The 110,549-nt window shown below is 66.4% G+C and carries 116 protein-coding genes, 1 tRNA gene and 1 other RNA gene (1 of these 118 running past the window's edge); 65 read left to right on the top strand and 53 right to left on the bottom strand.

The window, feature by feature from the left end; genetic code table 11:
• Nucleotides 1-95 precede the first annotated feature (95 nt).
• The 3 genes from KIT25_20380 to KIT25_20370 all read right to left on the bottom strand — a co-directional run bounded on the left by KIT25_20380 (nt 96) and on the right by KIT25_20370 (nt 1,121).
• Nucleotides 96-428 (bottom strand): hypothetical protein, encoded by a 333-nt coding sequence (locus KIT25_20380; GenBank protein ID UYN94367.1) that lies wholly within the window; start codon nt 426-428, stop codon nt 96-98.
• A 114-nt stretch (nt 429-542) separates the two neighbouring features.
• Entirely contained in the window at nt 543-758 is a 216-nt protein-coding gene (locus KIT25_20375; GenBank protein ID UYN94366.1) for a hypothetical protein, read from the bottom strand.
• Between the two features lie 114 nt (nt 759-872).
• Entirely contained in the window at nt 873-1,121 is a 249-nt protein-coding gene (locus tag KIT25_20370) for a hypothetical protein (protein UYN94365.1), read from the bottom strand.
• A gap of 167 nt (nt 1,122-1,288) precedes the next feature.
• Here KIT25_20370 and KIT25_20365 point away from each other — a divergent pair, with 167 nt between their 5' ends.
• Both KIT25_20365 and KIT25_20360 read left to right on the top strand, forming a co-directional pair.
• Nucleotides 1,289-2,158 carry a transglutaminase family protein gene (locus tag KIT25_20365; GenBank protein ID UYN94364.1) on the top strand — a complete coding sequence of 290 codons (870 nt, stop codon included), beginning with the start codon at nt 1,289-1,291 and terminating at the stop codon, nt 2,156-2,158.
• Between the two features lie 101 nt (nt 2,159-2,259).
• Nucleotides 2,260-3,081 (top strand): NYN domain-containing protein, encoded by an 822-nt coding sequence (locus tag KIT25_20360; GenBank protein UYN94363.1) that lies wholly within the window; start codon nt 2,260-2,262, stop codon nt 3,079-3,081.
• Between the two features lie 267 nt (nt 3,082-3,348).
• Here the strand turns inward: KIT25_20360 and KIT25_20355 are convergent, their stop codons facing one another.
• The 3 genes from KIT25_20355 to KIT25_20345 form a co-directional block, all read right to left on the bottom strand.
• Nucleotides 3,349-4,239 carry a fatty acid desaturase gene (locus tag KIT25_20355; GenBank protein ID UYN94362.1) on the bottom strand — a complete coding sequence of 297 codons (891 nt, stop codon included), beginning with the start codon at nt 4,237-4,239 and terminating at the stop codon, nt 3,349-3,351.
• A gap of 1,376 nt (nt 4,240-5,615) precedes the next feature.
• Complete coding sequence (locus KIT25_20350) at nt 5,616-6,380, bottom strand: hypothetical protein (GenBank protein UYN94361.1); 765 nt, start codon at nt 6,378-6,380, stop codon at nt 5,616-5,618.
• A gap of 93 nt (nt 6,381-6,473) precedes the next feature.
• Entirely contained in the window at nt 6,474-6,731 is a 258-nt protein-coding gene (locus KIT25_20345; GenBank protein UYN94360.1) for a hypothetical protein, read from the bottom strand.
• Between the two features lie 295 nt (nt 6,732-7,026).
• On the opposite strand from KIT25_20345, the gene KIT25_20340 reads away from it, so the two are divergent.
• Nucleotides 7,027-8,106: a hypothetical protein gene (locus KIT25_20340; GenBank protein ID UYN94359.1), complete on the top strand. Its 1,080-nt coding sequence runs from the start codon at nt 7,027-7,029 to the stop codon at nt 8,104-8,106.
• A 10-nt stretch (nt 8,107-8,116) separates the two neighbouring features.
• Here the strand turns inward: KIT25_20340 and KIT25_20335 are convergent, their stop codons facing one another.
• Genes KIT25_20335 through KIT25_20325 form a run of 3 tightly spaced genes read right to left on the bottom strand, consistent with a single transcriptional unit; the run spans nt 8,117 to nt 11,209 of the window.
• Nucleotides 8,117-8,986 (bottom strand): phytanoyl-CoA dioxygenase family protein, encoded by an 870-nt coding sequence (locus KIT25_20335; GenBank protein ID UYN94358.1) that lies wholly within the window; start codon nt 8,984-8,986, stop codon nt 8,117-8,119.
• Nucleotides 8,983-10,446, bottom strand: coding sequence for a class I SAM-dependent methyltransferase (locus KIT25_20330; GenBank protein UYN94357.1), 1,464 nt, complete (start codon nt 10,444-10,446; stop codon nt 8,983-8,985). The genes KIT25_20335 and KIT25_20330 overlap by 4 nt, the downstream gene beginning before the upstream one ends.
• 13 nt (nt 10,447-10,459) lie before the next feature.
• Nucleotides 10,460-11,209: a phytanoyl-CoA dioxygenase family protein gene (locus tag KIT25_20325; protein UYN94356.1), complete on the bottom strand. Its 750-nt coding sequence runs from the start codon at nt 11,207-11,209 to the stop codon at nt 10,460-10,462.
• Nucleotides 11,210-11,275: 66 nt separating this feature from the next.
• On the opposite strand from KIT25_20325, the gene KIT25_20320 reads away from it, so the two are divergent.
• The 9 genes from KIT25_20320 (at nt 11,276) to KIT25_20280 (ending at nt 19,957) form a co-directional block, all read left to right on the top strand.
• The gene (locus KIT25_20320) at nt 11,276-12,208 is read left to right on the top strand and encodes a hypothetical protein (protein ID UYN94355.1); all 933 of its coding nucleotides are present in this window, start codon (nt 11,276-11,278) and stop codon (nt 12,206-12,208) included.
• Nucleotides 12,205-12,645: a lasso peptide biosynthesis B2 protein gene (locus KIT25_20315; GenBank protein ID UYN94354.1), complete on the top strand. Its 441-nt coding sequence runs from the start codon at nt 12,205-12,207 to the stop codon at nt 12,643-12,645. The genes KIT25_20320 and KIT25_20315 overlap by 4 nt, the downstream gene beginning before the upstream one ends.
• Nucleotides 12,626-14,386 (top strand): hypothetical protein, encoded by a 1,761-nt coding sequence (locus KIT25_20310; GenBank protein ID UYN94353.1) that lies wholly within the window; start codon nt 12,626-12,628, stop codon nt 14,384-14,386. The genes KIT25_20315 and KIT25_20310 overlap by 20 nt, the downstream gene beginning before the upstream one ends.
• 33 nt (nt 14,387-14,419) lie before the next feature.
• Complete coding sequence (locus KIT25_20305; protein ID UYN94352.1) at nt 14,420-14,728, top strand: PqqD family protein; 309 nt, start codon at nt 14,420-14,422, stop codon at nt 14,726-14,728.
• A 313-nt stretch (nt 14,729-15,041) separates the two neighbouring features.
• Entirely contained in the window at nt 15,042-16,169 is a 1,128-nt protein-coding gene (locus KIT25_20300; GenBank protein UYN94351.1) for a nucleotidyltransferase family protein, read from the top strand.
• 152 nt (nt 16,170-16,321) lie between these two features.
• Nucleotides 16,322-16,933, top strand: a complete 612-nt coding sequence (locus KIT25_20295) for an outer-membrane lipoprotein carrier protein LolA (protein ID UYN94350.1) — start codon at nt 16,322-16,324, stop codon at nt 16,931-16,933.
• Nucleotides 16,934-16,951: 18 nt separating this feature from the next.
• The gene (locus KIT25_20290) at nt 16,952-17,485 is read left to right on the top strand and encodes an N-acetyltransferase (protein UYN94349.1); all 534 of its coding nucleotides are present in this window, start codon (nt 16,952-16,954) and stop codon (nt 17,483-17,485) included.
• A complete protein-coding gene (locus KIT25_20285; protein UYN94348.1) occupies nt 17,485-19,020 on the top strand; it encodes an AMP-binding protein in 1,536 nt (511 codons plus the stop codon). Before KIT25_20290 ends, KIT25_20285 begins: the two co-directional genes overlap by 1 nt.
• 1 nt (nt 19,021) lies before the next feature.
• Complete coding sequence (locus KIT25_20280; GenBank protein UYN94347.1) at nt 19,022-19,957, top strand: DMT family transporter; 936 nt, start codon at nt 19,022-19,024, stop codon at nt 19,955-19,957.
• Here KIT25_20280 and KIT25_20275 read toward each other — a convergent pair.
• Entirely contained in the window at nt 19,923-20,282 is a 360-nt protein-coding gene (locus KIT25_20275; protein ID UYN94346.1) for a DUF1232 domain-containing protein, read from the bottom strand. The two genes, KIT25_20280 and KIT25_20275, sit on opposite strands and share 35 nt — an antisense overlap.
• An 80-nt stretch (nt 20,283-20,362) precedes the next feature.
• On the opposite strand from KIT25_20275, the gene KIT25_20270 reads away from it, so the two are divergent.
• On the top strand, nt 20,363-21,124 hold the full coding sequence (locus KIT25_20270; GenBank protein ID UYN94345.1) for an SDR family NAD(P)-dependent oxidoreductase: 762 nt from the start codon (nt 20,363-20,365) through the stop codon (nt 21,122-21,124).
• A 7-nt stretch (nt 21,125-21,131) separates the two neighbouring features.
• On the opposite strand, the gene KIT25_20265 is transcribed toward KIT25_20270, so the two are convergent.
• Nucleotides 21,132-22,124: an ornithine cyclodeaminase family protein gene (locus tag KIT25_20265; GenBank protein ID UYN94344.1), complete on the bottom strand. Its 993-nt coding sequence runs from the start codon at nt 22,122-22,124 to the stop codon at nt 21,132-21,134.
• Nucleotide 22,125: 1 nt separating this feature from the next.
• Nucleotides 22,126-23,049, bottom strand: coding sequence for a hypothetical protein (locus tag KIT25_20260; protein UYN94343.1), 924 nt, complete (start codon nt 23,047-23,049; stop codon nt 22,126-22,128).
• On the opposite strand from KIT25_20260, the gene KIT25_20255 reads away from it, so the two are divergent.
• Nucleotides 23,048-23,374: a hypothetical protein gene (locus tag KIT25_20255; GenBank protein UYN94342.1), complete on the top strand. Its 327-nt coding sequence runs from the start codon at nt 23,048-23,050 to the stop codon at nt 23,372-23,374. The genes KIT25_20260 and KIT25_20255 overlap by 2 nt on opposite strands.
• Before the next feature lie 114 nt (nt 23,375-23,488).
• Here KIT25_20255 and KIT25_20250 read toward each other — a convergent pair whose 3' ends face one another.
• The 3 genes from KIT25_20250 to KIT25_20240 form a co-directional block, all read right to left on the bottom strand.
• On the bottom strand, nt 23,489-23,944 hold the full coding sequence (locus KIT25_20250; GenBank protein UYN94341.1) for a chromate resistance protein: 456 nt from the start codon (nt 23,942-23,944) through the stop codon (nt 23,489-23,491).
• Complete coding sequence (locus KIT25_20245; GenBank protein UYN94340.1) at nt 23,941-24,840, bottom strand: hypothetical protein; 900 nt, start codon at nt 24,838-24,840, stop codon at nt 23,941-23,943. Before KIT25_20245 ends, KIT25_20250 begins: the two co-directional genes overlap by 4 nt.
• Before the next feature lie 80 nt (nt 24,841-24,920).
• The gene (locus tag KIT25_20240) at nt 24,921-25,142 is read right to left on the bottom strand and encodes a DUF1127 domain-containing protein (GenBank protein ID UYN94339.1); all 222 of its coding nucleotides are present in this window, start codon (nt 25,140-25,142) and stop codon (nt 24,921-24,923) included.
• A gap of 142 nt (nt 25,143-25,284) precedes the next feature.
• Here KIT25_20240 and KIT25_20235 point away from each other — a divergent pair, with 142 nt between their 5' ends.
• The 4 genes from KIT25_20235 to KIT25_20220 all read left to right on the top strand — a co-directional run bounded on the left by KIT25_20235 (nt 25,285) and on the right by KIT25_20220 (nt 28,137).
• Nucleotides 25,285-26,232, top strand: a complete 948-nt coding sequence (locus tag KIT25_20235) for a chromate resistance protein (protein ID UYN98002.1) — start codon at nt 25,285-25,287, stop codon at nt 26,230-26,232.
• Nucleotides 26,229-27,587, top strand: a complete 1,359-nt coding sequence (chrA, locus tag KIT25_20230; protein ID UYN94338.1) for a chromate efflux transporter — start codon at nt 26,229-26,231, stop codon at nt 27,585-27,587. Before KIT25_20235 ends, chrA begins: the two co-directional genes overlap by 4 nt.
• 19 nt (nt 27,588-27,606) lie before the next feature.
• Nucleotides 27,607-27,846 (top strand): DUF3297 family protein, encoded by a 240-nt coding sequence (locus KIT25_20225; protein ID UYN94337.1) that lies wholly within the window; start codon nt 27,607-27,609, stop codon nt 27,844-27,846.
• Between the two features lie 87 nt (nt 27,847-27,933).
• Nucleotides 27,934-28,137, top strand: coding sequence for a hypothetical protein (locus tag KIT25_20220; protein ID UYN94336.1), 204 nt, complete (start codon nt 27,934-27,936; stop codon nt 28,135-28,137).
• A gap of 9 nt (nt 28,138-28,146) precedes the next feature.
• On the opposite strand, the gene KIT25_20215 is transcribed toward KIT25_20220, so the two are convergent.
• Complete coding sequence (locus KIT25_20215) at nt 28,147-28,434, bottom strand: 4a-hydroxytetrahydrobiopterin dehydratase (protein ID UYN94335.1); 288 nt, start codon at nt 28,432-28,434, stop codon at nt 28,147-28,149.
• Nucleotides 28,435-28,550: 116 nt separating this feature from the next.
• Between KIT25_20215 and KIT25_20210 the strand changes: the two genes are divergently transcribed.
• Nucleotides 28,551-29,006, top strand: coding sequence for a metallopeptidase family protein (locus tag KIT25_20210; protein UYN94334.1), 456 nt, complete (start codon nt 28,551-28,553; stop codon nt 29,004-29,006).
• A 6-nt stretch (nt 29,007-29,012) separates the two neighbouring features.
• On the opposite strand, the gene KIT25_20205 is transcribed toward KIT25_20210, so the two are convergent.
• Nucleotides 29,013-29,585 (bottom strand): mismatch-specific DNA-glycosylase, encoded by a 573-nt coding sequence (locus KIT25_20205; protein ID UYN94333.1) that lies wholly within the window; start codon nt 29,583-29,585, stop codon nt 29,013-29,015.
• A 51-nt stretch (nt 29,586-29,636) separates the two neighbouring features.
• Here KIT25_20205 and KIT25_20200 point away from each other — a divergent pair, with 51 nt between their 5' ends.
• Genes KIT25_20200 through KIT25_20190 form a run of 3 tightly spaced genes read left to right on the top strand, consistent with a single transcriptional unit; the run spans nt 29,637 to nt 33,075 of the window.
• Nucleotides 29,637-30,794 (top strand): acyl-CoA dehydrogenase family protein, encoded by a 1,158-nt coding sequence (locus tag KIT25_20200; GenBank protein UYN94332.1) that lies wholly within the window; start codon nt 29,637-29,639, stop codon nt 30,792-30,794.
• A complete protein-coding gene (locus tag KIT25_20195) occupies nt 30,791-31,933 on the top strand; it encodes a CoA transferase (GenBank protein UYN94331.1) in 1,143 nt (380 codons plus the stop codon). The genes KIT25_20200 and KIT25_20195 overlap by 4 nt, the downstream gene beginning before the upstream one ends.
• The gene (locus KIT25_20190) at nt 31,930-33,075 is read left to right on the top strand and encodes a CoA transferase (protein UYN94330.1); all 1,146 of its coding nucleotides are present in this window, start codon (nt 31,930-31,932) and stop codon (nt 33,073-33,075) included. Before KIT25_20195 ends, KIT25_20190 begins: the two co-directional genes overlap by 4 nt.
• On the opposite strand, the gene KIT25_20185 is transcribed toward KIT25_20190, so the two are convergent.
• Together KIT25_20185 and KIT25_20180 are read right to left on the bottom strand one after the other, a co-directional pair.
• A complete protein-coding gene (locus KIT25_20185) occupies nt 33,026-34,798 on the bottom strand; it encodes an acyl-CoA dehydrogenase family protein (GenBank protein ID UYN98001.1) in 1,773 nt (590 codons plus the stop codon). The genes KIT25_20190 and KIT25_20185 overlap by 50 nt on opposite strands.
• A 17-nt stretch (nt 34,799-34,815) precedes the next feature.
• Entirely contained in the window at nt 34,816-35,550 is a 735-nt protein-coding gene (locus tag KIT25_20180) for an NAD-dependent deacylase (protein UYN94329.1), read from the bottom strand.
• A 35-nt stretch (nt 35,551-35,585) separates the two neighbouring features.
• Here KIT25_20180 and KIT25_20175 point away from each other — a divergent pair, with 35 nt between their 5' ends.
• Nucleotides 35,586-36,095, top strand: coding sequence for a low molecular weight phosphotyrosine protein phosphatase (locus KIT25_20175; GenBank protein UYN94328.1), 510 nt, complete (start codon nt 35,586-35,588; stop codon nt 36,093-36,095).
• Here the strand turns inward: KIT25_20175 and KIT25_20170 are convergent.
• Nucleotides 36,043-38,205 carry a N,N-dimethylformamidase large subunit gene (locus tag KIT25_20170; protein ID UYN94327.1) on the bottom strand — a complete coding sequence of 721 codons (2,163 nt, stop codon included), beginning with the start codon at nt 38,203-38,205 and terminating at the stop codon, nt 36,043-36,045. The two genes, KIT25_20175 and KIT25_20170, sit on opposite strands and share 53 nt — an antisense overlap.
• A gap of 37 nt (nt 38,206-38,242) precedes the next feature.
• Here KIT25_20170 and KIT25_20165 point away from each other — a divergent pair, with 37 nt between their 5' ends.
• On the top strand, nt 38,243-39,292 hold the full coding sequence (locus KIT25_20165; protein UYN94326.1) for a hypothetical protein: 1,050 nt from the start codon (nt 38,243-38,245) through the stop codon (nt 39,290-39,292).
• A gap of 9 nt (nt 39,293-39,301) precedes the next feature.
• Here the strand turns inward: KIT25_20165 and thpR are convergent, their stop codons facing one another.
• Both thpR and KIT25_20155 read right to left on the bottom strand, forming a co-directional pair.
• On the bottom strand, nt 39,302-39,847 hold the full coding sequence (gene thpR / locus KIT25_20160) for an RNA 2',3'-cyclic phosphodiesterase (protein ID UYN94325.1): 546 nt from the start codon (nt 39,845-39,847) through the stop codon (nt 39,302-39,304).
• Nucleotides 39,813-40,490, bottom strand: a complete 678-nt coding sequence (locus KIT25_20155) for an arylesterase (protein ID UYN94324.1) — start codon at nt 40,488-40,490, stop codon at nt 39,813-39,815. Before KIT25_20155 ends, thpR begins: the two co-directional genes overlap by 35 nt.
• A 69-nt stretch (nt 40,491-40,559) precedes the next feature.
• Between KIT25_20155 and KIT25_20150 the strand changes: the two genes are divergently transcribed.
• The 4 genes from KIT25_20150 (at nt 40,560) to KIT25_20135 (ending at nt 45,341) form a co-directional block, all read left to right on the top strand.
• Nucleotides 40,560-41,222, top strand: coding sequence for an ABC transporter ATP-binding protein (locus KIT25_20150; GenBank protein ID UYN98000.1), 663 nt, complete (start codon nt 40,560-40,562; stop codon nt 41,220-41,222).
• Nucleotides 41,219-43,735 (top strand): ABC transporter permease, encoded by a 2,517-nt coding sequence (locus tag KIT25_20145; protein ID UYN94323.1) that lies wholly within the window; start codon nt 41,219-41,221, stop codon nt 43,733-43,735. The genes KIT25_20150 and KIT25_20145 overlap by 4 nt, the downstream gene beginning before the upstream one ends.
• 137 nt (nt 43,736-43,872) lie before the next feature.
• Entirely contained in the window at nt 43,873-44,640 is a 768-nt protein-coding gene (locus KIT25_20140; GenBank protein ID UYN97999.1) for a Bax inhibitor-1/YccA family protein, read from the top strand.
• Nucleotides 44,641-44,828: 188 nt separating this feature from the next.
• Entirely contained in the window at nt 44,829-45,341 is a 513-nt protein-coding gene (locus KIT25_20135) for a helix-turn-helix transcriptional regulator (protein UYN94322.1), read from the top strand.
• Between the two features lie 62 nt (nt 45,342-45,403).
• Here KIT25_20135 and KIT25_20130 read toward each other — a convergent pair whose 3' ends face one another.
• Nucleotides 45,404-45,595, bottom strand: a complete 192-nt coding sequence (locus KIT25_20130; protein ID UYN94321.1) for a DUF4169 family protein — start codon at nt 45,593-45,595, stop codon at nt 45,404-45,406.
• 78 nt (nt 45,596-45,673) lie between these two features.
• Here KIT25_20130 and KIT25_20125 point away from each other — a divergent pair, with 78 nt between their 5' ends.
• A complete protein-coding gene (locus tag KIT25_20125) occupies nt 45,674-48,877 on the top strand; it encodes an AsmA family protein (protein ID UYN94320.1) in 3,204 nt (1,067 codons plus the stop codon).
• A gap of 27 nt (nt 48,878-48,904) precedes the next feature.
• A complete protein-coding gene (locus KIT25_20120) occupies nt 48,905-49,720 on the top strand; it encodes a nitroreductase family protein (protein ID UYN97998.1) in 816 nt (271 codons plus the stop codon).
• On the opposite strand, the gene KIT25_20115 is transcribed toward KIT25_20120, so the two are convergent.
• Nucleotides 49,707-49,925, bottom strand: coding sequence for a ribbon-helix-helix domain-containing protein (locus tag KIT25_20115; protein UYN94319.1), 219 nt, complete (start codon nt 49,923-49,925; stop codon nt 49,707-49,709). The two genes, KIT25_20120 and KIT25_20115, sit on opposite strands and share 14 nt — an antisense overlap.
• 101 nt (nt 49,926-50,026) lie before the next feature.
• On the opposite strand from KIT25_20115, the gene typA reads away from it, so the two are divergent.
• Entirely contained in the window at nt 50,027-51,859 is a 1,833-nt protein-coding gene (gene typA, locus KIT25_20110; GenBank protein ID UYN94318.1) for a translational GTPase TypA, read from the top strand.
• Nucleotides 51,860-51,875: 16 nt separating this feature from the next.
• On the top strand, nt 51,876-52,280 hold the full coding sequence (locus KIT25_20105) for a hypothetical protein (GenBank protein UYN94317.1): 405 nt from the start codon (nt 51,876-51,878) through the stop codon (nt 52,278-52,280).
• Between the two features lie 5 nt (nt 52,281-52,285).
• Here the strand turns inward: KIT25_20105 and KIT25_20100 are convergent, their stop codons facing one another.
• Nucleotides 52,286-52,966, bottom strand: a complete 681-nt coding sequence (locus KIT25_20100) for a hypothetical protein (GenBank protein ID UYN94316.1) — start codon at nt 52,964-52,966, stop codon at nt 52,286-52,288.
• A gap of 201 nt (nt 52,967-53,167) precedes the next feature.
• On the opposite strand from KIT25_20100, the gene KIT25_20095 reads away from it, so the two are divergent.
• Nucleotides 53,168-53,719: a hypothetical protein gene (locus KIT25_20095; GenBank protein ID UYN94315.1), complete on the top strand. Its 552-nt coding sequence runs from the start codon at nt 53,168-53,170 to the stop codon at nt 53,717-53,719.
• Between the two features lie 98 nt (nt 53,720-53,817).
• Here the strand turns inward: KIT25_20095 and KIT25_20090 are convergent, their stop codons facing one another.
• The 3 genes from KIT25_20090 to ssrA all read right to left on the bottom strand — a co-directional run bounded on the left by KIT25_20090 (nt 53,818) and on the right by ssrA (nt 56,451).
• Nucleotides 53,818-55,434, bottom strand: coding sequence for a fumarate hydratase (locus tag KIT25_20090; GenBank protein UYN94314.1), 1,617 nt, complete (start codon nt 55,432-55,434; stop codon nt 53,818-53,820).
• 57 nt (nt 55,435-55,491) lie between these two features.
• On the bottom strand, nt 55,492-56,043 hold the full coding sequence (locus KIT25_20085; protein UYN94313.1) for a hypothetical protein: 552 nt from the start codon (nt 56,041-56,043) through the stop codon (nt 55,492-55,494).
• Between the two features lie 81 nt (nt 56,044-56,124).
• Nucleotides 56,125-56,451, bottom strand: a transfer-messenger RNA (tmRNA) gene (gene ssrA, locus KIT25_20080).
• 79 nt (nt 56,452-56,530) lie between these two features.
• On the opposite strand from ssrA, the gene KIT25_20075 reads away from it, so the two are divergent.
• A complete protein-coding gene (locus KIT25_20075) occupies nt 56,531-57,466 on the top strand; it encodes an FAD-dependent thymidylate synthase (GenBank protein UYN94312.1) in 936 nt (311 codons plus the stop codon).
• Here KIT25_20075 and KIT25_20070 read toward each other — a convergent pair.
• Complete coding sequence (locus KIT25_20070; GenBank protein ID UYN94311.1) at nt 57,458-57,832, bottom strand: nuclear transport factor 2 family protein; 375 nt, start codon at nt 57,830-57,832, stop codon at nt 57,458-57,460. The two genes, KIT25_20075 and KIT25_20070, sit on opposite strands and share 9 nt — an antisense overlap.
• Nucleotides 57,833-57,885: 53 nt before the next feature.
• Here KIT25_20070 and KIT25_20065 point away from each other — a divergent pair, with 53 nt between their 5' ends.
• A complete protein-coding gene (locus KIT25_20065) occupies nt 57,886-58,437 on the top strand; it encodes an N-acetyltransferase (protein UYN94310.1) in 552 nt (183 codons plus the stop codon).
• A gap of 1 nt (nt 58,438) precedes the next feature.
• On the opposite strand, the gene apbC is transcribed toward KIT25_20065, so the two are convergent.
• Entirely contained in the window at nt 58,439-59,584 is a 1,146-nt protein-coding gene (gene apbC / locus KIT25_20060; protein UYN94309.1) for an iron-sulfur cluster carrier protein ApbC, read from the bottom strand.
• A gap of 123 nt (nt 59,585-59,707) precedes the next feature.
• Between apbC and hflK the strand changes: the two genes are divergently transcribed.
• The 3 genes from hflK to KIT25_20045 all read left to right on the top strand — a co-directional run bounded on the left by hflK (nt 59,708) and on the right by KIT25_20045 (nt 63,485).
• A complete protein-coding gene (gene hflK / locus KIT25_20055) occupies nt 59,708-60,910 on the top strand; it encodes an FtsH protease activity modulator HflK (protein ID UYN94308.1) in 1,203 nt (400 codons plus the stop codon).
• Nucleotides 60,907-61,791 carry a protease modulator HflC gene (gene hflC, locus KIT25_20050; GenBank protein UYN94307.1) on the top strand — a complete coding sequence of 295 codons (885 nt, stop codon included), beginning with the start codon at nt 60,907-60,909 and terminating at the stop codon, nt 61,789-61,791. Before hflK ends, hflC begins: the two co-directional genes overlap by 4 nt.
• Before the next feature lie 239 nt (nt 61,792-62,030).
• Complete coding sequence (locus KIT25_20045; GenBank protein ID UYN94306.1) at nt 62,031-63,485, top strand: DegQ family serine endoprotease; 1,455 nt, start codon at nt 62,031-62,033, stop codon at nt 63,483-63,485.
• 378 nt (nt 63,486-63,863) lie between these two features.
• Here the strand turns inward: KIT25_20045 and KIT25_20040 are convergent, their stop codons facing one another.
• Together KIT25_20040 and serB are read right to left on the bottom strand one after the other, a co-directional pair.
• Nucleotides 63,864-64,868, bottom strand: a complete 1,005-nt coding sequence (locus KIT25_20040; protein ID UYN94305.1) for an NADP-dependent oxidoreductase — start codon at nt 64,866-64,868, stop codon at nt 63,864-63,866.
• A complete protein-coding gene (gene serB, locus KIT25_20035) occupies nt 64,865-65,620 on the bottom strand; it encodes a phosphoserine phosphatase SerB (GenBank protein ID UYN97997.1) in 756 nt (251 codons plus the stop codon). Before serB ends, KIT25_20040 begins: the two co-directional genes overlap by 4 nt.
• Nucleotides 65,621-65,759: 139 nt before the next feature.
• Between serB and miaA the strand changes: the two genes are divergently transcribed.
• Together miaA and KIT25_20025 are read left to right on the top strand one after the other, a co-directional pair.
• Nucleotides 65,760-66,695, top strand: a complete 936-nt coding sequence (gene miaA, locus KIT25_20030; GenBank protein ID UYN94304.1) for a tRNA (adenosine(37)-N6)-dimethylallyltransferase MiaA — start codon at nt 65,760-65,762, stop codon at nt 66,693-66,695.
• Between the two features lie 179 nt (nt 66,696-66,874).
• Nucleotides 66,875-67,300 (top strand): hypothetical protein, encoded by a 426-nt coding sequence (locus KIT25_20025; protein ID UYN94303.1) that lies wholly within the window; start codon nt 66,875-66,877, stop codon nt 67,298-67,300.
• 374 nt (nt 67,301-67,674) lie between these two features.
• Here KIT25_20025 and KIT25_20020 read toward each other — a convergent pair whose 3' ends face one another.
• Nucleotides 67,675-68,547, bottom strand: coding sequence for an IS1595 family transposase (locus KIT25_20020; protein UYN94302.1), 873 nt, complete (start codon nt 68,545-68,547; stop codon nt 67,675-67,677).
• Between the two features lie 206 nt (nt 68,548-68,753).
• On the opposite strand from KIT25_20020, the gene KIT25_20015 reads away from it, so the two are divergent.
• Genes KIT25_20015 through ilvC form a run of 4 tightly spaced genes read left to right on the top strand, consistent with a single transcriptional unit; the run spans nt 68,754 to nt 72,710 of the window.
• Nucleotides 68,754-70,523 carry an acetolactate synthase 3 large subunit gene (locus KIT25_20015; protein UYN94301.1) on the top strand — a complete coding sequence of 590 codons (1,770 nt, stop codon included), beginning with the start codon at nt 68,754-68,756 and terminating at the stop codon, nt 70,521-70,523.
• The gene (ilvN, locus tag KIT25_20010; GenBank protein ID UYN94300.1) at nt 70,520-71,032 is read left to right on the top strand and encodes an acetolactate synthase small subunit; all 513 of its coding nucleotides are present in this window, start codon (nt 70,520-70,522) and stop codon (nt 71,030-71,032) included. The genes KIT25_20015 and ilvN overlap by 4 nt, the downstream gene beginning before the upstream one ends.
• Nucleotide 71,033: 1 nt before the next feature.
• The gene (locus KIT25_20005; protein UYN94299.1) at nt 71,034-71,657 is read left to right on the top strand and encodes a LysE family translocator; all 624 of its coding nucleotides are present in this window, start codon (nt 71,034-71,036) and stop codon (nt 71,655-71,657) included.
• Between the two features lie 33 nt (nt 71,658-71,690).
• Nucleotides 71,691-72,710, top strand: a complete 1,020-nt coding sequence (gene ilvC, locus KIT25_20000) for a ketol-acid reductoisomerase (GenBank protein UYN94298.1) — start codon at nt 71,691-71,693, stop codon at nt 72,708-72,710.
• Nucleotides 72,711-72,826: 116 nt separating this feature from the next.
• Here the strand turns inward: ilvC and KIT25_19995 are convergent, their stop codons facing one another.
• A complete protein-coding gene (locus tag KIT25_19995; protein UYN94297.1) occupies nt 72,827-73,582 on the bottom strand; it encodes an SDR family oxidoreductase in 756 nt (251 codons plus the stop codon).
• A gap of 44 nt (nt 73,583-73,626) precedes the next feature.
• Here KIT25_19995 and KIT25_19990 point away from each other — a divergent pair, with 44 nt between their 5' ends.
• The 8 genes from KIT25_19990 (at nt 73,627) to KIT25_19955 (ending at nt 81,954) form a co-directional block, all read left to right on the top strand.
• Nucleotides 73,627-74,727 (top strand): Zn-dependent alcohol dehydrogenase, encoded by a 1,101-nt coding sequence (locus tag KIT25_19990; protein ID UYN94296.1) that lies wholly within the window; start codon nt 73,627-73,629, stop codon nt 74,725-74,727.
• Complete coding sequence (locus tag KIT25_19985) at nt 74,724-75,872, top strand: acyl-CoA/acyl-ACP dehydrogenase (protein UYN94295.1); 1,149 nt, start codon at nt 74,724-74,726, stop codon at nt 75,870-75,872. Before KIT25_19990 ends, KIT25_19985 begins: the two co-directional genes overlap by 4 nt.
• A 268-nt stretch (nt 75,873-76,140) precedes the next feature.
• On the top strand, nt 76,141-77,181 hold the full coding sequence (locus KIT25_19980) for a rod shape-determining protein (GenBank protein ID UYN94294.1): 1,041 nt from the start codon (nt 76,141-76,143) through the stop codon (nt 77,179-77,181).
• 131 nt (nt 77,182-77,312) lie between these two features.
• Entirely contained in the window at nt 77,313-78,185 is an 873-nt protein-coding gene (mreC, locus tag KIT25_19975) for a rod shape-determining protein MreC (protein UYN94293.1), read from the top strand.
• 1 nt (nt 78,186) lies between these two features.
• Nucleotides 78,187-78,759, top strand: coding sequence for a hypothetical protein (locus tag KIT25_19970; GenBank protein UYN94292.1), 573 nt, complete (start codon nt 78,187-78,189; stop codon nt 78,757-78,759).
• Nucleotides 78,756-80,663: a penicillin-binding protein 2 gene (gene mrdA / locus KIT25_19965; protein UYN94291.1), complete on the top strand. Its 1,908-nt coding sequence runs from the start codon at nt 78,756-78,758 to the stop codon at nt 80,661-80,663. Before KIT25_19970 ends, mrdA begins: the two co-directional genes overlap by 4 nt.
• A complete protein-coding gene (gene rodA, locus KIT25_19960) occupies nt 80,660-81,799 on the top strand; it encodes a rod shape-determining protein RodA (GenBank protein ID UYN94290.1) in 1,140 nt (379 codons plus the stop codon). The genes mrdA and rodA overlap by 4 nt, the downstream gene beginning before the upstream one ends.
• A 79-nt stretch (nt 81,800-81,878) precedes the next feature.
• Nucleotides 81,879-81,954: transfer RNA gene (locus tag KIT25_19955), tRNA-Lys, on the top strand.
• Nucleotides 81,955-81,964: 10 nt separating this feature from the next.
• Here the strand turns inward: KIT25_19955 and KIT25_19950 are convergent.
• The 3 genes from KIT25_19950 to KIT25_19940 form a co-directional block, all read right to left on the bottom strand.
• Complete coding sequence (locus KIT25_19950) at nt 81,965-82,474, bottom strand: damage-inducible protein DinB (GenBank protein ID UYN94289.1); 510 nt, start codon at nt 82,472-82,474, stop codon at nt 81,965-81,967.
• Nucleotides 82,475-82,529: 55 nt separating this feature from the next.
• On the bottom strand, nt 82,530-85,592 hold the full coding sequence (locus KIT25_19945; protein ID UYN94288.1) for an autotransporter domain-containing protein: 3,063 nt from the start codon (nt 85,590-85,592) through the stop codon (nt 82,530-82,532).
• Nucleotides 85,593-85,855: 263 nt separating this feature from the next.
• The gene (locus KIT25_19940; GenBank protein UYN94287.1) at nt 85,856-86,749 is read right to left on the bottom strand and encodes a TauD/TfdA family dioxygenase; all 894 of its coding nucleotides are present in this window, start codon (nt 86,747-86,749) and stop codon (nt 85,856-85,858) included.
• A 111-nt stretch (nt 86,750-86,860) separates the two neighbouring features.
• On the opposite strand from KIT25_19940, the gene KIT25_19935 reads away from it, so the two are divergent.
• Nucleotides 86,861-87,934 (top strand): ATP-dependent 6-phosphofructokinase, encoded by a 1,074-nt coding sequence (locus tag KIT25_19935; protein UYN94286.1) that lies wholly within the window; start codon nt 86,861-86,863, stop codon nt 87,932-87,934.
• Between the two features lie 14 nt (nt 87,935-87,948).
• Here the strand turns inward: KIT25_19935 and prmB are convergent, their stop codons facing one another.
• Nucleotides 87,949-88,872 (bottom strand): 50S ribosomal protein L3 N(5)-glutamine methyltransferase, encoded by a 924-nt coding sequence (prmB, locus tag KIT25_19930; protein UYN94285.1) that lies wholly within the window; start codon nt 88,870-88,872, stop codon nt 87,949-87,951.
• Nucleotides 88,873-88,890: 18 nt separating this feature from the next.
• Between prmB and KIT25_19925 the strand changes: the two genes are divergently transcribed.
• Nucleotides 88,891-89,319, top strand: coding sequence for a hypothetical protein (locus KIT25_19925; GenBank protein UYN94284.1), 429 nt, complete (start codon nt 88,891-88,893; stop codon nt 89,317-89,319).
• Between the two features lies 1 nt (nt 89,320).
• A complete protein-coding gene (locus KIT25_19920) occupies nt 89,321-90,469 on the top strand; it encodes a CoA transferase (GenBank protein UYN94283.1) in 1,149 nt (382 codons plus the stop codon).
• Here the strand turns inward: KIT25_19920 and KIT25_19915 are convergent.
• The 4 genes from KIT25_19915 to KIT25_19900 form a co-directional block, all read right to left on the bottom strand.
• Entirely contained in the window at nt 90,466-90,783 is a 318-nt protein-coding gene (locus KIT25_19915) for a hypothetical protein (protein ID UYN94282.1), read from the bottom strand. The genes KIT25_19920 and KIT25_19915 overlap by 4 nt on opposite strands.
• 102 nt (nt 90,784-90,885) lie before the next feature.
• Nucleotides 90,886-91,092, bottom strand: coding sequence for a hypothetical protein (locus KIT25_19910; GenBank protein ID UYN94281.1), 207 nt, complete (start codon nt 91,090-91,092; stop codon nt 90,886-90,888).
• A 90-nt stretch (nt 91,093-91,182) separates the two neighbouring features.
• Entirely contained in the window at nt 91,183-92,541 is a 1,359-nt protein-coding gene (locus KIT25_19905) for a tetratricopeptide repeat protein (protein UYN94280.1), read from the bottom strand.
• A 2-nt stretch (nt 92,542-92,543) separates the two neighbouring features.
• Nucleotides 92,544-94,067 (bottom strand): amidase, encoded by a 1,524-nt coding sequence (locus KIT25_19900; GenBank protein UYN94279.1) that lies wholly within the window; start codon nt 94,065-94,067, stop codon nt 92,544-92,546.
• 59 nt (nt 94,068-94,126) lie between these two features.
• Here KIT25_19900 and KIT25_19895 point away from each other — a divergent pair, with 59 nt between their 5' ends.
• From KIT25_19895 to KIT25_19885, 3 genes are read left to right on the top strand one after another with little or no spacing between them, the layout of a single operon-like run.
• Complete coding sequence (locus tag KIT25_19895; protein UYN94278.1) at nt 94,127-95,287, top strand: thiolase family protein; 1,161 nt, start codon at nt 94,127-94,129, stop codon at nt 95,285-95,287.
• A complete protein-coding gene (locus KIT25_19890; GenBank protein UYN94277.1) occupies nt 95,284-95,718 on the top strand; it encodes a Zn-ribbon domain-containing OB-fold protein in 435 nt (144 codons plus the stop codon). The genes KIT25_19895 and KIT25_19890 overlap by 4 nt, the downstream gene beginning before the upstream one ends.
• Nucleotides 95,715-96,098, top strand: coding sequence for a cytochrome c family protein (locus KIT25_19885; protein UYN94276.1), 384 nt, complete (start codon nt 95,715-95,717; stop codon nt 96,096-96,098). Before KIT25_19890 ends, KIT25_19885 begins: the two co-directional genes overlap by 4 nt.
• Here the strand turns inward: KIT25_19885 and KIT25_19880 are convergent.
• On the bottom strand, nt 96,067-97,293 hold the full coding sequence (locus KIT25_19880) for an MFS transporter (protein UYN94275.1): 1,227 nt from the start codon (nt 97,291-97,293) through the stop codon (nt 96,067-96,069). The genes KIT25_19885 and KIT25_19880 overlap by 32 nt on opposite strands.
• A 170-nt stretch (nt 97,294-97,463) precedes the next feature.
• Between KIT25_19880 and KIT25_19875 the strand changes: the two genes are divergently transcribed.
• A complete protein-coding gene (locus KIT25_19875; protein UYN94274.1) occupies nt 97,464-97,760 on the top strand; it encodes a hypothetical protein in 297 nt (98 codons plus the stop codon).
• Nucleotide 97,761: 1 nt separating this feature from the next.
• Here the strand turns inward: KIT25_19875 and KIT25_19870 are convergent, their stop codons facing one another.
• Nucleotides 97,762-98,331, bottom strand: a complete 570-nt coding sequence (locus KIT25_19870; protein UYN94273.1) for an NAD(P)H-dependent oxidoreductase — start codon at nt 98,329-98,331, stop codon at nt 97,762-97,764.
• Between the two features lie 373 nt (nt 98,332-98,704).
• Nucleotides 98,705-99,031 (bottom strand): ATP-binding protein, encoded by a 327-nt coding sequence (locus tag KIT25_19865; protein ID UYN94272.1) that lies wholly within the window; start codon nt 99,029-99,031, stop codon nt 98,705-98,707.
• Nucleotides 99,032-99,042: 11 nt separating this feature from the next.
• Between KIT25_19865 and KIT25_19860 the strand changes: the two genes are divergently transcribed.
• Nucleotides 99,043-99,447 (top strand): hypothetical protein, encoded by a 405-nt coding sequence (locus tag KIT25_19860; protein UYN94271.1) that lies wholly within the window; start codon nt 99,043-99,045, stop codon nt 99,445-99,447.
• Nucleotides 99,448-99,603: 156 nt separating this feature from the next.
• Nucleotides 99,604-99,831, top strand: a complete 228-nt coding sequence (locus KIT25_19855; GenBank protein ID UYN94270.1) for a hypothetical protein — start codon at nt 99,604-99,606, stop codon at nt 99,829-99,831.
• 110 nt (nt 99,832-99,941) lie between these two features.
• Here the strand turns inward: KIT25_19855 and KIT25_19850 are convergent, their stop codons facing one another.
• From KIT25_19850 to KIT25_19830, 5 genes are read right to left on the bottom strand one after another with little or no spacing between them, the layout of a single operon-like run.
• The gene (locus tag KIT25_19850; protein UYN94269.1) at nt 99,942-100,328 is read right to left on the bottom strand and encodes a hypothetical protein; all 387 of its coding nucleotides are present in this window, start codon (nt 100,326-100,328) and stop codon (nt 99,942-99,944) included.
• A 55-nt stretch (nt 100,329-100,383) separates the two neighbouring features.
• Nucleotides 100,384-100,824, bottom strand: a complete 441-nt coding sequence (locus KIT25_19845) for a hypothetical protein (GenBank protein ID UYN94268.1) — start codon at nt 100,822-100,824, stop codon at nt 100,384-100,386.
• 38 nt (nt 100,825-100,862) lie between these two features.
• A complete protein-coding gene (locus KIT25_19840) occupies nt 100,863-101,264 on the bottom strand; it encodes a GNAT family N-acetyltransferase (GenBank protein ID UYN94267.1) in 402 nt (133 codons plus the stop codon).
• The gene (locus KIT25_19835) at nt 101,261-101,959 is read right to left on the bottom strand and encodes an alpha/beta hydrolase (protein ID UYN94266.1); all 699 of its coding nucleotides are present in this window, start codon (nt 101,957-101,959) and stop codon (nt 101,261-101,263) included. The genes KIT25_19840 and KIT25_19835 overlap by 4 nt, the downstream gene beginning before the upstream one ends.
• Before the next feature lie 6 nt (nt 101,960-101,965).
• Nucleotides 101,966-103,900: a potassium transporter Kup gene (locus KIT25_19830; protein UYN94265.1), complete on the bottom strand. Its 1,935-nt coding sequence runs from the start codon at nt 103,898-103,900 to the stop codon at nt 101,966-101,968.
• Between the two features lie 134 nt (nt 103,901-104,034).
• Between KIT25_19830 and KIT25_19825 the strand changes: the two genes are divergently transcribed.
• Nucleotides 104,035-105,237 (top strand): cytochrome P450, encoded by a 1,203-nt coding sequence (locus KIT25_19825; GenBank protein ID UYN94264.1) that lies wholly within the window; start codon nt 104,035-104,037, stop codon nt 105,235-105,237.
• A 43-nt stretch (nt 105,238-105,280) separates the two neighbouring features.
• On the opposite strand, the gene KIT25_19820 is transcribed toward KIT25_19825, so the two are convergent.
• Nucleotides 105,281-106,057: a hypothetical protein gene (locus KIT25_19820; protein UYN94263.1), complete on the bottom strand. Its 777-nt coding sequence runs from the start codon at nt 106,055-106,057 to the stop codon at nt 105,281-105,283.
• A gap of 75 nt (nt 106,058-106,132) precedes the next feature.
• Between KIT25_19820 and KIT25_19815 the strand changes: the two genes are divergently transcribed.
• The 3 genes from KIT25_19815 (at nt 106,133) to KIT25_19805 (ending at nt 108,718) form a co-directional block, all read left to right on the top strand.
• Nucleotides 106,133-106,759, top strand: a complete 627-nt coding sequence (locus KIT25_19815; protein ID UYN94262.1) for a glutathione S-transferase family protein — start codon at nt 106,133-106,135, stop codon at nt 106,757-106,759.
• A 157-nt stretch (nt 106,760-106,916) separates the two neighbouring features.
• Nucleotides 106,917-107,753, top strand: a complete 837-nt coding sequence (locus KIT25_19810; protein ID UYN94261.1) for a hypothetical protein — start codon at nt 106,917-106,919, stop codon at nt 107,751-107,753.
• Between the two features lie 14 nt (nt 107,754-107,767).
• Nucleotides 107,768-108,718 carry a nitronate monooxygenase gene (locus tag KIT25_19805; protein ID UYN94260.1) on the top strand — a complete coding sequence of 317 codons (951 nt, stop codon included), beginning with the start codon at nt 107,768-107,770 and terminating at the stop codon, nt 108,716-108,718.
• Between the two features lie 265 nt (nt 108,719-108,983).
• Here the strand turns inward: KIT25_19805 and KIT25_19800 are convergent, their stop codons facing one another.
• Both KIT25_19800 and KIT25_19795 read right to left on the bottom strand, forming a co-directional pair.
• Nucleotides 108,984-110,165 (bottom strand): MFS transporter, encoded by a 1,182-nt coding sequence (locus KIT25_19800; GenBank protein ID UYN94259.1) that lies wholly within the window; start codon nt 110,163-110,165, stop codon nt 108,984-108,986.
• 14 nt (nt 110,166-110,179) lie between these two features.
• On the bottom strand, nt 110,180-110,549 hold the 3' portion of the coding sequence (locus tag KIT25_19795) for a glycosyl hydrolase (protein ID UYN94258.1). It continues 2,804 nt past the right edge of the window; the window shows 370 of its 3,174 coding nt (coding positions 2,805-3,174); the start codon falls outside the window, past its right edge; it ends in the stop codon at nt 110,180-110,182.

The raw sequence follows: 110,549 nt of genomic DNA, 5'->3' as shown, positions 1-110,549 counted from the left end.
GATTCGTCGGAAAGGCGCAAGGTCAGACGCCAAGAAGCGTTCAAGTACATGGTCGAGTTGCAGATTGCGCACATCTATGAAGGGATGCAGATCATTCATGTCCGTGCGGCTGCTTCATCGACCGGCGTCTCATCCATCCGGATCTCGCTGTCGCCCAGGCTGCCGTCCAGCACGAGCTCGACGTCCCACAGGAGGATGCCGGTCGGACCGTCGCCCTTTGCCGCCGCTTCCTCGCAGGCGGCGGGAAGGCCGAGCTGTGCGACAACACCGCCCATCGCAACCTCGCGGCCGAGTTCCTTCAACGTGTCGCCATTCATCATCGCGACGAAGCGGACGGTGGCTCCCCCGCCGACGCTCGCCTTTTCGCGTGCCGCATAGAACAGGCGCTGAAACGCATCGAGTGTCGAGCGGGGCGACTGTTCGGACAAGGTCTACGTCGGAGTGCGCAGGAGCGCGTAGGCGACGATCAGTGCCGCCAGAAAAAGCGGGAAGAGGACGGGCGGGACGAGCCAGTCCTTCCACACGAAGCGAGGTTGGGACATCTATGGACTTTCCAGCGCGTCGGCGGCTTGCGCGGCCTCGAGCTCGTTGGGATCGACGGGCACGACTTCGCGTGCTTGTCCGGGCAGTGAATTGACAGGAAGGAAGAGCAGTGTGCGCACGCGCTGCCACGCGTTGAAGGTCAGGCCTTCGAGCGATTCCTGTTCGGTGACGATCCGGTACTGGCCCGAGGGCAGTACCTGGTCGACGGCGGACAAGCGGAAGGGCCGCCGAAAAGTCAGGGTGCGCTCGATGGATCGCGTGGACATCAGGCAAGGGACCGGCAAACGCCGAGGCCGAGACCCTCGCGGGCCCCGTCCCCGGCTGCTTCGTCAGAAGTCGCGGCCCTTGACGACGGCTTCGGCGTCGCGCGCGGCGGCGTCCTTCTCGAGGCCGTACTTGGCGACGAGCTGGAACACCAGGTCGTCCGTGCCCTTGAGGTCGCTGAGTTCCTGGGTGGAGAACTTGCCCCACTTGCTGCCGATGTCGGCGCGCAGAAGCTTCTTCGCCTCGCTGGAAGTGTCCTGCATTCGGGTGGTTGCGGCGGCGTTGGTGGTCGCCGTCGAAGGCTGATCGGTCATGGCAGGATCCTTATGGTTGTTGGTGAGCGGCCGCTGGTGCGATCATCGGACCGGCGCCGCTGATTGACAGATGGTGCGGCGGACCTTCGATTGTCAGGGGGCGTCGGCCGCAAATATTTCCGCGGGCACCGCTGTTTGGGTTGGACATCGTGCCAAATGACGCGCCGATGTTGGAAATGAGTCTCTTCACCATCCGACACCAGACCCGCTACCGCTACCGCCTGCCGGTGCGACTCGGGCCGCATCGTCTCATGCTGCGGCCCCGCGAGAGCCGCGAGGTTCGGCTGCTGTCGAGCAGCATCGACGTCATGCCGGCCGCCGCGCTCTCCTGGACCAACGACGTGTTCGGCAACGCGGTCGCAAGCGCGCACTTCGACACGCCCGCCGACGTCCTCGTGATCGACAGCACGTCGGTGGTGGAGCTCGCGGCGGAGCCCTGGCCGGTGTTCGACATCGCCCCGTCGGCCATGCGCTACCCGTTCTCCTATTCGAGCGACGAAGCCGTCGATCTCGGACCCCTTGCACAGCCGCAGTACTTCGATCCGGACAAGCGGCTTGCCGATTGGTCGGCTGCCTTCGTACGCGGCAGCGAGACCGACACGCTGGCGCTGCTCAAGGACCTGGTGGCGGGAACAGCGGCGCAGATCCGGTACCAAAGCCGCGAGGAGGAAGGCACGCAGTCGCCGCGGCAGACGCTCGATCGCGGCTGGGGTTCGTGCCGCGATTTCGCGGTGCTGTTCGCTGAAGCGACGCGGAGTCTCGGATTCGGCGCGCGCCTGGTTTCGGGCTATCTCTACAATCCCGACAGCCAATTGCAGGGCGACGCCGGTTCGACCCATGCCTGGACCGAAATCTACCTGCCGGGCTCGGGCTGGATCACCTTTGATCCGACTCATCGTGCGCTCGGCAGCTTCAACCTGATCCCCGTCGCAGTCGGCCGCGGCATCGCCCAGGTGATGCCGGTTGCCGGCACGTTCTTCGGCATGACCGATGCCTATCTGGGCATGTCGGCGAAAGTCGAGGTCACGGCGCGGTAGTCGTTCCGCACGAGGCCGATCGCCCCGGCCGTTCCGCGGAGATCTTGCGTCCCGAGAACCGTACTGTAGTTTGACGGGGCCGCGTTCGTCAGCAGGGCCCCATGGTTGATGACATCCGTCCCCGGCGCTTTGCCGTCCTGATCGACGCCGACAACACCTCGCCGCGGATCGTCGCCGGCCTTTTCGAAGAGATCGCCAGGTTCGGCGAGGCGAGCGTTCGCCGCATCTATGGAGATTTCTCGAGTCCACGGCTGAAATCATGGGCCGATATCCTGCAGAAATATGCCATCGATCCCTATCAGCAGTTCGCCTATACGACCGGCAAGAACGCGTCCGACATCGCCCTCGTCATCGATGCCATGGACTTGCTGCACAGTGGCCGCTTCGACGGCTTCTGCCTTGTCTCATCGGACAGCGACTTCACCCGTTTGGCCTCGCGGCTTCGCGAGGAAGGTGCCGACGTCTACGGGTTCGGCGCGCAGAAGACGCCAGAAAGCTTCCGCCAAGCCTGCCGTCGCTTTGTCTACACGGAGAACCTGCTGCCCGAAACGACGACGTCCCCAAGGGAGCGGGAAGGGGCGAGGAGGGCTCTTCAGCCTGCCAGCGCCGCGGTGCCGGCACTTCTGAAGGCGATAGAGCAGATCGACAGCGAGGATGGGTGGGTGGGCCTCGGGATCGTAGGGCAGCGACTGGCGGTCATTGCCTCCGACTTCGATCCTCGGACCTACGGCTATCGCAAACTGAGCGACCTGGTCCGCGACACCGCCGCCTTCGAGGTCGATCAGTCGGAAGATCGCTCGGTGCGGATTCGGCCGAAACCCGCCCAGTCGGCAAGGCCAGGCGGAAGGGAATCCGCGCCACGCCGTGGTGGGCAGTCTCAGCGGCCGACCGGGAACATCGGTGAGACCCCGACATCATCCTGAGGGCCTGGGGCAGCGGGTCGTCCCGGGTAGCGCTGGGGAAGCGCGCGACTCGTCCGCCGTTCGACGGTCTCCATGGCTTCGGGCTGCCGTTTCCATGTGTTGCTCCGTGTCGTAGCCAGCGTCATGTGCTTGCGATTGGCGGCCGGGCACGATGCCGGCGCTCACGGTTGCCAAGCCGTGGCATCGGGCAGGCCGCCCTGATAGCCGAGCGGAGCGCCACCGGCATCGACCCGCAGTCCGCGCCGCGCAGGACACCGAGATTCCGCATCAAGCGACTGCTGCCCGGGCGGCGGTGCGGAAGCTCACCAGCCGTTGCCCTTCCTCGTCCCACAGCGTGAGCCACGGCGCGGCGAGGCCACCCATGAGGCCGAGCGGCGCGACCGGCCATAGCGCGTGCACCGCTTCGTGCGCCGCGCGCAGACGATAGTTCGGCACGCGTGAATTGAGATGGTGGACATGATGAAAGCCGATATTGCCGGTGAGCCATTGCAGGGCGCGAGGCAGCCTGAACCAGGAGGATCCTTCCATCGAAGCGTTGGAGGGAGTCCAGTCCCCGCGCCGCGTCCAGCGCGCCGTCTCGAAGCGGTGCTGCAGCACGAACAGCCAGACACCGAGGATCGAGGCCACGACCATGGTCGAGAGCTGCAGGACGAGCACCCTCTGCCAGCCCAGCAGCGCGGAAAGCGCGACATAGAAGCCCAGCAACGCGACATTGGTGAAAGCGATCGAGCGACGCTCGCGCACCCAGCGGCGCGGCGTATCGAGCGGCAAGCGATAGAGCACGAGGAAAACCAGCGGCGGCAACAGCAGGTTGGCGACCAACGGATGGCGCGGCAGGCGGTGCAACAGGCGCTGTCGACGCGACATCGCGAGATATTCGCGCACCGTCAGGCAGGCCGAATAGAGATCCGCGCCGGGACGGCGCTCGAGGCTGCTCCAGTGGCCGTGATGCAGGCTGTGCTGGCGAGCCCAGCTTGCGAAGGGCGTCATCGTCAGGAGGCTGCAGGCGCGGCCGACAAGCACGTTGGCGCGGATGGAGGCGAAGAACGAGCCGTGGCCGCAATCGTGCTGGACGATGAAGACGCGCACCAGCAGCGCGCCAGCGGGTAGTGCCAGCGCGATGCCGAGAAGAGGAGAAATCGGGTAGGCGAGGTACATCGCCGCACAGGCAGCGATGAAAGGACCGAAGGATGTCAGAAGCTGAAGCAAGCCGTGGCGACGGCTCGGTCGCGCGAAGACCGCAGCAGCCTTTCGTACCTCGACGCCCGAGCGAAGTGGCGCTCGGCCGGTATCCATGGCTGTCCTTTGCTGGTCCGTGCCGACATCGGTGTCCGCACCGGCTCCAAATGGGCATTCGCGACGGTCTTTACAATCGCTCCCTGCCGAGGCGGCGCGAGCGCCGCGTCACCATCCACGATGTTTCGATGCAGCTATCGCCAGCCAAGGGTGCGGCCACTGCCCCGCCAAACCTCGCAAGAGCTGCCGTCCTTGCCCGTCGCACTTTCAGCCAGCTGATTGAAATTGCTTCCTCTCGGAACGCCGTCTCGGGGCACCAGTACCTCCAATGCGTCTGTGGCTCGGTTCCCTTCGTTGCGATTCGACGCAAGGCAGGGCTCTCCACTGGCCGGTGAAATGGCTGAACTCTCCAGCATTGAAGAGCAACGCAAGAAATTAAAGACGTTGTAGACGATGCGCCGGTAGCGAAAGCCTGGCAACGGACCACACCGTCACCAAGTTGGGGCGGAGCTGCCCGAAACCCGTTATGAGATCACCGCTTAGCGGGGTGGTGGACCGGGAGGCGGTTCGCGCGGAGGCGGCATCGGCGGAAGTGGGGCCGGCTTCGACCCCGGCGGTGGTTCGCGCGGTGCTTCATTGGGCGGTCTGGGAATGCGCGCCATGTTCAGCCCTTCCGTTTGGAAACAGCCCTCCGCCGGAGAAGCGCGGCGCCCGGCGGCAAGCCACCTCCTTCTGACAGAGGCCGCGGTTCTTCAGCGCCGCATCCGCCTTTGTACTTCGTGGTCGGACATCCTATGCCTACTATCAACCATGTCCAAGCCGCCCAAGATCAGGTCTCAGCGCAACGTTCTCTTCGAAGCCGCGGTACGGCGTCTGCTGGCCGCACGAACTCCGCCCCAGCCGAAAGCTTCGATCACCGCGAAACCCAAGAAGCCGGCCAAGAAACCCTCCCGCTGAGCATTGCGGGGATCGAGGCAATGAGAGTCGGCGCGGCGTGGCGCGTGGATCAAGACGAGGCGTGGGTCTGGAAGAAGTTGTGCCATGCCAAGCGGATGAACTCGCCGAGAGCCCAGTCGATGCTGCCCTTGTACGCGAACGGCATCATGACGAAGAGCGTCGCACCAGGATTGCGCTCTTGATGGCGTTCGCCGAAGCCAGATTGACGCCGACCGCCAGCGCCAGCAGCATGTAGGTCGCGCCGTCGAGCACGATGAAGCCCAGCCAAGTGCCGATGCCGAAAAAGATTGCCGCCTCGCGACCTGGCGACGCCGCCAGTGACCCTCTCAGCCCCTACAATTTCAGCCGCCTCGGCGATCGATCCGTCGCCCCACCTGCGTCAGCGCCAACAGGACGGCCAGGAGCGCCGCCGTCAGGGCGACACTGGTCGTCAATCCCAGGCCGAGGCGCGGGTCGCGGGCCAGGACATGGCCGCAGGCCGTGGCTGCCGCGTTGATGACGGTGACGTTCACCCAATAGAAGAGCAGGCGATGCCGGGGCGTGGTCGACGGCACGACTATCAGCAGAACCAACGAGGCGACGACGAAGGCAAGCGCGGCGCGCCGCGCGCCGACTGCCCATTCGTACGTCAGCATGTCGCTCACCGTGGTGCCGAGCGCGCTCGCGATCAGCATGCCGATCCAGTAGGACGCATCGGTCAGCGGCACCGCGGCGTTCGGCCTCGACAGCAGGTTGAGGTCGACCAGGTGCATGGCATCCGAGCGGAACATCAGGAAGGTCGCGACGAAGCACAGGATCAGCGCGATCACCACCCACACCCGGCCGAGATCCAGGACCTTGGCCGACAAGGTGGCGAGCTCGTTGGACATCATGGGGATGAGGCATATCGCCAGCCAGTAGAGGAGATGGCTCGACGATCGGTCGTGGCGTTCCGCGAGCAGGACGACGCCGAACAGGGCGGCGATGACCAGGATGTCAACGCCGGCCGCGCTCCTGGCGATCAGGTGGGAATTCAGCAGGTCGCCTGCGTTGGAGCCGAAGACCGTGGCGATCCAAAGCAGGAGCCAGTAGCGGCGGTCGATTTGAGGGACGTGATTCCTTTGCACCGCCCGAACCTGCCACGCGCGCTCGCCTGGGGCGCGCAAAAAGAAAGGCGCCCACTGGGGCGCCTTTTTGCGAGCCGGTCTGCGGCGCGCCGTTTACACGCGCTGGTCGAGCACCGCCGGTGCCGTGCGCGGTTGCGCGTTCGAGCGGCCACGCACGCCGATCACCGCCGGCTCGGGCGCCGACTTCGACGGCGCCTTCGCCGTCTTCGACTGCGGGCTCGTGAGCGAGGGCGGCTCGTAAGAGCCGACGTTGTTGCCCGACGTGGCGCGGCTCTGCAGCACGCCGGCCGTCGTGGCCGTGACGAGCAGCGCTCCAACCACCATCAATGCTGCGACGAAGAGATGACGCATTCCACACCTTCCCGGACCAATGGCGCTTCCTCGATACGCTGAGGTACGTCGCCTTCCCTCTCCCAATCCCGGGCTCCCACTGCCCGGTGCTTCCCGAGGCTGTTTATGTCGTCTTTGCACCCCGGGTTCAAGAAGATTCTGATGGGGTGGTGCGACAAAATGATGACGCGTCGGTCAACACGTGCCGAAAGTGCAAATATTTCGGAATCCTGAGTCTGCAAATTGTTGACGCGAACTTCTCACTCGCACTGCTGATTGACAAGGGAATGACGAGGCCGCCATTTATGCATCCTAAATGCACTGGCTGACTGAATTTTTTGCCCGGACAATGCTGGTTTTGGGCTCGGTGGCTGTCTCGCTTGGCGGGCTCGAGCTGGCGTCCCGGACATGGCGGGGGACCGATTGGCTGACCAACTGGCCCAATATCGTGTGGGAAGAACGACGGGCCACCCCCATGGTGGAGCCGGTCTGCGCGTACGACCACCATCCCCAGCTCGGCTGGGCGCCCAGCCCCCGTTTCACCTCGGAACTCTACAATATCGGGCCGGACAGGCTGCGGCGCATGCCCCCCTTGCCGCCCGGCGCGGCACCGACTCCCGCCATCCTCGCCACGGGCGATTCCTTCACCGAGGGGGACGAGGTGGCCGACGACGAGGCTTGGCCCGCCTATCTGCAGGAACTGGCGGGACGGAGGGTGATCAATGCGGGAGTCGGCGGTTTCGGCCTCGACCAGACTGTGCTGCAAACCGAGCTGATGGTGGCGAAGTACGAGGTGGCGGTGGCGGTCGTCGGCTTCATCGTCGACGATCTGCGGCGCAACGAGCTCAGCCGCTCCTGGAGCTTCGACAAGCCCTATTTCGAACTCGTCGGCGAAGAGCTCAGGCTGCGCAACTTCCCGGTACCGCCACCGCGGGCTGCCTGCGATTCGCTGCCGTTCTGGCAGCGTCTGCTGGGTTGGTCGGTGTTGATCGACACTGTGGCACGCCGCCAAGGATGGATGCTCGCGTGGATCTTCGATGACGTCCAGGCGTTGCCGCCGGGCACGGGCGACACGCTGGCCTGTCCGTTGATGCGGCGCCTCTCCAGCCTGCCCGTGCCTGTCCTGGTGGTGGCGCAATACGACCGCACCGTATGGGGGCATGGCGTGGCGCGTGAGCGAGAGCAGCATGCCGAGGCGCTTCAGGTGCTGCGGTGCGCGAGTGAGGCGGGTCTCGCGACGCTCGACACGTTCGACGCGGTGGAGACGGCGATCGACGAGCAGGGCGTCGATTCACTGTATCTTTACGGCCACCATTCCGCCGCCGGCAACCGGCTGATCGCCCACGTCATCGCGGCCGAGCTGGCGCGCCTGCGGCTGCTGCCGGGTCTGGATTGACGGACAGGAATCACAAGGCCCGCGCCAGCGCCTCGAGCTGCGGCGGCAGGCCGTACATGTGGCGGTAGCGCAGGATCTGACGGGCAATGAGATGCAGGCGGTCTTCCAGGCGTGCGATGCCCGCAGGTTCCACCGGCGGTCGCGCATAGGGCTCCTCGTCGGCGTGCATGAACTCGATCGACAGGCTGATACGCGGCCCCGCCGCCAGTGGCGAGGACTGGCCCCCCCAGTGCAGCAGCGCCTGGGTCCACAGGAACACGTCGCCCGCAGCCGCCGGCAGGGCGCGTACGTCGGAGGGCGCGAAGTCCGTCGTCTTGCCGTCGCCCGCCGGCCTGCCGTAGTAGCGGTCGCGGTCGGCCGGCACGACGTGCATGCAGCCGTTGAGTTCGTTCGCCTCGCTGAAGGCGAACCAGGCGGTGAGCGCTTTCGGACGCCTGTCGGCAAACAGCGCCGCATGGCCCACGTCGCGATGCGGCGCCCAGCCTCTCTCCGACTTCGCCGGGTCGACGTGCCAGATCCAGAAAGCGGGCAACAGGCGGGGCGGCGCGCCCAACGCCTCCTCGACGATGCGCACGAGCCGAAACGGCGGCGTCCAGAAAAGGTCGTAGACCATGCAGAAAACCGGCGGAATGCCGAGCGCGGCGAGCTGCGCGACCGCCGTCGCCAGGCGTCCGCAGAGTTCGGGTTCCATCACCTTCGGCAGATGCACGTAGCCTTGGTCATCGAGTTGCGCGCGCAAGGTCGTCGGGTCGAGGGCGGACGCGGACCACGGGATGGCGTCGCGCAACACCGCCTCTTCGCCGATGCCGAGATCGGGAGCGAGCTGCGTCCAGAATTCCCGTCGGCGCACCAGCGCCAGAAGCCGTGGCGCCTCGGTCATGTCACGCCCAGCGCCTTCAACACCGGCAGCACGTCCCTGGCGAACACGGCGGCATCTTCCGTTCCCGCTTCCGCACGCTCATCAAGGCCTGCTCCTCCGCGTGTCATCGTGAGCAAGGGTATATGGGCGCGGCGGACTCGCACGCCGCCGCCGGTCAGCGGGCTGGCGAAGTGCCGCAGGTCGCGCTCCGCCGTCGACGATCGGAACAGGCAAGCGTTCAGGCGGTCCGTGTGCGGCCGAACGCGACGTGCCGTGGCGTCGTCCTGAGCGGGGGCGAGCCGGTCGTAGCCGATGAGGAGCATCACCGCTTCGACGATGCGCTCGAAGGGGACATCCGGCAGCGCTTTCTCGACCTCGCCCAGCGGCCGCGCTCGACGGTCGGCAAACAGGCCGGCTATCGCCGACACGATGCCCGCGCGCGGCGCGCGCGGATTGAGGGCGAGCACGGCGCGCATCTCGCGGGGCAGTTCGAGGCGCTGCGCGGCAAGCACGAGGCGTGTATCGCGCAAACCGTCCGCACGTTCTGCCGGCGAGAGCCGCCGTGCGTCGCGCACCCAGTAGTCGCGGCGGAACCGCTGGTTGACCAGGAAGTCGCGCACGGTCTGGCGGAACACGGGGTCGTCGATGGCGGCCAGGATCGCGTGCTGTTCGGGCTCGAGATTGAGGGCGTCCAGAGTTTCGAACGGAGAGGCCGTGCAAGCGAAGCCGAGGCCCGCATCCGCCAGGCAGGCCGCCACGTCGGCGAAGTGCATCGGCGTCCAGTCGCGGCCGAAATATTCGTGGGCGAGATAGCGCGCGTCCTCCTGCCGGAGCCTGGCAAGGCGGGCCGCATCCCGTGGATTGTCCTGCAGATAGGCCGCCCCGGCGGCCGCCAGCCGCTCGCCGAAGGCGATCGCGGCCTCGACACGGCCGGCGACGTCGCGCTGGCCGCCGGTTCGTTCGGCGTGCTGGGCGAGCACGTGGCGCACCGGGCCGAACGAGGCCGAGCCCGGAAGAGCGTTGTAGCTCAGGAAGAATACGCCACCGGGCTTGAGGTGCCGGCCGACGAACTCGACCACGGTCCGGCGATTCTGTTCGCTGATCCAACTCCACACGCCGTGGAGCGCGACGAAGTCGAAGGCCGGCAGGTCGGCACGCACCGCGAAGTCGGCAAACGCATCGTCCATCAGCCGGATATCGACGCCAGCAGCGTCGGCAAGCGTGCGAGCGAAGGCCACGTGCTCTGGGTTGACGTCGGTGCCGAACCAGCGCGTCGGTGAAGCCGCGGCATGGATCGCGAGGCTGATCCCCTGGCCGCAACCCAGCTCGCATGCCGTGGCGACCTCGGGCGGGGCGATGCCCGCCGCCAGCAGGGCAAGCCGCATGTGCAGCGGATTGAGTTCGCGATGATAGTCGTAAGTGTAGGCGACCGACGTCATGTAGCCGTCGGCCCGGTCGTTCGGGCGCCCGTCCGGCGTCATTGTCGCACGCCGCTCAGGCAAGGTGCGAGAACAGCCGTCGCCGTTCCGGCGGCAGGCCGTCCAGAAAACCGGCCGGCATCGCCAGCCGATCGAGACCCTGGCGGGTGAACCCCGTGGGGTCGCGATACCAGGCGCGGGCATAGGTGGCGTAGAGCATGGGGCGCGGTTCGGCCGAGCGGTTGGGCGTGCCGCCGTGGAACAGGCGATAGTCCCACAGCAGGCAGGCTCCGGCCGGGACCCGCGGCGTCTCGGGCGCGGGACCTTCGGCGCGCGCCTTCCAGCGATGGCTGCCGGGCCACAGCGCCGTCGTGCCGCGCGTCTCGTCCATGTCCACCAGCGGCAGGGCGAGCGTCAGCGCATGGCAGGGCAGCAGCGGTGCGATCGCCGCATCGAACAGCAAGGGGCTGTCGCGATGGACGTGCTGGGCCGCGGCGCCGGGCAGCGACACCACGGCGCCGAACGCGTCGAGGATGGCGTCATCGCCCAGCATGCCGCGCACGATGTCGAGCACGGTGGCGTTGGCCCACACGTCGGGGTCGGCGAAGCCGCCCGCGAGTTCGACCGGCACCCTGTAGCGCCGATCGCCGACCTTCAGGGTCTCCTCGTATTCGACATCTCGCAAATAGTGCGCGTAGCGGCTATTGAACTGGCGATGGAGCGCGTGGAACTTCTCGGCCGCCACGACATCCTGCAGCAGCGCGTAGCCCTGCCTTGTCAGGCCATCGCAGGCGGCTGAGATGTCTCGGGAGTCGATTCGCGTCATGACGGCACCGCGCGGGCAAGGTCGCACGGGGCCTGTCGGCAGGCAATGCGGGAAGGCGTCTCGGCCATGAGCATGCGGCGCTATCGCGTCTATGGCCTGGTGATCGAAAGCGAGATCGAGCTTTCGTCGGTCGAGACGATGGACGAGTGCGATGGCCCGCCTTCCATCCGCATGGTGCTCGGTCCGGTCGAGCTCTTTCGTGCGGTACCGTTGCGGCCACCGGGCGACGACGACTGGATCCAGCAAGGCGTGCTTGCAGACGGCAGCATCCACGTGAAGGTCGAGGGCGTGTTCGAGACCATCGTCTCGCCCGACGGCCGGCAAGCCGCGTGCGCGCGCCTCGGCACGACCGACGACCGCTCGTTCGAGGCCAACCTGCTCAACTTCGTGGTCGCCACCGCGCTCACCCTGCAGGGCGAGGAGCCCCTGCACGCGACCGTGGTCGATTTCGGCGACGTCGCCGTCGGGCTGCTGGGCGGCAGCGGCGCCGGCAAGAGTACCCTCGCGGCGTGCCTGATCGCGCAAGGCGCGCGACTGGTGACGGACGACATGCTGCGGCTCGGCCTCGTGGAGGGCAAGGCGCTGGCCTATCCCGGCCCGCATCGGTTGAAGCTGTTCGACGAGCCGGCGCGGCGCTTCCTGCCCGATGCGGAGGCGCACGGTTGGCTGAACGCGTTGAGCGGCAAGCGCATGATCGAGCCGACGCCCATGCACGGGCTGCGCCAGTGTCGGCGGCTCGGGGCACTGTTCTGGCTGGGCGGCGACGGTGACGCGGGCAAGTCGATGGCGGTGCGGCGCCTGATGGGCGCGGAATTGGCCCGCTGTCTCATCGCCTCGGCCATGAACTTCCGTTACCATGCGCCGGAGCGACTGGCCCGGCAGTTGCGCTTCTGCGAGCGCATCGCCCGGATCTTGCCGGTTTATGCCCTGGATTATCCCAGGACGTTCGAGATGATGGATCGCGTCAGCGAGGAGATCCGCCGGGTCGTGCGCGCATGAAGCGATTGACGAACCTTCTCGCCCTGCCACCGGCAGACGCACGGTTGCTGCTGACGGCGGTCGCGGCGTTGCTCACGGCGCGGCTGTTGCTGCGCCTGTGGAGCATCGACCGGTTGCGCGTCTGGTCGGGGCGCCTCGGCTCCAAACCGCGCCAACCGCCCGAGGACATCGTCTGGGCGGTGCAGACGGCGACGCGCCGTCTGCCCGGCACGAGCTGCCTTGCCTCGGCGCTGGCGCTGCAGCGCCTGCTGGCGCGGCATGGACACTCCTCCGAGATCCATATCGGCGTTGCCAAGGAACGACGGGCGCTCGCCGCCCATGCCTGGGTGGTGTGCGACGGCCGCGTGTTGATGGACACCGAGGATCACGGCGCCTACACGCGACTCGTCGCCTGGCCGGCGAGCGACACCACGACACTTGTTCGCCGCGATCTATAATCCTGGCCGGCGGCGCGTCGATCCCGGGCTGGCGAGGGGCGGTGTTGCCGCCCATGTGCAAGTGCTCGGGCGCCATGGCAACGCCGCAGTCGTTCGTTGCAGCGAAGGAGTGGTCGGCGCCGACAGCGACCTGAGTGCGATCGAGAGGCTGGCCGATCGATACTGGATCGTGGGGCGCATCCGCCTCGATGCGCGCGCGGAGCTGGCGGATCGCCTCTCGCTTGCTCCGGCGAGCGACGCGCTGCTCTGTCTGCATGCCTATGCCGCGTGGGGCGAAGATTTCCTGAAGCATCTGGCGGGCGATTTCTGCTTCGTCCTGTGGGACGAACCCGAGCAGCGGCTGGTTTCGGTTCGCGATCAACTCGGCGTGCGCTCACTGTTCTGGACCGAGGCGGGAGGCACTGTTTTCGTCAGCGACCGACTCGACTGGGTCGCGGCGCGGCCCGGACTCGGTCGCGAACTCGACGAGGCGTGGATCGCCGATTTCCTGGTCGCCAACGTGTGCGCCGATCTCGAGCGCACCGTCTATCGCGACATCCACCGCGTCGCGCCGGCCCACGCGCTCGTGGCGACGGAAGGCGGAATGACCACGCGCCGCTACTGGCGGCTTGCGGTCGACGAGCCGATCTTCTTTCGCGACCGTCACCACTATGGCGAACGCTTCCGCGAGTTGCTGGGCCGAGCCGTCACCGACCGCCTGCCGCCGGGCAGGGTCGGCGTGTCGATGAGCGGCGGCCTCGATTCGACCACGCTTGCGGCCGCCGCGGTCGAAGTCACGGGCGATCCTGGGCGCGTCGTCGCCATGTGCGACCATTTCGAGCGCCTGATGGCGGACGAGGAGGGCCGATTCAGCGCCCTCGTGGCGCGCCATCTCGGCATCGAACTGGAGCTGCGGCCCATCGACGATCTGGTCTACGACCCGCACTGGCGCGAGCGATCGCCACCCTATTCCGAACCCTCGCTCCTGGTCGTCTCCGCCGGCGCCGACCGGCTGGCGGCAAGGGAGATGGCGGGCCGCGCCAGTGTCTGGTTGTACGGCGAGGGGCCCGACAATGCGTTGGCGCTGGACCGCGACGCTTATCTGTCGTGGCTCGCGCGGCGTGGCGAATGGCTGAGGCTGACGCACGCCCTTCTTCAATACGCCGCGGTCAAGGGCCGACGCGGATGGATGGCCACGCTGCGCCGGCATCTCGGTCGCGCCAAGGTGCCGTCACCGCATGTGGGGGTGCCGGCGTGGCTCGATGCCGGGCTGGCGAGCCGGCTCGACGTCGCCGGGCGCCTGGCGCGCCTGGACGAAGGCGAGGGGCCGGCGCATCCTTGGCATCCGGCGGCGATGGCCTCGTTTGGCGGCCCGGCATGGCAGCGTGCGCTGGGCGACCTGGAGTGCGACGAGCTGGTCGCCGGCTTCGCGTGGCGCCATCCGTTCCTCGACCTCCGCGTGCTGCAATTCATGCTGTCGGTTCCGCCGGTGCCCTGGGCCTGGGAGAAGGAACTGCTGCGCGACGCCATGCGCGATCGTTTGCCGGTCGAGGTGCTCGCACGCCGCAAGACTCCGCTCGCCCAGTGGCCTCTCGCGGGCAAGCTGCGCGAGCATGGCCTGCCCGATCTGTCATCGAACCGGCGCCTCGCGCCCTATGTCGATGTCGCCCGGTTGTCGGCTGCGCAGCCGTCGGATGCGGAACTGTGGAGCGTCCTTGCGGTGCATGCGCTCGACCACTGGCTCGAGGCCCATCGGGCTTGACGGGCCTTCGCGAACGGCGTCTATCGGGGCGCCATGCTCGACGCGACCACCGTCCTCAGGAAATCCGAGCACCAGGTATCGTGCAACCTCGACGAAGAGGTGGCGATCCTTGAAACCAACAGTGCCCGCTATTTCGGCCTGAACGAGGTCGGCGCCCACATCTGGCGCCTGCTCGACCAACCGAGTTCCGTCGACCACATCTGCAAGTCGGTCGCCGACCATTTCGACGTGGAGCGTGCCGCCTGCTCCGACGATGTGCTGCGTTTCCTGCGGCGTATGCACGAAGCGGGCTTGATCGAGCCGGTGGCTGAGTCGCGGAGGCTTGGCACTGCAAATTCTTGACGGTTCGTAAAAGCTTGCATCGAGAGTGACAAAGCCTTCGGATTGGAATAGCGTTGCAACAGGCAGGGATTTCTTGCGAGCAAGGGCGATGGCAGATCAGAAACTTGGCGACACGGCCGATCCGACGCATCAGCCGCAATTGAACAAGCGACCGTACGCGGCGCCGGAGCTGCTTACATGGGGCACCATGCGTGACATAACCTTGAATGTCGGCTGGAGCGGCGCGTCCGACGGCGCGATGAAGAGCCCCAACAGGACGCGTTGAGCCACGATCAACCGAGAGCCTGACCGCTCCCCTGAGTTCGATCTGCTGTTGGCGCTGATCGGTCCGCGTGCGGACCTGTCGCGCGCCGCAACTCTCCTCGGACAATGCACCGATTTCGGCCGGCTGGTCGACCTCGCCAGCCAGCATGGCGTGCGTGTGCCATTGGTGCACGGCCTCAGCCGACTCGGTTGGCAGGGTGTGCCCGGGCGCGAACGCGAGCGGCTGGAGATCTTTCGGCGTTCCCACGTCGTGCGCGCCTTGTCGCTCGCCGAGGAACTGGCGCGGATCGCGAAGCGCTTCGAGACCGCCGGCATACCATTCGCTGCGTTCAAGGGGGCGACTTTGGCGGTGTCGCTGTACGGCGATCTCGCCGCGCGGGAGTACAACGACAACGATATCCTGATACCGCGGGATCGGCTGGACGATGCCGAGCACGAGTTGGCACAACTCGGCTATCGCGGCCGGCAGGGCGACCGCGCGTTCCGCCGCGCCTTCCTCGGCCATCTTCGCCAGTACGCCTTCGTCCATCCGGACGTCGACGCCTATGTCGACCTGCATTGGGGATTCGCGGGCCGGCACCTGCCCTTTCCTCTTGCCGTGGACGACGTATGGCCGCACCTCCGCAACGTGCGGGTGGTCGGCACGGATGTGCCGGCCCTGGCCGAGCCGGACCTCGCGCTGCTGCTCGCCGGACATGGCACCAAGGAAGCCTGGCGCTGCCTCATGTGGGTGGGCGATTTTGCCACTCTCGTGGTGCGGGCGCCGACGATCGACTGGCCCGGCGTGTACGAGCGCGCCCGGCGCCAAGGATGCGCCAACGCGGTGCTGCTGGGTTGCGCCATGGCAAGTCGCCTGCTCGACGTATCCGCGCCGCCGGCGCTGGCGGGGATCCTGGCGGGCAGCGACAGGGTGCGGAAGCTGGCCGGGCGCATGGCCGCGCCGCTGGCAGCGGGAGTGTCCGAGCGCGCCGAGACGATGGCCGACTTCGACCTTTGCGATCGTTCCTGGGACAAGGCCAGGGCGGCTTTGCGCCTGCTGGTCACGCCGACGGCGAGCGACCACGACGCATGGCCGATGCCGCGGCAGATGTGGGGTCTCTACTGGCTTACTCGGCCGCTGCGGCTGGCCGGCAAGGCTCTTCGGCGAGCGCGCCCGATCGGCCGTCGCGCCAATTGAGGGCACCGCGAGCCGGACCGCGGCTGCGGGCAGGCCGAGTTGCAGGGAACATCCGACCCCGTTGGCCGTTCTTGCCAGTTCCCCGACACGCCAGCTTGCGGCCTGGCGGGAAGTTTCTTGAATCCGCCTCAATCGACCACCATACGAAATCCATGCGCGCGCTACCCGCCTTCCTCGCTTCGCTTGCTCTCGCTCTCCTTGCCGCCTTGCCGGCGCATGCCCAACCGGGCGTCCCGGAGATCGAGAGCTACTTCAACTCGATCCGGACGCTGCAGGCCCGATTCGTCCAGAGCAATCCGGACGGTTCGATCGTCCAGGGCAATCTCTACGTGCGCCGTCCCGGACGCATGCGGTTCGAGTACGACTCACCTTCCCAACTGAAGATCGTCGCCGACGGATTGCAGGTCACGCTGTGGGATCCCGCGACCCGGGATTTCGGCCAATGGCCGATCGGCTGGACGGCCGCGTCGTTCCTGGTGCGCGATCCCATGAACCTGTCCGGCGACTTGACGGTCGAACAGCTCCAGCGAGTCGACGGCGAGCTGCGCCTCACCCTGACCCAGACCCGTCGTCCGCAGGAGGGCAAGGTGATCGTCCGTCTGGCGGCGAACCCGCTTGCCCTGCGCGGCTGGTCGATCGTCGACAGCCGGGGCAACAAGGTCGACGTCTCGCTGACCGATCTCAAGACCGGCCTGCAGCTCGCCGATTCCCTCTTCAAGTACGACGGGCCGGACCCCGGCGCGATTCGGCGCGGGCCCAACTGACGCGCTATAAGCGTCGGCATGAGTGAGCTGATCGTCAGGGCCTCGACCGAGGCCGATGTGGCGCGTTGCGCCGAAATCTACGCCCATCATGTGCTGCACGGCACGGCATCGTTCGAAGTCGATCCGCCCGATCTCGCCGAGATGAAGAAGCGGCGTGCGTCGGTGCTCGATCTCGGCCTGCCCCATTTGGTGGCGGAGCGGCAGGGCCGCGTGCTGGGTTACGCCTATGCCGGCAACTGGCGGCCGCGGCCGGCCTACAAGTACTCCGTCGAGGATTCGATCTACATCGACAACGATGCGGTGGGGCAGGGGGTCGGCAAGGCGCTGCTGCCGGCGCTGATCGAGCAGTGCACGGCGCTCGGCAAGCGACAGATGGTGGCGGTGATCGGCGATTCTGCGCAGACGCCCTCGATCAGGCTCCACGCCGCGTGCGGCTTCGAGACGATCGGCACCATCAGGAGCATCGGCTTCAAGTTCGGACGCTGGCTCGACAGCGTGCTGATGCAGCGGCCGCTCGGCCCGGGCGACGGAACGGCGCCGGGAGCGGCCTGATGCGTCTGATCGACTATTTCGACCGCGGCGCCGATCTCCATCCCGACCGGCATTGTCTTCACGACGGTACCCGCGGCTGGACCTACAGGGATGTTCGGGAGACGACGCATCGCATCGCCAACGGCCTGCTGGCAGGCGGGCTGAGGCCCGGCGCCAAGGTCGCGGTCTACAGTCCCAACCATGCCATGGCCTATGCGGCGCTGCTCGGCATCCAGCGCGCCGGCCTGATCTGGGCGCCGGTCAACGCGCGCAATGCGCTCGACGAGAACCTCTACATCCTCGACAACACCGACGTCGAATGCCTGTTCTACCATTCGAGCTTCGAGGGCTATCTGCCCCGCATCCGCGAGGGCTGCCCGAAAATCGCGACGTTCATCTGCCTCGATTCGTCCGGGTTCGACTCCTGGCTCGCCGGGTTCGGGGGGATGGCGCCGGACCTGCCCGACGCACCCGACGACGTCGCCATCCTCATCAGTTCGGGTGGCACCACTGGCCGGCCCAAGGGCGTGCAGATCACCAATCGCGGCATCGAGACCATGAACTCGATCTTCTGGGCCTGCATGCCGTTCGACACGCCGCCGGTCCATCTCATGGTTGCTCCGATGACGCATGCCGCGGGCGTCTGCTCGTTTCCCATGCTGCCCTACGGTGGCACCAACATCTTCATGGGCACGTCCGATCCGGGCGCGATCCTGGCGGCGATCGAGCGGCATCGCGTGACCCACGTCTACATGCCGCCGACCTTGATCTACATCCTGCTGGCGCATCCCGACGTGCGCAAACACAACTACAGCTCGCTGCGCAACCTGGTCTACGCCTCGGCGCCGATGTCGGTCGACAAGCTCGTCGAGGCGATCGACGTGTTCGGGCCGGTGCTCACGCAGACCTACGGCCAGGCCGAGGCGGCGATGGTCTGTACCTTTTTCTCGCCGGCGGACCATCTCGAGGCACTGACGGGCAACAAGCGCCACCGCCTGGCGAGTTGCGGCAAGGCGGCGCCCTTGATGCGCGTCGAGGTGATGGACGACGAAGGTCGCATCCTGCCGCGCGGCCAGCGCGGCGAGATCGTGGTCCGCGGCGGTCTCGTCATGAAGGGCTACTACAAGAATCCGCAGGCGACCGGGGAAACCTCGACCTTCGGCTGGCATCACACCGGCGACATCGGCGTCATCGACGAGGACGGCTTCGTCTACATCGTCGACCGCAAGAAGGACATGATCATCTCCGGCGGCTTCAACGTCTTCCCGTCGGAGGTCGAGCAGGTGCTGTGGAGCCATCCCGCCGTCCAGGATTGCGCCGTGATCGGCGTGCCCGACGAGAAATGGGGCGAGGCGGTGAAGGCCGTGGTCGAGCTCAAGCCCGGTGCCGGGGTGACGGCCGACGAGCTGATCGCCCTCGCCAGGGACAAGCTCGGCGGCGTGAAGGCGCCGAAGTCGATCGATTTCCTGGCGGCCCTGCCGCGCAGCCCGGTCGGCAAGGTGCTCAAGAAGACGCTGCGCGAGCCCTATTGGGCGAGCCGCGAGCGGAAGATCTGAGGTGAAGCTCGCCGCCTGGCTCTACCGGCTGCCGCCCAACGTGCAGGGCGCGCTGTGGCTGGTGACCGGCGGCTTCATCTTCACCACGACAGGCGCCATGATCCGGCTGCTCAGCGAGCAGATCGAGAGCGTGCAGACCGCCTTCCTGCGCTCCGTCATCGGCCTGGCGCTGCTGGCTCCGATCATCGCCACCGGTCGCGTCGTGCCGTGGCACAGCAAGCGCATCAAGGGCCATTTCTGGCGCACCCTGGCGGGCACGACCTCGATGGTGCTGGGCTTCTACGCCGTCGCCATGCTGCCGCTGGCCGACGCCACCGCGATCTCCTTCTCGCAACCGCTCTTCGCGGTGCTGCTGGCGGCGCTGATCGTCGGCGAGAAGGTGCGCTGGCGGCGCTGGTCGGCGACCATCGTGGGCTTCGTGGGCGTGCTGGTGATGGTGCGTCCCGGCGAGGGCACGCTTCAACTCGGCGCGCTGGTCGCCATCGCCAATGCCGCCATGGTCGCCTTCTCGATCCTGCTGGTGAAGCGGCTGTCGGATACCGAATCGCCGCTGATGATCCTCACCCAGTTCGCGATCTTCTCGACCCTGCTGCTGCTGCCCCCGGCGCTGTGGCTGTGGCGCTGGCCGGATCTCTGGGGCTGGACGCTGGCGGTCGGCGTCGCGCTCACCGCCACGGTCGGGCAATATTTCTGGGTCCAGGCGTTCAAGGTCGGCGAGATGTCGGCGGTGGCGCCCTTCGAGTATCTGCGCCTGCCCTTCGCCGTCTTCGTCGGCTGGTTGCTGTGGAGCGAGGTTCCGGTGGTCTGGACCTATGTCGGCGCCGCCATCGTCATCGCCTCGGCGATCTACATCGCCCATCGCGAGGCCCAGCTCGCGAGGGAACGAAAGCGCGAGGCGCGGGTCACTCCGCCGGAACGGCGGCCGCCGGCGCCTTGAACAGCCAGGCGCGCGCCCTGTCGAGATGCGCCGCGGTGATGTGCGTGCGCGCCGCCGTGAAGGCAGCCAGCATGATCGCGGCATCGTCGGTGTAGCCGAGGCCGGCGAGCATGTCGGGAATGGCGTCGATCGGCAGCACGAAATAGGCCAGCGCGCCCCACAACGTGGCGCGAATCTGCAGCGGCGTGGCGGAATCGGCGGCACAGTGGAAGGCCGCGACCGCCTGCTCGGTGAAGGGAACCCTGCCGACGGTGCGGCGCGCCTTGGTCCAGAACCCCTCGCGCGCCACCTGCTCGTCGCTGGCCGTTTGGCTGAGTGCGCTCATGGGCCAAAAGTTGGGCCTGCCGGGCATCTTGGCAAGGGGGTGGCGCGTGCTAAAAGCGCCCCCAACCAAGGAGGACACCAATGAACGTCAAGGGTCAGGCCGTCATCGTCACCGGCGGCGCATCGGGCTTGGGCGGCGCCACGGCCTCGGCGCTGGCGGCCGCGGGCGCCAAGGTGGCGATCTTCGACGTTCAGGACGAGCTCGGCGAGAAGAAGGCCAGCGAGCTGGGCGGCCTCTATCTCAAGACCAACGTGGCCGATGCCGCCAACGCGGAAGCCTCGGTGAAGGCCGTGGTCGAGAAGCTCGGCGCGCCGCGCGTCGTGGTGAATTGCGCTGGCATCGGCCGCGCCGCCCGCACCATCTCCAAGTCGGGCCCGCACGATCTCGGCATGTTCAGCCAGGTCATCCAGGTCAACCTGATCGGCACCTTCAACGTGATCCGCCTCGCCTCGTGGGCGATGAGCCAGGCCGAGCCGATGGAAGACGGCGAGCGCGGGGTCATCGTCAATACGGCCTCGGTCGCCGCCTTCGACGGCCAGATCGGCCAGGCCGCCTACTCGGCCTCCAAAGGCGGCGTCGTCGGCATGACCCTGCCGATCGCGCGCGACCTCGCGAGCATGGGCATCCGCGTCTGCACCATCGCGCCCGGCCTGTTCCTCACGCCCATGATGATGGGCCTGTCGGCCGAGGCGCAGAAGAGCCTCGGCGCGCAGGTCCCCTTCCCCTCGCGGCTCGGCGATCCCGGGGAGTACGCGGCACTGGCCATGCACATCGTCGAGAACCGCATGCTGAACGGCGAAGTGATCCGCCTCGACGGCGCCATCCGCATGGCGCCGAAGTAGCGCGCGATCACAAGGGAAGGCGGGTGCCGGCGCCGGCAGCGATCGCCCGCTGGTAGATTGCCGCCGCCGCCGCGACATCCTGCAGCCCCATCCCGGTGCTGTCGAAAACGGTGATGGCGCGCGCGTCGGTACGGCCCGCTTTGGTGCCCGACAGGATTTCGGCCAACGTGGCGTGGACGTGCTCGCGCGTCACCGTGCCGGCAGCGAGCGCGTGGTGCAGGTCGCCGATCTCGGCCGCCTGATCCAGCGAATCGACGACGATCTGGCTTGCCGCATAGAGCCGCGGATCGATCTCGCTCTTGTCGGAGTTGTCGGCGCCCACGGCGGCGATGAACGTGCCGGGCCGGACGAGGTCCGGCGTGAGAAACGCCTGCCTGGCCGAGCTGCAGGTGACCACGATGTCGCTTGTCCGAACCGGCGTCAGGTCCGGCGACGGCCGGATGTCGAGTGCAAGACCGGCCGACATCTCGCGTGCCAGCCGCATCGCGGCGTCGGGCTTGACGTCCCAGACATGCACACGCTCGAGCGGCGCGACGGCCGCGATCGCCTCGAGCTGAATGCGGCCTTGCACACCGGCGCCGCAGATCGTGGCGACCCTGGAGTCCTTGCGCGCGAGGTGGCGCGCGGCCAGCGTGGTCGCCGCACCGGTTCGCTTGATGGTCACCTCGATCGAATCCATCACCGCGAGAGGCCGTCCGTCGCGGCCATCGGCGAGATAGATCACCCCCCGGACGGTGGGCAAACCGTTGGCGTCCGGATTTCCGGGAAAGTTGCCATTGAGCTTGATGGCGACGCACGGGTCGCTTCCGAGCAGGGCCGCGCCCTTGGCATGGAACGAGCCGTTGGGCACGTGCAGGGCGGAAGCCGGCGGCGCGACGGCCTCTCCTCGCGCGACGGCCACGAAGGCCGCCTCGACGGCGTCGACATAGTCGCCGTAGGTCATCAGCCTCGCGATGTCGTCGCGGGACAGGATCAGCAGATCCGGATTGCGGTTGGCCATGTCAGGCCTCCTCGACGCGGTAGACGGCGGCGCGATGGGTCTGCGGCAGGAAGGCGTAGAGCAGATCACGCGAGGCCGAGAGCGCGGTGGTGTGAGCACCCTTCTCGGTTTCGACGCGGCCCAGGCCCTTCATTGTCGCGGTGTCGAACAGGTCGATGACGCCGGGATCGCCCACCGCGACGAAGAGCCGTTGGCGCGGCCGATGAAGGAACACCACGTCGGGCACGCCGCTCAGCGGCGCGTCGCCCAGGATCCGGCCGGTGGCGGCATCGAGCGCGATCAGGCGGCCTTCGTCGCAGGCGCAGAACAGCCGCCGCGTCGCCGGGTCGAAATCGAGCCCGTGCGGGCCGGCGGCGGGGACGCCATACATGTAGGCCAGCGCATCGGGCCTGTGTGCGTCGATGACCGCGATCACCGCCGGGTCCATGATGTTGACGTAAAACAGGCCGCGGCTTGCATCGGATATCGCCCAGCGCGTGCGACCCGGCACGGCGATCTCGGCCCGCACGGCGCGCGAGGCGACGTCGACCATGGTGATCGTGTGCGATCCGGCGATCGCGGGCTCGCCGACATTGGCGACGAGCAGCAGTCGGCGCCGGTGATCGTAGGCGAGGCCGTTGGGCCTGACGCCGACCTCGATCTTCGTCACCGGCGGATCGCGACCGGGAGGGAAGATGCCGACCGTGTTCTCGGCCCGGTTGGAGGTGAAGACCAGTTGCGCCTCGTCGCTCACCAGGGCGCCGGCGACGCCGGGCAGGTCGGGGATCGAGAAGAGATGCTTCTGGCCGTCGAGGACATCGACGGTGCCGTTTGCGGTATGCGCGACATAGACGTGGCCGGTGGCTTCGTGCACGGCCGCGTGGTCGAAGCCACCCTCGCCGGTGTGTGCCGGCAGGTCGACATGGCCCAGCAGATGCAGCGTCATGATGTCACCTCAAACGGGCGTGGAAGCGGAACGCGACGGCCTGCACGAGGCCCCACACGGTCAGTCCGAGCGCGGTGACCACGCCGAGCCCGACCAGGCCCGTTTGCAGGACCTGAACCGCAAGCCATCCGCCGAGCACATCGGCACGCCCACGCGCAGGATCTCGCCGAACAGGCGGGACTCCAGGCGAACCGACGGCAAGCCGGCGATGGACGTGCGCCCGGATGCGATGTACGCGCCGAGCGCCATGCAGCCGATGACCAAGCAGGAACACGGCGCTGAACAAGAAGCCCGCTGGCCGTCACCGAGATCAGGACGACGTTGACGACGAGGTTGGGCACGGCGATGCCCAGCATCGTCGGCACGATGGGGCCTTCCAGCATCCGTCGCGTGCGCGCCGTTGGCGCAGCCGGCTTCGCCGCCGTGTGCGTCATGATGCTCAGTTCATCTTCGGCGGCCAGTTGTGCGTCGCGCCCGCCAGATGGCGGCACCAGGCATAGAGCGCATCGTACATCACCATGCCGTGCTTCAGCATCTCGTGGTCGTCGGTGTAGACGTGGCCGAGGCCGAGCGAGATGGCGAACAGGCCGTGCGATTGCGGTGTCAAGTCGAGGCGAGAAGTGTCGGCACCGCGCACGATGTCGGCGAGCTTGTCGAGCCCAGGCGCGTCGAGCCTGTATTCGGCGATGAAGGCGTCGAACGAGCATTTGTCGCCGACATGACTGAATTTGACGTCAGGGATGTCGTAGGGGATGGCACCCGTTTCCTCGGCCGTCGACAGCACCTCGGCCGGCGGCACGTAGAGAAACTCCGGCTCCTTGTCGATGAACCGCGCGATCAGCCACGGGCAGGCGATGCGGTCGATCTTGGGACGCTCTCTCGTGACCCACTTCATGGGAGATCTCCTTTCTCGAGGGCTTGGGTGGGAAGTCCGTCGGCACGCCAGGCGCCGAGGCCGCCGGCAATGGCGACGGCGTCGATGCCCTTCTCGCGCAGCCTGGCGGCGCAGTTGCCGCCGATCTCGAAGCCCCAGGCGCAGTAGACCAGCGCCTTGCTACCCTTGGGCAAGGAAGCCGCCAGCGCGTCCACCTTGTCCGGCGGCGCGCGTCGGGCGCCGCGCAGGCCGACGGGAACAAGCTCCGCATCGTCGGCCAGCCGCGCGTCGATGACGAACAGTCCCGGTTCCTGGTCCAGACGTTGCCGCGCAGTCGGCGTGTCGATGACGTGCGGCGACGCCGGCGCCGCTTCGCCGGCGAAGCGGCGGCCGATGCGCGGCCAGTGGAGGTTGTTCATGAAGGCGTCGACATAGGCCGCGACGTTGGCGCCGAAGTCGAGGTGATACGAGTGCTCGTACATGTCGAGCGCGAGCAGCGGCGTGCCTCCGACCAGGGCGTGCGTGTGATCGGCCGACCAGACGTTGGAGAGCGTGCCGTCGCGCGGCGAGCGGGTGAGCGCCACCCAGCCCGAGCCGCCGCCCAGCGCCTTGCCCATGGCGACGAACTCCGCCTTCCAGCGCACGATCGAGCCGAAGTCGCGTGCGAGCGCCTCGGCGAGCGCGCCTTGCGGTTCGCCGCCGCCACCTTCGCTCGGGCCCGCCAGGCCGTCGAAATAGACCTCGTGCAGCAGCATGGAGTTGGTGGCGATCAGCTCCTCGCGCTTCAGTCCGTTCAGCCGGAAGCCCGGCGTGGCCGCGGGATCGAGGCCCGCGAGCTCGCCATGGATCGCGTTCAGGCGGCGCACCGCGCCGCCGTAGTTGTTTTCGTAGTGGCTGGCGATGAGACGCCAGGACAAGCCGACGAGGCGGGAGGGTTTGAACGAGATTGGTCGGGCATGAGCGGGCATGGATCGGTGCTCCCTCGAAAAGGTCATGGTCAGGGCTGCCAGGGCGCTTTGGCGCATTCGATGCGCCGCTGCTCGCGCGTCAGTCCGACGTCGGCCAGCAGCCGGTCGTCGAGGCCGCGAAGCTGCTGGCGCGTCCTCTGCCGCTGGCGCCACTGGGCCGCCGCGGCGAGGAGTTGCGGCCACACCGCTGGGCGGCTGTGTCGATCGCCAACCGCGCCGGTTGGCATGTTCGGCAGGGTCAGGAGAGACATTCATTTCACCTTTGATACACTCGTTTCAATTAAATCTAGCGTTGTTTTTCAGAATCTCAAGAAGGAAATGATACGAGTGTTGCTATTTCCATCGTGGGCATGATACGGATGAACGATGCATAGGGAGATCCCCACGCGATGGCTGTTGCTGATCCACCAGCTGCCCGCCAAACCGGCCTATGCCCGCGTGAAGATATGGCGCCGGCTGCAGGCGCTCGGCGCCGTCACGGTGAAAGGCTCGGTCTACGCGTTGCCGGCCAACAGCGAGACGCAGGAGGACTTCGCCTGGCTCGCCAAGGAGATCGTCGAGAGCGGCGGCGAGGCGATGATCTGCGAAGCCTCGCTGGTCGAGGGCTTCACCGACCATGAGATGCAGGCCCTGTTCGACAATGCGCGCGACGAGGACTATGCGCGCATCGCGGTGGAGGCGCGCGAAATCGCCGCCCGCCGGAACGACGATGCGACGGACCGCGAGCTTGCCGAGATCGCGGCGCAGGTCGCACGGCTGCGCAAGCAGCTCGACGCCGTCGTCGCCATCGACTTCTTTGGCGCCAATGGGCGTCTCGCCGCGCAAGGCCTGGTGTCGGGCCTGGAAGAGCAACAGCAAAAGGAGGATGAGGTGAAGGCAAGCCAACCGCCGCCACCGGCTGGCGCGCTCAGCGAGCGCACCTGGGTGACACGCGAGCATGTCCAGGTCGACCGCATCGCCTCGGCTTGGTTGATCCGCCGCTTCATCGATCGCGACGCGCGCTTCAAGTTCGTGCCGTCGAGCGGCTACCGGCCCGAGCCGGGCGAGCTGCGCTTCGACATGTTCGAGGGGGAGTTCACGCATCAGGGCGACCGCTGCACCTTCGAGGTGCTGGCGGCGCATGCGGGTCTCGATGACCCGGCACTCATCGCAATCGCCGAAATCGTGCACGACATCGATCTGAAGGACGACAAGTACGGCCGCGCCGAGACCGCGGGCGTGAAGAGTCTGATCGCAGGCATCGCCCTGCCGGGCGTCGACGACGAACAGCGTCTGGCGCGCGGCGGGATGCTGCTGGACGGTCTCTACGATTCGTTCGCCATCAAGCAGGGCGACAAATGACGGACCATGGCGTGCCCTTCGGCGAGGCGGTGCGGGTATGGGCCCGTGTCGCGGCACTCAGCTTCGGCGGTCCGGCCGGCCAGATCGCCGTCATGCACCGCATCGTCGTCGAGGAGAAGAAGTGGATCGGCGAGACTCGCTTCCTGCAGGCGCTGAACTATTGCACGCTCCTGCCCGGTCCGGAGGCACAGCAGCTCGCCGTCTATATCGGCTGGCTGATGCACAGGACGAAGGGCGGCCTGCTCGCCGGCACGCTGTTCGTGCTGCCGGGCCTGCTCGCCATCATGGCGCTTTCCTGGATCTACGTGCTGTTGGGCAAGGTCACACTGGTGCAGGGCCTGTTCTTCGGGCTGAAGGCCGCGGTGCTGGTGATCGTGATCGAGGCCGTGCTGCGCGTCGGCAAGCGCGCGCTCAGGAACAACGTGATGCGCGCCGTCGCCGCCTTCGCCTTCATCGCCATCTTTTTCTACGACGTGCCGTTCCCGCTCATCATCCTGGCGGCGGGACTGCTGGGATGGCTCGGCGGACGTCTGGCCTGGGCGCCGTTCCTGGCGGGCGGCGGCCACGGCAAGGTCGGCAACAAGCAGGTCGCGGATGCCGACTCGCTGCTGGGCGAGGAAACGCCGCCGCATGCGCGGCCCAATCTCGCCTGGTCGCTCAAGATCAGCGCAGTGTTCCTGGCGCTGTGGCTGGCGCCAATCGCGGTGCTCTTCCTTTGGCTGGGTGGCGGTGATGTCTTCACGCAGATCGCGCTGTTCTTCAGCAAGATGGCGGTGGCGACGTTCGGCGGCGCCTATGCGGTGCTGGCCTATGTCGCGCAGCAGGCGGTCGATCACTACCAGTGGGTGACGGCCGGCGAGATGCTGGACGGTCTCGGCATGGCCGAAACCACGCCGGGGCCGCTGATCATGGTGACGCAATTCGTCGGTTTCCTTGGCGCGTTGCGCCAGGCCAGCGGCCTCGATCCGCTGCTCGCCGGCACCCTGGGCGGCCTGCTCACGACGTGGGTCACGTTCACGCCCTGCTTCCTCTGGATATTCCTGGGTGCGCCCTTCGTCGAGGGCCTGCGCTCCAACAAGGCGCTGTCGGCCGCACTCGGCGCCATCACTGCCGCGGTGGTCGGGGTCATCCTCAACCTCGCGGTCTGGTTCGCCCTGCAGGTGCTTTTCGCCCGTCACGAGGAAATTCGATGGCTGGGTGCCGCGGTCGAGCTGCCCATCCTCGCTTCAGCCAATGTCCCCGCCATCGTGCTCGCCGCCGCTGCCGCCGTGGCGGTGTTCTGGCTGAAGTGGGGGATGGTGTCGGTGCTGCTGGCAAGCTCGATGGCGGGCGTGGTCTACGCATTGGCGTGGTAGTCGCGCTATAAGCGCGGGCATGACCGAAACCACCTTGCCCGATCGCCTGTCGACGAACCCCAAAAGCCCCTATTACGACGAGGCGCTGCTCTCGCGCGGCGTCGGCATCAGGTTCGATGGCCAGGAAAAGACCAACGTCGAGGAATATTGCGTGAGCGAGGGTTGGATTCGCGTCGCTGTCGGCAAGACGGTCGACCGGCGCGGCAATCCGCTCACCATCAAGCTGACGGGCAAGGTGGAACCCTATCTGCAGAAGTGAATCGCGGCCCCGCCCGCGAGCGGCGGACGCGCGTAACCTCGGCCGCCGTCGCGCGTTAACCCTGCGCAACAAGCCGAGGAGCATCGCATGCAGGACAAGAAGCCCGGCACCGGAGTCGAAGGCGAAGGCAGCTACAGCGCGACCCGCGACTACAACACCCGGACGGAGAAGTTCCTGGAGAAGGGCAAGGTCGACAAGGCCGCGCGGGAGGCCGAGCGGGCCATCGATTCGCCGGAGGCTGCCGAACTCGCCAAGGCCGAAGAGAAGGGCAAGGCGAAGGCCAAGCAGTGACGTTCGGCATCACGCCACGGAATCGACGAAGCGGGCCAGCGAGATGTCCTTCTCGCTGAGCCCGCCCGCGTCGTGCGTGCTGAGCACGATGTCGACCCGGTTGTAGACATTGAACCATTCGGGATGGTGGTCGGCCTTCTCGGCGGCGAGAGCCACGCGCGTCATGAAGCTCCAGGCCTGACTGAAGTCGGCGAACTTGAAGCTCTTCTGGATGGCGTCGCGGCCGGCGACTTCGTTCCAGCCGTTCAACGTGGCGAGCGCGTCGTTGCGCGCCGCGCCGGTGAGCCTGGCGGTCATCGATCCCTCCTTCGTCGCTGTGGGATATGGAGACTAGACCTTTCGCGGCAATCGATGAACAGTCGGTCATCGACAGGCCCTTGGCGAGCGCGCCGGGCTCCTATATGGGGGGAGTCATGCCGGTCTTCACCAATCCGCGGCGCACGCCCTGCTTCGGCGTCGCGCCGACCCTGGAGGACATCGAAGCGATCGCCGCCGAGGCGCTCGCGACGATCCCCGAGGAGTTCCGCCGGCATGTCGGCAATGTGCGCATCCAGGTCGACGACTTCCCGTCGGACGAGATCGAGAAGGCGATGGAACTCGACTCGCCGTTCGATCTGCTCGGCCTCTATCAGGGCGTGTCGATGATGGAGCGCGGAGCGAGCCACATCGCCAACGACATCGATCGCATCTTCCTCTATCGCCGACCGATCCTCGACTACTGGTGCGAATCGGACGAGGACTTGCCGCACATCATCCGGCACGTGCTGATCCACGAGATCGGCCATCATTTCGGCCTGAGCGACGACGACATGGAGGCGATCGAGGCGAAGGCGGAAGAAGAATCGCGTCGCGTCCAGCCCGGCGCCTGATCCGTACTAGGCCGCGCGTTCGCGCAGCCTGCGTCTTTCGGCGACGAAATCCGCCGCTGCCCGCCAGGGCGCAAGCGTCCAGAACGAGCGCGCACGGCCCGACGGCGAGGCGAGCACGAAGACGGCCGCGCCCTCCAGCTGTTCCGGCTGTCGGCCGTATTCCACGAATCTGGCGCCGAGGCCGAGACAGGCGGCGTGCTTGCTGGTGAAGGCGACCGCCGCCGGCCTGTACCTGCGCAGCTTGCGGCGCAGCGCCCGGGCGTCCATCGCCTGCGGGCTCAGTTCGTGATCCGAGCCGTACTCGGTCTTGTTCAGGTCGGTGAGGCCGATGCCCCAAGTCAGCAGCTCGGGATAGCGCCCGGGCGCCAGCTTCTCGGGCGTGAGGCCCACGGCATGGAGCGTCGCCCAGAACGCGTTGCCCGGGTTGGCGTAGTAGGCGCGCGCCCGATAGGACGCCGGGCTCGGAGCGGTCCCACAGAACACCAGGTCGAGGCCCGGCGCCAGCAGGTCGGGCACGAGATGGCTGCGCGGGTTGCTCCTCGTCTTCGTCGCGGCGGTCACGGTGCGGCACGATAGCATTGACTCGCCGCGGGCGTCTTTTCACGGTGTCGCCACAGCGCGGAGGAACAAATGCACAAGATCGACGCGGCCGACGAGGCGCAGCTGTTCGCGACCATCGACCGCTGGATCGAGCGCGAGGTGGCGCCCCGGGTCAAGGAATTCGACCACGCCGACAGATGGCCCGCCGAGATCGTCGAGCAGATGAAGGAGCTCGGCCTGTTCGGCGCGACCGTGTCGCCGGAGCATGGCGGGCTCGGCCTGCCGGCCACCACCTACGCCGAGATCGTCATGCGGATCTCTTCGGTCTGGATGGCGATCACCGGCATCTTCAACTCCCATCTGATGCTGGCGCTGGCGGTCGAAAAGTTCGGCACCGAACCGCAGAAGCGGCACTGGCTGCCGAAGTTCGCCTCGGGCGAGGTGCGGGGTGGGCTCGCCTTGACCGAACCGGATGCGGGGACGGATCTGCAGGCGATCCGCATGACGGCACGCCGGCGGGGCGACCACTACGTCATCAACGGCACCAAGACCTGGATCAGCAATGGCGTCGAGGGATCGTGCTTTGCACTTCTCGTGAAGACCAATCCGGAGGCCAGTCCGCGCTACTCCGGCATGAGCCTGTTCATCGCGCCCAAGGGACCGGGCTTCCGGGTCGGCCGCAAGCTGGAGAAGCTCGGCTACAAGTCGATCGATTCGGGCGAGTTGATCTTCGAGGACTACGAGATCCCGGCCGACCATCTGATCGGCGAGGTCGAGGGTCGAGGCTTCACCCAGGTTGCCGGCGGTCTCGAGCTGGGACGAATCAACGTGGCGGCGCGCGGCGTCGGCATCGCCGAGGGGGCGCTCAGGCTCGCCACCAGCTACGCGCAACTGCGCAAGACCTTCGGCAAGCCGATCATCGAGCACCAGGCCATCGCGTTGAAGATCGGTGAGATGGCGACGCGTGCCCGCGCCGCTCGACTGCTGACACTCGACGCGGCGGGTGCGTTCGACCGCGGCGAGCGCTGTGACATGGAAGCCGGCATGGCGAAATACTTCGCCTCGGAGGCGGCGCTGGAGAACAGCACCGAATCGATGCGCATCCACGGCGCCTACGGCTACTCCAAGGAATACGACATCGAGCGGCTCTACCGCGACGCGCCTCTGACCTGCATCGGGGAGGGCACCAACGAGATGCAGCGCCTGATCATCGCCCGCCAGTGGGCGCGGCGGAACGCCGTCATATGAACGGAAAGCCGCTCGCCGGGATACGTGTTCTGACGCTCGAGCAGTTCGGCGCGGGACCTTACGGCACGATGTTCCTGGCCGAGCTCGGCGCCGAGGTGATCAAGGTCGAGCCGCCCGACGGCGATCCCTCGCGCCACGTCGGGCCCTACAAGCTCGGTGCCAATGACAGCGAGTATTTCCAGGCCTGGAACCTCGGAAAGAAGAGCGTGACCATCGACCTCAAGACAGCGGAAGGGCGCCGGCAGTTCGAGGTGCTGGCGAAGACGGCGGACTGCGTGGTCAACAATCTGCGTGGCACCCAGCCGGCCAAGCTCGGCATCGACTATGCGAGCCTCGCGCCTCTGAAGCCGTCGATTGTCTGCCTGCACATCTCGGCCTACGGCCGCGCCGGCGAGCGCGCCGACTGGCCGGGCTACGACTTCCTGATGCAGGCCGAGGCCGGCCTGATGGAGCTGACCGGCGATCCGGAGGGACCGCCGACACGCGTGGGCGTGTCGCTGATCGACAGCATGAGCGGCCTCACCGGTGTCGTCGGCCTGCTCGCCTGCCTGCTGCGCGCGCGCACCACGGGGCGGGGCGGCGACGTCGAGACCTGCCTGTTCGACGTCGCCATGCACCAGCTCACCTATCCCGGCGTGTGGTATCTCAACGAAGGCGACGTCTCGCCGCGCGTGCCGCGCAGCGCACATCTTTCGCTGGCGCCCGTGCAGACGTTTCCGACCCGGGACGGCTGGATCTTCGTCATGTGCATGACCCAGAAGTTCTGGCTGTCGCTGGTCGAGGCGATGGACCGAAGGGATCTGCTGGACGATCCGCGCTTTGCCGATCCCAACACGCGGGCGCGCAATCGCGCCGAGTTGACCGACATGCTCGACCCAAGCTTCCGCGCGCGCACGACCGGCGAGTGGCTCGCGGCGTTCAACGGCCTGTTGCCGGCCGCACCGGTCCACCGCCTCGACCAGGCGCTCGACGGCGCCTTTCCGAGGAACACGGGCATGGTGTCGTCGGTGCCGCATCCGGCGAGGGGTGCCTTGCGCGTGATCGCTAATCCGATCCGGGTCGACGGCGCGCGGCTGTCGCAATCCGCCTGCTCGCCGCTCGGCGCCGACAACGAGACCTATCTGGACAAATCGACATGAAACTCGAAGGCATCAAGGTCGTCGACCTTTCCTGGTTCCTGCCGGGACCGTACCTGACCACGGCATTGGCCGACCATGGCGCGGAGGTGATCAAGGTCGAGCCGCCCGGCGAGGGCGATCCCGGCCGCCACATCCGTCCGCCGGACGAGCGCACGTCGGTGTTCTTCCGCAACATGGGCCGCGGCAAGAAGAGCGTCGTACTCGACCTCAAGAGCGAGCGGGGCCGCGCCGATCTCTTCCGTCTGGCGTGCGAAGCGGACGTGCTGGTCGAGTCGTTCCGCCCGGGCGTCGCCGTGCGCTTCGGCATCGGCTACGAGGCGGTGAAGACTGCGAATCCCGGCATCGTCTACTGCTCGATCTCGGCCTTCGGCCAGGACGGCGCCTATCCCGGCCGCGCCGCGCACGATCTGGCGCTCGAAGCCATGACCGGCGTGCTGAGCCTCACACTCGGTGACGACGGACGGCCGGCGATTCCCGGCATTCCCGTCGCCGACCTGGTGAGCGGCCTGCACGGTTTGTCGGGTGTGCTCATGGCGCTGCTGCGCCGCACGGCCACAGGCAAGGGCGATTATATCGACATCTCCATGCACGAGGCGCTGATGGCGTCGTGCGCCAACGTCGTCGGCAGCGCCTTCGCCGAGAACAAGCATCCTGACGTCAAGCAGCAGCGCACGACCGGCGGCTCGGCCTTCTATCGTGTCTACGATACCTCCGACGGCCGCCAGCTCGTGCTCGCCGGGCAGGAGATGAAGTTCATCAAGAACCTGCTCACGGCGCTGGGCAAGCCCGACATGGCGCCGCTCTGCGAATGGCCCGGCGCGCACCAGAAGCCGGTCATGGAATTCCTGGAAGCAACGTTCAAGGCCAAGCCGCTGGCGCATTGGATGGAATGGCTGGCGACGCTCGACATCTGCTATGGGCCAGTGAACACGCTGCCCGAAGCCATCGCCGATGCGAACCTCAAGAAGCGCGGCTTCATGGTGGAGGACGGCGACGGTCGCCTGCATTTCGCGCCCGCCGTACGGTTCAGGGACGAGCCGTCGCGGCCGCTCTACCGCGAGCCGCTGCTCGGTGAACACACCGACGAGGTGCTCAGGAGAGCAGCGCCGTCGCCTTCGAAAGCGGCACGGGTGCGTCGCTGAGCAACAGGTCCATCGCCTCCTGCTCCCAGGAGGACTCGCCGAGCGACAGCGGGTCCTGCGGCGCCAGGCGATGCTCGATGACCATGCGCGACAACAGCAGGCGTCGCGCGTCGCCTCCCGTGGCGCCAAGGGTCGAGCCCTCCCAAGCGAGCAACGCTGCCGTGGCGGCGTGGTAGAGTGCGCCGGCCGCCATCCGCGAGCGCTTCTCGTGCCGTGGATCGGCGGCAACCGCCTCGACGAAGCGCTCGACGCGCTCGAGTGTCGCGCCGAGCAGGCCCTTGTATTGTCCAGGCAGGCTGCCGCTCGGCTCGTACTTCGCCTTGAGCGCCGAGGTGAGCGTCTTGTGGCCGCCCGACTTGCCGACGGCCCGTTGCACGACGTCGAGCGCATTGATGTTGGAGGTGCCCTCCCACAGCGTGCCGATCTGCGCATCGCGCACCAGGCGTGCCGTCGCCCATTCCTCGATGTAGCCAAGGCCGCCGCGGACCTCGAGCGCCTGACTGGCGGCGGGGATGTTGTCGCGACAGGCCCGGAACTTGTAGACCGGCGTGAGGATGCGCAGCAAGTTGGCGGCATCCTTGTCTCCTTTGTTTGCCTTGGCCATGGCGTCGGCCGAGAAGGCGTACATGGAGAGCGCCTGCTCGGTCGGCAGCATGATCTTCATCAATTGCCGGCGCAGCAGCGGGTATTCGCCGATCGCCTTGCCGAAGGCCGTGCGGCCGCGGGCGGCGGCCATCGCCTCATTGAGGCAGCGCCGCATCATCGAGGCGGCGCGCACGCCGTGGCTCAGCCGTGACAGGTTGACCTGCTCCATCATCTGCTTGAAGCCGCGCTCCGCGTCGCCCACCAGGTAGGCGACCGCGCCGTCGAGGACGATCTCGCCCGAGGCCATCGAGCGCGTGCCGAGTTTGTCCTTGAGCCGGACGATCCGATAGGCGTTGCGCGAGCCGTCCTCGAGCCGGCGCGGCATGGCGAACATGCCGAGCCCCTGCGTTCCCGGCGCCGCGCCGCGTGGCCGGGCGAGCAAAACCGCGACATCGGCATCGGCGTGACTGCAGAACCACTTCTGGCCATGGAGCTTCCAGCGCTCGACGCCGTCGGCGCCGACCCCGATCCTCTCGGCCTCGGTCTCGATGGCACCGACGTCCGAGCCGCCGGCCTTTTCGGTCATGAACTGCGTGCCCTTGAGCATGGTCGCCGGATCGGTCGATAGCAGGCGGTCGAGCAGCAGCTTCTTGAGTGCCTCGGAGCCGAAGCGCTTGATGACGTAGTTGGAGGTGTCGCTGACCGACACCGGGCACATCAGGCCAAACTCGGCCTGCACCAGCAAATAGGTGAAACCGTATTTCACGAGCGGATGGGCGGTTTCGGTCATGCCGAGCACGCCCGGACGGTGGCTCATGACGTGCATGCCGAAGTCGCAGAAGGCGACCTTCTCCATCTCGCGATAGGCCGGGTGGTATTCGATCCAATCCTCGTCGCGGCCGAAGCGGTCGCGCGGATGCAGGACGGGCGGATGGCGGTCGGCGATGAAGGCGAGCTCGTCGAGCCGGTTGCCGGCCAGTTCGCCCATGCGCTCGAAGTGGGGCGCCATTTGCCTCAGCAGGGCGGGATCCATGTAGAGCGACAGCAGGTCCTGGAACTGGCGGTCGATGGCGTAGAAGTTCCGGCCGTGGATGTCCGGGGCGATATGGTGTGCGCCGTGGGGCGCGAGCGTCGACATGTCGGGCATGCTTTCTCCTATTGCCTCCAGCCCTGCTCGAGCAAGCGCGCAACGAACGGCGGCACGACCTGCGTGGCGGGACCGTAGATGCGTTCCTGGAATAGCGGCTCGTTGTCGGTCGGTTCGAGATTGAGCTCGACTGTATGGGCGCGAGCGCGGCGGCGCGCCTGCAGCACGAAACCCGCGGCGGGATAGACGTTGCCCGACGTGCCGATGGACACGAAGAGTCCGCAGCGATCGATGATCTGGTAGATCTCGTCCATGTGCTGCGGCATCTCGCCGAACCAGACGATGTTGGGACGCAGCTCGCCCACGGCACCGCAATTGGTGCAGGTGGATCGCGGCGTCAGGTCGGCGTCGGACTCGCTGACCGTGCCGCACGTCATGCAGCGGATCTCGCCGTCCCGGCCGTGCATATGCAGCACTTTCCGGGAGCCCGCCATCTCGTGCAGCGGGTCGATGTTCTGGGTGACGATGGTGACCTCGCCCTGGTACTCGCGCTCCAGGCGCGCCAGGGCGCGATGCGCCGCGTTCGGCTCGATATGGGCCGCGCGGAAGGCACGGCGGGTGTCGTTGTAGAAGTCGAGCACCTTCTTCTTGTCGCGGTGCCACGCCTCGATGGTGGCGACCTCCTCGAGGTCGACGCGCGCCCACAGCCCGTCCTTGTCGCGGAAGGTGTCGATGCCGCTTTCCTTGGAGATGCCGGCGCCGGTCAGCACGACGATCCCGGCGGGAAAGAAATCCTGGTGCATGTTCCCAATCTAACCCTGTGCTAGGCTCGCGGACCATGACCATCGGTGTCCTCTTCGTCTGCACGGCGAACATTTGCCGCTCGCCCATGGCGAAGGGCGTCTTTCGCACGCTGGTGCGCCGGGCAGGCTACGCCGACGTGTTCGACATCGATTCCGCCGGCACGTTCGACGGGCATGTCGGGCAACCGGCCTCGTTGCTCGCGCGCGAGACCACCGCGCGGCGTGGCTACGACATATCCGACCATCGTGCCCGGCTTCTCGCGAACGAGGATCTCGACCGCTTCGACTTTCCGCTCGCCATGGACAAGACGCATCTCGCGGCGATGCGCTGGATCGCGCCGCGCGGCAAAATGGATCGGCCGCAGATGTTCATGCGCTTCGCGCCCCATATCGGCGTCGCGGAAGTGGCCGATCCGTACGGCGGGCCGGCCACGGGCTACGAGCGGGCCCTCGACCTGATCGAGTCGGGTTGCAACGGCCTGCTCGAGATGCTCAGGCCGGCAGCCGAAAAGGCCATGTCGCTCCAAGTTCGCCCAGCCGGTTGAGCACGTTGAAGGTCAGCCGCGACACGTCGTTGTCGAAGTCGTTGTGCGGCAGGCTGCCGCAATAGGTGATCGAGCCGACCGAGAATACGGCGCCCGCCGCGGGCTTCTCGACATAGACCATGTCGGCGCGGATCAACTGCTCCAAGGTTTCACCCGGAATCGTCGTGGTGAAGCCCAGCCGCTCCTCGTGGACGACGACGAAGTTCCGACGATCATGGCCTTCCGACGTCGCCAGCACGACTGTGTTGTGCGGGCTGCCCAGGCGATGGTCGAGCCGGTCGAGCTCGAACCCCGCCGCGCCGCCGCCCGAGAAGCCGTAGCCGCCGAACAGTTCGTCCCTGACGCCTTCGAAGATCCAGGCGTGGCGATTGTCGCGCGACGCCGGCGCCCTTCGGTAGGAATCGCCCACGAAGGTGCCCTGGCTGGAGAATCCGATTCCCGCCAGCAGGTTGGGCGGCCTGTCGGAGCGCCGCCACAGACCGCCATAGGCGCCGTCGAAGGCGTGGTAATATTCGCCGGGCTCGGCCGCCCAGGTGCGAATGCCGCCTTCGGTGCGGCGGACTTCGATCGCGCCCGGCACCTTGGGCGTGCGCGCGACGCGCCAGTAGAAGCCGTTGCCGCCGAGATACATCAGCCGGCCGCCGGTCTCGGTGTAGGTCTGCAGCGCATCGAGCGTCGCCGCCGTGTGGTACTCCGGATGCGAGCCGGTCACGACGACCTTGTAGGGCGCAAGCAGCGCCGCGCCTTCGTCGTCGAGATCGTGATCGGTGACGACGTCGAACTCGATGCCCATGCGATCGAGCCAGCCCGTCAAATGGGTGTCGGCCGGCAGGTGGCGCAGCCCCGAACCCGCTGCGTCGTTGAACGAGAGGAAGTCGGGACGCCAGGTCAGGAGCGGCCGCAGCATCGAGGAATAGGCGACACCCGAACCGTCGCGGTGGTGGTTGTAGGTCGCCAAACCGTAGTCCCTGTGGTCGTCGGGATTGTGAGGGAATGCCTTCCAGTCGGCGACGCGGCTGCGGAAGGCGTCGTCGAATACGCCGCGCGAGAAGTTGGAATAGACCTGATAAGTGAAGGTCGAAGCGAGGTAGCAGACCTTGGACGTCGCCTCGCCGCGCGGCGGCGGGACGAAGAAGGGAATGATGTCGCGATGCGGCCCGCAGGCGAGCGCCATGCCGTAGGCGCCGCTTGGCAGCTCCTTCGGCACGGTGAATGCGAAGTCGTCGGTCCAGCCGCAATCGTGCAGGTCGTCGTCGTGGAAATGGATGGCGGCGTAGTGGTGCGGCGCCTTGGTCCAGTCGCGCTCCTTCCCGTTCCATGCGGCTCCCTTCATGGCGCGTGTCGGCAGGTTGACCAGCCTGCCGTGCAGGCCGTTGGGCCCAGTGTCCTCGATCTCCATCGAATCGATGCCGCGCGAGAAGTCCCAGGCGGCGATGCCGGCGATCGATGGTGCTTCGATCTTGCCGTTGAAACAGCGATGCGCCGGACGATCGGCGGCTTCCTCGGCGGCGATCAGGATCGGTCGTGCCGCGTCGATCGCCATTCCCGGCGCGGTTAGCGTCACCTCGCCTTCGTCGTCGATCGCGTGGGCGCGCCTGAGCGGCTGCTGTCCGACGCGCAGGACCCCGGTTGCCGGATCGGCGCTCGCCCAGACGCGATACCAGGCGTGGGCGCGCAATGGCTTGCCGACCGTCACCCGCGCCGACCCGGTCTCGAAGGTCATGCCGTCGGGCGTCAGCACCAGCGAGAACCCGGCGCCGCTCGCCGCATCGCGGCGAGAGATCACCGATTGGGGGCCGTCCTGCGGCAACGTCGGCCAAATCAGGGCTTCGACGAACAGCGCGCCGTGGCGGGCGAGCGCAGCGGCACCTTCGATTAGCCCGTAGGAACCCGGATGCGCGCGTTGGACGCGCGAGGCGAACCGCCCGTGGAAGACGTCGGAGAGGTCCACGAACTTGCGGGACGGGCCGCCGGGATTCGGATCGCCGCGCACGATGCGCACGAGCGAGGCCTGGAAGGGGTCCGGCCCGGCGCTCGACACCTTGAAGGCGATTTTTTCGCCGACGCGAGCCGAGATGCGGTCGGCGTAGCCGATGAGCGGTGCTGTCACGCTTTTCTCCCCATGGACCGCCGCTATAGTCGCCCGAATGTCGACGACGCGCCAAGAGCTCAGAGGCAAGGTCCAGACGGTGCTCGGTCCGATCGAGCCCGGCACGCTCGGCCGCACCCTGATGCACGAGCATGTGCTGTGCGACATTCGTCCGCCCGGCACGCGCTCCGACAACGATCTCGGCCCCGAGATCACCCTGGAGAACGTCTGGCAGATCAACTACGGGCGCGGCCTGAAGCGCGCGGGCCGCAAGTACATGCTCGATCTCGAGGACATCGCCACGCGCGAGGTGAAGGCGATGAAGAGCGAGGGCGGTGACGCCATCGTCGAGCTGACCTGCGGTGGCCTGTCGCCCGATCCGAAGGGTTTGCAGCGCATTGCCGCGGGCACCGGCGTGCATCTGATCATGGGCTGCGGCTACTACGTCAACGACTACCAGGATCCGCGCAACCATGGTCGCGCCGTCGATGATTTCGCCGAGGAGATGATCGGCCAGATACTGCACGGCGCCTGGGGCACCGACGTGCGCGCCGGCATGATCGGCGAGATCGGCTGCCAGGCGCCATGGACAGAAACCGAGAAGCGAGTGATGCGTGCGGCCTTCATCGCTGCATCGGAGACCGGGGCGGCGATCAACGTCCACCCCGGCCGACATCCCGACCAGCCGCAGGAGGTCGCCGATTTCGCGCGTGCCGTCAGCCATCCGACGGAGCGCATGGTGATCAGCCATATCGACCGCACCATCTTCGACGAGACCCGCCTGCTGCGGCTGGCCGATTCGGGCGTCACCATCGAGTTCGACCTGTTCGGCCAGGAGGCGAGCTACTACGGGCTGTCCGACATCGACATGCCCAACGATGCGACGCGGCTCGGGCTGATCCGGGCCTTGATCGAGCACGGCCATATCGACCGCATCGTCATTAGCCACGACATCTGCTACCGCACGCGACTGACCAGCTTCGGCGGTCACGGCTACGGCCATATCTTCCGCAATGTCGTGCCGATGATGCGCTCGCGCGGTTACAGCGAGGACGAGATAGACGGCATCCTGGTGCGCAACCCGAGGCGGCTGCTGACCTTCGCCTAGATCGATGTTTCAGAAGGTGAGAGTATAGGCCGCCTCTTCGGTGTAGATCGAACCGGCGCGACCGATGCGGCTGGAGTAGAGCGAGAAGTGCTCGGCGACCCAGGGCCCCGCCTGGAACCGGGCGTGGCTCGCCATGAACTGCGCGAGGTGATGGCCGGCCTCGGCACCGTTGGGGAAGCGGGCGAGCGTGACATGCGGACGGAACTTGCGCCGTTCGACCTCGATGCCGCAGTTGCGCGCCACGGTCGACACCTTCTGTTGCAGCCAGTCGAGACGGTCGCTCTTCTCCACCCGGGCGACGAGCGCCCTGGGTTGCTTGCCCGAGCTGAACTGCTCGACGCCGGCGAGCGCTACCGTGAAGCGCGGGCCGGCGACATCGCCCAGCTCCTCTTCGAGGTCGCGCATGACGACGCCCTGAACGTCGCCCGCGAAGCACAGCGTGACGTGGAAATTCTCCGCCGGCACCCAGCGTGCGTCGGGCACGCCCGACTGCAACGTCATGAGAGCAGCGGAAATCTCGTCAGGGACGGGCAGGGCGACGAACAGACGTGGCATGGGCGTCGAGGTTGCTGGTGACGAACGGGAGCATCCGTTCGACGATCGTGTCCACGCCCTTGACATTGGGATGGATGCCGTCGGCCTGGTTCAGGGCGGGTTCCTGCGCCACGCCGTCGAGCAGGAAGGGATAGAGCGGCACGTCGTACTTCTCCGACAACCGCTTGTAGATGCCGTCGAACGCCCTGGCGTAGTCGGCTCCGTAGTTGCGGGGTGCCAGCATGCCCGCCAGCCAGACCGTGGCGCCGGCCTCCTTCAGCCGTTTGACGATGCCGTCGAGATTGCGCTCCGCTGCGGCCGGATCGACGCCGCGCAAAGCATCGTTGGCGCCCAGCGCCACCAGCACGATGTCGGGCTTGTCGCCCATCATCCAGTCGACGCGGTCGAGGCCGCCCGCGGTGGTGTCGCCGGAGACACCATGGTTGAGGACGACGACGTCACGCTTCTGTGACCGCAGCGCCGCCTCCAGACGCGCGGCAAGCGATTGATTCGGCTGCAGGCCGTAGCCCGCCGTCAGGCTGTCTCCCAGCATGGCGATCCTGACGGGCGCACTTTGTGCATGCACCGGCAGGAGGCACAACAGCAGCACCAGCAGCGAATTGACCGCTGCCGCAAAACCACCATATCCATTGCTCAGCTTCATCGCGCCCTTTCCGGAGTCCGCTTGACCGTCCTTCAGCCCATCGTCCGCCTCGGCGACGTTCACCTCGACATGGCAAGCGATGCCGGCACGGTCAATATCCTGCGCGGCGTGTCGCTCGAAATCGTCGCCGGCGAGATCGCCGCCGTCGTTGGCCCGTCGGGTGCCGGCAAGTCGAGCCTGATGATGGTCGCAGGCGGGCTCGAGCGGGCGACCTCGGGCCGCGTCGAGGTCGTGGGCCGGGATCTCGGTCCGATGGACGACGACGCGCGAGCCCGGCTGCGGCGCGATCACCTCGGGATCGTGTTCCAGGGCTTCCACCTCATCCCGACCATGACGGCGCTCGAGAACGTCGCGTTGCCGCTCGAGTTCGCCGGCCGTGGCGACGCCTTCGATCTCGCGCAGGGCGCGCTCGAACGTGTCGGCCTCGGCCACCGGCTCGGCCACTATCCGGCGCAACTCTCCGGCGGTGAGCAGCAGCGAGTGGCGGTGGCACGCGCCTTCGTCGGCAGGCCCAAGCTGCTGCTGGCCGACGAGCCGACGGGCAACCTCGACGGCGCGACCGGCAAGCAGGTGATGGATCTGCTGTTCGACCTCGCCCGATCCGAAGGCGCGACCCTCATCCTGATCACGCACGACATGGCGTTGGCCGGGCGCTGCGATCGAATCCTGCGCATCGCCGACGGCATTGTCGTCGGCGACGAGCGGACGTCCGCGGCGATGGCCGCGCAATGACACTTGCGCTGCGGCTGGCGCGTCGCGAGATGCGCAGCGGACTGAGTGGCTTTCGCCTGTTCCTCGCCTGTCTTGCCCTCGGGGTCGGGGCGATCGCCGCTATCCTGTCGTTCAGCCGTGCCATCGAGGAAGGTCTGCGGGCCGACGCCCGCGAAATCCTGGGCGGCGACGTGGCCATCTCACTGCTCTATCGGCAGGCCACCCCCGAACAGATGGCCTATCTCGGCGGACGCGGACAGCTCGTGCGCTGGGTCGATGCCCGCGCCATGGCCCGTCCCGAGCGGCCGGAAGGCCGCACGACGCTCGTTCAATTGAAGGCGGTCGAACCGATCTATCCGCTTTACGGCGCGATCGAGCTGCAAGGCGGCACGCATCTCTCGGAGGCGCTCGCCGAGCGCGGCGGCGTTTGGGGCGCCGTCGTCGAGGAATCGGCATTGCGCCGCATGAACATCGCGCTCGGCGATCGGGTGAAGGTCGGCGAGGCCGTCGTCGAGGTGCGCGCGGTCATCGCCCGCGAACCGGATCGCGGCCTGAACGCCTTCGCGAGCCTCGGCCCGCGCCTCATGACATCGTATGCGGCGCTGGCCGATTCGGAGCTGGTCCAGCCTGGCAGCCTGCTGAACTGGGAGTACCGCCTGCGCCTGCCGCCGGGATCGTCGGATCGCGCGGTCATCGAGGACATCAAGACGCGTTTTCCCGATGCCGGCTGGCGCCTGCGCGGCCTGGCGGAAGCCGGCGGCGGCATCCGATTCTGGCTGGATCGGCTGACGCAGTTCATCGGCCTGATCGGGCTCGCGTCGTTGCTCGTTGGCGGCGTCGGGGTGGGCAACGCGATCGCCAGCTTCCTCGCCGGGCGCCTTCACACGATCGCCACGCTGAAGTGCCTCGGTGCCCCGGAGCGCCTGGTGTTCACGACGTATCTCGTCCAGATCGGCGTGCTGGCGCTGGTCGGCATCGCCGTCGGCGTGGCGGCGGGCGCGGCACTGCCCTTCCTCGCGCAGGGGCTCGTCGGCGACATACTGCCGGTGCGCGCGCGGGTGGCGCTCTATTTCAAGCCGCTGGCGATCGCGGCGACGTTCGGCCTGCTGGTGTCGCTGCTCTTCGCCCTGGTCCCGCTCGTGCGGGCGCGCGCCGTGCCTGCCGCGACCCTGATGCGCGGCGCCGTGGTCGACCGGAAGCGCCTCGCCGTGCGCGACATTCTGGTGGTCGGCGGCGTCGCCCTGGTGCTGGCCGGCTTCACCGTGCAGACCGCCCCGGACCGGCGGATCGCCGCCTGGTTCGTGCTGGGGGCGATCGGCGCGTTCATCGCCTTTCCGCTTCTGGCGAGGCTGGTCATGGCGGCCGCGGCGCGGGCCGGCAAGCCGCGGTTCGCCGCCCTTCGGCTGGCGCTCGCCAACCTGCACCGGCCCGGAGCGCCAACGCCGATCGTCATGCTGTCGCTCGGCCTCGGCCTCACCGTCCTGGTGGCCACGGCGTTGGTCGAGGGCAATCTGCGCGAACAGATCACGCAGCGTATCCCGCAGGATGCGCCGGCCTTCTTCTTTGTCGACGTCCAGTCGAGTCAAATGCCGGAATTCGAGAAGGCGCTGGCTGGCATCCCCGGTGCGGGCGCGCTCGACAAGGTGCCGTCGCTGCGCGGACGTATCACCCGCATCGGCGGAAAGCCCGTGAGCGAGATGGCCGTTCCTTCCGAGGCGCGCTGGGCCGTCGAGAGCGACCGCGGCATCACCTATGCGGCGACGCCGCCGGAAGGTTCCCAGATCGTCGCCGGCCGATGGTGGGCGCCCGACTATCGCGGCCCGCAACTGGTCTCCTTCGACGCCAACCTGGCCAACTCGTTTGGTCTCGGCGTCGGTGACACCATCACCGTCAACATCCTTGGCCGGGACATCGAGGCGCGTATCGCCTCCCTGCGTCGCATCGAATGGACGACATTGACCATCAATTTCGTGTTCGTGCTGTCGCCTGGTGTGCTCGACCGCGCCCCTCACACGTTCCTTGCCACGATCAGGTCGACGCCCGAGGCCGAGGACGCGATCTTCAGGGCCGTGACCGACAATTTTCCCAATGTCACGGTGGTGCGCATCCGTGACGCCATCGAGACGGCATCCGGGGTGCTCGCGAATATCGGGTTGGCCAGCCGCGTCATCGGGCTGCTCAGCATCCTTGCCGGCCTGCTGGTGCTGGCGGGCGCCATGCTGGCGACACAGCGTCGTCGCGTCCACGAAGCGGTCGTCATGAAGGTTCTCGGCGCCACACGGGCCAGGATCGCGGGCATCTTCGCCTGGGAGTTCGCGGCACTTGGCCTCGCCACCGCCGTCGCCGCCCTCGGGGTGGGAACGCTGGGCGCCTGGCTCATCGTGCGCCGCCTCATGCGGCTGGAGTGGAGTTTTCTGCCGACGGTCGCCGTCGGCGTCGCCATCGGCGCGATGGTCCTGACGCTCGCTTTCGGTTTGGCCGGAACTTTGGCAGCATTGCGGCAGCGGCCGCTGGCCTTGTTACGCAATGAATGAACGGCTTCTTTGCGGAGAATCACTGCCGATCGGCGGGACGGGCAGCCTACGATAACTATTGATTCAGACGGGCTGCGTGCCCAAATTGGTTGCCGAAGGGGCCCGGCAAGGAGGCCCCCTTTGGAGGCATGATCGAAATGGCGAACCAGAACTTCAACACCTTTGGCCGTGCTGGCGGAGTCATCGCCGACCAGGCATCGTTCGATGCCGGTCTGCGCGCCCACATGGTGCGGGTCTACAACTACATGGCGTCCGGTCTGGTCCTCTCGGGCATCGTGGCGTTCGCTCTGTTCAACTTCCCGGCGTTGCAGACCATCTTCTTCGAGATGGGCGTGACCCGGGGCGGCAACGTCATTCCGGTGGGGCTGAATGGCTTGGGCTGGATCGCGATCCTGGCGCCGCTCGGCCTGTTGCTGCTGGTGTCGTTCCGGGCCGCCAAGATGAGCCTTGGTTCGGTCCAGGCGGTCTACTGGGCGGTCACGGCGCTGATGGGCATCAGCCTGTCGCTGCTGCTGTTCCGCTACACCGGCGCCAGCGTCGCGCGGACGTTCTTCATCACCGCCGCAGCGTTCGGTGCGCTCAGCCTCTATGGCTACACCACCAAGCGCGACCTTTCGGCCTTCGGCAAATTCCTGTTCATGGGCCTGATCGGCCTGATCCTGGCCGTCGTCGTGAACATGTTCTTCCCGTCGGGCACGATGACCTTCATCATCTCGGTCGCGGGCGTGCTGATCTTTTCGGGCCTGATCGCCTACGACACCCAGCGGATCAAGGAGCAGTACGCCGACGCTTGGGGCACCGATGTCGCCGAGAAGATGGCTGTGTTCGGTGCGCTGAGCCTGTACCTCGACTTCGTGAACCTGTTCCAGTTCCTCATGATGTTCCTGGGACAGGAACGCGAGTAGCGAGAACCAATCCCATCGAGACGAACGCCCGGACGGCAACGTCCGGGCGTTTTTGTTGGGCACCGCCGTCGCAGGTCGGCTGCGCCGACATGGTTGCAAGGCGGCGGTGATTTTGCCCGGGACGAGGACCGTGGCGCATCGCGCGGCCAAGATTTGCACATGGACGAGTGACGCCTATACTTCGCGTCATGCGGCGCACCAGTTACGAGCAAATGAATTGTTCGATTGCCTCGGCGCTCGATGTCGTGGGCGAGCCATGGACGCTGCTGATCGTTCGCGACGCCTTCTACGGCGTCCGCCGTTTCGACGACTTCCAGGAGAATCTCGGCATCGCCCGGAATGTGCTGACGGCGCGATTGAAGAAGCTCGTGGAGACCGGCGTGTTCCGCAAAACGGCCTATCGCCAGCGCCCGTTGCGCCACGAGTACCGCCTGACCGAGAAGGGCGCTGCGCTGTTCACTGTCATCGTCGGACTGAAGCAATGGGGCGACCGCTTCGGTGCGGCTTCCCGCAACGGCAGGCCGATGGATCTGGTCGATCGGTCGGATGACCGACTGCTCGACCCGGTGCTGATCGATGCGACGAGCGGCCGCCGGCTCGAACTCACCAATGTCCGCGCGGTCGCCGGACCGGGCGCCGACCAGGGCACGCGCGATTTCTTCGAGAGGCGCGCGCTGAACCGTTCCGGCAACCGCAACTGAAGCGGTCGGTTCCGAAGGCTCCCCGGATTCCGGGGTGACTCCGACGCCGAGCGTCGCGGCGGTCAGGGCTCATCGCGATCGGGGACGAGGCGCTTGCTGTCGTGGGACCGTTCGGCGCGCCGCTCGGCATCCTCGTCGGCCCGGCGCTGCTCGCGCGTGCGGCCGAAACGCCGCCGATTGGCTTCGGCTTCGGTTTGACGTTCGCGCCGCGCCTTTTCCTTGCGCGCGCGGCGGAGATTGACGATGTCGGCCATGGCTGCGTCGGATGAATTTCTCTATGCCGCGCCGTGGCGCGTTGCGCTAGTGTTTCGCTCGTCCGGAAAGGAGGAACCATGAGCCCTTCGCTGCGCAAGAAGCTGTTGTTCGGCGTCGGCGGTGCCGTCGGTCTCGTGGCGGCGGCGGCCGTGATTGCCCCGTGGTTCATCGACGCCAACTCCTTCAAGCCGACCATCGTCGCGGAAGTGAAGAAGGCGACCGGCCGCGATCTCAAGATCGACGGGCCGATCACCCTGTCGCTGCTGCCGACCCCCACCGCGACCGTCACCGGCGTGACCTTCTTCAATGTGCCGGGCGCCAAAAATCCGCACATGGTCGAGTTGAAGTCGGTGAGCGTCAAACCGGCCCTGCTGCCGCTGCTCGGCGGCGACTTCGAGGTCAGCGAAGTCGTTCTGGTCGAACCCAAAATCGTCCTGGAGATCAACGCCGAGGGCAAGCCGAACTGGGAGTTCGCGCCATCCGTCGCCGAAGCCAGGCCGGCGGCTCCGAAGCCGACGTCGCCCAAGCCGCTGTCGCTCGGTCGCATGGTGATCGAGAACGGCACGCTGCTGTTCAGCGACGCCAAGGCGGGAATCTCGATGGCGGCGGAGAAGGCCAATTTCACGGCGTCGGTCGGTTCGCTCGAAGGTCCGTACGCACTGGCGGGCGGCGCCGTCCTCAACGGCGCGCCTCTCAAGCTCGACCTGTCGGTGAGCGGCAAGGGCAGCCAGGGCCACGCCATGACCGTGTCGCTCGAGGCGGGGGGCGGCAAGGTCGGATTCAAGGGCACGCTGAGCGAGCTCGGTCCCAACGCGCGCCTGGGCGGCGCGGCGACCATCGCCGCCGACCGCTTCGATACGTTCGTTGCGGCGCTGAGCGGACTCGCCGGATTGCCGCCACAGCCAGTGCCGCCGCTGCTTGCCGGCAAGTTCGCTTTCGATGGCAGCATCGACGCCTCGCAGACGGCTGTCGCCGCCAGGGACTTCCGCCTCACCATCGGTGAGAACGCCGGTTCCGGCACGCTCGCCGTGGCGCTGAAGCCGGCGTTGGCGATCGAGGGCAAGGTCGTCGTACCCAAGCTCGATCTCGACAGGACCATCGCCGCCTTGACGCAACCTGCCGCTCCGGCCGGCCCGGCCAAATCGACTCCTGCGGCACCGTCGGCCGCACCTGCCGCGGCCGGTGGCATCCCGCCCGACCTCGCCGCCAGCGTCGCGATCGAGGTTGGCGAAGTCATTTACAACAAGGCAGCCGTCCGCAACGTCGCCATCGAGATCGACGCCAAGCGTGGCGCCGTCGCCGTGCCGCGGCTCACCGCGACGCTGCCGGGCGACATGAGTCTCCAGGCACGCTCGACTCTCGGCGGAGATCCGGCGCGGCCGACCGTCAGCGGTGATTTCAGCCTCGTCGGTCCCAAGCTGCGCGACACCCTGGCCTGGCTCGCGATCGACGTGTCGGCGGTACCCTCCGGCAAGCTCACCCGCCTCAGCCTCAAGGGCCGCATGGCTTCGACGGGCGGCAATGTCCAGGTCAGCAATGCTGCCTTCGAATTGGACGACATCAAGGGCACCGGTGGGATCGTCGTCACCTTCGGTGTGCCCCTGTCGATCGTCACCACGCTCGATATCGACACGCTCGACGTCGACCCCTTCCTGGCCGGCGGTACGTCGCCACAAAAGTCGCCGCCGGCCGCCGCGTCCGCGGTGACCGATCGTCCGGCGCCGGCCGGACCGACGGTCGGGCTCAAGGCGAAGATCGCCCGGCTGATCTACAATAAGCAGCCGATCTCTGGCGTCGACGTCGACGTTGCCCTGCAGGGCAGCACGCTTCGTCTGAACGACATAAAGGTGTCCAATCTCGGCGGCGCGCGCCTGGCCGTGCGCGGCTCGGTGGCGAACGTGACGTCGCCGGCGCCGCGCCCTGACATCGCGTTCAACTTCGATGCCCCGGACATGGACAAGGTGCTGAAGGTCGCCGGGTCGATGGCCGTCGCCGGGCTCGGTCCCGTCAAGGCGTCGGGCGGGCTTGCGGGGACCATCGAGCAGTTGACGTTGCGCGACGTCAACGTGACGGCGATGGGTCATGCGATCAAGGCGACCGGCACGCTCGCCTTGCCCGGCGCATCCAAGGGCGCGCCGCAGTCGGCAGCCTACAAGGGCAGCATTGCCTTGAACGGACAGACGCTCGAAGGTTCGATCGACGCCAAGCTGGCGGGCAAGCCGACGATCACGGCCAACCTGAAGTCGCCCTCGCTCGACCTCGACAAGATCGGCGGCGCCGGCGGCGCGACGACGGGCGGCCGGGCCGGACCGGCGGCGGCCAGCAAGCCGATCGACACCGCACCGCTGCGCAGCGTGGACGCCGACGTCAAGCTCGTCGCGGCGACGCTGCTGATGTCGCCGATGCGCTTCAACAACGCCGACATCGCCATGAAGTTGAAGGACGGCGTGCTCACGCTGTCGCACTTCAAGAGCGGCCTGTACGGCGGCACGGTCGCACTGTCGGGCGTGCTCAACGGCAGCGGCCCCGCCCTCGGCATCGACTTCAAGGGCGACGTCAACGGCATCATCCTGAGCGAGATGTTGCGCGCGACGTCGGGGACCAATCAATTCGGCAGCGCGGTCAAGGTGACGATCGACGGCAAGTTGAGCGCCACCGGCATTGCCCTGAAGGGTTCGGGCTCGACGAACGACCAGATCATGAAGTCCCTGACGGGAGGCGCGCAGCTCGGCGGGCACGTCTTCGCCGGTGCCGACAAGGCCCTGCTGGCCATAGGGTCGGTCGCCACCGGCGCCGCCGGCGCGCTCATCGACAACACGCTCGGCAATGTGCTGGGGGCGATCGGCGGCAACCGCAACGTCGCCAGCAATCTGTTGAGCGCGATATCCCTAGTGCTCAACCGGTTCGCCAACCACGACAGCCCGATCTCCGGGCAGGTCGACATCGTGGGGGGCGTGGTCACCGACAAGGGCCTGGTGGTGCGCGGCAACAGGGCGACGGCCAATGTGAGCACGCGCACCAATCTCGGCGCGTCGACCACCGACACCACGATCAACTTCGTGATCGCCGAGGACACGTCCGCACCGTATCTGATCACGACCGTCCGCGGCCCGACCACCCGGCTCAGCTACAACGTCGTTCGTGGCACGGCAAAGGATCCGCCGGGCTTCACCAACACGCTGACCGGCAGCGGCGGGCAGTCTCCCCAGCAACAACAGCAGCAACAACAGCAGCGATCGCTCATCCCCGGATTGCCTATCCCCAATCCGTTCGGCCGCTAGTCAGGAGACGTCTTGCTCGATCGATTGATGAACGTGCTCAAGGCGCGATTCGGGGCGGCGCCGGCGCTCGCCGAGGCGCCGCGCGGCGTGGATGAGCTGGCCGACATGGCCAACCGCCGGGTCATGCGGCGCTATCTCGACAAGCCCGTCGACCCGGCGCTGGTCGAGACGCTCTGCGCCGTGGCGCTCTCGGCTCCCTCCAAGAGCGATCTCCAGCAGGCGGACATCGTGATCGTGTCGGATCGCGAGCAGCGCGAGAAGCTGGAAGCGCTGCTGCCGGACAATCCCTGGGTCCAGGCGGCGCCGGTGTTCCTGGTGTTCTGCGCCAACAATCGTCGTCACCGCCTGCTGTTCGAATGGCGCGGCCAGCCGTTCGTCAACGACCACCTAGATCCATTCTTCAATGCATCGGTCGATGCGGGAATCGTGCTGGCGACCTTCATCGCCGCCGCCGACCGGGTCGGGCTCGGCACCTGCCCGATCAGCGCCATCCGCAACCATGCCGGCCAGGTTTCCGACATTCTGGGGTTGCCGCGGCATGTTTTCCCGGCTGCCGCGCTCGGAGCGGGGTGGCCGGCCTTCGAAGGGGTGATGAGTCCCCGGCTCGGCCTCGACGTGACGATCCATCGCGATCGCTACGACGAGACGGGGCTGCGCCGGAAGATCGAAGCCTACGACCGCCGCCGGCATGCGGTGCAGCCCTACAAGATCCAGCGTTACACCGACCGTTTCGGCCAGAGCGACACTTATGGCTGGTCGGAAGACAAGGCGCGGCAATATTCGGTGCCGGAGCGCGCCGATTTCGGTGCTTTCGTGCGCGGCAAGGGATTCAATCTCGACTGACCCTTTGACGCAGCGTCTCCAGGACATATAGCCGTAACGCGCTTGAAAGATTGGATCGGTCGCCCCGTTCCCGGTCGATCTGCTGGATCAGACCGGCAAGCGACAGGTCGCGGCCTCGCGCGATCGCGGTCAGCTCGTCCCAAAACTCGTCCTCCAACGAGATGCTGGTGGCGTGGCCGCCGATCACGACCGATCGCTTGCGCATGGGAGAATTGTGGCAGCGGCAAGACTCCTGCTCAACCCGTCTTGCCGATGGCATGAGCCCTGCGTATATACCGCGCCCGAGAACCCCCTCCGGAAGACAATATGGACATCCGCAACGTCGCGATCATCGCGCACGTCGACCATGGCAAGACCACGCTGGTCGATTGCCTGCTCAAGCAGAGCGGCACCTTCCGCGAGAACCAGCAGGTCGCCGAGCGCGCCATGGATTCCAACGACCTGGAGCGTGAGCGCGGCATCACCATCCTGGCCAAAGCCACGTCGGTGGTGTGGAAGGACACGCGCGTCAACATCGTCGACACCCCGGGCCACGCCGACTTCGGCGGCGAGGTCGAGCGCATCCTGTCGATGGTCGACGGGGTCGTGCTGCTGGTCGACGCGGCCGAGGGCCCATTGCCGCAGACCAAGTTCGTGCTCGGCAAGGCGCTCAGGCTCGGCCTGCGGCCGATCGTGCTGATCAACAAGGTCGACCGCCCCGACGCGCGCGCCCACCAAGTCCACGACGAGGTGTTCGATCTCTTCTCGGCGCTCGAGGCGAGTGACGAGCAGCTCGACTTCCCGACACTGTTCGCGTCGGCCAAGCAGGGTTGGGCAGCCGAATCGCTGGAAGCCGAGCACGAGGACATGTCGCCGCTGTTCGACCTGATCCTGCGCCACGTGCCGGCGCCGCGGATCGACAGCGATCCGGCATTCCGCATGCTTGTGACGACGCTGGAGTCCGATCCGTTCCTCGGCCGCATCCTGACCGGTCGCATCCAGTCGGGGACGATCAAGCCCAACACCGTGCTCAAGGCGCTCGATGCCAGGGGCGAGAAGATCGAGGAGACGCGCGTCACCAAGCTGCTCGCCTTCCGCGGCCTCGAGCGCCAGCCGATCGACCAGGCCGAGGCCGGCGACATTGTCGCCGTCGCCGGTTTCAAGACGGCGACGGTGGCCGACACGCTGGGCGACCTGACGGTCGAGGCGGCATTGCCGGCCCAGCCCGTCGACCCGCCGACACTCGCCATGAACTTCATGGTCAACGACTCGCCGCTCGCCGGTCGCGAGGGCGACAAGGTGACGACGCGCATGATCCGCGCGCGCCTCATGCGCGAGGCCGAGGGTAACGTCGCCATCCGGGTACGCGACACCGACAACACCGATTCCTACGAGGTCGCGGGTCGCGGCGAGTTGCAGCTCGGCGTGCTGATCGAGACCATGCGCCGCGAAGGTTTCGAGCTCGCGGTCGGCCGCCCGCGCGTGCTGTTCCAGACCGATGCGGCCACTGGCCAGCGGCTCGAGCCGATCGAGGAAGTCGTGATCGACGTTGACGACGCCTATACCGGCGTCGTCGTCGAGCAGATCTCCCAGCGCAAGGGCGAGCTCCAGGACATGCGCCCGTCGGGCGCCGGCAAGACCCGGCTGGTCTTCCACGCGCCGTCGCGCGGCCTGATCGGCTATCACGGCGAATTCCTGACCGACACGCGCGGCACCGGCGTGATGAATCGGATCTTCCACTCCTATGGGCCGTTCCGCGGTGCGATCCCGGGGCGACGCAATGGCGCGCTGATCGCCAATGCCGAGGGCACGACGGTGGCCTACGCCCTGTGGAACCTCGAAGAGCGCGGCCCGATGTTTGTCGACCCCGGTACCGCGGTTTATCAAGGCATGCTGATCGGCGAGCACAGCCGCGGCAACGACCTCGATGTCAACGTCCTGAAGGGCAAGCAGCTCACCAACATCCGGGCGGCCGGCAAGGACGAGGCGGTGCGGCTCACGCCGCCGCGCCGCATGTCGCTCGAGCAGGCGATCGCCTATATCGAGGACGACGAACTTGTGGAGATCACTCCCAAGTCGATCCGGTTGCGCAAGCGCTTCCTCGACCCCGAGGATCGTAAGCGCGCCAAGAAGCAGGCCGCCGCATTGGCGGCCGAGTAGAGGAGAGAGGACAGCGTTGAAGAGCAAGGACACCCTCACCGACAGGTTGGAAACCCAGGCCAAGGCACGCGCCGCGCTGCTCGAGAAGGCCAAGCAGAAGGACCCGGCGAGTGATCCGGAGTTCGCCGCCCGCCAGGACGCCCGCCTCGCGGCGGCGCGCCAGCGAGAAGAGCGCGAGGCGGAACGACGCCGGGCCAAGGAAGCCGAACGCGAGCGCCAGCGCGCCGAGCGCGCGGCCAAGGCCCAGGCCAAGGCCGAAGCCGAACGGATCGCGGTCGAGGAAGCCAAGCGCCGGGCCGAGGAAGCCAGGCTTGCGGCCGAGGCGGCGGCCAAGGAGTCGGCTCGGCTCAGCCGTAAGGCGCGCCCCGCCGCGCTTGGCCTCCAGGACCTCAAGGCCGCGCTCGAATCGCGCGGCAAATAGGATCGCTACAGGCGCCCGCCGGTCAGGCTGGCGCGCTGGCTGATCTCGATGTGATTGCCGTCGGGATCGCAAACGAAGGCGAACCGCACGGTCTCGCCCAGCACGCGCACGTCGCCTCCTGACGTTCCGCCGCGTGCGAGTATGCCGTCGTATTCCTTGACGCAATCGGACACCTGCACGGTCGTGTAGCGATAGCCGGGGCCGCGCCATTTCTGCCCGCGGTGCTCGATCGCGCCTTGCTCGGCGACGACGATCAGCGAATCACCGCAGCGATAGCGGCCGTCGCCTACTCGCTCGTACTGCATGACGTGAGTCCAGAAGCGATCATGCGCGGCGGGATCGTTGACCCGCAACAGGATGGCAATTCCCTCGACACCGTTCTCGCCCTTCGGCACCAGCGCGACGCGGTTGCCGTCGGGATCCCTGAGATCACGCCGGGCGGCGATGCCCACGCGCGCGATCTCTAACGCGACGATCCCCGAAGGCGCCATTGCCGGCAGCAGGTTGCGGGCGTGGTTCATCTTGAGGATCGAGCCGTTCATGTGGTGGCGGTGCTGCTGCACGCCGCCGCCCAGCTTGCCCATATGGTCGTAGGGCAAGCCAACCGTGCGCTGCCAGAAGGCGAGCTGTTCGTCGCGCCTGTTCGAGAACAGGCCGACATCGAGATGGGGTTTGGCGAGATCCACGGGGTATTCCTCCGGCATCGGGTTCGAGTGCTGCCGCGCAAGCCATTGTCAGAATGCGATAAATCGGCATTTCAACCGAGGCCGCTGCCGGAAACAAAGCATACAAAGTGTGCCACGACTCCGGTCGGGGCGGATTGCTAAAACGGCTGCGGGGATTGGTCGGCAGATGGGGATCTGCCGCCAAGCATTGTGGGAAGGACCATGACGATTCGCGCCATCATCGGCACGATCGCTGTGCTCGCGGGCTTCGCCGTCCTCGAGCGCTCGGTCGATGCCAGCACCGGTTACGCCGGGTCGTGCCAGGCCGGTCAGGCCTATGCGTTGCTGCATCCCGGCGAGGCTATCGCCGTTCGCGCCCAGCCGACGCCGGAAGGCGCCGTCATCGGCGAGTTCACGACCGCGCACCCGGACGGTCCGGTGGCGTCGGCGGTCACGCTCGATTCGAGCCGCAGCGGCTGGGCCCGCATCGTGCTCGCGTCGGCCGCGGGCTTCACCCCGCGCAATGGCGGCGCTTCGATGCAGTTCGGCTGGATCCCGGCGGACCAACTCGAGGTCGGCACGAAGATCGACGGCGCGATCACGACCTACACCCGGCCCGGCCTGATGGGCCGCCAGGTGTCGCGAATCGAGGGCGACGACCTGAAGTTCCGTGTCCTGGGCTGCCGCGGCAGTTGGCTGCAGGTGATCAACGAGCGTCATGGCAATATCTGGATCGACCGCTGGTGCGGCCGCGAAGAGGGTTGCCGGAGCTAGAGAGTTTTGGGAGGCGGCGCGAGATCCTCTGGGGATATCGGATCGAGCGTCGCGGGACAGCAAACCCCGGGAGGGCAACCTCCCGGGGTTCTCCTTTTTCAGATTCTGAGCTCGCCGAAGAAGTCGTTGCCCTTGTCGTCGGTGACGATGAAGGCGGGAAAATCCTCGACCTCGATGCGCCAGATCGCCTCCATGCCGAGCTCGGGATACTCCAGTACCTCGACCTTCCTGATGCAGTTCTTGGCGAGGATGGCCGCCGGTCCGCCGATCGAGCCGAGATAGAAGCCGCCGTGCTTCTTGCAGGCGTCGACCACCTGCTTGCTGCGGTTGCCCTTGGCCAGCATGACCATCGAGCCGCCGTGCGCCTGGAAAAGATCGACGTAGGAATCCATGCGTCCGGCCGTGGTCGGGCCGAACGAGCCCGACGGCATGCCCTCCGGCGTCTTGGCTGGACCGGCGTAGTAGACGGGGAACTGCTTGAAGTAGTCGGGCAGGCCCTGGCCCGCGTCCAGCCGCTCCTTCAGCTTGGCGTGCGCCGAATCGCGGGCGACGATCAGGGTGCCGGTCAGATTCACGCGCGTTTTCACCGGATGCCGGGCCAGCACCGAAAGCGTGTGGGTCATGCCCTTGTTCAGGTCGACCGACACGACGCTGCCCGAAAGCTGCGCGGGTTCGACCTCGGGCAGGTAGTGCGCCGGATTGGTCTCGAGCTGCTCGAGGAAGATGCCGTCGCGCGTGATCTTGCCCATGGCCTGGCGGTCGGCGGAGCACGAGACGCCGAGACCGATCGGCACGGAGGCGCCGTGGCGGGCGATCCGGATCACGCGCACGTCGTGGCAGAAATATTTTCCGCCGAACTGCGCGCCGATGCCCATCTGCCGCGTCAACTCCAGCACCTTTCGCTCCATCTCGCGGTCGCGGATGGCGACGCCCTTGTCGTTGCCCGCGCCCGGCAGGTCGTCGAGGTAGCGCGTCGAGGCGAGCTTCACCGTCTTGAGATTCATCTCGGCCGAGGTGCCGCCGACCACGATGGCGAGATGGTAGGGCGGGCAGGCCGCAGTGCCGAGCGTGCGGATTTGCGCGTCGAGGAACTTGAGCAACGCGGCCTCGTTCAGCACGGCCGGCGTCTGCTGGTAGAGATAGCTCTTGTTGGCCGAGCCGCCGCCCTTGGCGATGAACAGGAATTTGTAGGCGTCGCCGTCGGTCGCGTAGATGTCGATCTGCGCCGGCAGGTTGGTGCCGGTCTGCACTTCCTTGAACATCGACAGCGGCGAGACCTGGCTGTAGCGCAGGTTGGTCTCGGTGTAGGTCTTGAACACACCCCGCGCGATGGCCGCCTCGTCGCCGCCGCCCGTCCACACCGCCTGACCCTTCTTGCCCATGACGATGGCGGTGCCCGTGTCCTGGCACATTGGCAGTACGCCGCCGGCAGCGATGTTGGCGTTCTTCAACAGCTCGAGCGCCACGTACTTGTCGTTGGGCGAGGCCTCACCGTCGTCGAGGATGTTGCGCAGTTGCCGGAGATGGCCCGGCCGCAGCAGGTGGGAGATGTCCTTGAACGCCTCGGCGGTGAGCAGCGTCAGCGCCTCGGGATCGACTGTCAGGACCTCGCGGCCGTTGAACCGGGCGACGCCGACGTGGGCGGATGAGAGTTTGCGGTAGGGCGTGTTGTCCTTGCCGCTGGGGAACATTTCCTGGAACTGGAAATCGGGCATGTCTTCTCCGGGCGCGCAAAATCGACGGCGCGTTAAGCCGCAAAAGCCAGCTTGCGTCTACTTCTTTCGGAAGCTGTCGAGCTTGACGACCTTCGAGACCTGCTCGGTCTTTTCCGCCTCCGCGCCCGCCGGCGCGGCCTCGGCGGGCGACTTGGCATCGGCCGCCGGGGCGCCGAGGGACGGTCGCTTCTCCGGTGCTGGCAAGGGCGTCGGCGGTGCGGCGGCGGGATCGGCTTTTCCTCCAGTCGCGGGCTTGTCCTTGCGGTCGAACTGCAGGCCAAATCGCACCGACGGATCGACGAAGGCCGACAACGCCGCGAACGGCACCTTGATCCGCTCCTGCTGCTTGTTGAAGCTGACCGTCACGCCGAAGAACTCTTCCTCGATCACCAGATCCCAGTACTGGTGCTGCAGGACGATAGTCATCTCCTCCGGATACTTGGCGCGCAAATACTCCGGCAACTGGACGCCGGGATCGGTGCTCCGGAATGAAATGTAGAAGTGATGCGAGCCGGGCAGGCCCTTGTCTGCGACCTGGCGCAGCACGCGGCGCACGACGCTGCGCAGCGCGTCGTCGACGAGGGCGTCGTAGTGAAAGCGATCGTTCATGGCCTGCCGGAATTTCCGCGGAGCATCGACCCGCGATCTGCGAGAGTCAATCGCATCGACATGCGAAGATGCGTGTGAAAGTGGGAGGGGCTTCTGTTGCCCGGTGCCCCTCCCGGAACCGCGCTTACGTCCGCTGTTTAGGCGGCAGCAGCGAGTGCAACGTCGTTATCGTTGGCACTTGTGTGTGGCCCTTTGCGGCGGAACCATGCCGGGCAAAAACCGCGCCTTTACCACGCTCGTCGATCCTGTTTCGCCCCCATCGATTCCGCCTCGACGAGGCGGAGGAGAATGGTGGAGGCGCCGGGTACCGCCCCCGGGTCCGAAACGCTTATGCCACGCGGCGTTTATCGCCATAGTCGGTTGCCCGACATTGCCAATATAGGCATTCCGCCGGGCTTTTTGAAGGCGTTGCTCTACCCGCCGATTTCCCCATGGAAGCGCATCGCCGCGGCCAATAGAGTCCGCGACCAACCAAGGACAAGCGACGATGCCCCTCTCCACCGAGCAACAGGCCGAGATCGACCAGGCGCGCGACGACACGCAGCCGACGCGGCGCCCGATCGCGCCCGCCCTCGAGGAGATTCTCTACCAGGCTCTGCCGGTGCTCGATCACGGCTTCGTCCGGGTGATCGACTACATGGGCGACGACGCGGCGGTGGTGCAGGCGGCCCGCGTTTCCTACGGACGCGGCACCAAGAAGGTCAGCGAGGATCGCGGGCTGATCAACTACCTCATGCGCCATCGCCACACGACGCCGTTCGAGATGTGCGAGATCAAGTACCATGTGAAGCTGCCGATCTTCGTTGCACGGCAGTGGATTCGCCATCGCACGGCGAACGTGAACGAGTACTCGGCGCGCTACTCGATCCTCGACAACGAGTTCTACGTCCCCCGCCCCGAGCATCTCGCGGCCCAGAGCAAGGCCAACCGCCAGGGCCGCGAGCGGGTGCTGGCTGGCAAGGAGGCCGAGCGCGTCTTCTCGCTCCTCAAGAAGGACGCCGAGCTGGTCTACGAGCACTACATGGAGATGCTGAACGAGGGGGAGAGCGGCGAACCACTCGATCCGGAGCGCTCCGGCCTGGCGCGCGAGCTCGCGCGCATGAACCTGTCGCTCGCCTTCTATACGCAGTGGTACTGGAAGACCAACCTGCACAACCTCATGCATTTCCTGTCGCTGCGCGCCGACGCCCACGCCCAGTACGAAATCCGGGTCTATGCCGACGTCATGATCGATACGCTGCGGCGTTGGTGTCCGATCTGCCACGATGCCTTCGCAGAATACCGGATGGGCGGCGCGCAGCTCTCGAAGACCGGTCTCGCCGCGGTCAAGCGCATGATTGCCGGCGAGAAGGTCGACCAGAAATCGAGCGGCCTCAATCCGCGCGAGTGGCGCGAGCTAATGGCCGCCCTGGGCCTAGGATAGGCTCGGCCGCATTGTCTGACCGGCGGCCCACAGCCAGCGGCCGTCAGTTTTCTTGAACACGCAGAGCGACTTGAAGGTCGCGATGATCTCACGGCCGCCCATGGCGAAATGGTCGTCCAGCACCATGGTGGCGACGGCGACGTCGCCCAACTGGCGGACATCCAGGTCGCTCACCTTCTGGCTGCGGAAGATCAGCCGGCCTGAGGTACAGCCATTCTCGATATAGCCCGCCTTGTCGAACTTGTAGCCGCCCGCGGTGACGTTGACGAAGTCGGCATGCAGCAGGGCCGCCATGTCGTCGGCCGAGCGGCGCCTTAGGGCGTCCGCCTTGGCCAGCAGCACGGCGTGGATTTCGTCGGTGAGCATCCCACTACGCTAGAACATTGAGCGCGGCATTGTCCGCTGCCATAAATGGCGTCATGCAAAAGGTTCCCGGCCGCCTCCGGCTGATCCGCGAGCGTCCGCGTGATTCACAGGCGATCGAGGAGATGACCGCGGCTGCCTTCGGGCCGGACCGCATGCACAAGACCGTCTATCGCCTGCGCGAGGATGTGCCGCCGATCAGGGATCTCTGCTTCGTGGCGCTCGATCAGAGGAGCCGGCTGGTGGCGTCGATCCGCAACTGGCCGATCCTGGTCAACGAACGGTGGCCTGCGGTGCTGCTCGGGCCGCTGGCGATCTCGCCGGAGCTGCGTGGTCTCGGCTACGGCAAGGCGCTGATGTGGCACTCGATGGCGCAATCGCGCATGCAGGGCCACAGTCGCATCGTCCTGGTCGGCGATCCCGAATACTACAACCAGTTCGGCTTCCGCCGCGACCTGGCATTGAACATCCAGCTGCCCGGTTGGGTCGAGGAGCGTCGCTTCCTTGCGCTGGAACTGGTCGCCGGCGCCATGATCGGCGTGCACGGCATGATCGGCAAGTGGCGGACGCCGCGACGAGCGGCAGCGAAACGAAGGAAGCGGGCCTAAGTCAGCGCACGACGATGCGCGGCGCCGCGCGTGGGCCGCGCTGGTTGGACGACAATTGCTTCCACACCCGGCCGGCGATGTTCTTGTAGATCTGGGCATGCGCGCCGTCGGGCCGGGCGACCACGATCGGGTGGCCGCTGTCGGACGTCGTGCGGATGTCGAGGTGCAGGGGTATCTCGCCGAGAAACGGCACGCCCATCCTGTCGGCTTCCTCGCGCGCGCCGCCATGGCCGAAAATCTCAGAGCGCTCGCCGCACTTGGGGCACAGGAAGTAGCTCATGTTCTCGACGATGCCGAGCACCGGCACGGCCACCTTGCGGAACATGCTCAGCCCCTTGCGCGCGTCGACCAGCGCGATGTCCTGCGGCGTCGAGACGATCACGGCGCCGGCCAGCGCGACCCGCTGAGCGAGCGTGAGCTGGGCGTCGCCGGTGCCGGGCGGCATGTCGACCACCAGCACGTCGAGCTCGCCCCATTGCACGTCGCGCAGCATCTGCTCGAGCGCGCTCGACACCATGGGGCCACGCCAGATCATCGGGGTATCCTCGGCGACGATGTAGCCGATCGACATGGTGCGCAGCCCATAGCGCTCGATCGGCTTCAGCAACTTGCCGTCGAGCGATTCGGGTTTCTCCTTGACCGCCAGCATGCGCGGCATGGAGGGCCCGTAGATGTCGGCGTCGAGCAGGCCCGTCGCGACGCCGTTGGCGGCGAGGCCGAGCGCGAGGTTGACCGCCGTCGTCGATTTGCCGACGCCGCCCTTGCCCGACGCCACGGCGATGATGTGCTTCACGCCGGGCACCTCGATGCGGCCGCCGCCCGGCGCGGTTTGGCCCCGGCCGTGCGTGTGGCCGTGTCCGTGCCCCGGGCGCGCCGCGGGTTTGGCCGCGGGGGCAGCGCGTTCAGCGGTCATCACCGCGGTCGCCGACAAGACGTCGGGCAAGGTACGCACCGCCTGTTCGCAAGCCTGACGCAGCGGCTCGAGCGAGGGCCCCCGCGTCGGATCGACGTCGAGCGTGATCGCGACATGGCCGCCGCGCGTCGCGATGCCGCTCACCATGCCGGCGGCGACGACACTCTTGCCGCTGGCCGGATCGATCACGGCGTCGAGAGCGGCGCGAACTGCCTGCTCCGTGATGTCCGCCATGGTGGCCCGCTCCCGTCCCGCAATAATGTGTCGTGCCCGCTTGATTGCAGGTGCGTCCGTCGTCACATATATGCAGCGCGAAGCGAAAGCAAAGGCCGGCAGGGGCGACGTTCGAGGTGACGAATGGCGTGGAACAACAATAGCGGCGGCCCGTGGGGCGGCGGTGGTGGCGGCGGCGGCCCGTGGGGCGGCGGTCGAGGCGGCGGCGGCGGCGGCGGTGGCGGTGGTCCGTTCGGATCGCGCCGGCCTCCCGACATGGAAGACGTCATTCGCAAGGGCCAGGAACGCCTGAAGAATCTCATTCCGGGCGGCTTCGGCTCGATCAAGGGCATCATCCTCGTCGTGCTGGCCGCGCTGGTGGTCTGGATGCTCACCGGCTTCTTCCGGGTGCAGCCCAACCAGCAGGCGATTCAGCTCGTCTTCGGCAAGCCCTACGGCAAGCCGGTCGAGCCGGGCCTGCACTACAACCCGCCGGGCCCGATCGGGCGCGTCGTCGTCGTTAACGTGCAGGATCAGCGGCGCACCGTGGTCGGCTCGCGTGCCGCCACCGAGCGCGGGCCGTTCAATCGCGGCGCCACCCGTCCGACCACGACCGAGAACCTGATGCTGACCGGCGACGAGAACATCCTCGACATCGAGTTTGCCGTGCTGTGGCAGGTCAAGGACGTCTTCAAGTTCGCCTTCGCCGTGCGCAACGGCGAGGAGGCGGTGCGCTGGGGCGCCGAGGCCGCCATGCGCGAGGTCATCGGCAAGTCGAACCTGCAGTTCGCCCAGACCGAGGGTCGCACCCGCATCGAGCAGGACACCAAGGACCTGCTGCAGCGCATTCTCGACGAATATGGTCTGGGGGCACGCATCGCCCAGGTGCAGCTCTTGCGTGTCGACCCGCCGCAGGAGGTCATCGCGGCCTTCCGCGACGTGCAGGCGGCGCGCGCCGACAAGGAGCGCAGCATCAACGAGGCCAACACCTACCGTAACCAGGTCCTGCCACGGGCCAAGGGCGAGGCCGAGTCGATCATCCAGCGGGCCGAGGGCTACAAGGCCCAGACCGTCGCCCGTGCCAAGGGCGACGCCGAGCGCTTCACCCAGGTCTACGATCAGTACGTCAAGGCCAAGGACATCACGTCCGAGCGTCTCTACATCGAAGCCATCGAGGAAGTGTTGCGCAACGTGAACAAGGTGATGGTCGATCGCAACAGCGCGGGCCCCGGCGTGATACCCTACCTGGCGTTGCCCGAGCTGCGATCCGGCCAACCGCCGGCGGCCGGCGCACCGCGGTCCCCGGCCCAGCCCCAGCCCCAGCCGCAGGCGGGAGGCACGCGATGAGCAACCGTGCCATCATCGGGCTGATCGCGCTCGCGGTCGCCATCTTCCTGGTCACCCAGACCTTCTACAGTATCGATCCGACCAAGCAGGTGCTGGTCCGCCAGTTCGGCGCCATCGTCGGCAACCCCAAGACCGAACCCGGTCTCTACGTCAAGGTGCCGCTGATCCAGGACATCCAGCGCATCGATCGCCGGCTGCTCGACTACGAGGCCGAGGAGTTCGAAATCATCGCCGGCGACCAGAAGCGTCTGGTCGTCGACGCCTATGCCCGGTACCGCATCCTGAACGCCAAGCTGTTTGCCGAGACCGTTCCGGGCGGCGAACCGACACTCCGCGGCCTGCTCGATTCGCTGATCAATTCAGAGATTCGCGGCGTCCTGTCGGGCGTGCCCCTGCATGCCGTGCTCACCGAGCAACGTGCCGGTTTGATGGACCAGATCACCCGGCGAGTCGACGCCAAGACCCGAGATCTCGGCGTCGAGGTGGTGGACGTCCGCATCCGGCGTGCCGATCTGCCGGCGGCCAACTCGCAATCCGTTTTCAATCGCATGAAGACGGATCGCGAGCGCGAGGCCGGTCAGCTGCGCGCCGAAGGCGACGAGGAGAACCAGCGCATCAAGGCAACCGCCGACCGCGAGGTGGCGGTGATCAAGGCCGATGCCGGCCTGACTGCTCAGATCACCATGGGTGCGGCCGACGGCGAAGCGACCAAGATCTATGCCGACACCTTCAGCAAGGATCAGCAGTTCTATGCCTTCTGGCGACGCATGGAGGCCTACAAGCAGTCGTTCGGTGGCGGGACCTCGACCATGATCCTGAGCCCCGACAGCGACTTTTTCCGGTACTTCAACGACCCGGCCGGTACGGCGGCGACCAAGTGAACCAGGGTCCGGGCGGCTGTGGCAGACTTGCCACGCCGCCCGGATTTTTTCGTGGCAGGGTCGGAAAAGCCTGCAACGGCGATGACATAACGGCCTCTTTATTTGCGCCACAATCGGCCCTCATGTAGACGTGGGTCGAAGTTGCGGCGCCGGCCGTTTTCCGACCGATTGGCCTTGAGCGCCGCTGGAGGTCGGACGTGATTCTCGTTGATTTTGCTGTGTATTCGAGAGGGGTCGCCTTGGCGGCCGTTGCCGCTGTTGGCTTGGCGCTGGCGCCGCCCGCGCTGGGCCGCGACACGCCGCGAAGCTTCGCCGCGCTGGTCGACGAACTGATGCCGACCGTCGTCAACATCACGACGACGCAGAACGTGCCGCAACAAGGGCCGCGCCTGCGCGACATGCCTCAACTGCCGCCGGGCTCGCCGTTCGAGGAGCTGTTCAAGGAATTCTTCGATCGTCGCGGCGGCAGCGAGGAGCAGCAGCGGCGTCGTGGCACGTCGCTGGGCTCGGGCTTCATCATCGACGGCGACGGCTACATCATCACCAACAACCACGTCATCCAGGGCGCCGAGGACATCACGGTCATCCTGCGCGACGATACCCAGCTCAAGGCCAAGCTGATCGGCTCCGACAGCCGCATCGACGTGGCGTTGCTCAAGGTCGAGCCGCCGGGCAAGAAGCCGCTGCCGGCGGTCAAGTTCGGCGATTCGGACAAGATCAGGATCGGCGATTGGGTGATTGCCATCGGCAACCCGTTCGGCCTTGGCCACAGCGTCACGGCCGGTATCATCTCGGCCCGCGGTCGGTCGCTCGGCACCGAGGCGCTCGACGACTACCTGCAGACCGATGCCGCGATCAACAAGGGCAATTCAGGCGGCCCGCTGTTCAACGAGGACGGCGAGGTGGTCGGCGTGAACACCGCCATCTACTCGCCATCGGGCGCCAACGCGGGTCTCGCCTTCTCGATTCCGTCGAATATCGTGCGCGACATCGCCGACCAGATTCGCGAGTACGGGCGGGTCCGGCGCGGCTGGGTCGGCGTCAGCTACCAGAGCGTGACCGAAGACATCGCCGACAGCTTCGGGCTCGACAAGGCGCGGGGCGTGCTGGTCGCCAATGTCGTAGCCGACGGTCCCGCCGCCAAGGCGGGCATCAAGCGCAACGACATCATTCTCAGGTTCGCCGGCCAGGACATCGCCGATCTGCGGCGCTTTCCCCGCCTGGTCGCCAATGCCCGGGTCGGCAGCAACGTCGATGTCGTGGTCTGGCGGCAGGGCAAGGAGCAGACGCTCAAGCTCCGGATCGGCGAACAGGACGAGCCGGAGAAGCAAAACGTGTCGGCTCAAGGCGGAGCCAGAAAGCCGGGAGGGGCGGCCGACCAGCCGGTCGTCTCGACCATCGAACAGCTTGGCCTTACGCTGCAGAAGCCGACCGACCAGCTGCGCGAGAAGTTCGGCCTCTCCGACAACGTCAAGGGCGTGGTCATCACCAAGGTGGCGCCCAACAGCCCGGCTGCCGACAAGCAACTCCAGGCCGGCGACGTCATCCTCGAGGTCGACCAGAAGGCGGTGGCGTCACCCCAGGAGGTGAGCGACATCGTCGGCAAGCTGCAGGCGCAGAAGAAGCGGTCGGTCCTGCTCTTCGTCGAGCGACAGGGCGACCCGCGCTTCGCGGCGCTGAGGCTGACGAAGTAGCCAGAGAAAAGCGGATCTCGGGCCCGGCACCGCTTCGGGTGCCCCTCGGGCGGGTTCGCGCAGTTTCCGCAGTTTCCGCAACGGATTCTGCGGCGTGTGTCTTGTGTCTCGATGAGACATTCGGTCGATTATCTATTCATATCAGTGATTTACGATGTCCCACGAGGTGAGACATCGATGAGACATCCGCATCCGCGGCGCCTGTGGATGAGTGGACACCGAGGACTGCAGGGGACTGCTAGGACTCGAGGACGAATCGACTCGGATGCCGATGGCATCTGCATCCGAGCTGTCCTCGCCTGTGAGGACCCGCGAAGGACCCCGTGGGGTGTCCTGTGGCCCGACGCGGCCGGCGGCCGAAACGCGGTCCGCCGTGCCTCAACTCACCTTGACGACCAGCTTGCCGAAATTCTCGCCTCGCAGAAGGCCGATGAAGGCCTGCGGGGCTCGATCGAGGCCGTCGATCACGGTCTCGCGCACCTTCAGTTTGCCGGCCTTCACCAGGCCGCCGACCTCGGCCACGAATTCGCCCATCAGGCCGACATGGTCGGAGATGATGAAGCCCTGCAGGGTGAGGCGCTTCTGCACGATCGCGAACATCTTGGGCGGGCCGGCGATCGGCTCCTTGTCCTGATACTCCGAAATGGCCCCGCAGAAGGCGACCCGGCCGAAATTGTTGAGCCGGGCGAAGACCGCGTGGAAGATCGGCCCGCCGACATTCTCGAAGTCGCCGTCGATGCCCTGCGGGCAGAGCTTGTCCAGCACCGCGCCGTAGTCGCCCTCGGTCCTGTGGTTGAAGCAGGAATCGTATCCCGCCTCGCGCACCGCCCACCGGCATTTCTCGTCGTCGCCGGCACAGCCAACGACGTGCGCGCCCGAGAGCTTGGCGAGCTGGCCCGCGACCTGGCCGACGGCGCCGGTCGCCGCCGAGACGAACACCGTCTCGCCCGCCTTGGGCTTGCAGATCTGGCGGATGCCGTACCAGGCGGTGAAGGAGGGCATGCCGAGCACGCCGAGATGGGCCGACAGCGGTGCTGCGCCAGGATCGATCTTGCGCAGGCCCTTGCCGTCATGGACGGTGTGCGTCGCCCAGTTCAGCATGCCGATCACGGCATCGCCCTTGGCGTATCTCGGGTTCCTCGACTCGACGACCTCGCCGATCGCGCCGCCGGTCAGGGGCTTGTCGAGTTCGAAGGCGGGCGTGTAGGACCGCAGCTCCGTCATGCGCGGCCGCATATAGGGATCGAGCGACAGGAAGCGTGAGCGCACCAGGATCTGGCCGTCGGCCAGCGCCGGCAGCCTTGTCTCCTCGCGGCGGAAGCAGTCGGGCGTGACGGCGCCCGCCGGGCGCTTGGCGAGCACGATCTGGACGGCGTCGGTCATGGGTCCTTCCTCTCGATGAAGTCGCGGCGGCGATAGCCCTGCAGGTAGAGCAGGGCGGTGAGGTCGCCGTGATCGATGCGGGCACGCACCTGCGCCGCGACCGCCGGCTTGGCCCGGTAGGCGACGCCAAGCCCGGCCGCCTGCAGCATCGGCAGGTCGTTGGCGCCGTCGCCGACGGCAAGCGTCGCTTCGAGGGCCAGGCCACGCTCGTCGGCCAGCCGTCGCAGTGTCGCGAGCTTGGCCTCCTTGCCGAGGATGGGCGCCTCGACCGTTCCCGCAAGCGTGCGGCCGTCATGGTTCAGCACGTTTGCCGCATCGAGCTCGAAGCCCAGCCTCTCGCGCACCGGCCCGGTGAAATGGGTGAAGCCCCCCGACACCAGCGCACAGAAGGCGCCGTTGGCCTTCATGGTGGCGATCATCGTCGCGCCGCCCGGGGTGTAGCGGATGCGGTGCGCCGCCTCGTCGAGCCTGCCGACGGCAAGCCCCTTCAGCAGGCCCACTCTCGCGCGCAACGCGCCGGCGAAATCGATCTCGCCGTTCATGGCGCGGGCCGTGATGCCGGCGATCCTCTCGCGCAGGCCGAGAAACTCGGCAAGCTCGTCGAGCATCTCGTTTTCGATCATGGTCGATTCCATGTCGGCGACGAGCAGCTTCTTGCGCCGCCCGTCGCTCGGCACGATCACCGCATCGACGCCGGGTAGCAGCACCTCGCTTGCCGCGCCGTCGAACGGCAGGTCGCAGGCGTGGCCCATATCGAGCCAGCGGGGCGCGCCGACGCTGGCGCCGCCGGCACGCAGGGCCTCGGTCGCGGCCTGCAGGATGGCATCGTCGAGGCGGCCGATCAGGACGAGGGTGTTCTTCACGCTCCGGCTCTAGCAAACTGCGTCGCGCATGGAAAAGCCTTCCGTCGTCGTCATCGCCGGGCCGACCGCGAGCGGCAAGTCTGCGCTGGCGCTCGCCCTCGCCGGGCGGCGGCGCGGCACGGTGATCAACGCCGACGCCATGCAGACCTACGACGCCTTTCCGATCCTGACGGCGCAGCCCACGGCGATCGAACGCGCGCGCGCTCCGCACGTGCTGTACGGCGTGTTGCCGCTCGGCGAAACGCTGTCGGCGGCGCGTTGGCGCGCTCTCGCGGCGGCTGAGATCGATGCCTGCCTGGCGCACGGCCGCCTGCCGATCCTGTGCGGCGGTTCCGGCCTCTATCTGCGCACGCTGATGCGCGGCATCTCCACCATCCCGCCGGTCCCCGAGAGTGCGCGCGACCGGGCCAACGCCGACTGGCAGGCGATGGGCGCCGAGGCCTTTCGGGCGCGTCTCGCCGAGCGCGACCCGGCCATCGTGGCGCGCCTCGAGCCCGGTGATCGCCAGCGCCATGTGCGGGCGTGGGAGGTGGTCGCCACGACCGGCCGGCCGCTCAGCGATTGGCAGACGGGGGAGGGAGAGGTGGCGCCCTGGCGCTTCGCGACGGTGCTGCTGTCGCCCGACCGGGCGTGGCTGCGCGAGCGCATCGCGCGCCGGTTCGAGGCGATGCTCGAACAAGGCGTGCTGACCGAGGCGCGGGCCGTGTTCGACCGACACCCCGACCCACGCTGGCCCGGTCTGAAGGCGCATGGCGCGCCGGAGCTGTTCCGCCATTTTCGGGGCGAGTTGTCGCTCGACGACGTGCGTCGGATCGCCATCGATCACACCCGGCAATATGCCAAACGCCAGATGACGTGGTTCAAGCATCAGCTCACGCCAGATCTAGTGGTCGATCCCCGCTCAGCGGCAGCTTTGGCCTCGGTTGAGAAATATTTGGCGGATTATCCCTTAGAGACAGGGTAGAGACGATCAGCCCGACGCCTTCAAGACTAAATTGGCGCCGTAGAAATCGGGCGTTTTGGGAGGGCGTCGGCTTCCCGCCGGGATGAGAACATCGACGAGAACAAAGATTCCCGAGATTCCCTCCACGTGCTGTGGTCCAGCTCTTGCCAAGGGAACTCCACTCCACTAGGCTCCTCCCCATGATCGACGTGCCCACGACTCTCAGGAAGGAGCTTGCCGAGCTGGAGGCTAAGGCCGCCAAGATTCGGGCGCTGCTCCTCCATTACCCGCCCGCCCCTGGGGTGCGGCTTCGGGAGCGGACCACGCCTGTCCAGGTGTCGGCTCTCGCCGCTGCCCCGCCGGTCGCGAACGGTGCGCCGCGTCCGGCGTACACGCCGGGGGCAGAAACAAAGTTCGAGCGTGCGCGCAAGGCGGCGGTTTCGCTGGCCCAGGAAAGGGGCGGCACCGTCCACCGACTCGACATGCTCAATCGTCTGAAGGAACTCGGCATCATGGGGACTGAGACCAATCCGATGCAGACGCTCGCCAAGTTTCTGACCGAATGGTCGACCGATTTCGAGCGCCTTGGAGGCGGCAGTTACCGATTGCGTAACAAGGCCGACTAGGTCGCACGAAAAACGGCCCCGCACGGGGCCGTTCACCGGGAGCAGCGAGGGTGGCCACCCTCAAAACTCCTAGAGCCTAACCACCAGACCCGACCAGGGAGAAAGGTGATATGCCCATGTGGCGAGCCGTCTTGCCCAACTAGCTAGGGCTCCATCAGCTCGGCCGCTCGTGGTCGTCGGGGATAACCCCGGCGGCCACGGCGTGCTGACCACATGGTGAGTTCTATCCGAAATGCCAAAGAAAAAGAAGGACGGATTGACGCTAGCCGACGCCCAAAAGGGCGGTCGGCTTTCGGAGTTTGTGGATGAACAGACCAAGCGCTACCCCAAAGGGGCCGATCCAGTCGCCTTCGGGAAGTTGGTGGGCAAAGCATCTAAACCCGGCAAGAAGCCGAAAGCAGCCGGTCGAACATCCCGACGGGGTCGTGCCTCTGGCTAGCGCGAAAGGCGAACTCGCCAGCATAGACGCCGAGATACTTCCCGCTGACGTGAATGTGCGTTCCGTTGATCGACGCCTTCAGCCGGCCCCAGAAGTTCTCAATCGAATTCGTGTGCACGTCGCCGCGGACATACTCGTAGATGCCGTGGTTGACGCTCTCGTGATTCCATCCGGCCTGCCGCAGTAACTTGTAGCTGCGGTGTTGGTCGGTCATGACGCGCGAGCCTTTCTTGGCGACATTCGCCTCGATGGCGCCGCGAATGGAAGCCTGACGTGCATCCGGCAATTTGACCGCGCGAACACGTCCGCCACGTTCTTTCATGCCGATCAGAACCGTCTTGCCGGTCGAGCTGGGGCCACGCGTACCGTCGCGCTTGTTACCGCCGAAGTAGGCTTCGTCGATCTCGATGTCGCCACCCAGCAGGCCGCCGCCCGTCTCGCTGCCCATGAGTTCGCGGAGCTTGCGCGCGATGCGCCAGGCCGTTTTGTAGGTGACGCCAAGCTGGCGCTCCAGCTCCTTCGCCGGAACGCCGTGGCGCGTCGTGGTGAATAAGTACATGGCGTAAAACCACGTCTGGAGCGACGTGCGGCTATCCTCAAAGGGGGTTCCCACGCACGGGTAGAAATGGTCGCCGCAAAACTGGCAGGCATAAGCGCGACGGCCCTCTATCCGATAGAACCGAGCGTCCCTGCCGCACTTGGCGCACGTCATCCGTTCCCCGCCCATGCGCTTCGCCTTGATGGCCTCAAGGCACGCTTCATCGGTAGGGAACCGCTTAAAGAAATCCTTAACCGTGAAGCGTTCCATTGCCTCAATCCCTTGTGTTGAGGCACTTCTACGCCCGCGCCTTACCTTGTGTCAACGGGATAATCCGCAATATTTGACCAATTCAGAGGTCTAAAACTTTGCGTTTCGTGCCGTTTTTGGTTGACCCCTGTGGATACCGCCATTAGGTTCCGCCCGCCGCAAAACCCCGGGTTTTGCGGCGCATTTGTCAGAAGGAGACCCGTGTCATGAAGCCCGAGGAGCCCGCCACGACTGGCGCCGATCTGCTGGTGAAAGCCCTGATCGACGAGGAAGTCGAGGTCGTCTTCGGCTATCCCGGCGGCGCGGTCCTTCCGATCTACGATTCGATCTTCAAGCAGAACCGGCTGCGTCACATCCTGGTGCGTCACGAGCAGGCGGCCGTGCACGCCGCCGAAGGCTACGCGCGCTCGACCGGCAAGGTCGGCGTGGTGCTGGTGACGTCCGGCCCCGGCGCGACCAATGCCGTGACCGGCCTCACCGACGCCCTGATGGATTCGATCCCCATCGTCTGTCTGACGGGCCAGGTGCCGACCCATCTGATCGGCAACGACGCCTTTCAGGAAGCCGACACGACGGGCATCACGCGGCCCTGCACCAAGCACAATTATCTCGTGAAGTCGGTCAACGCCCTGTCGCGCACGGTGCACGAGGCTTTCTACGTGGCGCGCTCGGGTCGCCCCGGCCCGGTGGTGATCGATCTGCCCAAGGACGTGCTGATGAACAAGCACGACTACGCGGCCCCAAGGAAGCCGGTCGAGCACAAGAGCTACAAACCGCAGACCAAGCCCGACCCGAAGCGGATCGAGCAGGCATTCGACCTGATCGCCAAGGCCAAGCGGCCGGTCTTCTACACCGGCGGCGGCGTGATCAATTCGGGCCCCCGCGCGTCGAAGCTGCTGACCCAGTTCGTGCGCATGACCGGCTATCCCATCACCAACACCCTGATGGGACTCGGGTCGTATCCCGCGTCGGACAGGCAATTCGTCGGCATGCTCGGCATGCACGGCACCTACGAGGCCAATCTCGCGATGTACAATTGCGACGTGCTGATCAACATCGGTGCGCGCTTCGACGATCGCATCACCGGCAAGATCGCCGAATTCTCGCCCAGGTCGAAGAAGATCCACGTCGACATCGACGGCAGCTCGATCAACAAGAACGTGCGCGTCGACCTGCCAATCGTGGGCGATGCCGGCCAGGCGCTGGAAGATCTGATCAAGTTGTGGAAGAGCCGCCAGCCCAGGATCGACCAGAAAGCGCTGAAGGCGTGGTGGGCCCAGATCGACGAATGGCGCGGCCGCAACTGCCTCGCCTACACGCAGGACAAGCAGACGATCAAGCCGCAGTACGCCCTAGAGCGGCTCTATCACCACATCAAGGACAAGGACCACTACATCACCACCGAGGTGGGCCAGCACCAGATGTGGGCGGCGCAGTTCCTGAAGTTCGAGCAGCCCAACCGCTGGATGACCTCGGGTGGCCTCGGCACCATGGGTTACGGCTTTCCCGCCGCGATGGGCGTGCAGATCGCCCATCCCGACGCGCTGGTGATCGACGTCGCCGGCGAGGCCTCGATCATGATGAACATCCAGGAACTGTCGACCGTGGCGCAGTACCGGTTGCCGGTGAAGATCTTCATCCTCAACAACCAGTACATGGGCATGGTGCGGCAGTGGCAGGAACTGCTGCATGGCGGCCGCTATTCCGAGAGCTATATGGAATCGCTGCCCGATTTCGTGCGGCTGGCCGAGGCGTTCGGCGCGGTCGGCCTGCGCACGGACAAGCCTTCCGAGATCGACGGCGTCATCGAGGAGATGATCCGCATCAAGAAGCCGGTGATCGTCGATGTCGGCGTCGACAAAACGGAGAACTGCTTCCCGATGATCCCGTCGGGGGCGGCGCACTACGACATGCTGCTCGGCCCCGACGACCGTGCCGCCAAGCCCGTATCCGAGGAAGGCATGGTGCTGGTGTGATCGCTCCCGAGGCGGCGTCGAGCCACACCATCTCCGTCCTGGTCGACAACGAACCCGGCATTCTGGCGCGGGTGGTCGGCCTGTTCTCCGGTCGCGGCTACAACATCGAGAGCCTCACTGTCGCCGAAACCGATGCGAAGGAGAACCTGTCGCGCATCACCATCGTGACGACCGGCACGCCGATGATCATCGAGCAGATCAAGGCGCAGCTCGACCGGCTGGTTCCTGTGCACAAGGTGAGGGACCTCACCTCGGAGGGACCGCACATCGAGCGCGAGCTGGCGTTGGTCAAGGTCAGGAGCATCGGCGACAAGCGTGTCGAGGCGCTGCGGCTCGCCGACGTGTTCCGCGCCAAGGTGATCGACGCCAAGATCGATTCCTTCGTCTTCGAAGTCACCGGCACCACCGACAAGGTGCAGAGCTTCATCGGGCTCATGCAGTCGCTCGGCCTGGTCGAGGTCGGCCGCACCGGCGTCGTCGCCATGTCGCGCGGCGGCGAGGCGCTCTGACGTGGAAACGGCGATCGTTCTGCTGGGTTTTGCGCTCGTCCAGTTGCTCGCCGTGGCGAGCCCCGGCCCCAGTTTCATGCTGGTCGCGCAGGCCGCGATCGGTTCGGGTCGCCGTGCCGGGCTGGCGGCCGCGCTCGGCACCATGCTGGGGGCGCTCGCCTGGGCGGCCGCTGCCTTGTTCGGCCTGCAGGCGCTGTTCGCCCGTTTCGAATGGCTCCATCTCATCATGCGCATCGGCGGTGCGCTCTACCTGCTCTACCTCGCGTTCATGCTGTGGCGGCACGCTCGCGATCCGATGCCGGAAGTGGCGGCGTCGGCGGAGGCGGGCAGCAGTTGGCGCAGCTTCCGCCGCGCCCTCCTGCTCGCACTCTCGAACCCCAAGATCATGGTGTTCTTCGGCAGCGTTTTCCTGTCGCTGCTGCCGGCCGACATGCCGGGCTGGATGGCCGGCCTTGTGCTGGCCATCGTCGCCGTCAACGAATTCACCTGGTACGCGCTGGTAACCCTGCTCTTCTCGGGCAGCCCGGCACGGGCCGTCTATCGTCGGGCCAAGGTCTGGCTCGACCGGGTCATGGGCGGAGCGCTGGCACTTCTTGGCTTGCGCCTCGCCCTGTCGGACCGCTAGAGAGCGCGCCAATTCGGAAGGGAGAAGTCAGAGATGCGGGTCTATTACGATCGTGATGCCGACGTGAACCTGATCAAGGGCAAGAAGGTCCTGGTCGTGGGTTACGGCAGCCAGGGCCATGCCCATGCGATGAATCTGCGCGACTCGGGCGTCAAGGACGTGCGTATCGCACTCAAGCCGGGATCGGCCACGGTCAAGAAGGCTGAGGGGGCGGGCTTTACGGTGATGAGCCCGTCCGAGGGCGCCAAGTGGGCCGATATTGTGATGGTCCTGACCCCCGACGAACTGCAGTCCGACATCTACAACGCCGACCTCGCGCCCAACATGCGGCCGGGCTCGGCGCTGGCCTTCGCGCACGGCCTCAACGTCCACTTCAACCTGATCACGCCGCGCTCCGACATCGACGTGTTCATGATCGCGCCCAAGGGTCCGGGTCACACGGTGCGCTCCGAATATCTGCGCGGCGGCGGCGTGCCCTGCCTCGTCGCGGTGGCGCAGAACTCCTCGGGCAACGCGCTCGAGATCGGGCTGAGCTACTCCTCGGCGATCGGCGGCGGCCGCGCCGGCACGATCGAGACCACCTTCAAGGAGGAGTGCGAGACCGACCTGTTCGGCGAGCAGGTCGTGCTGTGCGGCGGCCTGGTCGAGCTGATCAAGGCCGGCTACGAGACGCTGGTCGAGGCCGGCTACGCGCCGGAGATGGCCTACTTCGAGTGCCTGCACGAGGTGAAGCTGATCGTCGACCTCATCTACGAGGGCGGTATCGCCAACATGAACTACTCGATCTCCAACACGGCGGAGTTCGGCGAGTACATGTCGGGCCCGCGCATCGTGACGGCTGAGACCAAGGCCGAGATGAAGCGCGTGCTGGCCGACATCCAGTCCGGCCGCTTCGCGCGCGACTGGATGCTGGAGAACAAGGTCAACCAGGCCTCGTTCAAGGCCATGCGCAAGAAGATGTCGGAGCATCCGATCGAGGAGATCGGTGTCAAGCTCCGCGGCATGATGCCGTGGATCAAGGAAAAGGCGCTGGTCGACAAGACGAGGAACTAGGCGCCTTCATGGGCGCCGGCGGGCGGCAGCGCTTGTAACCAAGCGCGAGCAAGCCGCTTTCGCCGCAGAGCGGCGAAACGGCGACCCGCACGGTGCCCAAAAGACACTGGCGGCGGTCAAATCATGTACCCGCCACCGGCCGCATCGATCATGGCGCCGGTGACGAAGGAGGCTTCGTCGGACAGGAGCCACAGAATGGCGTCGGCGATTTCGTGGCTTTCGCCAACCCGATGCATCGGGATCGATGCCTCGATGCGCGCGCGGAACGCCGAGTCTCCGAGGTTTCCCTCGGTCATCTCGGTCAGCACCATGCCGGGGCGGATCGAATTCACGCGGATGCCTTCTGCCGCCACCTCGCGGGCAAACCCCTTGGTGAAGGAATCGACCGCGCCCTTGGTCGCGGCATAGGCGGTCGAGCCCAGCCGGCCGCCGAGAGTCGAGGCCATCGACGAGACGTTGACGATCGCGCCGCCCTTGCCGCCGTGCCGGGTCGACATGCGCTTGGTGGCCTCGCGGCAGCACAGCATCAGGCCGATGACGTTGATGGCGAAGAACTTGCCGAGCAGGGCGGCGTCATACTCGTCGACCCGTGTGCGCTGGCTGAAGCCGGCGCTGTTCACCAGATGGCTGATCGGTCCCAGGGCTCGCTCGGTCTCGGCGAACAGCCGCACGACATCGGCTTCGTGCGCCACGTCTCCGGGCAGCGCGATCGCCTTGCCGCCCGCGGCCGCGATGTCGGCCGCCACGCCCATCGCCTGCGCATCCCGCGAGCGGTAGTTGATGGCGACCCGATAGCCGCGTTTCGCCGCGCGACGTGCGGTCTCGGCGCCAATGCCCGAAGCGCCGCCGGTGATGAGAAGGGTTTTCGTCATGGCGCCGATGATATAGTGGCGGCGCGCTTCGGGAGGAGAAATTCATGAAGGCGGCCGTTCTGTTCGAGCCCAATACGCCCCTGCGGGTCGTCGAATGTGAACTCGACCCGCCCAAGGCCAACGAGGTGAAGGTGCGGATGCGGGCCTCCGGCGTGTGTCAGAGCGACTGGCACGTCATGAATGGCGACTGGCCCTCACCCATGCCGATCGTGCCGGGTCACGAGGCGGCGGGTGAAATCCTGGAGTGCGGACCGGGCGTCACGACGGTGAAGCCGGGCGACCACGTCATCTTCTCCTTCCGCCCGCATTGCGGCCATTGTCGCTATTGCAGCCAGGGCCGCACCGTACTCTGCATCGGCCGCGCCAGCGCCCCTCCGGGCGCTCTCTACGACGGCACCCTGCGCATCAAGCACAAAGGGCAGGGCGTCAACCAGATGGCGCGTATCGGCACCTTTGCCGAGCAGGTCGTGGTGCCGGAAGAGATGGTGGTGCCGATCCGCAAGGACATGCCATGGCCGCAAGCCGCCTTGGTCGGTTGCTGCGTGGCAACAGGTGTCGGCGCCGTCACGCGGCACGCCAAAATCGAGGCGGGTTCGTCGGTGCTGGTGATCGGCTGCGGCGGAGTCGGCCTCAACGCCGTTCAAGGTGCCATGATCTCGGGCGCCGGCAAGATCGTCGCTGCCGACATCCTCGACAACAAGCTCGAGATGGCACGGACCTTCGGTGCGACCCACGTCATCAACACTGCCAAAGACAACGATCCGGTCAAGAAGGTGAAAGAGATCGCGGGCGGCCTCGGTGTCGACTACGCCTTCGACACCGTCTCGATCGAGAAGACCCAGGCGCTCGCCTTCGACGCATTGGCGCCGGGCGGCCATTCGGTGGCGGTCGGCATCTCGGCTCCGTCCATCAAGGCGCAGTTTTCGCCCTTCATGATGGTGTTCGCCGAGAAGACGGTGAGCGGCACCTTCTACGGCTCTGTGCGGCCCAACCTCGACTTCCCCGTCCTCGTCGACCACTACATGAGCAAGAAGCTCAACATTGACGGGCTGATCAGTCGCACCTACAGGCTCCAGGAGATCAACGATGGTTTCAAGCGCATGATGGCGGGCGAGGTGGCGCGCGGCGTCGTGGTGTTCGATTGACCCTCGACGATTTCGGCCTCACTGAGGAGCAGGCACTGATCCGCCGTAACGTGGCGGAGCTGCTGGCGCGCGCGCTGCCGGCCGAGGAGGTCCGGCGGCTCGATGCGGCGAGCGAGTTCCCGCACGCCGCTTTCGACGCGCTGGCGGCGGCGGGCTACATGGCGCTGCCCTACGATCCCGCCTACGGCGGCATGGGCGGCAGCCGCAAGGATCTCGTCGTCCTGGTCGAGTCACTGGCGCGGCACTACAGCGGCGCCTCCTCGCTCTATCTGCCGACCGTCGTCTATGGCGGCATGCACCTGCAACTCACCGCGGGCGAGCATCTCAGGCGGCGCTACCTGCCCGAGATCAGCGCCGGCCGGCTGAAGGCCGCCTTCGCGCTCTCCGAGCCCGACACCGGATCGGACGCCTCGGGGATCAAGACCCGCGCCGTGCGGGACGGCAACGGCTTTCGGCTCTCCGGTCAGAAGCTCTACATCAGCGCCGCGCATGTCGCCGACTTTCTCGTGGTCGTCGCCAAGACCGATAGCGAGGCGCGCCACAAGGGCGTCACTCTCTTTTGGGTCGACGCGCATGCACCGGGGGTCGGCATGAGGCCGCTGGAGACCCTGGGAAGGCGCACGACGCATCCCAACGAGATCTTCTTCGATGGCGTGTTCGTCCCGGCGGACCATGTGATCGGCGAAGAGAATCGCGGCTGGTCCGGCCTGATGAAGGGACTGAACCTCGAGCGGCTCTGTCTCGCGGCGCAGGCTTGCGGCAACATGCATTTCGCCATCGAGTACGCGAAGCGCTTCGCCCGGGAGCGCGTGCAGTTCGGCCAGCCGGTGTCGAAGTTCCAGGCCATCCAGCACAAGTTCGCCGACATGCGGGTGATGCTGAAGAGCACGCAGGCGCTGACCTATCGCCTGGCCGACATGCTGGATGCCGGCCTCGATCCGGTGGAGGAGACCGCGATCGCCAAAATTCTCGGCACCGACGGTGAGTTCAAGTGCGCCCACCTCGCCATGGAGATCATGGGCGGGGCGGGCTACACCATGGCACACGACATCCAGCGCCTGTTCCGCGACACGAGGGTCGGCTCGATCGGCGGCGGCACCAACGACATCCAGCGCAATACCATCGCCAAGATGATGGGCCTGTAGCGAGAATCGTGGATTCGTCGGATGAGGCGGACATCCGGACGAATCCCCTCCGATACCGATGCCATGAGTGTCGGACGTGTCCGCCGCCGAATGGACATCGGGCGGACCCTTGCCTCCTGCCTGACGGATGCAGGCAGTTTGGCGCGCCCGGTCCTTGAAACGCCTTGCGAGGTCCAGTCTCTAGGTTTAAACCGCAGTGCAGCGCCAAGGTGTCAGGCAGGGCGCTGAGCGAGCGGGAATTCCCTAATAATTACAGAGACTTGGCGCAATGCTGTCGCGTGTGATCGGGCTGTTTTCGGCGGACATGGGCATTGACCTCGGCACCGCCAACACACTTGTGTACGTCAAGGGCCGCGGGATCGTTCTCAACGAGCCGTCGGTGGTGGCGCTCACCACGCAGAGCGGCAAACGGCAGGTCCTTGCCGTGGGCGAGGAAGCCAAGATGATGCTGGGCCGCACGCCGGGCAACATCCAGGCCATCCGTCCCCTGCGCGACGGCGTCATCGCCGACTTCGAAGTGGCCGAGGCGATGATCAAGCACTTCATCTCCAAGGTTCACAACCGTCGCTCCTTCGCTCATCCGCAGATCGTGGTGTGCGTACCGTCCGGCTCTACTGCCGTCGAGCGCCGCGCCATCCAGGAGTCGGCCGAGAGCGCCGGCGCGCGCAAGGTGTGGCTGATCGAGGAGCCGATGGCAGCGGCAATCGGCGCCGGCCTGCCGGTCACCGAGCCGACGGGCTCGATGGTGGTCGACATTGGCGGCGGCACGACGGAGGTCGCCGTGCTGTCGCTCGGCGGCATCGTCTATCCGCGCTCGGTGCGCGTCGGTGGCGACAAGATGGACGAGGCGATCATCGCCTATATCCGGCGCAACCATAACCTCCTGGTCGGCGAGAGCTCGGCCGAGCGCATCAAGAAGACCATCGCGTCCGCCTGCCCGCCCGACGACGGCGAGGGGCGGACCATGGAGATCAAGGGCCGCGACCTGATGAATGGCGTACCGAAAGAACTGGTCATCACCGAACGGCAGATCGCCGAGAGCCTGCAGGAGCCGGTGAGTGCCATTGTCGAAGCCGTGAAGGTGGCGCTGGAGAATACCGCGCCTGAGCTGGCGGCCGACATTGTCGACAAGGGCATCGTGCTGACCGGCGGCGGTGCCATGTTGACCAACATGGACACCGTCCTGCGCCAGGCCACCGGCCTGCCGGTTTCGGTGGCCGAGGATCCGCTGCTCTGCGTGGCCCTGGGCACGGGCCACGCCGTGGAGAACATCGACCGGCTGCGCGGCGTGCTGTCGTCGATGTACTGACCGATATCATCTGAGCGAAGCGACGGGTTCTGACGCTCGCCTCGTTCTCGACGGAATGTGCCGTGTCTGGTCGTTCGGGGAGGCCCATCGGCTTCGCCTCAGGGCGGCATCGCTGGTAAACTAGACTGCCAATGGCGATTCGGGACGATTACGAGATTGTTGCTGGGCAAGTGCGCGCCGTCGTGCAGCGCTTCGCCTTGGTCCTGCTTGTGATCAGTGCGTTCGCCGCCATGTTGATCGGCAAGGCCGATACCGTTCTGGTCGAGGAGGCCCGAGTCGTTGCCCTCGACTTCGCCACGCCCGCGCTCGAGGCTATTGCGCGGCCCGTCGCCGCTGCCAACCGGGCCATCGCGGACCTCAAGGAGTTCGCGTCGTTGCGCGAGGAGAATGCCAGGCTGCGCGAGGAAAACGCCCGTCTGCTGGCGTGGCAGACGGCGGCGCGTCGGTTGGAGAACGAGAATCTGCGCCTACGCGAGCTGTCGCAGTTCCGTGAGGGACCGGAGGCGTCCTTCATCACCGCCCGCGTCGTTGGCGACAGCGTCAGTGCCTACGTGCGCGGCGCACTCCTCAATGTCGGGCGCCGTGCCGGAGTCAGCACCGGCCAGGCCGTGCTGACGGGCGAAGGCCTCGCCGGCCGCGTCGCGGAGGTCGGAGACAACAGCGCGCGCGTGCTGTTCGTCACCGATGTCAATTCGCGCCTGCCCGTTTTGGTGGAGCGCACGCGCGAGCGCGCGATCCTGTCAGGCGACAACTCTCCGCAACCGCGCCTCACCTTGCTGCAAGGTCTGGCCGGCATCCAGCGTGGCGACCGTATCGTCACCTCGGGCGATGGCGGCAGTTTCCCGCTCGGCATCCCGATCGGCGAGGTCGTCCAGATCGACAGCTACGTGCGCGTTCGACCATTCGCCGACTTCTCGCGCCTGGAATTCGTGCGTGTCGTCGACTACGGAGTCACCGGGCTCGTGAGCGGTGCCGCTGCTCCTCCGGCGTCGCGGGCGCGCTGACATGCGCGCCGACGGATTGATCGCCGGTCTGGATCGATGGGGACGCCTGCTGCTGCCCGGCACCGTGTTGTTGTTCTTCGTGCTGCTGACGTTGGCCCCGCTTCGCGCACCGTACCTTTCTGACGCATTGCCGTTGCTGCCCGCGCTCGTTGTCTTCCAGTTCAGCCTCGCCACGCCCGAGCGTCTGCCGGGACCGCTGTTGCTCGCCATGGGCATCCTGCTTGACTTGTTGCTCGGCGGGCCGGGCGCCCCCGTCGGAGCGAGCGCGCTCGGCTTCGTGCTGATACGCCACGCCGTGGTTGCCAATCGGCGCTATCTGATCGGCGTGCCGTTCCTGTTCCTGTGGATCGGCTTCGCTATCCTATGCGGTGGATTCGTCATTCTGGTCTGGGTGCTGACGGCGATCTGGACATGGACGGCCATCGATCCCCGTCCTGCGCTGATCCAGTACGCCGTGGTGATCGTGATTTATCCGTTGCTGGCTCCTGTGCTGGCGCGCATCTATCCGCGTGATCCCCTGAACGTGCCGGAACCGTCCCGCGGCACCGCCAAGCCAGGCGAGACGACGTCATGATGCGTTTTCGCAAGGGCGATGGCGAGCGTTCCGGGCTCTTTACGCGTCGCGCCCTGCTGCTGGGTGGTGGCCAGGCTGTACTGTTCGCCGCTCTTGCGGGCCGGCTCTACGAGTTGCAGGTACTGGAGACCCAGCGCTTCGCCACTCTCGCGGAAGAGAACCGCATCAATCTCCGGCTGCTGCCACCGTCGCGCGGCCTGATCTTCGACCGCACCGGCCAACCCCTCGCTGTCAACCGCAATAACTTCCGAGCCATGGTCACGTCCGACCGGGGGCGCGGTGCTGAACTTCTGCTCGAACGGCTCGACCAGATTCTGTCGATTGGCGAGCCGGAGAAAGCGCGGCTGCTGCGCGAGTTGCGCCGAAGCCGCAACCTGCAGCCCATCGTCGTACGTGAGAATCTCGGCTGGGAGGAGGTAGCGCGGTTGGAGTTCAACGCGCCCGACCTGCCGGGCGTCTTCATCGATCTTGGCCAGACCCGGGACTATCCCGAGGGTGAGTTGATGAGTCATGTCGTCGGCTATACCGGCCGGGTCTCCGACGAGGATCTCGACGGCCGCGACGATCCACTCCTCCATCTCGCTACCGTGCGTTTCGGCAAGAAGGGCGCTGAACGACTACTCGAGGACGATCTGCGTGGCCGCGCCGGCGCCGTCCAGGTCGAGGTGAATGCGGTGGGTCGCGTGGTGCGCGAGCTCGACCGAGCCGAAGGCCAGGCGGGAGCCAATGCGCTGCTCACGATCGATCTGGATCTGCAGCATTTCGCAGCGGAGCGATTGAAGGAGCATCAGAGCGGCTCGGTCGTAGTGATGGATGTTGTGACCGGCGACGTCCTCGCCATGGTCTCGACACCCGGGTTCGACCCCAACGCCTTTGCGCGCGGCATCAGCCAGACCGAGTGGCGCGAACTGATAGAGAACCCCGAGCGGCCACTGCACAACAAGGCCATCGCCGGTACATATCCGCCCGGCTCGACATACAAGATGGTAACGGCGTTGGCGGCGCTCGAATCGCGAGCCGTCGATCCATCGACCAGACTGCCCTGCCTCGGGTTTCTGATACTGGGCGACATCAAGTTCCATTGTTGGCTCAAGGGCGGCCACGGCTCGACGAACCTGATCGAGGCGATCGCCCATTCCTGCGATTGCTATTTCTATGAGGCTGCGCGGCGGGCCGGTGTCGATCGCATTGCCGAGGTTGCGGGGCGTTTGGGCTTTGGTAAGGTCAGCGAACTCGGGCTGCCGGGGGAATCGGCAGGCATTCAGCCGTCGCGGCAATGGAAGCAGGAAAAGTACAGTAAGCCTTGGCAGCACGGCGATACCTTCAATCTCGGTATCGGCCAAGGCTACATGAATTCCACGCCCCTGCAGCTGGCCGTCATGACGGCACGGCTCGCCAACGGCGGTTATGAGGTCCAGCCGAACGTTTTGCTCGCGAAGGCCACGGCGCGCGAGGAACTCGCGCCGCCATCGGTGCGAGAGAAACCAGCAGCCCCGTCGCTACGATTCAATCCACAGCATCTGGCTCTGATCCGTGAAGGTATGATTCAGGTGGTGGCAACCGGTACCGCCAACCATTTGCGCGTCGATGCCAAGGGCAGGCTGCTCGACCCGTCTTTTCGGTTTGCCGGCAAGACAGGCACCGCCCAGGTCAAACGCATCACCGAGCGCGAGCGGCAACTCGGGATCACCCAGGCGCAGTTGCCCTGGCACCTGCGTCATCATGCGTTGTTCGTCTGTTTTGGGCCGGTCGACAATCCGCGTTACGCCTGCGCGGTGATCGTCGAGCATGGCATGGCGGGCGGCGCGACGGCGGGTCCGATCGGCCGCGACGTGCTGGTCGAGACCATGAAGCGCGATCCGTCGCGCAATATGGGGCGCTTTCGCAAGATGGCCTCGCGATGAGCGATAGCGTCGCGCTGGGTACGCCCGCGCCACCGTCCTTCTCGGAGCGAGTCTGGCGCATCAATTTCGGGCTCGTGCTGACGCTTACGGCGATCGCCGCCATCGGCGTTCTGGCGCTCTATTCCGCCGCGGGCGGCCGATTCGAGCCTTGGGCGGCGCGGCACGCGATGCGCTACGGAGCGGCGCTGGCGCTGCTGCTGGCCGTGGCGCTGGTTCATCCCCGAGTCTGGCTTGTACTCGCCTGGCCGATCTACATCGCCGCTATGCTGATGCTCGTGGCCGTCGATGTCATCGGCAAAGTGGGCATGGGAGCACAGCGTTGGCTCGTGCTGGGGCCCCTGCAGATTCAACCTTCCGAGATCGCCAAGGTAGCGGTCATCCTGGTGTTGGCGCGGTACTACCATGGCCTGACGAGGGAACAGGCATCGCGCTTGCTCTACACTCTACCGCCCCTGCTCATCATACTGGCGCCTGTCGGGCTGGTTATGATCCAGCCCGATCTGGGCACGGCAGTCATGGTGCTCTTGGGGGGTGCCTCGCTCCTGTTCGTCGCCGGCGCGCGCGTGTGGATGTTCCTCGTGGCGGGCGTGGCGTCGTTGGCGTCGTTGCCAATCGGGTGGTCGTTGATGCATGACTATCAACGTCGGCGAGTGCTTACCTTCCTCGATCCGGACCGCGACCCCCTCGGGGCAGGCTACCACATCACGCAGTCGAAGATCGCGATCGGCTCCGGTGGCCTGTTTGGCAAGGGAATGGGGCAGGGCACGCAGGCCGCCCTCAATTTCCTGCCCGAGAAGCAGACGGACTTCATCTTTACCACGTTCGTCGAAGAATGGGGTCTGGCAGGCGCCGTGGTGTTGCTGGGCCTGTTCGCGCTTGTCCTCCTGTGGGGATACTCGATCGCCTTGCGCAGCCAGCACCATTTTGGCCGGCTGGTGGCGCTCGGCGTTACGTCGCTCCTGTTTCTCTACGTCTTCATCAATGTCGCAATGGTGATGGGCTTGCTGCCTGTGGTTGGCGTGCCCCTGCCGCTGGTTAGCAATGGTGGAACGGCCATGCTCTCGGTCATGTTTGCCTGTGGCTTGCTGATTGGCGTCAACGTCTATCGCGACGCGCAGTTGCCGGGAACGCGCTGAATCCGCGACTGAATTTCTTTCATCGCAGCCTATCGACAAGCCGCGGAGGCCTTGCTAATACCGCGCGCTTCCCGGCAATGGGCGCATAGCTCAGTTGGTAGAGCAGCTGACTCTTAATCAGCGGGTCCCAGGTTCGAGCCCTGGTGCGCCCACCATTGCCGGCCCTCAGGCTTTGCCCGCCTCCACCAGCCTCTGGAAGTAGAGCAGATCGAGTTCCGGCGCCATCTTGCCCAGTCCGGTCAGGATGGCGTGTGCCTGGCCGCGATGATGCGTTTGATGGTTGAACCAGTGGGCGAGCGCCGGTGCGAGCGGTTGGACGAACTCCTCGGGCGTCGAAACCCGGCGGTAACGAATCGTACCCGCCAGACGTTCGTCGTCGAGGCTCTCGACATAGTCGACAATCCGTCGATCCTCGGTATCGCGTGCCCCGCGCAGATCGACGAGGCGTTCGTGGAGGATGGTGTCGAGCCGCTCGGGTGCCTCGCCGGTACCGGTGAAACGCTGCATCCAGATGCGATCCGTCACCAACAGGTGATTGAGCGTACCGTGCATCGACCTGAAGAAGACACCGCGATCGGCGCGATATGCCGACTCGTCGAGCGTGGCGGCTGCGTCATGCAGTCGGCCGTTGGCCCAGCGGTTGTATGCGGCGAAGGTCCTGAAGTGGACGAGCATCGTGTCATCATGCGCCGTTGCTCATAACCTTCAAGATTGATTGATCCGGTCAACCCTACCAGATCAACCGAACGCCGCCCGTGCCGGAGTACGACTGCGCATTGGCTGCGAAGTCGCCATCGAACTGGCCGTAGAGACGCACCATGGACGCGAGTTGGAGATCGAATCCGGCGCCGACGAGCAGCGCATCGGCGGCAGGTGTCGCGCCTCGCACCGTGAAGGCGGCACTGGGCAGGAGAGTGCCGAGGCTCGCCGTCGTCGTCCGTTCGGTGTTGAATTCGTGTGCCCAACCGAGCCTGAGCCGTGGGCGGAACAGGATATCCTCGCCCACGCGCAGCGACGCCTCGAACTGGGCACCTATGCCGGACCGCACCGATGTCGCGGTCTGCGCCTGATAGGTCAACCCGAGCATCCCAGGGGCGCCGGTTGCGAGGTTCCGTGAGACTTCGGTGTAGCCAGGCTGGGACAGCGCCATTACGGTGAGGCCGCCGAAGGGTGTGAGGGTCATGTCGCCCAGCGCGAAGCGCCATCCGCCCTCGATCCGGCCGCCATACTGATAGCCTGCGAAGGAAGCCGTTGCCTGCTCGGCAATGGCCCCGGTGCCTATCGTCCGGTTGCTGGCAAAGCCATTGTAGCCGAGAGCCAATGCTCCGTCGATGTAACCCGGCCCGACATCGGCTGTGCCGTAGAGCGCCAGCAGGATCGCCCGCCCGCCGCCATTGCTTGTGAGATCGGTGAGACTGTAGATCGAAGATCCCGTACCCAAGGCCAACCCCAGCGCAAGATCGGGGGCAACCCTGGCGTCCATGCCGATCGCGCCTCCCGCCGTCGTGAAGTCGATGCGCGAACTACCGATGCTGGCGCTGCGGTCGATGCTGCCGGCACCCCCGAATCCCTGCATCCAGGCCGTGTAGCCAATTTGCCCGGCCGAGTCGCAGGTGTCGGATGCGCAGGCCAAGTCCTTCAGCAGGACACGAGAACCTGTGCCCGCCATCGCGAGGGAGATCGACGATGACGATCCGGCAATGCGGGAACTGCCGGTTTGGCTCAGGATTGTGCTCATGAACTGGCCGAAGGTTGCGAACGAGGTGGTCTGAGGCGCCGTGGCGACTTCGCCGGTAAGTTGTGCCAGCGTATTGGGCGCCGTCGACTGCAGCAGTTGGGCGTAGAATGTCGCCAGCACCCCGGTGAGATCCGGCGAGTAGTTCTGTTCCAGCAGAGTGCCGATTGCTTGCTCGTTCGTCCCGCCCGTGGTGAAGGCCTGATTGAACGGTACACGCGTCAGAACGAGGTCGACGCTGGTATTGTTGTAGATGGCGGCCCCATTCAGGAAGAGCAATCCCGTCTCCACATTGGCGAACCGTCCGTTAGAACTCGCGAAGGTGAGCACGCCTGGATAGGTTGTGGTCGCGTTGAACAAGCCGGGTTGTGGCACGACCCTGAGCGTGCCGCCTAGCGTGGCGACACCCGTTCCTGGGACGGAGTTCATGACCTGAAGTACGTCGTAGTTGCCGGTGCCGCTGTTCGGCAGAACCCTCAACGCCAGCACGCCCGAGGCGCCCTGCACGAAGGTGCCGTCAACCAGGTGCGTGACGCCATTGCCCGCGGTGAGTGCGGAGCTGATGGTGATCAGTCCTGAGTTCGTCAGGGTATTTCCGCCGGCTCCATCGAACAGGAGGGATCCATCCAGTGTTCCAGTGTTCGTCAGCGTCGTGTTGCTGCCCAATGCTACGACCGAGAACGGCGCGGAGATTCGTCCGCTATTACTGAAAGTGTCGTTGTCGCCGAGGGCGACGGCCGTGGCACTGCAGCCGGCACCCAGGATGCTGCCGCTATTGAATATCGTCGAGTCACTGCTGAGGGAGGTATCGATGCCGACGCCACAAGCACCGACGTTGATGGTGCCCTGGTTGCTCACGATGTTGTTGATTCCGGCGAAGGCCACGCCCGTGCCATCGGCGGCGACATTGAGGGTGCCGAAGTTTGTGATGGTTGCGCCGTCGCCTTGCACGCCGATCCCCAGTGCGAAGCTTCCAACGTTGATAGTGCCGCTGTTGATCGCCGTGGCGCCATTGCCCTGAAACAGCATTGCCTGTGCACCGTCCGACAGTGCGTTGATCGTTCCGCTGTTGTTTGCGGTACCCCCGTCGCCGACCTGCAGAATTCCGATGCCGCCCTCGCCCAGGGTGACCGTACCGGAATTGAAGAACATGTTGCCATCACCCTGGCCTAACAGGCCGATTCCGTTTTGTCCGACAGAGATGATGCCGCTGTTGGTGAGCGCATTGTTCGATCCAAGGGCCATCAATCCGCTGGCACCGTCGCCGCCGATGATGGTTCCGGTGTTCGTGATCTGAGATGCACCCCAGAGCGAGAAGATTCCGACCGAAAAGATCAGTCCATCGCCAATCACGATGGTTCCGGAATTCACAGCGCTGCCATCAGTGATCTCGATGCCAACTCCGCCCGCGCCAGTAACGATGGTGCCCGTGTTGAGTACCGACATGCCCATGCCGCCGGCAATACCTGCACCGGTTTCACCGACTGTGATGGAGCCAGAATTGGATATGGTACTATTGTCTCCCGAGAGGATGCCGATACCTCCACAGCCAAGGTCACGGATCGAGCCGGTGTTGGTCACGGTATGTCCCGTGCCGGCGCTCACATCGATGCCAGAACCGCAGTTGCCGAATGCGATGGACCCGCTGTTGATCACCGAAAGCGAGTCGGCAGCGCTCTGGATGCCCGCGCCATTCTCGCCCACGACTATCGATCCCCGATTGGTGAGCATGCCGAAGTTCGTGGTCCCGACGATGCCGAACCCATCGTCGCCGACGGAAATCGACCCGGTGTTCGTGACGTTCTGGCCGGAGATGCCCACGCCCACATTGCCGACGACGATGCTGCCCGAGCTGAAGATGGATCCCAATCCCGTGACGGTTATGCCGACACCGCTTTCACCAGCGAGAATCGAGCCAGTGTTCGAGATCTGATTGTTGTTGCCGGCCGCGATGCCCGTCGTGGTGTCGCCAACGGAGATGGTGCCGAGATTCGACGCCGAATTGTTGTCGTTGAGGGTGATGCCCGTTCCGACGACGGCACCCTCCTGGATGGTCACCGTTAGTCCGTTGACGCCCCCGCCGGCAGCAAAACCCCCGGGGGAACTGCCGCTGCAGAGCACCACCGTTCCCGAGAGCACGCAGTCGGCATGTGCGGGTCGGGACAGGCCGGAAGTGAGGAAAATCGTGATCGCAAGGAATAGAAGTCCAACGCGAGCGGGCACTGCTGCGACTGACAATGCATCGTTCCCCGGAAAGCCATTTCACTCCCAGGTTCGCAATTTATGACATACCAAACGTCGCCAGCAAGCGATTTGCAATCTCAACCCCGATAGCCGCGTCTACCGCTCTCACGCAACCACAGACGCACGAGGTGACGCTTGCGCTCGGGTTCGGGATGGTCGGTGAATTCGGTGCGCGCGTGGCCGGTGGCACGGTTGTTGACGAACTGGATTTGGCCGGCCACGAAGTCGAGTTCGACACGTAGTTCGGGCCGGTCGAATATGGATTGAAGGGCCTGTAGCGCAGCGATCGTCTCGTTGTCCATGCGCTCGCCACGCAACTCGTAGCCCGCGTAGATCTCCGACAGGGCGAGCCGCGCCTTCAGCGTGCCGTCCGCGTCGCGCTCGAAGACCGGTGCGGCGAACGTCGTCGATTCGGTGGGATCGTGCTCGGCGTGCCGATCGTACCAGAATGGCTTGTAGAGGCGCGGCAGGAGCTCGGGATGATCCACGCTCAGTGCTCGATGGATCGTGGCCACGCTCATCACTTGGCTGACGCCGCCCTGCTTGGCCGGATGCAGGCACAGCAGGCAGACATAGTCGGGCGGTGTCTCATTGTAGGAGTTGTCATTGTGGAAGCGTAGATCCACGTTGGTGACGGTCGGGCGAACGCCCGAACCCGGCTTCAATTTCGCGCCGGTATCCGTCACGTCGAACAGCATCTGGCCGTTCAGCTTCTGCGCCACTGGACGGGCCAGCAGACACGACAACAGCCAATAGAGCTGGATGGCCTCTTCGCGGTTGATCTCCTCCATGGGCAAGCGATCGAGAACGGCAAACATCGATCCCGCTTGGGTAATCCGCCGAACCTCGTTCATCGCCTCGCGGCAGGCGGCCAAGGTGAAGTCGCGCGGGTCGAGCACGAAGAGAGGCACGGGCGAGCGTCGCAGTTCGCGCACAACCTCGCGCAATTCGTCGCGTGCTGGCGAGGACAACTCGACAGTCCAATCTGCCGGCTTCAGAGTATCGTGGGTCCAAGCGTCGCCTGCCAGCATATGCGCCATCTCCCTGCTACTTTCTTGATAGACTAGGCGTGGAGGCCGACGATGACCAAACGAATCGGAATCCTGACCAGTGGCGGTGACTGTGCCGGACTCAATGCCGTGATCCGTGCCGTCGCGCTGCGCGCCCACCACGGCCATGGTTGGAGCGTGATCGGCATCCAGCGTGGTACGCTTGGGCTGCTTGAGCGGCCGATCGGCGTACGCGAGCTCGATCCGTCGCGACTGGATGCGGCCCTGGCACACCGGGGAGGAACGTTCCTCGGCAGCACCAACCGCGGCGATCCATTTGCCTTTCCCATGAATGACGGCAGCGTCAGAGATCGCTCCGGTGAGATGAATGCGGCTCTGGCGGAGTTGCAGCTCGACGGCCTCATCGGGGTGGGCGGCGACGGCAGTCTCGACATCCTACGTCGTTTGCTTGCACCGACCCGCCTGCCGTTCATCGGCGTCCCCAAGACCATCGACAACGACGTCGCCAACACCGAGCGTGCAGTTGGCTATTCGACAGCTGTCGCTGTCGCCACTGAAGCCCTAGACCGGCTGCAGCCGACCGGCGCCAGCCACGATCGCATCATGGTGCTCGAAGTGATGGGTCGCGACGCTGGTCATATCGCCATTGCCGCCGGTATCGCCGGGGGTGCCGACGTCGTCCTGATTCCCGAAATCCGCTGGCGTCTAGCGCATGTCATGAACCATATAGCGGCGTTGCGACAGGCCGGCCGGCGAACGGCGCTGGTGGTCGTGGCGGAGGCCGCGGGCAAGTCGGACGAACCGGAGTCGTGGGACGATGCGCCTGCCAAAGGCGGTATGGGGGACTGGTTGGCGCAACGCCTTGCCAAGGCCACCGGCGCCGAGGCGCGCGCGACCGTGCTCGGCCACGTCCAGCGCGGCGCTGAGCCAACCGCCGAGGATCGCCTGTTGGCGAGCGCGCTCGGCGTGCGTGCGGTCGATTTGCTGGCCGAGGGTGCGCGCGATCGGATGGTGGCGTGGTGGAACCGCAAGGTGATCGACGTGCCACTGGAGAAGGTTGCCGGGCGCTCCAGGACCGTCGACCCCGACGGCTCCCTCGTGCGAACCGCCCGCGCCCTCGGCATCTGTGTCGGCGACGGCGCGTGACCGTTAGCTCGTGGCTAGGGCAGGCGTTTTCTCCGCTTGAACGCTTGGGCAGGAAAGTCGCGACGAGCCAGCCAGAAGACCTCTCCCCGGCTCAGCTCGGTATCGAGCCAGAGAAACGGCGTACGCGGATAGGCTGATTCGAGCAGTTTACGCCCTCGGCCGACCTCACAGATCAGCGCACCGCTCGGTGCCAAGTAGTCCGGCGCATTGGCGAGCAGGCGGTGCACGACGTCGAGGCCGTCCACTCCGGCGGCCAGTGCCATGCGTGGCTCGTGTCGAAATTCCGGCGGTAGTCGCGCCATGCCGCGACCGTCGACATAGGGCGGATTGCTGACCATCAAGTCGTAGCGCTGCCCAGCAAGAGGGGCAAACAGGTCGCCGCGGTGCAGCGTGATGCGGTCCCCCAGCCGGTACATCGCGACGTTGCGCTTCGCGAGCGCAAGCGCTCCAGCCGAGAGGTCGACGGCGTCGATGTCGGTGCGCGGGAAGGCGAAAGCGGCGAGGATGGCGAGACAACCCGAACCGGTGCAGAGATCGAGCACGCGCCTGACACGCCGTGGACCCTCGATCGGGAGCGCACCCGCGGTCAGCAAATCGCCGACGAAGGAGCGCGGGATCAGCGCACGGCGGTCGGCCAGGAAGCGAACGCTGTGCATGTAGGCTGCTCCCACCAGGTAAGGTGCCGGTATTCGCAGGCTGACGCGGGCTTCGATCAGGGTAAGCAGCCGGGAGCGTTCGGCTCGTGTCGGCTTGAGGTCGAGCCAGGGCGAGATATCGTGGATCGGCAAGCGCAGAGCCTCCAGCAACAGGAAGGCAGCCTCGTCCCGTGCATTGGTCGTGCCGTGGCCATAGGCGAGCCTCGCTGTCCGAAAGCGCCGAACCGCGAACCGGAAGAAGTCTTCGAGGGTGACGAGAGAGGATTTGGTTGGCGCCGCCATGCCGGCCTAGAGTACGGTATGTATCACGCCCACGCAGCAAAGGTCCCCGGCTCTGCTCGGGGTCATTCGCGTCGAACCTTTGTGCTTACGGCACTTACCTTTGCGGCGATTCCGGTTCGCGCTGCCTCCGACCTGAAGGTGATCTATGTCGGTGGCTGGGATTGTACCCCGTGTTTGGCCTGGAGGAACAAGTACAAGGCCGAATGGCTTGCCTCTCCTGAGTTCAAGCGCGTCACTTGGATCGAAGTGGAGGCGCCGCGCCTCAAAGAGGCCTACCAGCAGCGCTACTGGCCGGCCGAACTGCACGCCGTGCTCGAACAGTTGCCGCGCAAGAGCGGTACACCCCGTTTCCTGATCGTGCGCGACGGCGAGGTGGTGTCCAACGAGTTTGGCAGTTCGAAGTGGCTCGTGACGATGGCCGAATTAAGGAAGCTGTTGGGAGTCTGACATGGTCGCGGATGGCAGAGGCGCTCTTGACGGCCTGGTGGTGCTCGACCTGACGACGCATCTGTCGGGGCCCTTTTGCGGTATGCAACTCGCCGACCTCGGTGCTGATGTGATCAAGATCGAAAGTCCACAGGGCGACGCCATGCGTGGTGCCCCGCCTTTCGTGCGGGAAGAATCCGCGCCTTTCATGCTGTGGAACCGCAACAAGCGCGGCACGCGTCTCGACCTCAAGGCGAAGGATGACCTGGCAATCTTCTGGGACATGGTCGACGGAGCGGATGTGGTGTTGGAGAATTTCCGGCCCGGCGTCGTGGACAAGCTCGGCATCGGATGGACGGCACTCTCGCAACGCAACCCGCGACTGGTGCTGGGATCTATCTCTGGTTTCGGGCAGACCGGGCCTTATGCGAGGCGCGGTGGCTTCGATCTCATGATCCAGGCCATGTCGGGCCTGATGTCCGTGACGGGACCGAAGGATGGTCCACCTTATCGCATCCCGCTCGCGATCTCCGACGTCGGTGCCGGCTTGTATCTCACGATAGGCGTACTTGCCGCGCTGCGCGCCCGTGAGACCACCGGCAAGGGACAGTGGGTCGAGACGTCTTTGCTCGAGGCGACGGTTTCGCTTGGCGTCTACGAGGCTGCCAACTACTTCGCCTCGGGACAACGCCCCGAGAAACTCGGCCAGGCACACCGCGGATCCTCGCCGTATCAGGTCTTCCGGACCGCAGACGGGTGGCTGACGATCGGCGGCGCGCAACAGAACTTCTTTCGAAAGCTCTGCGAGTTGATCGGCCAGCCGACGCTGGCCGACGATCCACGTTTCCGGACCAATGCCCTGCGCGTTCGCAACAATGAGGCGTTAGTGGCGATTTTGGAGATCGAAATCGCCAAACGCTCGACCGCCGATTGGATGGCCGTACTCGAGATCGAGGGTATTCCGGCCGGCCCCGTCCTGCGGCACGACGAGGTGTTCGCCGATCCGCAGATCCTGGCACGCGGCATGGTCGCCGAAGTGGAGCATGCCGTGGCCGGCCGCCAGAAGACGCTGGGTGTGCCGATCAAGATGTCGGCCACGCCGGGCAGCGTGCGCCGCGCGGCACCGATTCTGGGCGAGCACGACGCCGATCTGAAGAAGCGTCGACGCTAGCGGCGTTCCCAGCGGTCGGGGATGCCGTCGCGGTCACGATCGCGCCAGCGTTTGTGATGATGGGTTCGTTGCGCCGGAACCGGGACGTATCTCGTCTGCGTAACCACGCGCGGTGGTGGCGCGTACGTGGAATAGTAGGTCGGCGAACTGTAGTAGGTGGGTGGACGCGAGTAGCTGCTGTTGTAGTAGCTGCCGCTTGGGTAGCCGGAATTGTAGTAGCCCGGACCATGGCTGTAGCCCGACTCCATCGCAGGTACGCATCCGGCCGCTGCCAGGGTGACGGCCATCACGGCGAATCCGCTCGTCTTGAGCATTTTTGCCTCCAAGGGACATCGTTTTCGGGGCGCCTTGAGGGTGATACGGGACCGACAAAGGCGCCGGGGCGGCGCCTTTGCGGTTTGATCGAGACATCGCGTCTAGCGACGCTGGTAGCGGTCGGGCACACCGTCGCCGTTGGCGTCCCTGTCGTATCGATTGGGGATGCCGTCGCGGTCGTAGTCACGCGACGCGCTGTTCCACTGGTTGCCGCCGCGATAGCCGCCGTAGGGGTAGCCGGCGGTCTGCATGCAGCCTGCGGTCACGGCGAGCAGGCAAGCCATCAAGATCCATTTGCCGTAGCGCATCCGAACCTCCGTTCTCCGCGGTCGAGACGCGGGTCACAGAGGGATACGGCGGGCAAGGTGGCCGGAGGGTGGCAGTCAGGTAAAGTTATGTCAGTGTGAAAAGCGGTCGGCGGCCATGGCATAGCCGATGCGCCGGCCGGGCGGCACCGGATGGCGGCCGGCGACGCGCTCCAGCATCAGCCGCACGTCCTCGGGGCTGTCGGCCTTGAGCGCGCAGTCGAGGAAGAGCTGCTCCAGGACGTCCTGCTGGGCGTGGCTGCCGCCCAGCAAGTACATCTCGCTGATGACCGGGCGCAGAACGGCCAGCGCCGCCTCATGCTTGCCCTGGCGATGGGCCAGCACGGCCTGGCAGATCGGCAGCGCCACCCGCGCCACAAGCCGCTGCACTGTGCCATTGCCTTGACCGAAAGCGCGCATGGCGTCGAGCATGCGGGCCGCCGCCTCGAAGCGGCCGGTGGCGGCGAGCGCCATCATCCAGTGCGGCAGGGTGAAGCCCGAGAGGCAGTCGCCAACCCGCGCCTCGGCCTTGTCGGCAAGCTCGACCCAGCGGTCGCCGACATCGATACCGTGCCGTTCCAGCCGGAACAGCATGGAGGCGGCATTCTGCACGTCGATGTACATGTCGGGCATCGCCTGCGTGAGCGGCGAATTGAGGTCGCGGAAGCCGTTGTCGTAGAGCGCCAGCACCTCGGGGAACTCGCGCCGCTCGATATGGAACATGGCGCGGTGCCAGTAGAGATGGTGCTTGAGGTTGTTGGCGCCCTCCCAGTGCGGCTCGAGCTTCTTCAGCCAGCCGATGCCCTCGCCGCGGCGACCCTGCATCTCCAGCACGTGGGCGATGGCGTGGGCGCCCCACAGATCGCCGGGATCGACCTCGATCGCCTGGCGGCCGGCGGCCTCGGCCAATGTGTAGTTGCCGGCTTCCTCGTGCGCGAAGCAGCGGCACGACAGCACCATGCCCCAGCCCGGCTGGTCGCTGCGCCAATGCGGGAACACGCGCTCGACCTCGACCTGCATCTCCTCGGGCCGGCCGAGCCAGAAGGCGTTGAAGTGGTGCAGGCGGAAGGCCAGCACGTCGTGCGGATGCTCGGCGAAGATGCCTTCCCACACGTCGAGCATGCGATCGAGGTCGCCCTCGACCCACGTGGCGAGCGCCTCGATGTGGGCGGCCTCGCGCGTCGTGGTGCGCTTGGCCCGCTTGCGCGCTTCGGCAAGGGACTCCTGGGCACCCGCGACGTTCGCCTGGTTGTAGGCCAGCATGTTGAAGTAGCCGCGCAGCACATGGGCCAGCGCGAAGTCGGGGTCGGCCTTCAGCGCCCCGCCAAGCTGGCGGCCGGCATCGGTGCGGTACTTCAGGTACGACGTCGTCGCGCGGTCGAATGCCGCCGCGGCCTCCTCCGAATCGGTCGATAGCGTGAGGCCGTGCAGATCCTGGTGCTTGGTCGCCACTCCTAGAGCGCCCCCGGCGCCGGACCTTTGGTCGGCTTGGCGTTCAGCTTCGGCGGGTGGGTCACGATGGATTTCAGCGCTGGCACGGGCTTGCGGAGCTTGGCGATGCTGGGCAGCGGTCGCGCCAGGCTTGGAATGCCCTTGAAGGCCTGCTCCATGGCGTGTGCCGCACCCAGCACCTCGCCGTCACCCCGGAAACGGCCGATCACCTGCAGGCCGAACGGCATCTTCTTGTGATCGACGCCACAGGGCAGCGAGACCGCAGGGTTGGAGACCAAGGTGACGAAGTACTTGGTCGCCATCCAGTGGTAGTAGTTGCGCAACTTCTTGCCGTCCATTTCGTCGATGTAGAGCTGCTTCCACGGAAACGGCGTGAAGCCGACAGTCGGCCCGATCACCAGATCGTAGTCCTTGTATATGTCCTGGAACTTGCGGAAGAGACGTGTCTGCTCGCCGTGCGCCCAGGCGAAGTCGGCGAGCGATAGTTTGGCGCCAATTTCGTAGTTGGCCACGATGTTAGGGCCGAGCATCCTGCGATTCCTGGTGTAGGCGTCATGGTAGCGCGACAGGAAGCTGACGGCACGCACCACGTCGAAGCAACGATCCGCCTCGCCGTAGTCCACCTCGATCTTGTCGAAGCGGCGAAAGAGATGCTTCATGGCCTTGATCTTGCCGCGGAAGGTGGAACGGATCGCCTTCTCCACGGGCGCACCGCCGAAATCCTCGGTGTAGGCCACGCGCAGGCTGCCCAGGTCGACCGGCCAGGGTTCGGCGAACGAGATGCCGTCGATCGGGAAGGAGAGGGGATCCTGGTCGTGTTGGCCAATCTGGGTCGCGTACAACAGGCAAAGATCGGCGACCGAGCGGCCCATCGGGCCCAGTACCGAGATCGGCGTCCAGCCCATGGCCCGTCGCTCGACGGCGACCATGCCGGGCGAGGGACGGAAGCCGACGATGCCGCAGAACGCTGCCGGATTGCGCAGGCTGCCGCCGGTGTCGGAACCGGTGCAGACCGGCAGCATGTCGGTGGCGAGAGCCGCCGCCGATCCGCCCGACGAACCGCCGGGATTGAGCATCGGATTGAAGGGGTTGCCGGTCGCGCCCCACACCGGATTGCGGCTGTTCGATCCGGCGCCGAACTCGGGCACATTGGTCTTGCCGACGATGATGGCGCCCGCGGCGCGGACGCGCGCAACCATGACGTTGTCCCGGCCCGGTACGAAGTCGCGATAGAGCGGCGAGCCGTACGTGGTCAGCAGGTCCTTGGTCTCTTCGAGGTCCTTGATGCCGGCCGGCAGGCCGTGCAGCAGCGGCAGCTCCTCACCGCGCCGCACCGCGGCTTCCGCCGCCTTCGCTTCCTTGCGCGCACGCGCCACGCACATCGCCGTCACGGCGTTGACCGCCGGGTTCACTTCCTCGATGCGCTCGAGGCATGCCTCGAGCAGTTCGACCGGCGAAATCTCCTTGGTGCCGATCCGGCGGCGCAGTTCGACGGCCGACAACGCGACCAATTCTTTCCTGGACATCAATCCCCCTTCGCGGATGACGGAGCTTAGGGCACGATGGCGACCGGAGGAAAGTGAACATGACGCACCCGCTTCGCGACAAGGCGGCCGTAAGCGGCATCGGCGAGACCGCATACACGCGCGGTACGTCCAAGAGCGCATTGGCGCTGCAGCTCGAAGCGAGCCTGGCTGCGATCGCAGACGCCGGCCTCAGTCCGCGTGACATCGACGGTGTCGTTCCCTACTTCCCGGGTGGGGGGATCGCCGAGGACTTCATCGCCAACCTCGGCCTGCCCGACCTCACGTTGTCGGCCTTCGTGCCGATGGGCGGTGCAACCTGCGTGGCAGCACTGCAAATGGCGGCGATGGCGGTGGCGACCGGAGTTTGCAAGAACGTGCTGATCGCCGTCGGCCGAACGGGCTACTCGGGCGCGCGCGTGTCGACGCGCTTGCAGCAGTTTCCGCAGTTTGCTCTCGCAGCGGAATTCGAAGCGCCGATCGGCATGTTCGCGCCGGCCCAGCTCTACGCCCAGGGCGCACGGCGCCACATGGAACTCTACGGCACGACCCCGCGTCACTTCGCCGAGGTCGCCGTCACCATGCGCCGACACGCGATTCTCAACGGCAATGTGGTGATGAACAAGCCACTTAGCGTCGAAGAGCATCATGCTTCGCGCATGATCTCCGATCCGTTTCGTCTGTTCGACTGTAGCCTGGAGAGCGACGGCGGTGCGGCGGTGATCGTGAGCGCCGCCGACACCGCGCGGTCGCTCAAGCAGCCATTGGTGACAATCATGGGTGTCGCCGAGGGCCACCCCGAGTCGCCGGCGTCGATCGCGCAGCGCCCGGATCTGCTGGAATTCGGGCTTGTAAAGGCGGCGGCGCGCGCCTTTCCGATGGCGGGCGTCGGGCCAAAGGACATGGATGTCGCCGAGATCTACGACTGCTTCACCTTCACCGTGCTGCGCCAACTCGAGATACTGGGCTTCTGCAAGACGGGTGAAGGAGGACCTTTCGTCATGGACGGTCGCATCGGGTTGGGCGGCGAACTGCCGATCAATACCCATGGCGGGTTGTTGAGCCAGGGCCATGTCGTCGGCCTCAATCACGTCATCGAGCTGGTGCGCCAGCTGCGTGGCGCGGCTGGCAAGGCGCAGATCGAGGACGCCGAGATGGGCCTCGTCACCGGCTATGGCGACATGGGTGACGGGTCGCTCGCCATCATGCGGAGGGCGGCATGAGTACGACCACAGCTCCTCCGGCACCCGAGCGGCCATTGCCGACGCCGACGCGCGAGAGCCGGCCCTACTGGGACGGCCTGCGCGAGCACAGACTGATGCTTCAACATTGCGCGGCGTGCGGCAAGGTCCGCCACTATCCTCGTCCGGTCTGCCCTCACTGCTTCTCGATGGAGAGCGCGTTCAAGGAGGCGCCTCTCGGCGGCAAGGTGCATGCTTGGACGGTCTGCCACCATCCCTTCGACTTTTTCTTCAAGCAGGCGACGCCCTATATCGTGGCTCTGGTGGACATGGACGCGGGAGTTCGCATCAACGCCCCGCTGCGTAACGTCGCGGAGGGCGACCTCGAGATCGGCCGGCGCCTCCGCCTGGCTTTCGAGCCGGTGGGCAAGGACATCACCTTGCCGTATTTCGTTGCTGATCAGGGTGGATGAGCAGGTCGATTCTCGTAGCTGTCGCCGCCGCCCTCGCGATGGTCCCGATGGCGGTGTCGGCGCAGTCCGGAAATGCCGCGCGGGGCGAGCGCCTCTTCAACCAGCAATGCAAGGCCTGCCACAGCGTCGAGAAGAACGGCTCAACCTCCGTCGGGCCGAACCTGCATGGCCTGTTCGGCCGCAAGGCCGGCGAGACCGAGGGTTTCGAGTCGTCCGATGCCATCAGGAAGTCCGGCATCGTCTGGGATGATGCAACTCTGGCGGAGTACCTCAGGGACCCGGCGGGCCGGGTGCCGGACACCAGGATGGTCTATCCTGGGATGAGGCAGCAGGCCCAGCTCGGCGACGTCATCGCCTATCTGCGGAAGGCGACGCAATAGAGCCATCACGTGCGCGAAGGTAGGCCAGCGAGCCGAGGACGAGGCCCGCGGCGAGAGCCGCGAACAGCCAGCGATAGGCGAGATCAGTGGCGCCGAACGCCTCGACGATGTAGCCCGAACCGGCCGGCAGGACGGTCAGGCCGAGGCATTGGGCCATGTTCACCGTGGTGACGCCGCGGCCGGCGAGATGATCGGGGAACAGGGCGCGACCCTGCGCCACGATCACGGTGCCGAAGGCGCAGAAGAAGCAGAAGGCGACCAGCAGTGGAACGATGATCCACAACGGCGGCCGCGCCAGCAGGGCCATCGAGAGCAGCAGGACGAGCGAAACGACGGCGCCCACCAGGACGACCTTCTTGCGCGAGCCGAACACGCGATCCATGGGACCGTAGGCCAGAATGCCCAGGATCTGGGCGGCGCCCATCGCCAGCAACACGTTGCCGCGTTGGACGCCATCGAGGCCATGCACGTCGTGGAGATAGGGCCCACCCCAGACTCCGAGCACGGTCAGCATGGTCGCGTAGGCGAAGAAGTGCATCGACAGCACGGGGAACAAGCCCGGCGTTCGCCAGACCTGCCATAGGCCACGAAAGATCTCGACGAGCGGCTCCTGACGCATCGCCGCGATGCGCAGATGCGGCGGCCGGTCGCGAACGACGGCATGGAAAAGCAACGCGACGACGACCGTGACAGCAGCCAGTCCGAAGAATCCCGCGCGCCATCCCACGGTCACCGCGACCCAGGCCAGTGGCGTCGCCGCGGCCAGTGTCCCCAGGTTCGAAGCCGCGAAAACCCAGGAAAGCGCCGTGGCCAGTCGTGCAGGCTCGAACCAGCGCGAGCACAGGAAAACCACCGACATGAAGGACGCTGCGCAGCCCAGCCCGACGAGCGTGCGGCCGAGGATCAAGTCCTCGGCGTCCGACGCCGAGGCGATCCAGACTGCCCCGCCCGCCGCCAGCAGCGACAGCACCGCCACGGTACGGCGGGCACCGAAGCGATCGAACCACATGCCGACCGGAATCTGCAGGGCGAACAGCGCGAAGAAGAACGCACTGCCCGCCCAGCCCAGCTGGCGTGCGGTCAGGTCGAGATCCCGTGTGAGCTCGGGCGCGATGACGCTGTTGGAGACGCGATAGAACTGACTGAGGCAGGTCACCGCGATCAGCAGCAGGAGCAACGGCAGTTTGGACGCCATGGGTCGGCAGGGACTAGCATGGCGGTCGCGTCGCGTCCTTCGGCGTGCGCCGAAGCGTGAGCATGGCGCCGCCTCCATCGCTCCGGCCGAACCCTCCCGCGGCAAATCCTTAATCTGGATCAAGGCGGCATCGGGTATCGCCGGTCCAGATTGTTCGCATGATCCGCGGTATGGCTTCTCTGTTCGTCTTGCTCTCGGCATCCGCCGCCGTGGCCCAGGACGTCGATCGTGGCCGCTTGCTCGCCCAGCGCTGGTGCGCGGCCTGTCATGTCGTCGATCGCGCCGCCGCGAGAGGTGCCGCCGACGGCCTGCCGACATTCCCCGCGATCGCGGCAGATCCGTCGACCACCGACGGCCGTCTGCGCGGCTTCATGACCGCCGCGCATGGCCGTATGCCCGACTTCTCGCTGGGCGCCGGCGAACAGAACGACCTGATCGCCTACATTCTGAGCCTGAGACCGAGATAGCTCAGGTCACGGTCGCTGCCGTCCTCGCCCGCCGCACAGCGAGCGTCAGCGCTGCGCCGAGATCGCCCAGCAGCTTGCCGGTCGTTTCATCGGTCAGCTTGCCGTCGGCGAACTTGTTCTGCGCCTGGGCGATCATCACTTCCGGCTTGTTGACCGGCCGGCCGTCGAGGAAGACCAGGGTCTGGCGCAGCTGATACTGGGCGCGAGCCGTGCCGAGAACGCCCATCGAGGCGCCGAACAGGGCGATCGGCCGGGCGGCAAAGGGCTGCGGTGTCGTGCGCGACAGCCAGTCGATGGCGTTCTTGAGGACGCCTGAGATGCCGTAGTTGTATTCCGGGCTGACCAAAACGATGCCGTCCGCCTCGAGCATGGTCTTTTGCGCCATCTGGATCGGCGGGGGGAAGCCCTGCGCCTGCAGGTCGGCGTCGTAGAGCGGCCACTCGCCGATCTCGATCGTGCTCAGCGACACGCCGGGGGGCAGTCGCTCCTTGAAGGCCGCCAGCGCCATGCGGTTGAACGATGCCTTGCGCAGGCTGCCGCAGAACGCGACCAATTTGATGGAATCGGACATTGCCTGGTAACTCCCCGGTGACTGGCCCTTGGTTGTCATGGATGCCGCTGGGTACTTAGGTGCCGAGCGGCCGGTTGGCAAACCCGTCGCAACGGCCGGACAAGACGCCGGCCGGCATCGTAGGTAGTGTCCTAATTTGGCTTGGAGCCCTTAATCACAAGCCGATTTCGTACCGCGCACACTGCGGAGGCAACCGCCGCCCAAAAGACACCGAATAGAAAGATCACAAGAATTGCCTGCAGAGCGACGGCCCCATCCCCTAGGGACAACGCATTTCCGAGCCGAACAAGCAGATGCGGATTTAGGATCACCTGCAGAACGCACGCGATGATCAAAGTCCAGATGGCTACTTTTTTCGTGTTCCATGGCTGCTTCATGATATTGCCCCCTCTGCTCCGCCACGATAGCAACCGCGCATGTACCAATCTTCCAGCACCTCGTCGTTGCGCGGCCTGAAGTCGCTGAGAGGATAATCGTAGCGCATGTCGTCCTGGATGAACGACATTTCAAATGCGCTCGGCTTTCCCGCGACCGCTCTCGCGAGCCTGAACGGGGTGTATGCATACTGCGCGCCGCCTGCCGCCGCCGAACGGACGACGAAGCTCTGCATAAACTGGGCCGTGCGCAATAAATTGGTCTTGCCCGCAGCGTTGGGGCCATAAATGACGACCGAGCGTAGTAGGTTGTCCCCGCCCTTCATTCCCGTATGGATTGTATGCCGACGCGGTTGAGCGCGCCTTCGGCGCAGATGCAGACTACGGGCAGGTGGTAAAATTCTATGAGGCCGAGCCCATCGGTCCGGGCCGCTACAGCCCGCCGCATGTCGTGGACATGGAGCGGACTGTTGTCGCCGGTCGCCCGGATGAAAAGCACATCTCGACCAGCATCATCGAGCGTCAGAACCTCACCATGCGCATGAGCATGCGGCGGTTTACCCGCCTGACCAACGGCTTCTCAAAGAAGCTGGAGAACATGAACGCGGCTGTGTCGCTGCATTTCGCGCACTATAACTTCGTGCGCATGCACAAGACGTTGAAGTGCCCCCCTGCAATGGCGGCGAATGTCCAAAACAGCTTGTGGTCGCTGCATGAGTTGGTTGGTTGCACTACCAAGTAGCGCGAGAAAAGCGTGGGCGGCGTGCATAACGCGGCGAAGGTCAGCCCCGCGCAGACCCTTTAGACACTCAATTAAATCGAGACGCGCTCGACAGACTTGCGCCCGCTGAGGCGTAACCCTACGTCGGCATATATTCAACCGAGGGAAACACCCCCCATGTCAGTCGAGTCAGTTCACAACCGTGCCGTATATTCCGTTCTCGGCAAAGATGGCACGTCGATAGCGAGCATCCAGTCTGCCTTGATCGCCAAGAAATTTCCCGATCATCTATCGCCCAGGCAGATCAGCGAGTCTCTCAATAGGATGGAGGTGCGCGGCGAAGTCCGTCAGCACGACGGCCTCTGGTATGCCGTTCCAGCAGAGGCGTGGCCTGAAGGCGCCTGACAGGGCACCCTTTCAAATTAGGACACTACCGCATCGTACGTCGTGTGGTCACGGGGCGTTAATTCCTGGTACCAGCAGTGACTTCGTCGGGGGCCGTGCCGCCCCTCGAACTAGACTCGCCGTGTCCTGGCGCTCATCAGGCTGTGCGCCAGCGATGAGAGGGCTTCGTCGGTCGGTCGGGCCATCGCCTCGACGCCCACGAGTTTCCTCTCGAGTGCCTCGGCGTGACCATCGAGATACTTGCGCAAGTCGTTGCGCGTCTCATCCGGCCCGACGATCAGCCATCCATCGCTGTCGTTCAACTCGACGAGGATCTGCTCGAAGAACTCGCGGTTGTCGCGCGTCAAGTCGCTGCCCGCCACCGAACCGGATCTGTTGGCGACCCGGCGGTGCGGCTGGTCGGCCTGGATGTGTTGCTTCGCGACCGTGCCGGCTTCGACCTGGAACACCCGGGCCTCCCGGGCGTCGACCCACACGACGGCTTGGGTGTGCGGCATGGGACCCTCCGGTTGCTGCGACCGGAGAACGTCCGGCATGCCTGCCGGGTTCCTTTCAGTGCGTGATCATCCGATCTGCGGCTTTGAAGAAGCGCCGGGCGTGAGCCAGCAATTCGCCGTCGGTCGGGTGGTCCGAGGTTTCGACGCCGACCAGCCTGGCACGCAGGTGCGGCATGTGCGCTTCGACGTGACTGAGCAACTCCTGCTTGGCCATGCCGGGGCCTGTCACCAGCCATTCTCCGCAACCGCGCAAGGCGTCGGCGATGCGATCGAAGTAGTCGCGATCGAGATGTATCTTGCCTGCGCCTATCTCACCCGCCTTGTGATGCACCTTGCGGAATGGCAGATGCGCCTTCACGCGCTGCTGCTCGACGTCGGTCGCATTGAACTGGAAGACATGGGCTTCCCTCGAATCGAGCCAGACAACCGCATGGACATGGGACATCGTACCCTCCACTCCCTCCGAAATCGCCGAGGCGAGGATGGTTTGCGGCATGGCCTTGCCGCCTTGATCCATGTCAACAGGGCAGGGAACTACCGTTGCCGGCGATGGAGAAAGCAGTTGTCGGCTTGCGGCATCTGGATGCCGCGATAGAAGCTCAGCGCCGTCGGCGCCGACAGCAGGAGCGTCGTGGTGAGATCGCCGCCGGCGGCCTGGCGGGTCTCCTCGATCAGCCGCTTGCCGATGCCCTGGCCCTGGCATGCCTTGTCGACGGCGAGGTCGGAGAGATAGCAGCAGAAGCAGAAATCGGTGAGCGAGCGGGCGAAGCCGACCAGCCGGCCGTCCTGGCGCGCCGTCACGATCAGGTTGGCGTGCGCGAGCATGCGCTCGACCCGGCCGCGATCGTCGATCGGGCGATTGAGGCCCGACTTGCGGCAGACGTCGATGTACTCGTCGGCGGCGAGATGGTCCTCGCGGGCATACACTGTGGTCATTCGGTCATCCATCTCCTGAGCGCCGCCGATACCTCGGCGGGCTTCTCCAGCGGCGACATGTGCCCGCACGCCTCGATCACGACCAGCCGGGCATTGGCGATGTCGGCGGCCATTTCCCGCGATCGGGCGATCGGCGTCGCCATGTCGTCGCGGCCGACGATCACCACCGTCGGCATCTCGATGTCGACCAGCAGGTGCCGGCTGTCGGGCCGGTCGATGATCGCCGTCTGCTGGCGCACGAAGCCGTCGGCGCCGATCTCGTGCGACATGTCGAGGATGGGCTGGGTGACGCCCGCATCGCCGAGCCGCGAGCGATGGACGATCTGCGGCATCAGCGACGGCTGCACGCCCTTGAAATGGCCGAGCTTCGTCTGCTCGATGAAGCCGCGCCGGCGCGCCGCCACCTCCGGCGTGTCCGGCGTGGCCTGGGTGTCGATCAGGGCGAGCCGGTCGACGCGCTGTGGCGCTCGCCGCAGGATCTCGAAGGCGACGTAGCCGCCCATCGAGAAGCCGCCCAGAGCGAAGCGTTCCGGCGCGGCGGCGAGAGCCGCCTCCGCCATTGCGCCCACCGAATCATGATGGAAGAGCTCCGGCACGACGATCTCGGCGATGTCGGACAGGTCGGCGATCTGGTGCTCGAAGACGCGGCGGGTGTTGAGCAGTCCGGGCAGGAGGACGAGTGTCGGCCGGCTCATCGCACCTCACACCTGGATCTGGTTGCCGAGCTCGATCGCCCGGTTGGGAGGAATGCGGAAGAAGGTCTTGGTGGCCGACGCGCTGTGCGAGAGCGAGATGAAGTAGTCGCGCCGCCAGCGGCCGAGCCTGGAGCGCAGCGACGGCACGAGGGTTTCCCGGCCGAGGAAGAAGCTGGTCTCCATCTCGTCGTAGGCGATGCCGTGCGGGCGGCAGGAGCGCAGCGCGGCCGGCACGTCGGGCTGCTCCATGAAGCCGTAGCGGGCGATCACGGAGAAGAAGCCCTTGCCCAGCCGCTCGACCTCGACACGCTTGGATTCCGGTGCCCGCGGCACGTCCATGGTGTCGACCTGCATCACGATCACCCTCTCGTGCAGGATCTTGTTGTGCTTGAGATTGTGCAGGAAGGCGGCCGGCGTCGCCTTGGCGTCGGCGGTGAGGAAGACGGCAGTGCCGGTCACCCGGTTCGGCGCGCGCTCCATGCGCTCGAGGAACGTCGTCAACGGCAGGGTGCCCTCGCTCATCTCCTTGGCGACGAGCGCTCGGCCGCGCCGCCAGGTGGCGATGGTGAAATAGATGAAGACGGCCACCACCAGCGGCAGCCAGCCGCCGTCCGGAATCTTGAGTGCATTGGCGAAGAAGAAGGCCAGTTCGGGAATCGCCAGCCCGCCGAACACGGCCACCGCCAGCGGCCACGACCAGCGCCATACCAGGATGGCGACGGCAATGGCCAGGGCGGAGTCGACCAGCATCGCGCCGGTGACCGCGAGGCCGTACGCGCCGGCCAGTTGTCCCGACGAGCCGAAGCCGATCACCAGCGCGACGACGCCGGCCATCAGCAGCCAGTTGACGCGGGGGATGTAGATTTGGCCGATTTCCGTCTCCGACGTGTGCTTGATCTCCATGCGCGGCAGGTAGCCGAGCTGGATCGCCTGGCGCGTCAGGGAGAAGACGCCCGAGATGACGGCCTGGGAGGCGATCACCGTGGCCATGGTGGAAAGAACGACCAGGAGGATGATGAAGTCCTTGGGCACCAGTTCGAAGAAGACGTGATGCACCACGCCGGGATCGCTGATGATGAGCGCGCCCTGTCCGAAGTAGTTGAGCAGCAGGCCGGGCATGACCAGTCCGAGCCACGCGACCCGGATGGGCTTGCGTCCGAAATGGCCCATGTCGGCATAGAGGGCCTCCGCGCCCGTCACCGCCAGGACGATCGAACCGAAGGCGAGGAAGATGCCGAAGCCGCGCTCGGCGATGAGCTCGATGCCGTAGACGGGATTGACCGCCATCAGCACCTCGGGGTGCTTGGCGATCTGCCAGGCGCCGAGGACGCCGAGCACGGCGAACCACACCAGCATGACCGGCCCGAACAGGCGTCCGACGCGCGCCGTGCCGCGCGACTGCAGGAGGAACAGGCCGACCAGGATGACCAGGGACAACGGCATGACGAACGGCGTGAAGCCGGGCTCGACCGCGGACAGGCCCTCGACGGCGCCGAGGATGGAGATCGCCGGCGTGATCAGGGCGTCGCCGTAGAACAGCGCCAGCCCGATCACGGCGAACACGGTGACGGCGATACGCGCGCGCCGGCTGCCGCCGCGGAAGCCCTGTGCCGCAAGCGTCGCCAGGGCGAGCACGCCGCCTTCGCCCTTGTTGTCGGCGCGCATTACCAGCGTCACGTACTTGGTCGTGACGGTGAGCGTCACCGCCCAGAACAGGATCGAGAGGACTCCCAGCACGTGCTCTGGAGTGGGCGCCATGCCGCCGCCGTGCACGAACGATTCGCGAATCGCATAGAGCGGGCTCGTGCCGATGTCGCCGAAGACGATGCCCAGCGCGCCGACCACCAACGAGGCCGTTGCCGCCTTGTGCGGCGACACGCCGTTGGCGCCGTCGGTCGGCGATGGATTGGACGGAGGAGAGCCCGTGTCGGCAGGTGCCATGATGTCAAAACGCCGCCCAGGAGGCGGCGGGCCGACGATTTGCTCCCGTCGCCCGACACTGTCAACGCGCCAAATCCCGTTTCCGGCACCGGAAAGGGCTTGACTTGGCGGGCCGCCGCGGGCCGCTTGCGGTCATGCAGGACGTCGACCTCGGCGACCCCTCGCTCTATCGGGACGATAGCTGGCGGCCGCACTTCGAGCGGATGCGGCGCGACGACCCCGTTCACTTCCACCGCGACAGCCCGTACGGGCCCTATTGGTCGGTGACGCGCTTCGCCGACATCATGAAGGTCGAGCTCGACCACGGCACCTATTCCTCGGCGTCCGAGCTCGGCGGCATCCAGATCGCCGATCAGCCCAAGGGCCAGGAGCTGCCCAACTTCATCCGCATGGACCCACCCCGGCACACCGCCCAGCGCAGGACCGTGGCGCCGATCGTGGCGCCGTCCAACCTCGCCAACATGGAAGGGCTCATCCGCGAGCGCACGGCCGCCGTGCTGGACGGCCTGCCGCGCGGCGAGGTCTTCGACTGGGTCGACCGCGTTTCGACCGAACTCACGGCCATGATGCTGGCGACGTTGTTCGACTTCCCCCAGGCCGACCGCCGCGATCTCACCCACTGGTCGGATGTCGCCATCGCCAACGTCGCCGCCGAGGATGCGGTGGTGAAGAGCGAGGCCGAGCGCATGGCGGAGCTCCGGCGGATGGCCGATATCATGGCGGCACTCTGGCGCGAGCGCGCCGCGCGGCCGCCGAAGTTCGACCTGATCTCCATGATGGCGCACGGCGAGGCGACTCGCGCCATGCCGCTCGAGGAGTTCATCGGCAACTTCGCGCTCCTGATCGTCGGCGGCAACGACACCACGCGCAATTCGATGACGGGTGGGCTGATGGCGCTCGCCGGGCGGCCCGACCAGCTCGCCGCGGTGCGCGCCGACCCGGCCCTCCTCGGCAATCTCGTCTCCGAGATCATCCGCTGGCAGACGCCGGTGATCCACATGCGACGCACCACGACGCGCGAAACGGAGCTCGTCGGCAGGGTCATCCCCCAGGGCGCCAAGGTCGTGATGTGGTACGTCTCGGGCAATCGCGACGAAGCGGCGATGCCCGATCCCGAGCGCTTCGACATCGGGCGCCCCAGGGTGCGCCAGCACCTCGCGTTCGGCGCCGGCATCCATCGCTGCGTCGGCGACCGGCTGGCCGAGATGCAGCTCAGGATCCTGTGGCAGGAAATCCTGCGGCGCGACCTCGAGATCGAGATCGCCGGGCCGCCGGTGCGGCTCTACTCCAACTTCATCCGCGGCATCCGCTCGCTGCCGGTCGTCATCCGCGCCTGACCTCTTTGCTCACCTCCCCAGAAGACTTGGGAGGAGTGTCCGGTCATGCCTTCCTGATCGTGTTGACGCCCGCGGCGAAGGCCTGCTGCAGCAGCCAGACATCGCCCGCGATCGAGACGAAGTCGTAGCCCATCTTGACGAACCGGGCGGCCTGCGCGGCATCGACGGCGAGCCGGCCCGCCGACTTCTTGTGCTTCTTCGCGGCGGCGAGGGTCGCCTGCTCCGCCCTGGCGAAGTCGGGATCGTCGAACGCGCCCGGCTTGCCGAGCGCCACCGAGAGGTCGTTGTGTCCCAGCCACAGCATGTCGACGCCGGCCATCGCCGCGATCTGGTCGGCCGCCGCGGCACCCCGCGGATCCTCGATCTGCAGGATGATCGCCGTGCGCGCATTCTGTTCGGCGAAGCGCGGCAGCAGGCCGTCGCCGCGCATCGCAAAGCGCTCGTGCGCCAGGCCGAGCGCCACGCCGCGCGTGCCGTCGGGCCAGTACTTGGCGGCATCGAGCACGGCCTTGGCCTGCTCCAGCGAGGAAACGATGGGCACCATGATCCCGTCGGCGCCGGTATCGAGCGCGCGCGAGATGTGATGGCGCTGCTGGCTGGGCACCCGCACGATCAGCGGTAACTCGCTGGCCTGGCAGTAGCGAACCACCTGGCGCACGGTGTCGAAGCCGAAGCCGGTGTGCTCCATGTCGAGCACCGCGTAGTCGGCGCCGGCGGCCTTGAGGATCTGGCCGATTCCGGGTGTCGCGAATTCGAACAGGAAGGTGCCGATCTTGGCCGGCGCCGTGCCGACGAGAGACCGTAGATTCGGTGTTGCCATTGAGTCGTTTCCCCCGCCGCCGCCGCAGTGCTAGCGTCCGCCGTCCCATCCTAGACACCCACACGGGAGGAATCGATGAAGCTCTACTACATGCCCGGCGCCTGCTCGATCGGCATCCACGTCCTGCTGGAGGAAATCGGCAAGCCCTACGACCTGCAGAAGATCGACGGCGCCAAGCAGGAGCAATACGGCCCCGATTTCGTGAAGGTCAATCCCAAGTCCAAGGTCCCGACGCTGGTGCGCGACGACGGCGCGGTGCTGACCGAGTTTCCCGCCATCGCGACGTGGCTCGCGCGCAAGAATCCCGACAAGGGCCTGCTGCCGGCCGATGCCGACGGCGAGGCGCGCGTTCTGGAGGCGATGGACTACGTCGTCTCGACCATGCACATGCAGGGCTTCAGCCGCATGTTCCGTCCCGGCAACTATGCGCCGACCGAGGCCGATCACGACAAGGTCAAGGCGCGCGGCAAGGAGATCATGGAAAAGGGCCTCGCGCTGATGGACAAGGCGCTCGAGGGCAAGGAGTACGTGGCCGGCAGCTTCTCGGTCGCCGACGCGGCGCTCTTCTACGTCACCTTCTGGGCTGCCGCGCGCATGAAGATGCCGCTGCCCGGGAACGTCGCCGCCTTCTACGAGCGCATGAAGGCGCGTCCCGCCGTCAAGCGCACCCTGGAGCAGGAAGGCCTGGCACAAGCCGCGTAGAGCAAAGGCCGCGCTAATCGGATCGCTTCAAGTTCCTCTGCGCTGGTTCCCAGCGCAGTTCCTCTTCGCGGCTCGCCCCGCACGACGCGTTTGCGGGGCGGCTCCGCGCCGAAGGCGACATTGACCGCCGCGGACGGACGCCCGCCAATCGGGTGTCATGTCCGCGGCACTGCTTTATGGCCTGGTGATCCTCTCGGCCATCGCCCATCCGATCTGGAACGCGATGGTGAAGTCGTCAGGCGACCGCATGCTGAGCATGGTGGCGATCCGCGCCACCGGCCTCCTGATCGGACTGGCGGCGTTGCCCTTCGTCGATTGGCCGGCGCCGCAAAGCTGGAAATGGTTGGCGCTGACAGCCGCGGTTCACTTCGCCTACTACGGGCTGTTGATCCGCTCCTACGGCGCAGGCGACATGAGCGTCGTCTATCCGCTGGCGCGCGGGCTGGCGCCGCTCCTCACGGCTGCCGCGGCGCTGCTGTTGATCGACGAGGCATTGAGCGCTGGCCAGCTGCTGGCGGTCGGCCTGATCTCGCTTGGAATCGTGACCTTGTCGCTGGGTGCCGGCGCGCGGCCTGAAGCCGTTGGCTTTGCCGTCGCCACCGGCGTCGCCGTCGCCAGCTACAGCTTTCTCGGCGGACTGGGTGTGCGCACGGCCGGCACGGTGCTGGGCTTTCAGGCCTTCCTCGAGATCGTCACCGGCCTCGGCATGGTGGGCTACGCGGTGCTCCGCCGCCCACGCGACCTGGTGGTCTACGTCCGCCGCCATGCCGCGACCGGCCTGCTGGCGGGCGTGATCTCGGTTCTGGGGTTCCTGGCCTTCCTGGTGGCCGCCCTGCACCTGCCGCTCGGCCCGGTGACGGCGCTGCGCGAGACCAGCGTGGTGTTCGGTGCCGTGATCGGCACGGTGATCCTGAAGGAGGGATTCGGTCCGCGTCGCATCGCGGCTTCGGCGTTGGTCGTCTCGGGGATCGTGCTTCTCGCGATGCCACGCTGAGCTATGCTGCCGCGATGTCGCTGCCCGTCGCGCTCGAGAGCCGCCTGCGCCTGCCGCTGATCGCGGCCCCGATGTTCCTGGTGTCGGGGCCGGCGCTGGTGAAGGCGGCCTGCCGCGCGGGTGTCATCGGCTCTTTTCCCACCGCCAACTGCCGGACGGTCGACGAACTCGACGCCTGGTTGACCGACATCAAGGCGGCGACGGCGGACGTCGCTCCGTATTGCCCGAACCTCATCGTCCATCGCTCGAACCCGCGCGTGGCGGCGGACGTGGCGGCGGTCGTCCGTCACGGCGCCGAGATCGTCATCACCTCGGTGGGCTCGCCCGAGCCGGTGATGAAGCCGTTGAAGGACGCGGGCTGCCGGGTGCTGGCGGACGTCGCCTCGGTGCGCCACGCCGAGAAGGCGGTGGCGGCCGGCGTCGACGGGCTGGTGCTGCTGACCGCCGGCGCCGGCGGCCAGACCGGCTGGGCCAATCCCTTCGCCTTCGTGCGCGCGGTGCGGCAGTTCTGGGACGGCATCGTCGTCATGGCCGGCGGCATGTCGGACGGTCACGCGGTGCGCGCCGCGCGGGCCCTTGGCTGCGACCTCGCCTACATGGGCACGCGCTTCATCGCCACGCGCGAGAGCATGGCCGGGGATGCCTACAAGGAGATGCTGGTCGGCAGCCGGCTCGACGACGTGCTGCTGACGCGCGCTTTCACCGGCCTCGAGACCAACATGCTGCGGCCGTCGATCGTCGCGGCGGGGCTCGATCCGGACAACCTGCCGCCGCGCGATGGCATCGACGTCTCGAAGGACATAAACCCGGCCGAGCGCGACAAGCGCTCCCGGGAACCCGGCGCCAGGCGGTGGAAGGACATCTGGAGCGCGGGTCATTCCGTTTCGGGTGTCGCCGATGTTCCGTCGGTGGCCGAGCTGGTCGAGCGCACCGCGCGCGAGTACGCCGCCGCCGCGACCCGCTAGAGGCGTGGCGGCCCGGGCGGAGGCACGGCGTCGTCCTCGCCGAGTCCACAGCCCGAGGACTGCTCCGACGCCGATGCCATCGGCATCCAAGGCGATTCGTCCTCGAGTCCTCGCAGTCCTCTGCAGTCCTCGGTGTCCACTCATCCACAGGACGGCGTCTGGTCGGCGACATAGTTGTCGAAAGAGGATGAGCCATCGGTATGAAAGGAAGTTCGATCGAATGTCTCGCTGAAGCGCCGGTGATCCGGGCTTGGCCGGACAGATTCTAGGCTTGGGCGCGGCGCGCCTGGGCCGCGACGACGAACAGGGCGAGCGCCACCACCAGCGCCGTCACGCCGAGGCCGGGAAAAACGGCCTTGGACGAAAAAGAATGCAGCAGCGCACCGACCAGGATCGGGCCGCCGACCTTGCCCGCGTTGCGCAGGGCGCCGTAGAAGCCGAGACCCAGGCCGATGTGGCCCGCGTCGATGCGGTTGCCGATCAACGCCACGGTCGAGGGGAAGGCGAGGCCCTGGCCGACGCCGACGACGATGGCGAGAGCGAGCAGCACGCCGGCTGTCGGGGCCGAGGGCAACGCGATCAGCGCCGCGCCGAGCGCCACCAGGCCCGCGGCGATCGTCGGAACATATCCGCGCCGGTCGCCCAGACGTCCTCCGAACGGCCGCACGAGGAGATGCGTGGCTTCCTGGAGCGTGAAGAACAGGCCGGCCGCCCACACGCCGTAGCCGGCCTCGAGGGCGAAGATCGGCAGGAACGCCTTCAGCGAGTAGATCGACCCGTAGATCGCGAACTCGAGCAGGCCCACGAACCAGAGCGTGCCGCGGGTCGCGGCGTGCTTCAGGCCGGCCGCGAGCTCGGCGAGGAAACCGCGCCGCTGCACGGGCTCGATGCGGGTCTCGTCGAAGCGCACGAACAGGGCCGGCAGGAAGGCCGCGCAGCTCAGCAATCCGACCGCCGTGAACACGACCTCGGGCGTGCTGATCGTCAGCACGGCGCCGGCCACGGCGGGCGCGATCAGGTGACCACTGCCGCGCGCCATCTCGAACAGGCCGAGGCGCGCGCCGCGGTTCTCGGTCGACATCTCGGTCACGAGCGCAAGCGTGACGGGGCCGAAGATCGCCGTCGCGCTGCCGTGCAGGATGCGCAGCCAGAAGAGCTGGTCGGCAGTCTCGACGAAGCGGTAGAGGAACGGGAAGCCCGCGAACAGCAGCAGCGCCGTGAAGAAGAACAGCCGTCGGCCGAACCGGTCGGACAAGGCGCCGACCAACGGCTTGAACACCGTTCCGGTCAGCGTCGACACGCCGACGATGGTGCCGATCATCAGCTTGTTGGCGCCGAGGCTCGCGGCGAGGATCGGCAGGATCGGGCTCTTGGCCATCTGATAGGCCGTCCGCACGATCATGTCGGTCGCGAACAGGCTCCAGAAGCCCGCCGGCTGACGCAGCATCCCGGTGTCCGGCCTCAGGCCGCGACGCGGCTGGTGCGGGCCTTCGCCAGCAGCTTGTTGAGCTGGGCGATGTCGCCTTTGACCAGCGCATCGAGCCTGCCGACCTGCTCGTCGACCTTGTCCATCACCTCGCGCGACACGGCGCGCGTCTGGCTGGTCGGCGCCGCGTCGGCGGTCGTCGCCATGGCGATCATGTCGAACAGCGTGTCGTTCAGGCCGGCCGGGTTGCGCAGCACGTCGCGCACCGACTTGCGGTGGGGATCGACCATCACGCGCTCGATCTCGAACAGCTTGTCGCCGATCCGGCGCGCGCGGCCGCGCAGCGCCGGCGGGCCGTTCTCGCCGAGGTCGGCGAGTTGGCGCTTCATCTTGCGCAGGGCGTTG

The sequence above is a fragment of the Enhydrobacter sp. genome (assembly GCA_025808875.1).
Classification (GTDB): Bacteria; Pseudomonadota; Alphaproteobacteria; order Reyranellales; family Reyranellaceae; genus Reyranella.
The sequence above is the reverse complement of the archived record's forward strand: the minus strand, read 5'-3'. Positions and strand labels throughout refer to the sequence as shown.

Bases quoted from the DNA above. Each gene is read 5' to 3' on its own strand.
- KIT25_20370 (UYN94365.1), bottom strand. From the start codon at position 1,121: ATGACCGATCAGCCTTCGACGGCGACCACCAACGCCGCCGCAACCACC.
- KIT25_20365 (UYN94364.1), top strand. From the start codon at position 1,289: ATGTTGGAAATGAGTCTCTTCACCATCCGACACCAGACCCGCTACCGC.
- KIT25_20360 (UYN94363.1), top strand. From the start codon at position 2,260: ATGGTTGATGACATCCGTCCCCGGCGCTTTGCCGTCCTGATCGACGCC.
- KIT25_20355 (UYN94362.1), bottom strand. From the start codon at position 4,239: ATGTACCTCGCCTACCCGATTTCTCCTCTTCTCGGCATCGCGCTGGCA.
- KIT25_20345 (UYN94360.1), bottom strand. From the start codon at position 6,731: ATGCGTCATCTCTTCGTCGCAGCATTGATGGTGGTTGGAGCGCTGCTC.
- KIT25_20340 (UYN94359.1), top strand. From the start codon at position 7,027: ATGCACTGGCTGACTGAATTTTTTGCCCGGACAATGCTGGTTTTGGGC.
- KIT25_20335 (UYN94358.1), bottom strand. From the start codon at position 8,986: ATGACCGAGGCGCCACGGCTTCTGGCGCTGGTGCGCCGACGGGAATTC.
- KIT25_20330 (UYN94357.1), bottom strand. From the start codon at position 10,446: ATGACGCCGGACGGGCGCCCGAACGACCGGGCCGACGGCTACATGACG.
- KIT25_20325 (UYN94356.1), bottom strand. From the start codon at position 11,209: ATGACGCGAATCGACTCCCGAGACATCTCAGCCGCCTGCGATGGCCTG.
- KIT25_20320 (UYN94355.1), top strand. From the start codon at position 11,276: ATGAGCATGCGGCGCTATCGCGTCTATGGCCTGGTGATCGAAAGCGAG.
- KIT25_20315 (UYN94354.1), top strand. From the start codon at position 12,205: ATGAAGCGATTGACGAACCTTCTCGCCCTGCCACCGGCAGACGCACGG.
- KIT25_20305 (UYN94352.1), top strand. From the start codon at position 14,420: ATGCTCGACGCGACCACCGTCCTCAGGAAATCCGAGCACCAGGTATCG.
- KIT25_20295 (UYN94350.1), top strand. From the start codon at position 16,322: ATGCGCGCGCTACCCGCCTTCCTCGCTTCGCTTGCTCTCGCTCTCCTT.
- KIT25_20290 (UYN94349.1), top strand. From the start codon at position 16,952: ATGAGTGAGCTGATCGTCAGGGCCTCGACCGAGGCCGATGTGGCGCGT.
- KIT25_20285 (UYN94348.1), top strand. From the start codon at position 17,485: ATGCGTCTGATCGACTATTTCGACCGCGGCGCCGATCTCCATCCCGAC.
- KIT25_20275 (UYN94346.1), bottom strand. From the start codon at position 20,282: ATGAGCGCACTCAGCCAAACGGCCAGCGACGAGCAGGTGGCGCGCGAG.
- KIT25_20270 (UYN94345.1), top strand. From the start codon at position 20,363: ATGAACGTCAAGGGTCAGGCCGTCATCGTCACCGGCGGCGCATCGGGC.
- KIT25_20265 (UYN94344.1), bottom strand. From the start codon at position 22,124: ATGGCCAACCGCAATCCGGATCTGCTGATCCTGTCCCGCGACGACATC.
- KIT25_20255 (UYN94342.1), top strand. From the start codon at position 23,048: ATGATGTCACCTCAAACGGGCGTGGAAGCGGAACGCGACGGCCTGCAC.
- KIT25_20260 (UYN94343.1), bottom strand. From the start codon at position 23,049: ATGACGCTGCATCTGCTGGGCCATGTCGACCTGCCGGCACACACCGGC.
- KIT25_20250 (UYN94341.1), bottom strand. From the start codon at position 23,944: ATGAAGTGGGTCACGAGAGAGCGTCCCAAGATCGACCGCATCGCCTGC.
- KIT25_20240 (UYN94339.1), bottom strand. From the start codon at position 25,142: ATGTCTCTCCTGACCCTGCCGAACATGCCAACCGGCGCGGTTGGCGAT.
- chrA (UYN94338.1), top strand. From the start codon at position 26,229: ATGACGGACCATGGCGTGCCCTTCGGCGAGGCGGTGCGGGTATGGGCC.
- KIT25_20225 (UYN94337.1), top strand. From the start codon at position 27,607: ATGACCGAAACCACCTTGCCCGATCGCCTGTCGACGAACCCCAAAAGC.
- KIT25_20220 (UYN94336.1), top strand. From the start codon at position 27,934: ATGCAGGACAAGAAGCCCGGCACCGGAGTCGAAGGCGAAGGCAGCTAC.
- KIT25_20215 (UYN94335.1), bottom strand. From the start codon at position 28,434: ATGACCGCCAGGCTCACCGGCGCGGCGCGCAACGACGCGCTCGCCACG.
- KIT25_20210 (UYN94334.1), top strand. From the start codon at position 28,551: ATGCCGGTCTTCACCAATCCGCGGCGCACGCCCTGCTTCGGCGTCGCG.
- KIT25_20205 (UYN94333.1), bottom strand. From the start codon at position 29,585: ATGCTATCGTGCCGCACCGTGACCGCCGCGACGAAGACGAGGAGCAAC.
- KIT25_20200 (UYN94332.1), top strand. From the start codon at position 29,637: ATGCACAAGATCGACGCGGCCGACGAGGCGCAGCTGTTCGCGACCATC.
- KIT25_20195 (UYN94331.1), top strand. From the start codon at position 30,791: ATGAACGGAAAGCCGCTCGCCGGGATACGTGTTCTGACGCTCGAGCAG.
- KIT25_20190 (UYN94330.1), top strand. From the start codon at position 31,930: ATGAAACTCGAAGGCATCAAGGTCGTCGACCTTTCCTGGTTCCTGCCG.
- KIT25_20185 (UYN98001.1), bottom strand. From the start codon at position 34,798: ATGTCGACGCTCGCGCCCCACGGCGCACACCATATCGCCCCGGACATC.
- KIT25_20180 (UYN94329.1), bottom strand. From the start codon at position 35,550: ATGCACCAGGATTTCTTTCCCGCCGGGATCGTCGTGCTGACCGGCGCC.
- KIT25_20175 (UYN94328.1), top strand. From the start codon at position 35,586: ATGACCATCGGTGTCCTCTTCGTCTGCACGGCGAACATTTGCCGCTCG.
- KIT25_20165 (UYN94326.1), top strand. From the start codon at position 38,243: ATGTCGACGACGCGCCAAGAGCTCAGAGGCAAGGTCCAGACGGTGCTC.
- thpR (UYN94325.1), bottom strand. From the start codon at position 39,847: ATGCCACGTCTGTTCGTCGCCCTGCCCGTCCCTGACGAGATTTCCGCT.
- KIT25_20155 (UYN94324.1), bottom strand. From the start codon at position 40,490: ATGAAGCTGAGCAATGGATATGGTGGTTTTGCGGCAGCGGTCAATTCG.
- KIT25_20150 (UYN98000.1), top strand. From the start codon at position 40,560: ATGGCAAGCGATGCCGGCACGGTCAATATCCTGCGCGGCGTGTCGCTC.
- KIT25_20145 (UYN94323.1), top strand. From the start codon at position 41,219: ATGACACTTGCGCTGCGGCTGGCGCGTCGCGAGATGCGCAGCGGACTG.
- KIT25_20140 (UYN97999.1), top strand. From the start codon at position 43,873: ATGGCGAACCAGAACTTCAACACCTTTGGCCGTGCTGGCGGAGTCATC.
- KIT25_20135 (UYN94322.1), top strand. From the start codon at position 44,829: ATGCGGCGCACCAGTTACGAGCAAATGAATTGTTCGATTGCCTCGGCG.
- KIT25_20130 (UYN94321.1), bottom strand. From the start codon at position 45,595: ATGGCCGACATCGTCAATCTCCGCCGCGCGCGCAAGGAAAAGGCGCGG.
- KIT25_20125 (UYN94320.1), top strand. From the start codon at position 45,674: ATGAGCCCTTCGCTGCGCAAGAAGCTGTTGTTCGGCGTCGGCGGTGCC.
- KIT25_20120 (UYN97998.1), top strand. From the start codon at position 48,905: ATGAACGTGCTCAAGGCGCGATTCGGGGCGGCGCCGGCGCTCGCCGAG.
- KIT25_20115 (UYN94319.1), bottom strand. From the start codon at position 49,925: ATGCGCAAGCGATCGGTCGTGATCGGCGGCCACGCCACCAGCATCTCG.
- typA (UYN94318.1), top strand. From the start codon at position 50,027: ATGGACATCCGCAACGTCGCGATCATCGCGCACGTCGACCATGGCAAG.
- KIT25_20095 (UYN94315.1), top strand. From the start codon at position 53,168: ATGACGATTCGCGCCATCATCGGCACGATCGCTGTGCTCGCGGGCTTC.
- KIT25_20090 (UYN94314.1), bottom strand. From the start codon at position 55,434: ATGCCCGATTTCCAGTTCCAGGAAATGTTCCCCAGCGGCAAGGACAAC.
- KIT25_20085 (UYN94313.1), bottom strand. From the start codon at position 56,043: ATGAACGATCGCTTTCACTACGACGCCCTCGTCGACGACGCGCTGCGC.
- KIT25_20075 (UYN94312.1), top strand. From the start codon at position 56,531: ATGCCCCTCTCCACCGAGCAACAGGCCGAGATCGACCAGGCGCGCGAC.
- KIT25_20070 (UYN94311.1), bottom strand. From the start codon at position 57,832: ATGCTCACCGACGAAATCCACGCCGTGCTGCTGGCCAAGGCGGACGCC.
- KIT25_20065 (UYN94310.1), top strand. From the start codon at position 57,886: ATGCAAAAGGTTCCCGGCCGCCTCCGGCTGATCCGCGAGCGTCCGCGT.
- apbC (UYN94309.1), bottom strand. From the start codon at position 59,584: ATGGCGGACATCACGGAGCAGGCAGTTCGCGCCGCTCTCGACGCCGTG.
- hflK (UYN94308.1), top strand. From the start codon at position 59,708: ATGGCGTGGAACAACAATAGCGGCGGCCCGTGGGGCGGCGGTGGTGGC.
- hflC (UYN94307.1), top strand. From the start codon at position 60,907: ATGAGCAACCGTGCCATCATCGGGCTGATCGCGCTCGCGGTCGCCATC.
- KIT25_20040 (UYN94305.1), bottom strand. From the start codon at position 64,868: ATGACCGACGCCGTCCAGATCGTGCTCGCCAAGCGCCCGGCGGGCGCC.
- serB (UYN97997.1), bottom strand. From the start codon at position 65,620: ATGGGCCACGCCTGCGACCTGCCGTTCGACGGCGCGGCAAGCGAGGTG.
- miaA (UYN94304.1), top strand. From the start codon at position 65,760: ATGGAAAAGCCTTCCGTCGTCGTCATCGCCGGGCCGACCGCGAGCGGC.
- KIT25_20025 (UYN94303.1), top strand. From the start codon at position 66,875: ATGATCGACGTGCCCACGACTCTCAGGAAGGAGCTTGCCGAGCTGGAG.
- KIT25_20020 (UYN94302.1), bottom strand. From the start codon at position 68,547: ATGGAACGCTTCACGGTTAAGGATTTCTTTAAGCGGTTCCCTACCGAT.
- KIT25_20015 (UYN94301.1), top strand. From the start codon at position 68,754: ATGAAGCCCGAGGAGCCCGCCACGACTGGCGCCGATCTGCTGGTGAAA.
- ilvC (UYN94298.1), top strand. From the start codon at position 71,691: ATGCGGGTCTATTACGATCGTGATGCCGACGTGAACCTGATCAAGGGC.
- KIT25_19995 (UYN94297.1), bottom strand. From the start codon at position 73,582: ATGACGAAAACCCTTCTCATCACCGGCGGCGCTTCGGGCATTGGCGCC.
- KIT25_19990 (UYN94296.1), top strand. From the start codon at position 73,627: ATGAAGGCGGCCGTTCTGTTCGAGCCCAATACGCCCCTGCGGGTCGTC.
- KIT25_19980 (UYN94294.1), top strand. From the start codon at position 76,141: ATGCTGTCGCGTGTGATCGGGCTGTTTTCGGCGGACATGGGCATTGAC.
- mreC (UYN94293.1), top strand. From the start codon at position 77,313: ATGGCGATTCGGGACGATTACGAGATTGTTGCTGGGCAAGTGCGCGCC.
- KIT25_19970 (UYN94292.1), top strand. From the start codon at position 78,187: ATGCGCGCCGACGGATTGATCGCCGGTCTGGATCGATGGGGACGCCTG.
- mrdA (UYN94291.1), top strand. From the start codon at position 78,756: ATGATGCGTTTTCGCAAGGGCGATGGCGAGCGTTCCGGGCTCTTTACG.
- rodA (UYN94290.1), top strand. From the start codon at position 80,660: ATGAGCGATAGCGTCGCGCTGGGTACGCCCGCGCCACCGTCCTTCTCG.
- KIT25_19950 (UYN94289.1), bottom strand. From the start codon at position 82,474: ATGCTCGTCCACTTCAGGACCTTCGCCGCATACAACCGCTGGGCCAAC.
- KIT25_19935 (UYN94286.1), top strand. From the start codon at position 86,861: ATGACCAAACGAATCGGAATCCTGACCAGTGGCGGTGACTGTGCCGGA.
- prmB (UYN94285.1), bottom strand. From the start codon at position 88,872: ATGGCGGCGCCAACCAAATCCTCTCTCGTCACCCTCGAAGACTTCTTC.
- KIT25_19925 (UYN94284.1), top strand. From the start codon at position 88,891: ATGTATCACGCCCACGCAGCAAAGGTCCCCGGCTCTGCTCGGGGTCAT.
- KIT25_19920 (UYN94283.1), top strand. From the start codon at position 89,321: ATGGTCGCGGATGGCAGAGGCGCTCTTGACGGCCTGGTGGTGCTCGAC.
- KIT25_19915 (UYN94282.1), bottom strand. From the start codon at position 90,783: ATGCTCAAGACGAGCGGATTCGCCGTGATGGCCGTCACCCTGGCAGCG.
- KIT25_19910 (UYN94281.1), bottom strand. From the start codon at position 91,092: ATGCGCTACGGCAAATGGATCTTGATGGCTTGCCTGCTCGCCGTGACC.
- KIT25_19900 (UYN94279.1), bottom strand. From the start codon at position 94,067: ATGTCCAGGAAAGAATTGGTCGCGTTGTCGGCCGTCGAACTGCGCCGC.
- KIT25_19895 (UYN94278.1), top strand. From the start codon at position 94,127: ATGACGCACCCGCTTCGCGACAAGGCGGCCGTAAGCGGCATCGGCGAG.
- KIT25_19890 (UYN94277.1), top strand. From the start codon at position 95,284: ATGAGTACGACCACAGCTCCTCCGGCACCCGAGCGGCCATTGCCGACG.
- KIT25_19885 (UYN94276.1), top strand. From the start codon at position 95,715: ATGAGCAGGTCGATTCTCGTAGCTGTCGCCGCCGCCCTCGCGATGGTC.
- KIT25_19880 (UYN94275.1), bottom strand. From the start codon at position 97,293: ATGGCGTCCAAACTGCCGTTGCTCCTGCTGCTGATCGCGGTGACCTGC.
- KIT25_19875 (UYN94274.1), top strand. From the start codon at position 97,464: ATGGCTTCTCTGTTCGTCTTGCTCTCGGCATCCGCCGCCGTGGCCCAG.
- KIT25_19870 (UYN94273.1), bottom strand. From the start codon at position 98,331: ATGTCCGATTCCATCAAATTGGTCGCGTTCTGCGGCAGCCTGCGCAAG.
- KIT25_19865 (UYN94272.1), bottom strand. From the start codon at position 99,031: ATGAAGGGCGGGGACAACCTACTACGCTCGGTCGTCATTTATGGCCCC.
- KIT25_19855 (UYN94270.1), top strand. From the start codon at position 99,604: ATGTCAGTCGAGTCAGTTCACAACCGTGCCGTATATTCCGTTCTCGGC.
- KIT25_19850 (UYN94269.1), bottom strand. From the start codon at position 100,328: ATGCCGCACACCCAAGCCGTCGTGTGGGTCGACGCCCGGGAGGCCCGG.
- KIT25_19845 (UYN94268.1), bottom strand. From the start codon at position 100,824: ATGCCGCAAACCATCCTCGCCTCGGCGATTTCGGAGGGAGTGGAGGGT.
- KIT25_19840 (UYN94267.1), bottom strand. From the start codon at position 101,264: ATGACCACAGTGTATGCCCGCGAGGACCATCTCGCCGCCGACGAGTAC.
- KIT25_19835 (UYN94266.1), bottom strand. From the start codon at position 101,959: ATGAGCCGGCCGACACTCGTCCTCCTGCCCGGACTGCTCAACACCCGC.
- KIT25_19830 (UYN94265.1), bottom strand. From the start codon at position 103,900: ATGGCACCTGCCGACACGGGCTCTCCTCCGTCCAATCCATCGCCGACC.
- KIT25_19825 (UYN94264.1), top strand. From the start codon at position 104,035: ATGCAGGACGTCGACCTCGGCGACCCCTCGCTCTATCGGGACGATAGC.
- KIT25_19820 (UYN94263.1), bottom strand. From the start codon at position 106,057: ATGGCAACACCGAATCTACGGTCTCTCGTCGGCACGGCGCCGGCCAAG.
- KIT25_19815 (UYN94262.1), top strand. From the start codon at position 106,133: ATGAAGCTCTACTACATGCCCGGCGCCTGCTCGATCGGCATCCACGTC.
- KIT25_19810 (UYN94261.1), top strand. From the start codon at position 106,917: ATGTCCGCGGCACTGCTTTATGGCCTGGTGATCCTCTCGGCCATCGCC.
- KIT25_19805 (UYN94260.1), top strand. From the start codon at position 107,768: ATGTCGCTGCCCGTCGCGCTCGAGAGCCGCCTGCGCCTGCCGCTGATC.
- KIT25_19800 (UYN94259.1), bottom strand. From the start codon at position 110,165: ATGCTGCGTCAGCCGGCGGGCTTCTGGAGCCTGTTCGCGACCGACATG.